96 protein-coding genes and 2 pseudogenes (1 of these 98 only partly in view) are annotated in these 97,077 nt (G+C 50.5%); 43 read left to right on the top strand and 55 right to left on the bottom strand.

Annotated elements, in window-relative coordinates; translation table 11 throughout:
* Nucleotides 1–807 carry the 5' portion of a manganese-dependent inorganic pyrophosphatase gene (locus BZK40_RS02245; protein WP_079934078.1) on the bottom strand. It extends 96 nt beyond the left edge of the window, so 807 of the gene's 903 nt are visible here — the first part of the coding sequence; it begins with the start codon at nucleotides 805–807; its stop codon lies off the left edge, out of view.
* Between the two features lie 232 nt (nucleotides 808–1,039).
* On the opposite strand from BZK40_RS02245, the gene pcaQ reads away from it, so the two are divergent.
* Complete coding sequence (gene pcaQ, locus BZK40_RS02250) at nucleotides 1,040–1,963, top strand: pca operon transcription factor PcaQ (RefSeq protein ID WP_003020288.1); 924 nt, start codon at nucleotides 1,040–1,042, stop codon at nucleotides 1,961–1,963.
* 40 nt (nucleotides 1,964–2,003) lie between these two features.
* Here the strand turns inward: pcaQ and BZK40_RS02255 are convergent, their stop codons facing one another.
* The 3 genes from BZK40_RS02255 to BZK40_RS02270 form a co-directional block, all read right to left on the bottom strand.
* Nucleotides 2,004–3,692, bottom strand: coding sequence for a methyl-accepting chemotaxis protein (locus tag BZK40_RS02255; protein ID WP_079934079.1), 1,689 nt, complete (start codon nucleotides 3,690–3,692; stop codon nucleotides 2,004–2,006).
* Nucleotides 3,693–3,861: 169 nt separating this feature from the next.
* Entirely contained in the window at nucleotides 3,862–4,980 is a 1,119-nt protein-coding gene (locus BZK40_RS02265) for an S-(hydroxymethyl)glutathione dehydrogenase/class III alcohol dehydrogenase (RefSeq protein ID WP_008784862.1), read from the bottom strand.
* Nucleotides 4,981–5,012: 32 nt separating this feature from the next.
* Entirely contained in the window at nucleotides 5,013–5,288 is a 276-nt protein-coding gene (locus BZK40_RS02270; protein ID WP_003833178.1) for a metal/formaldehyde-sensitive transcriptional repressor, read from the bottom strand.
* A 336-nt stretch (nucleotides 5,289–5,624) separates the two neighbouring features.
* Here BZK40_RS02270 and BZK40_RS02275 point away from each other — a divergent pair, with 336 nt between their 5' ends.
* On the top strand, nucleotides 5,625–6,122 hold the full coding sequence (locus tag BZK40_RS02275; protein ID WP_079934080.1) for a DUF3828 domain-containing protein: 498 nt from the start codon (nucleotides 5,625–5,627) through the stop codon (nucleotides 6,120–6,122).
* Between the two features lie 700 nt (nucleotides 6,123–6,822).
* Here the strand turns inward: BZK40_RS02275 and ompA are convergent.
* From ompA to BZK40_RS02295, 3 genes are all read right to left on the bottom strand, one after another.
* On the bottom strand, nucleotides 6,823–7,869 hold the full coding sequence (gene ompA, locus BZK40_RS02285; RefSeq protein WP_079934081.1) for a porin OmpA: 1,047 nt from the start codon (nucleotides 7,867–7,869) through the stop codon (nucleotides 6,823–6,825).
* Nucleotides 7,870–8,019: 150 nt separating this feature from the next.
* Complete coding sequence (locus BZK40_RS02290) at nucleotides 8,020–9,288, bottom strand: Y-family DNA polymerase (protein ID WP_048214134.1); 1,269 nt, start codon at nucleotides 9,286–9,288, stop codon at nucleotides 8,020–8,022.
* A 2-nt stretch (nucleotides 9,289–9,290) separates the two neighbouring features.
* Complete coding sequence (locus BZK40_RS02295; RefSeq protein ID WP_032943548.1) at nucleotides 9,291–9,710, bottom strand: translesion error-prone DNA polymerase V autoproteolytic subunit; 420 nt, start codon at nucleotides 9,708–9,710, stop codon at nucleotides 9,291–9,293.
* Between the two features lie 260 nt (nucleotides 9,711–9,970).
* Between BZK40_RS02295 and BZK40_RS02300 the strand changes: the two genes are divergently transcribed.
* Nucleotides 9,971–10,897 (top strand): DMT family transporter, encoded by a 927-nt coding sequence (locus BZK40_RS02300; RefSeq protein ID WP_079934082.1) that lies wholly within the window; start codon nucleotides 9,971–9,973, stop codon nucleotides 10,895–10,897.
* A 38-nt stretch (nucleotides 10,898–10,935) separates the two neighbouring features.
* Here the strand turns inward: BZK40_RS02300 and cybB are convergent, their stop codons facing one another.
* Nucleotides 10,936–11,466: a cytochrome b561 gene (cybB, locus tag BZK40_RS02305; protein WP_008784870.1), complete on the bottom strand. Its 531-nt coding sequence runs from the start codon at nucleotides 11,464–11,466 to the stop codon at nucleotides 10,936–10,938.
* Nucleotides 11,467–11,655: 189 nt separating this feature from the next.
* Between cybB and gap the strand changes: the two genes are divergently transcribed.
* Both gap and BZK40_RS02315 read left to right on the top strand, forming a co-directional pair.
* The gene (gene gap / locus BZK40_RS02310) at nucleotides 11,656–12,657 is read left to right on the top strand and encodes a type I glyceraldehyde-3-phosphate dehydrogenase (protein WP_008784871.1); all 1,002 of its coding nucleotides are present in this window, start codon (nucleotides 11,656–11,658) and stop codon (nucleotides 12,655–12,657) included.
* Between the two features lie 126 nt (nucleotides 12,658–12,783).
* The gene (locus BZK40_RS02315) at nucleotides 12,784–13,710 is read left to right on the top strand and encodes an alpha/beta hydrolase (protein ID WP_079934083.1); all 927 of its coding nucleotides are present in this window, start codon (nucleotides 12,784–12,786) and stop codon (nucleotides 13,708–13,710) included.
* Between the two features lie 41 nt (nucleotides 13,711–13,751).
* Here the strand turns inward: BZK40_RS02315 and aldA are convergent, their stop codons facing one another.
* From aldA to hrpA, 3 genes are all read right to left on the bottom strand, one after another.
* Complete coding sequence (gene aldA / locus BZK40_RS02320; RefSeq protein ID WP_079934084.1) at nucleotides 13,752–15,191, bottom strand: aldehyde dehydrogenase; 1,440 nt, start codon at nucleotides 15,189–15,191, stop codon at nucleotides 13,752–13,754.
* Nucleotides 15,192–15,390: 199 nt separating this feature from the next.
* On the bottom strand, nucleotides 15,391–16,182 hold the full coding sequence (locus tag BZK40_RS02325) for a YdcF family protein (RefSeq protein ID WP_079934085.1): 792 nt from the start codon (nucleotides 16,180–16,182) through the stop codon (nucleotides 15,391–15,393).
* Between the two features lie 85 nt (nucleotides 16,183–16,267).
* Nucleotides 16,268–20,170 (bottom strand): ATP-dependent RNA helicase HrpA, encoded by a 3,903-nt coding sequence (hrpA, locus tag BZK40_RS02330; protein ID WP_032943558.1) that lies wholly within the window; start codon nucleotides 20,168–20,170, stop codon nucleotides 16,268–16,270.
* A gap of 201 nt (nucleotides 20,171–20,371) precedes the next feature.
* On the opposite strand from hrpA, the gene azoR reads away from it, so the two are divergent.
* Nucleotides 20,372–20,977, top strand: a complete 606-nt coding sequence (gene azoR, locus BZK40_RS02335; RefSeq protein WP_003020341.1) for an FMN-dependent NADH-azoreductase — start codon at nucleotides 20,372–20,374, stop codon at nucleotides 20,975–20,977.
* A 44-nt stretch (nucleotides 20,978–21,021) separates the two neighbouring features.
* Here azoR and BZK40_RS02340 read toward each other — a convergent pair whose 3' ends face one another.
* The 10 genes from BZK40_RS02340 to BZK40_RS02385 form a co-directional block, all read right to left on the bottom strand.
* Entirely contained in the window at nucleotides 21,022–21,213 is a 192-nt protein-coding gene (locus BZK40_RS02340) for a hypothetical protein (protein WP_008784880.1), read from the bottom strand.
* Nucleotides 21,214–21,311: 98 nt separating this feature from the next.
* The gene (locus tag BZK40_RS02345; RefSeq protein WP_079934086.1) at nucleotides 21,312–21,713 is read right to left on the bottom strand and encodes a hypothetical protein; all 402 of its coding nucleotides are present in this window, start codon (nucleotides 21,711–21,713) and stop codon (nucleotides 21,312–21,314) included.
* Complete coding sequence (locus tag BZK40_RS02350; protein WP_253193172.1) at nucleotides 21,689–22,993, bottom strand: phosphatase PAP2/dual specificity phosphatase family protein; 1,305 nt, start codon at nucleotides 22,991–22,993, stop codon at nucleotides 21,689–21,691. Before BZK40_RS02350 ends, BZK40_RS02345 begins: the two co-directional genes overlap by 25 nt.
* Nucleotides 22,983–24,743 carry a bifunctional alpha/beta hydrolase/class I SAM-dependent methyltransferase gene (locus BZK40_RS02355; RefSeq protein WP_079934088.1) on the bottom strand — a complete coding sequence of 587 codons (1,761 nt, stop codon included), beginning with the start codon at nucleotides 24,741–24,743 and terminating at the stop codon, nucleotides 22,983–22,985. The genes BZK40_RS02350 and BZK40_RS02355 overlap by 11 nt, the downstream gene beginning before the upstream one ends.
* Nucleotides 24,736–25,377: a lysophospholipid acyltransferase family protein gene (locus BZK40_RS02360; protein ID WP_079934089.1), complete on the bottom strand. Its 642-nt coding sequence runs from the start codon at nucleotides 25,375–25,377 to the stop codon at nucleotides 24,736–24,738. Before BZK40_RS02360 ends, BZK40_RS02355 begins: the two co-directional genes overlap by 8 nt.
* Nucleotides 25,378–25,380: 3 nt before the next feature.
* Nucleotides 25,381–26,298: a phosphatidate cytidylyltransferase gene (locus BZK40_RS02365; RefSeq protein WP_079934090.1), complete on the bottom strand. Its 918-nt coding sequence runs from the start codon at nucleotides 26,296–26,298 to the stop codon at nucleotides 25,381–25,383.
* Complete coding sequence (locus BZK40_RS02370; RefSeq protein ID WP_079934091.1) at nucleotides 26,295–26,900, bottom strand: CDP-alcohol phosphatidyltransferase family protein; 606 nt, start codon at nucleotides 26,898–26,900, stop codon at nucleotides 26,295–26,297. Before BZK40_RS02370 ends, BZK40_RS02365 begins: the two co-directional genes overlap by 4 nt.
* A gap of 107 nt (nucleotides 26,901–27,007) precedes the next feature.
* Nucleotides 27,008–27,334, bottom strand: coding sequence for a YdbL family probable chaperone protein (locus tag BZK40_RS02375; RefSeq protein ID WP_079934092.1), 327 nt, complete (start codon nucleotides 27,332–27,334; stop codon nucleotides 27,008–27,010).
* Between the two features lie 7 nt (nucleotides 27,335–27,341).
* Entirely contained in the window at nucleotides 27,342–27,533 is a 192-nt protein-coding gene (locus BZK40_RS02380; RefSeq protein ID WP_008784882.1) for a YnbE family lipoprotein, read from the bottom strand.
* Nucleotides 27,530–30,169: a YdbH family protein gene (locus BZK40_RS02385; RefSeq protein WP_079934093.1), complete on the bottom strand. Its 2,640-nt coding sequence runs from the start codon at nucleotides 30,167–30,169 to the stop codon at nucleotides 27,530–27,532. Before BZK40_RS02385 ends, BZK40_RS02380 begins: the two co-directional genes overlap by 4 nt.
* Before the next feature lie 616 nt (nucleotides 30,170–30,785).
* On the opposite strand from BZK40_RS02385, the gene BZK40_RS02395 reads away from it, so the two are divergent.
* A complete protein-coding gene (locus BZK40_RS02395) occupies nucleotides 30,786–31,775 on the top strand; it encodes a 2-hydroxyacid dehydrogenase (RefSeq protein WP_079934094.1) in 990 nt (329 codons plus the stop codon).
* Nucleotides 31,776–31,887: 112 nt separating this feature from the next.
* Nucleotides 31,888–32,307, top strand: a complete 420-nt coding sequence (gene hslJ / locus BZK40_RS02400; RefSeq protein WP_079934095.1) for a heat shock protein HslJ — start codon at nucleotides 31,888–31,890, stop codon at nucleotides 32,305–32,307.
* A gap of 13 nt (nucleotides 32,308–32,320) precedes the next feature.
* Here hslJ and BZK40_RS02405 read toward each other — a convergent pair whose 3' ends face one another.
* Complete coding sequence (locus BZK40_RS02405; protein WP_003833199.1) at nucleotides 32,321–32,587, bottom strand: putative hemolysin; 267 nt, start codon at nucleotides 32,585–32,587, stop codon at nucleotides 32,321–32,323.
* Nucleotides 32,588–32,861: 274 nt separating this feature from the next.
* On the opposite strand from BZK40_RS02405, the gene nifJ reads away from it, so the two are divergent.
* From nifJ to ttcA, 8 genes and pseudogenes are all read left to right on the top strand, one after another.
* On the top strand, nucleotides 32,862–36,386 hold the full coding sequence (gene nifJ, locus BZK40_RS02415; RefSeq protein ID WP_079934096.1) for a pyruvate:ferredoxin (flavodoxin) oxidoreductase: 3,525 nt from the start codon (nucleotides 32,862–32,864) through the stop codon (nucleotides 36,384–36,386).
* 367 nt (nucleotides 36,387–36,753) lie between these two features.
* The gene (ompC, locus tag BZK40_RS02420) at nucleotides 36,754–37,893 is read left to right on the top strand and encodes a porin OmpC (protein WP_079934097.1); all 1,140 of its coding nucleotides are present in this window, start codon (nucleotides 36,754–36,756) and stop codon (nucleotides 37,891–37,893) included.
* A 146-nt stretch (nucleotides 37,894–38,039) separates the two neighbouring features.
* Nucleotides 38,040–38,252: a KTSC domain-containing protein gene (locus BZK40_RS02425; protein ID WP_003833205.1), complete on the top strand. Its 213-nt coding sequence runs from the start codon at nucleotides 38,040–38,042 to the stop codon at nucleotides 38,250–38,252.
* An 81-nt stretch (nucleotides 38,253–38,333) separates the two neighbouring features.
* Nucleotides 38,334–38,768, top strand: coding sequence for a universal stress protein UspF (gene uspF / locus BZK40_RS02430; RefSeq protein ID WP_003833207.1), 435 nt, complete (start codon nucleotides 38,334–38,336; stop codon nucleotides 38,766–38,768).
* 163 nt (nucleotides 38,769–38,931) lie between these two features.
* Nucleotides 38,932–39,189 (top strand): hypothetical protein, encoded by a 258-nt coding sequence (locus BZK40_RS24340; RefSeq protein ID WP_139762107.1) that lies wholly within the window; start codon nucleotides 38,932–38,934, stop codon nucleotides 39,187–39,189.
* A gap of 321 nt (nucleotides 39,190–39,510) precedes the next feature.
* Entirely contained in the window at nucleotides 39,511–39,753 is a 243-nt protein-coding gene (locus BZK40_RS02435) for a DinI family protein (protein ID WP_079934098.1), read from the top strand.
* Between the two features lie 315 nt (nucleotides 39,754–40,068).
* Nucleotides 40,069–40,338: pseudogene (locus BZK40_RS24740) on the top strand (tyrosine-type recombinase/integrase); the annotation flags it as partial.
* Between the two features lie 49 nt (nucleotides 40,339–40,387).
* Nucleotides 40,388–41,323, top strand: coding sequence for a tRNA 2-thiocytidine(32) synthetase TtcA (gene ttcA, locus BZK40_RS02445; RefSeq protein WP_032943567.1), 936 nt, complete (start codon nucleotides 40,388–40,390; stop codon nucleotides 41,321–41,323).
* Between the two features lie 78 nt (nucleotides 41,324–41,401).
* Here ttcA and dbpA read toward each other — a convergent pair whose 3' ends face one another.
* From dbpA to BZK40_RS02460, 4 genes are all read right to left on the bottom strand, one after another.
* The gene (dbpA, locus tag BZK40_RS02450; RefSeq protein WP_057067384.1) at nucleotides 41,402–42,775 is read right to left on the bottom strand and encodes an ATP-dependent RNA helicase DbpA; all 1,374 of its coding nucleotides are present in this window, start codon (nucleotides 42,773–42,775) and stop codon (nucleotides 41,402–41,404) included.
* A gap of 28 nt (nucleotides 42,776–42,803) precedes the next feature.
* Nucleotides 42,804–42,971, bottom strand: a complete 168-nt coding sequence (ynaL, locus tag BZK40_RS24930) for a proline-rich small protein YnaL (protein ID WP_095533097.1) — start codon at nucleotides 42,969–42,971, stop codon at nucleotides 42,804–42,806.
* 275 nt (nucleotides 42,972–43,246) lie between these two features.
* Nucleotides 43,247–44,230: a zinc transporter ZntB gene (zntB, locus tag BZK40_RS02455; protein ID WP_032943570.1), complete on the bottom strand. Its 984-nt coding sequence runs from the start codon at nucleotides 44,228–44,230 to the stop codon at nucleotides 43,247–43,249.
* 154 nt (nucleotides 44,231–44,384) lie between these two features.
* Complete coding sequence (locus BZK40_RS02460) at nucleotides 44,385–45,494, bottom strand: methyl-accepting chemotaxis protein (RefSeq protein WP_079934099.1); 1,110 nt, start codon at nucleotides 45,492–45,494, stop codon at nucleotides 44,385–44,387.
* Between the two features lie 411 nt (nucleotides 45,495–45,905).
* Here BZK40_RS02460 and BZK40_RS02465 point away from each other — a divergent pair, with 411 nt between their 5' ends.
* Both BZK40_RS02465 and BZK40_RS02470 read left to right on the top strand, forming a co-directional pair.
* Entirely contained in the window at nucleotides 45,906–48,020 is a 2,115-nt protein-coding gene (locus BZK40_RS02465; protein WP_079934100.1) for a putative bifunctional diguanylate cyclase/phosphodiesterase, read from the top strand.
* 67 nt (nucleotides 48,021–48,087) lie between these two features.
* Entirely contained in the window at nucleotides 48,088–49,320 is a 1,233-nt protein-coding gene (locus BZK40_RS02470) for a GGDEF domain-containing protein (protein ID WP_008784893.1), read from the top strand.
* A gap of 12 nt (nucleotides 49,321–49,332) precedes the next feature.
* Here the strand turns inward: BZK40_RS02470 and smrA are convergent, their stop codons facing one another.
* The gene (smrA, locus tag BZK40_RS02475; RefSeq protein WP_032943576.1) at nucleotides 49,333–49,896 is read right to left on the bottom strand and encodes a DNA endonuclease SmrA; all 564 of its coding nucleotides are present in this window, start codon (nucleotides 49,894–49,896) and stop codon (nucleotides 49,333–49,335) included.
* Nucleotides 49,897–50,121: 225 nt separating this feature from the next.
* Between smrA and ogt the strand changes: the two genes are divergently transcribed.
* The 3 genes from ogt (at nucleotide 50,122) to uspE (ending at nucleotide 52,686) form a co-directional block, all read left to right on the top strand.
* Entirely contained in the window at nucleotides 50,122–50,637 is a 516-nt protein-coding gene (gene ogt / locus BZK40_RS02480; protein ID WP_057067381.1) for a methylated-DNA--[protein]-cysteine S-methyltransferase, read from the top strand.
* A 194-nt stretch (nucleotides 50,638–50,831) separates the two neighbouring features.
* Nucleotides 50,832–51,584, top strand: coding sequence for a fumarate/nitrate reduction transcriptional regulator Fnr (gene fnr, locus BZK40_RS02485; protein ID WP_003020397.1), 753 nt, complete (start codon nucleotides 50,832–50,834; stop codon nucleotides 51,582–51,584).
* A 151-nt stretch (nucleotides 51,585–51,735) separates the two neighbouring features.
* Entirely contained in the window at nucleotides 51,736–52,686 is a 951-nt protein-coding gene (gene uspE / locus BZK40_RS02490; RefSeq protein WP_008784897.1) for a universal stress protein UspE, read from the top strand.
* A 48-nt stretch (nucleotides 52,687–52,734) separates the two neighbouring features.
* Here uspE and BZK40_RS02495 read toward each other — a convergent pair whose 3' ends face one another.
* Entirely contained in the window at nucleotides 52,735–52,995 is a 261-nt protein-coding gene (locus BZK40_RS02495) for a DUF2534 family protein (protein ID WP_003020403.1), read from the bottom strand.
* 245 nt (nucleotides 52,996–53,240) lie between these two features.
* On the opposite strand from BZK40_RS02495, the gene BZK40_RS02500 reads away from it, so the two are divergent.
* Nucleotides 53,241–54,272, top strand: a complete 1,032-nt coding sequence (locus tag BZK40_RS02500; protein WP_003840804.1) for a mechanosensitive ion channel family protein — start codon at nucleotides 53,241–53,243, stop codon at nucleotides 54,270–54,272.
* 38 nt (nucleotides 54,273–54,310) lie between these two features.
* Here the strand turns inward: BZK40_RS02500 and BZK40_RS02505 are convergent, their stop codons facing one another.
* The 4 genes from BZK40_RS02505 to BZK40_RS02520 all read right to left on the bottom strand — a co-directional run bounded on the left by BZK40_RS02505 (nucleotide 54,311) and on the right by BZK40_RS02520 (nucleotide 57,032).
* Nucleotides 54,311–55,363, bottom strand: coding sequence for an NAD(P)-dependent alcohol dehydrogenase (locus tag BZK40_RS02505; protein ID WP_032943579.1), 1,053 nt, complete (start codon nucleotides 55,361–55,363; stop codon nucleotides 54,311–54,313).
* Nucleotides 55,364–55,406: 43 nt separating this feature from the next.
* Entirely contained in the window at nucleotides 55,407–55,814 is a 408-nt protein-coding gene (locus tag BZK40_RS02510; RefSeq protein ID WP_020996378.1) for a cupin domain-containing protein, read from the bottom strand.
* Nucleotides 55,815–55,846: 32 nt separating this feature from the next.
* On the bottom strand, nucleotides 55,847–56,476 hold the full coding sequence (locus BZK40_RS02515) for a carboxymuconolactone decarboxylase family protein (RefSeq protein WP_079934101.1): 630 nt from the start codon (nucleotides 56,474–56,476) through the stop codon (nucleotides 55,847–55,849).
* A 172-nt stretch (nucleotides 56,477–56,648) separates the two neighbouring features.
* Nucleotides 56,649–57,032 (bottom strand): VOC family protein, encoded by a 384-nt coding sequence (locus tag BZK40_RS02520; RefSeq protein ID WP_079934102.1) that lies wholly within the window; start codon nucleotides 57,030–57,032, stop codon nucleotides 56,649–56,651.
* Between the two features lie 120 nt (nucleotides 57,033–57,152).
* Between BZK40_RS02520 and BZK40_RS02525 the strand changes: the two genes are divergently transcribed.
* Nucleotides 57,153–57,923: a DeoR/GlpR family DNA-binding transcription regulator gene (locus BZK40_RS02525; RefSeq protein WP_008784903.1), complete on the top strand. Its 771-nt coding sequence runs from the start codon at nucleotides 57,153–57,155 to the stop codon at nucleotides 57,921–57,923.
* Here the strand turns inward: BZK40_RS02525 and BZK40_RS02530 are convergent.
* Nucleotides 57,920–58,204: a Rho-binding antiterminator gene (locus tag BZK40_RS02530; protein WP_060682141.1), complete on the bottom strand. Its 285-nt coding sequence runs from the start codon at nucleotides 58,202–58,204 to the stop codon at nucleotides 57,920–57,922. The genes BZK40_RS02525 and BZK40_RS02530 overlap by 4 nt on opposite strands.
* Before the next feature lie 66 nt (nucleotides 58,205–58,270).
* Complete coding sequence (locus tag BZK40_RS02535) at nucleotides 58,271–58,501, bottom strand: glutaredoxin family protein (protein ID WP_008784905.1); 231 nt, start codon at nucleotides 58,499–58,501, stop codon at nucleotides 58,271–58,273.
* 114 nt (nucleotides 58,502–58,615) lie between these two features.
* Between BZK40_RS02535 and BZK40_RS02540 the strand changes: the two genes are divergently transcribed.
* Together BZK40_RS02540 and BZK40_RS24600 are read left to right on the top strand one after the other, a co-directional pair.
* Nucleotides 58,616–59,179, top strand: coding sequence for a MarR family winged helix-turn-helix transcriptional regulator (locus BZK40_RS02540; protein WP_079934103.1), 564 nt, complete (start codon nucleotides 58,616–58,618; stop codon nucleotides 59,177–59,179).
* A gap of 80 nt (nucleotides 59,180–59,259) precedes the next feature.
* Nucleotides 59,260–59,424, top strand: coding sequence for a hypothetical protein (locus tag BZK40_RS24600; RefSeq protein ID WP_158654536.1), 165 nt, complete (start codon nucleotides 59,260–59,262; stop codon nucleotides 59,422–59,424).
* Between the two features lie 537 nt (nucleotides 59,425–59,961).
* On the opposite strand, the gene BZK40_RS02550 is transcribed toward BZK40_RS24600, so the two are convergent.
* Both BZK40_RS02550 and mppA read right to left on the bottom strand, forming a co-directional pair.
* Entirely contained in the window at nucleotides 59,962–60,537 is a 576-nt protein-coding gene (locus BZK40_RS02550; RefSeq protein WP_032943587.1) for a hypothetical protein, read from the bottom strand.
* 194 nt (nucleotides 60,538–60,731) lie between these two features.
* Nucleotides 60,732–62,345, bottom strand: a complete 1,614-nt coding sequence (gene mppA, locus BZK40_RS02555; protein WP_008784907.1) for a murein tripeptide ABC transporter substrate-binding protein MppA — start codon at nucleotides 62,343–62,345, stop codon at nucleotides 60,732–60,734.
* Between the two features lie 184 nt (nucleotides 62,346–62,529).
* Between mppA and mpaA the strand changes: the two genes are divergently transcribed.
* A complete protein-coding gene (mpaA, locus tag BZK40_RS02560) occupies nucleotides 62,530–63,258 on the top strand; it encodes a murein tripeptide amidase MpaA (RefSeq protein ID WP_032943589.1) in 729 nt (242 codons plus the stop codon).
* On the opposite strand, the gene ycjG is transcribed toward mpaA, so the two are convergent.
* The gene (gene ycjG, locus BZK40_RS02565; protein ID WP_008784909.1) at nucleotides 63,233–64,198 is read right to left on the bottom strand and encodes an L-Ala-D/L-Glu epimerase; all 966 of its coding nucleotides are present in this window, start codon (nucleotides 64,196–64,198) and stop codon (nucleotides 63,233–63,235) included. The two genes, mpaA and ycjG, sit on opposite strands and share 26 nt — an antisense overlap.
* Before the next feature lie 115 nt (nucleotides 64,199–64,313).
* On the opposite strand from ycjG, the gene tpx reads away from it, so the two are divergent.
* Nucleotides 64,314–64,820: a thiol peroxidase gene (gene tpx, locus BZK40_RS02570; RefSeq protein ID WP_003020437.1), complete on the top strand. Its 507-nt coding sequence runs from the start codon at nucleotides 64,314–64,316 to the stop codon at nucleotides 64,818–64,820.
* Nucleotides 64,821–64,873: 53 nt separating this feature from the next.
* Here the strand turns inward: tpx and tyrR are convergent, their stop codons facing one another.
* The 4 genes from tyrR to pspE form a co-directional block, all read right to left on the bottom strand.
* Nucleotides 64,874–66,418, bottom strand: coding sequence for a transcriptional regulator TyrR (gene tyrR / locus BZK40_RS02575; RefSeq protein WP_079934105.1), 1,545 nt, complete (start codon nucleotides 66,416–66,418; stop codon nucleotides 64,874–64,876).
* Between the two features lie 147 nt (nucleotides 66,419–66,565).
* A complete protein-coding gene (locus BZK40_RS02580; protein ID WP_032943592.1) occupies nucleotides 66,566–67,627 on the bottom strand; it encodes a YcjF family protein in 1,062 nt (353 codons plus the stop codon).
* The gene (locus tag BZK40_RS02585) at nucleotides 67,624–69,021 is read right to left on the bottom strand and encodes a YcjX family GTP-binding protein (RefSeq protein WP_079934117.1); all 1,398 of its coding nucleotides are present in this window, start codon (nucleotides 69,019–69,021) and stop codon (nucleotides 67,624–67,626) included. The genes BZK40_RS02580 and BZK40_RS02585 overlap by 4 nt, the downstream gene beginning before the upstream one ends.
* Nucleotides 69,022–69,163: 142 nt before the next feature.
* The gene (gene pspE / locus BZK40_RS02590) at nucleotides 69,164–69,481 is read right to left on the bottom strand and encodes a thiosulfate sulfurtransferase PspE (protein WP_008784913.1); all 318 of its coding nucleotides are present in this window, start codon (nucleotides 69,479–69,481) and stop codon (nucleotides 69,164–69,166) included.
* Between the two features lie 155 nt (nucleotides 69,482–69,636).
* Here pspE and BZK40_RS24745 point away from each other — a divergent pair.
* Nucleotides 69,637–69,762 (top strand): annotated as a pseudogene (locus BZK40_RS24745) (LacI family DNA-binding transcriptional regulator); the annotation flags it as partial.
* 165 nt (nucleotides 69,763–69,927) lie between these two features.
* Here the strand turns inward: BZK40_RS24745 and pspD are convergent.
* The 4 genes from pspD to pspA are packed head-to-tail and all read right to left on the bottom strand — an operon-like array spanning nucleotide 69,928 to nucleotide 71,473.
* The gene (pspD, locus tag BZK40_RS02600) at nucleotides 69,928–70,158 is read right to left on the bottom strand and encodes a phage shock protein PspD (protein ID WP_003833267.1); all 231 of its coding nucleotides are present in this window, start codon (nucleotides 70,156–70,158) and stop codon (nucleotides 69,928–69,930) included.
* 8 nt (nucleotides 70,159–70,166) lie between these two features.
* Nucleotides 70,167–70,526: an envelope stress response membrane protein PspC gene (gene pspC / locus BZK40_RS02605; RefSeq protein ID WP_003020497.1), complete on the bottom strand. Its 360-nt coding sequence runs from the start codon at nucleotides 70,524–70,526 to the stop codon at nucleotides 70,167–70,169.
* Nucleotides 70,526–70,750 carry an envelope stress response membrane protein PspB gene (pspB, locus tag BZK40_RS02610; RefSeq protein WP_003020509.1) on the bottom strand — a complete coding sequence of 75 codons (225 nt, stop codon included), beginning with the start codon at nucleotides 70,748–70,750 and terminating at the stop codon, nucleotides 70,526–70,528. Before pspB ends, pspC begins: the two co-directional genes overlap by 1 nt.
* Before the next feature lie 54 nt (nucleotides 70,751–70,804).
* Entirely contained in the window at nucleotides 70,805–71,473 is a 669-nt protein-coding gene (gene pspA, locus BZK40_RS02615; protein WP_003020532.1) for a phage shock protein PspA, read from the bottom strand.
* Between the two features lie 155 nt (nucleotides 71,474–71,628).
* Between pspA and pspF the strand changes: the two genes are divergently transcribed.
* Nucleotides 71,629–72,618, top strand: coding sequence for a phage shock protein operon transcriptional activator (gene pspF / locus BZK40_RS02620; RefSeq protein WP_172111135.1), 990 nt, complete (start codon nucleotides 71,629–71,631; stop codon nucleotides 72,616–72,618).
* A gap of 94 nt (nucleotides 72,619–72,712) precedes the next feature.
* Nucleotides 72,713–73,357 carry a quinolone resistance pentapeptide repeat protein QnrB58 gene (locus BZK40_RS02625; RefSeq protein WP_063866193.1) on the top strand — a complete coding sequence of 215 codons (645 nt, stop codon included), beginning with the start codon at nucleotides 72,713–72,715 and terminating at the stop codon, nucleotides 73,355–73,357.
* Nucleotides 73,358–73,398: 41 nt separating this feature from the next.
* Here BZK40_RS02625 and BZK40_RS02630 read toward each other — a convergent pair whose 3' ends face one another.
* Complete coding sequence (locus BZK40_RS02630) at nucleotides 73,399–73,851, bottom strand: SgcJ/EcaC family oxidoreductase (protein ID WP_079934106.1); 453 nt, start codon at nucleotides 73,849–73,851, stop codon at nucleotides 73,399–73,401.
* Nucleotides 73,852–74,385: 534 nt separating this feature from the next.
* Here BZK40_RS02630 and sapA point away from each other — a divergent pair.
* Genes sapA through sapF form a run of 5 tightly spaced genes read left to right on the top strand, consistent with a single transcriptional unit; the run spans nucleotide 74,386 to nucleotide 79,668 of the window.
* Nucleotides 74,386–76,029, top strand: a complete 1,644-nt coding sequence (sapA, locus tag BZK40_RS02635; RefSeq protein WP_032943594.1) for an ABC transporter substrate-binding protein SapA — start codon at nucleotides 74,386–74,388, stop codon at nucleotides 76,027–76,029.
* Nucleotides 76,026–76,991, top strand: a complete 966-nt coding sequence (gene sapB / locus BZK40_RS02640) for a peptide ABC transporter permease SapB (protein WP_003020545.1) — start codon at nucleotides 76,026–76,028, stop codon at nucleotides 76,989–76,991. The genes sapA and sapB overlap by 4 nt, the downstream gene beginning before the upstream one ends.
* A complete protein-coding gene (gene sapC, locus BZK40_RS02645; RefSeq protein ID WP_003833291.1) occupies nucleotides 76,978–77,868 on the top strand; it encodes a peptide ABC transporter permease SapC in 891 nt (296 codons plus the stop codon). Before sapB ends, sapC begins: the two co-directional genes overlap by 14 nt.
* Nucleotides 77,868–78,860, top strand: a complete 993-nt coding sequence (gene sapD, locus BZK40_RS02650; RefSeq protein ID WP_003020556.1) for a peptide ABC transporter ATP-binding protein SapD — start codon at nucleotides 77,868–77,870, stop codon at nucleotides 78,858–78,860. The genes sapC and sapD overlap by 1 nt, the downstream gene beginning before the upstream one ends.
* A gap of 1 nt (nucleotide 78,861) precedes the next feature.
* On the top strand, nucleotides 78,862–79,668 hold the full coding sequence (gene sapF / locus BZK40_RS02655; protein ID WP_003020558.1) for a peptide ABC transporter ATP-binding protein SapF: 807 nt from the start codon (nucleotides 78,862–78,864) through the stop codon (nucleotides 79,666–79,668).
* A 38-nt stretch (nucleotides 79,669–79,706) separates the two neighbouring features.
* Here the strand turns inward: sapF and BZK40_RS02660 are convergent, their stop codons facing one another.
* A complete protein-coding gene (locus tag BZK40_RS02660) occupies nucleotides 79,707–80,399 on the bottom strand; it encodes an EAL domain-containing protein (RefSeq protein ID WP_079934107.1) in 693 nt (230 codons plus the stop codon).
* Nucleotides 80,400–80,841: 442 nt separating this feature from the next.
* Between BZK40_RS02660 and fabI the strand changes: the two genes are divergently transcribed.
* From fabI to osmB, 7 genes are all read left to right on the top strand, one after another.
* Nucleotides 80,842–81,630 (top strand): enoyl-ACP reductase FabI, encoded by a 789-nt coding sequence (gene fabI, locus BZK40_RS02665; protein WP_079934108.1) that lies wholly within the window; start codon nucleotides 80,842–80,844, stop codon nucleotides 81,628–81,630.
* A 214-nt stretch (nucleotides 81,631–81,844) separates the two neighbouring features.
* A complete protein-coding gene (locus BZK40_RS02670) occupies nucleotides 81,845–82,990 on the top strand; it encodes a CMD domain-containing protein (protein WP_057067368.1) in 1,146 nt (381 codons plus the stop codon).
* Between the two features lie 89 nt (nucleotides 82,991–83,079).
* Nucleotides 83,080–85,014, top strand: a complete 1,935-nt coding sequence (locus tag BZK40_RS02675; RefSeq protein WP_079934109.1) for an exoribonuclease II — start codon at nucleotides 83,080–83,082, stop codon at nucleotides 85,012–85,014.
* 265 nt (nucleotides 85,015–85,279) lie between these two features.
* Entirely contained in the window at nucleotides 85,280–87,271 is a 1,992-nt protein-coding gene (pdeR, locus tag BZK40_RS02680) for a cyclic di-GMP phosphodiesterase (RefSeq protein ID WP_079934110.1), read from the top strand.
* Nucleotides 87,272–87,454: 183 nt separating this feature from the next.
* Entirely contained in the window at nucleotides 87,455–87,637 is a 183-nt protein-coding gene (locus tag BZK40_RS02690) for a YciZ family protein (protein WP_003833313.1), read from the top strand.
* A gap of 95 nt (nucleotides 87,638–87,732) precedes the next feature.
* Entirely contained in the window at nucleotides 87,733–88,485 is a 753-nt protein-coding gene (yciT, locus tag BZK40_RS02695) for a DNA-binding transcriptional regulator YciT (protein WP_003020580.1), read from the top strand.
* Nucleotides 88,486–88,753: 268 nt separating this feature from the next.
* Nucleotides 88,754–88,972 (top strand): osmotically-inducible lipoprotein OsmB, encoded by a 219-nt coding sequence (gene osmB / locus BZK40_RS02700; protein ID WP_003020583.1) that lies wholly within the window; start codon nucleotides 88,754–88,756, stop codon nucleotides 88,970–88,972.
* 91 nt (nucleotides 88,973–89,063) lie between these two features.
* On the opposite strand, the gene yciH is transcribed toward osmB, so the two are convergent.
* From yciH to pgpB, 5 genes are all read right to left on the bottom strand, one after another.
* Nucleotides 89,064–89,390, bottom strand: coding sequence for a stress response translation initiation inhibitor YciH (gene yciH / locus BZK40_RS02705; protein ID WP_003833315.1), 327 nt, complete (start codon nucleotides 89,388–89,390; stop codon nucleotides 89,064–89,066).
* The gene (pyrF, locus tag BZK40_RS02710; protein ID WP_020996371.1) at nucleotides 89,391–90,128 is read right to left on the bottom strand and encodes an orotidine-5'-phosphate decarboxylase; all 738 of its coding nucleotides are present in this window, start codon (nucleotides 90,126–90,128) and stop codon (nucleotides 89,391–89,393) included.
* Nucleotides 90,129–90,319: 191 nt separating this feature from the next.
* A complete protein-coding gene (gene lapB / locus BZK40_RS02715) occupies nucleotides 90,320–91,489 on the bottom strand; it encodes a lipopolysaccharide assembly protein LapB (RefSeq protein WP_008784929.1) in 1,170 nt (389 codons plus the stop codon).
* Between the two features lie 6 nt (nucleotides 91,490–91,495).
* Nucleotides 91,496–91,804, bottom strand: a complete 309-nt coding sequence (locus BZK40_RS02720) for a LapA family protein (protein ID WP_003020595.1) — start codon at nucleotides 91,802–91,804, stop codon at nucleotides 91,496–91,498.
* Between the two features lie 149 nt (nucleotides 91,805–91,953).
* Nucleotides 91,954–92,718, bottom strand: a complete 765-nt coding sequence (pgpB, locus tag BZK40_RS02725) for a phosphatidylglycerophosphatase B (protein WP_003833318.1) — start codon at nucleotides 92,716–92,718, stop codon at nucleotides 91,954–91,956.
* A 201-nt stretch (nucleotides 92,719–92,919) separates the two neighbouring features.
* Between pgpB and ribA the strand changes: the two genes are divergently transcribed.
* Entirely contained in the window at nucleotides 92,920–93,510 is a 591-nt protein-coding gene (gene ribA / locus BZK40_RS02730) for a GTP cyclohydrolase II (RefSeq protein WP_003020601.1), read from the top strand.
* A gap of 49 nt (nucleotides 93,511–93,559) precedes the next feature.
* On the opposite strand, the gene acnA is transcribed toward ribA, so the two are convergent.
* The 3 genes from acnA to BZK40_RS02740 form a co-directional block, all read right to left on the bottom strand.
* A complete protein-coding gene (gene acnA, locus BZK40_RS02735) occupies nucleotides 93,560–96,235 on the bottom strand; it encodes an aconitate hydratase AcnA (protein ID WP_079934111.1) in 2,676 nt (891 codons plus the stop codon).
* Nucleotides 96,236–96,543: 308 nt separating this feature from the next.
* Entirely contained in the window at nucleotides 96,544–96,714 is a 171-nt protein-coding gene (locus tag BZK40_RS24605) for a YciX family protein (protein ID WP_165612489.1), read from the bottom strand.
* A 2-nt stretch (nucleotides 96,715–96,716) separates the two neighbouring features.
* The gene (locus BZK40_RS02740) at nucleotides 96,717–96,857 is read right to left on the bottom strand and encodes a YmiA family putative membrane protein (protein WP_213732144.1); all 141 of its coding nucleotides are present in this window, start codon (nucleotides 96,855–96,857) and stop codon (nucleotides 96,717–96,719) included.
* Nucleotides 96,858–97,077 lie beyond the last annotated feature (220 nt).

Here is a 97,077-nt window from a genome sequence, read left to right on the forward strand (position 1 = left end):
AAGTTCTGCTCCAGCAAACCATAAGCTGGTATCCCCCAGATTGATGTCAGTGAGCATCAGCACGACTAACGCAGCGTTCTTTTCTTCTGCATAGCGCGCCATTTCCTGACGGAGATCGTCCAGCACCGCATCCACCTGTTGCAGCGCATACAGTTCAAGCTGCGCTACACAAACTGAATGCCCATGGATGGTGAAGGTTTTAATGTCTTTCTGCAGAAGCTCGCGGGCGCTCATCCCTTCCACGCTTGTTTTGGCTGACAGCAGGTCGCGACTGAAAGCGTCAAGATCCACTCCGGTTTTTTGGGCCAGCGCATCAACCGCCTGGCGATCGTCAGTGGTCGTCGTTGGTGAACGAAGCGTGACGGTGTCACTCAATACGGCGCCGAGCAGTAAAACAGCCTCAGCGGAAGATAACTGGTTGCGTTCATCCTCCGTCATCAGTTGCCACAGCAGGGTTGCGCTACTGCCGACAGGCTTCACCCACACTTCCGGTGGCAGACGGGTGACTAACCCACCAAGTCGGTGATGATCGATAATTCCAACCACGTTACTTTCTGTTAACGATTCCGGTCCCTGGGCCGGCTCGGTGAAATCGACCAGCCAGACATCACGATCGGTCAGTTCAAACGTCAACCGTTCAGGCATCGTCAGCCCCGCATGCTCAAAGATAAACTGCGTTTCGCGATTAGGCTCGCCCAAACGCCATGCCGTCGCCTGCTGGCCACGTAAACTAAGCCAACGCGCCGTCATTGCGGCGGTGCAGATGGCATCGCTATCGGGATTAAGGTGCCCTATTACATGTATCATTCATCAGTGCCTTGTGAAAGAGAAATCGTTCAAAAGTAAACAATCACCAAAGTATAACGACTGGGCACACTCCCTTCCATGATCCCACCACCCAGCAATGCTGTACAAAACATAAGCAAAATAAATCAGTTGTAAGTAAAACATGATAAATGTTAATAATATTTTGCTATCAGGTTATCAAAAACAAACAACTTTACTTGTCACCGATACGGCTCTGTTTTTAACATCGCTTATGGAAAAAAATGTTCTGTTCAATCAGCGCATTCGCTTGCGCCACCTTCATACTTTTGTCGCCGTTGCACAGCAGGGAACGTTGGGGCGCGCGGCTGAGACCCTTAACCTGAGCCAACCGGCTCTCTCCAAAACGCTAAATGAACTGGAGCAACTGACCGGTACCCGTCTCTTTGAGCGTGGCCGCCTTGGCGCGCAGTTAACGCTGCCCGGAGAACAGTTTCTTACCCACGCGGTAAGAGTGCTGGATGCGCTCAACACCGCCGGACAAGCGTTAAATCAGCGCGAAGAATCGCAGACTGATGTCGTACGGATCGGGGCCTTACCCACCGCGGCACTGGGCATTCTGCCTGCGGTAATTGGTCCTTTCCACAAGCAGCAAATGGAGACCACGCTACAGGTCGCCACCATGAGCAATCCGATGATTCTGGCAGGTTTAAAATCCGGGGAAATCGATCTTGGCATTGGTCGCATGGCCGATCCGGAATTAATGGTCGGTCTGAACTATGAATTGTTGTTTCTGGAATCACTTAAACTGGTCGTGCGCCCTAACCATCCGCTGTTGCAGGAAACCATCACGTTAAGTCGGGTAATGGAGTGGCCGGTGGTGGTTTCGCCAAAAGGAACCGCGCCTCGCCAGCACGCAGAAGCATTGTTGCAAAGTCAGGGTTGTAAAATGCCGCCAGGCTGCATTGAAACGCTGTCAGCATCGCTTTCCCGCCAGCTGACGGTTGATTACGACTATGTGTGGTTTGTCCCTTCAGGCGCGGTTAGAGAGGATTTACGCCAGGCGACGCTGGTGTCGTTGCCGATACCTACCCACGGTGCGGGTGAACCCATCGGTATTCTTACCCGTGTCGATGTGCAACTCTCCCAGGCCGCGCAGATCCTTATCGCCGCAATACGCAAAACCGTACCGTTTTGATGCCAAATATTAAGGGACCATCAGGTCCCTTAATTTATTGTTAAAACGTTTCCCAGTTATCGCCACTGGCCGTTGCCGTCTGCGGACGCGAATGGTCAGGCGTAGTGGTTACGGGAGGGCGTTTAATTGCACTCGTTCCCGTTAAGCGAAATGTACCTACGGCTTCCGTTAAGCGCGCAGCCTGCTCTTCGAGAGAGGCCGCCGCTGCCGATGCTTCTTCAACCAGCGAGGCATTTTGCTGCGTAACTTTATCCATTTCTGATATCGCCTGGCTCACCTGTACGATACCCCGGCTCTGCTCATCAGAAGCCGCCGCGATTTCCAGCATGATATCGGTCACGCGTTTTACCGCATCGACAATATCCGTCATCGTATTGCCCGCCGCGACGACTTCTCCGGAGCCCTGGTCAATCAGTCGGACTGATTCGCTGATCAATCCTTCAATCTCTTTTGCCGCCTGAGCGCTGCGGCTTGCCAGCGTACGGACCTCACTAGCGACCACGGCAAATCCACGCCCCTGCTCTCCTGCCCGCGCCGCCTCAACCGCCGCGTTCAGCGCCAGGATATTGGTCTGGAAAGCAATGCTATTAATCACGGCTGTGATTTCGGAGATTTTCTTCGAACTCGTTGAGATATTGCCCATGGTTTTCACCACGCCAGAAACCATCTGACCGCCCCGACTGGCCTTACCGGACGCATCTTCTGCCAGCTTACTTGCGTGATGCGCGTTGTCGGCGTTTTGCTTCACCGTGGCGGTCAGCTCTTCCATGCTGGCTGCCGTTTGTTCAATCGCTGCGGCCTGTTGTTCAGTACGTGAAGACAAATCGGTATTACCCGCCGAAATCTCACTAGTACCGCGGTATATTTCTTCCGCACCCTGACGTACCGTACCCACCGTTTTCCCCAACGATCGTTGCATTGTCTGCAGATGGCGGCTCAGGCGACCAATTTCGCTGCGCCCGGTCGGTTCATCTTGCATGGTCAGATCGCCCGCGGAAATTTGCTCAATACGCTTGGCCGCGCGTAACAGAGGATGAATGACCGTGCGGCGCAGAACAATGAACGTCATTACGGTCAGCGCCAGCGCAAGAACGAATGCACCCAGCATAAAAGCCATGCCGAGCTGTGTACGCTGGTGCGCCTGTTCGCTTAACTGGTTCGCCCTTGCGGTACGAATGTCGATCGCTTTTAACAACACCTTGTTGTAAGCAGAGTCCAGCGGTCTGGCCTGTTCATTTTCATGGTTGATGATTGCTTCAAACATGCCGTTTTTAGCGTACTTCAACATAGGCTGTAAGCCGTCGATATAGGCTTTGAAGCTGGCGCTCAGTTCAGCATCTAACGCTTCATCGGCAGACGTTTTTACCGCGCGTGACATATAAGCATTGAAACTGTCCTGCGACTGCTTGATCCGTTTTTCGGCCTCGGCAATATTGGCCTTCATGTCATCCATTTCGGCAATACGGCTCGCCGCGCCGGCGTGGATCATGTTGATACGTGCGGTACGTAAATGGTTAGAGCTGTTAGATAACCCCATCCTGACCTGAATCTCATCGGTCACGTCGCGCTGATCGCGATCGGCCTGCATAAGAAAATAGCTTGCCAGTCCGGAACTTAAGGCGAACAGCAGAAGGATGCCACCGAGAATGGAGGAAAACAGCGGAACCAGCCGGGTTTGATGCAGAAAGCCCAGTTTATGCTGGGCTTGCATCGATGTAGTGTTGTCCATGACCGTCGACTCTCTTGTAGGGTTTATGCGTGAAAACACGCCCGTTAGATAGTCATCGGCAATCCGGGAAGTTTACTTACCGTGAAAAGCGCCGGATTCGTCACACTTTCACAACATAATTCTAAAAAATTCAGGAAAGTGCCAGCGGTTAAATCCGCTGGCCAATGAATCAGTTATCGCCAAAGTGGATAACGGTACGGATGGACTTACCCTGATGCATTAAATCGAACGCTTCGTTAATCTGCTCCAGTGGTAAACGGTGGGTAATAAAGGGATCCAACTGAATTTTCCCGCTCATTGCTTCTTCAACCATGCCAGGAAGCTGAGTACGCCCTTTCACACCGCCAAACGCGGAACCGCGCCAGACGCGCCCGGTAACCAGCTGGAACGGACGCGTTTTGATCTCTTGCCCTGCTCCCGCCACGCCAATGATGATGCTTTCGCCCCATCCTTTATGGCAACATTCCAGTGCCGCGCGCATCACGTTAACGTTGCCGATACATTCAAAGCTAAAATCCACGCCGCCGTCGGTCAGCTCAACGATCACATCCTGAATCGGTTTGTCGTAATCCTTCGGGTTGATGAAATCGGTCGCGCCCATTTCACCTGCCAGCTTAAATTTTTCCGGATTGGTATCAACGGCCAGAATACGCCCGGCTTTCGCCTGCACCGCTCCCTGAATTACCGCCAGACCAATACCGCCCAGACCAAATACGGCGACGGTGTCGCCTTCTTTCACTTTTGCGGTGTTATGGACTGCTCCGATACCGGTGGTCACGCCACAACCCAGCAGACACACTTTGTCCAGCGGGGCCTGCGGGTTAACCTTCGCCAGAGAGATCTCCGCGCAAACGGTGTATTCGCTGAAGGTGCTGGTGCCCATATAGTGATAAATCGGCTCACCGTTATACGAGAAGCGCGTTGTGCCATCCGGCATCAGACCTTTGCCCTGGGTCGCACGTACGGCCTGGCACAAGTTGGTTTTACCCGATTTACAGAACTTACACTCGCCGCACTCTGCGGTGTACAGCGGGATCACATGATCGCCCGGCTTCAGACTGGTGACGCCTTCGCCTACTTCAACCACAATGCCGCCACCTTCATGGCCAAGTACCGCCGGGAATACGCCTTCCGGATCGTCGCCAGAGAGCGTAAAGGCGTCGGTGTGGCACACGCCGGTATGGGTAATTTTAACCAGCACTTCACCTTTCTTTGGCGGTGCGACGTCGATTTCGACAATTTTTAACGGTTGGCCGGGGCCGAATGCAACTGCTGCACGTGATTTCATTTGTCTCTTCCCATTATTGCGAGGTGATGATGTTATTTTAGATAAGCACGCAGAAGATGGCCGATTTCAGCCATGCGCACGGCACGCTGGTCTGGCGTAGTTTCCCCACTGACCAGCTCGTCTTTCAGATGGATCTCAACCATTTCGCCCATCAGGCCATTTGATGCACCGCGCACAGCGGCAATTTGCTGCAGGATAGCCAGACACGGTTCGCCAGATTCCAGTGCACGCTCAAGCGCATCAACTTGACCGCGAATACGGCGTACACGGGTGAGAATGCGTTTCTTGTCTTCAGGTGAATGCGGCATACGCCCTCCAGATACTATAGGGGGGTATACTATCAGATTTGTTATTTGGCTGTAAAATATATGATTTATTTAATATCAGTAGCTTAGATTAAGCTGTTATCGGATATATGCGGACACCCGTTTACTATCGCCTGTGCAGGCAAACGGACCCCCGGTTTATATCCATAGCGCTATGTGGGTATGAATGACTGTCGCCAGTTCCCGCTGGCGGCGGTCAACCACCTTCTAATAGTCACTACGCTGCGATGGAGCTGGGTGCTGATTACTGGCAATAAAAAAATGCCCGAGGGCGGCTGATTTTGATGTATAACTGTTTAGCTAATTGGTTGATGATTAGTGTCTAATATCATTTCCCAAATATTGAAATTCGGCACAATTGATATGAAATTATTAATATTTACCAGCCTATTAATCTGCACTTCCGCGTTCGCGACTGTTTCCCCTACTGGCCCAGAGGCAGCAGCATTGAAATTTAATCACTGGTATATTGCACAATTGTTAAAAGAGAAAAATCCTTTAACGGATTACGCTGGACTTAAACCTTACGTCACTACCAGCACGATTGCCGCATTGAAAAAATCTAATGCGGCTGACCCCAATACCGAAGACGTACCGGACTCTGATATGTTTATCAAAGCCCAGGATTATAGTGAAGACTGGCGGCAGATCGAGATTGTGTCGTCAGATTATGATCCCGTGTGTATGCAAGTTTATGTGTCGTTTGGAACGAATAAAGCACATACCGTTATCGACTGTATGGTGCAGGAAGGCGGGGCCTGGAAAGTTCAATCTGTAGCCAGACAGGATATCTTGCCGAACATCAGTCTAAAGTAATCTATGTAAAGCCCGTTAATTCGTATGGGCTTCATTCCCCTTAATTATTTTTTCGTTGCGCTATAAGCTTGCGCAAATCGATACCAAACCGTTTTTTAATACCCCGAAGATAACTTCCTTCAGCCCCTTATAACCGAGCATACGCAACACAAACACGATCTCATTGTGTGTAAATGTGACCTCGCCAACTTGCGGGATAGTGAACGTTACGTTTGGGAGGTGAGCTGTTGCAAACACCATGATCACTGCCCCGATCAGGACGTCACCGCAACATTCACGGAACTTTCCACCCCAATGAAAAAACCGAACGATAACGCCCAGGGCAACCAGGATTACTAATTTATGGTTCACCGCAGCAGATTTATCAATACCTCATCACAGGCCATCGCGAGGGAACGGATATTATTCAGCATTTCAAGCACAACATTTTTGCCTCTTAGGCTCACAAGCTGATATTTTTCTTGTTTTACATCCGAAAAATAAACGCCATAGTAATTATATACTTGATCATCCACATGATTTTTCAGAGTAAACCGTGGCAGAAAATAACGCCATAATCTACCTTTAGCTCTCGAAACTAAGGATTCTATGAACATAATTACGCTCTAACATCTTTAATTTGTCACAGTTAATGATAGTTCACTGTGCGAATAAAAAAGCCCTCCCCATTCGATAATGTGGAGGGCTTTTGTACACCGATTTAGTACTTATCAGTGATCTCAACAACGACATGGCGATCTGGAGCAAGGCAATTAATCAGCTGCTGTCCGGTCTGCCCATCACAACTGGATCCCGTGACAGAATCACTCGAACCATGTCCTTGTGCAGTAATATTTGCAGCTGGCATGCCTAACGCGACTAATTCATCGACAACAGCCTGCGCGCGCTGGGCTGACAGTTGCTGGTTATAATCTGCGGCTCCGGTGCGATCGCTATAGCCAATAACAACGGTCGCTTTGTCTTTGGCCGGTTGCAGACCGGGATTTCGGTATAACTGCGCAATCGCCGCTTTCCCTTCTGGGGTTAATGCTGCTGAATCATAACCAAACATCACATCAGATTTTAAGTTAAAACGCTGAGGTTCAGGCGCAGGAGTTGCGGCAACTGCCGGTGCAGGCGTAACCTCCGCGTCGTCATGCTGGCCAAAACGATATGACAACCCAGCGGTAACGGAACTAATATCACTTGATACGCCAATCTGGTTTTCATTACCCACATTGCTCACCCATTGATATTCCACGCGACCAGCCCAGTTCTTGTTAAAGGCATATTCCGTACCAACAGCCACAACCGGACGCACACCAGTATCAAAGCGGTTATTGCCTTTAATATCTGACTCCGCGCGATATCCCATTGCCCCTGCACGACCGTAGAGATCCCAATCATCAGTCAAACCATAACTTGCTTTCAGCGATAATTGCAGACCCTGGCTTTTCATTTGAGAACCAGAAGAACCATTTTTACCGTTGAATTGCATATTACCTAAATAATCATAGCCGCCTTCAACTGCCAGCCATGGAGTAATCTGGTAGCCTGTAAATACCCCGCCACCGACGTTATCGCTATCAAAACCAACATCACCATATTTATTACCATTGGCCCCCGTTTGCTGGCTTGCGCTGGTATCAAAGTAATGTGACCAACCAAATTTCCCACCAGCATACCAGGTTCCCGCATCCGCTGCGGCAAATGCCGTAGTCGCGGTCAGCGCATTTGCAATAATGAGTGTAATAAGCGTCTTTTTCATAAATTTCCTATTATAGACTTGCCGTTTGTCAGTTAGTTATCTGTTAGTCGGCGCTACAATAAGATTTTTAATGAAGGCTGATAATCGTTTTTTTATTTATTTCTGGACAGTTTTAGAATCGCTCTGGACGCTTATTTACGATAACAATGGCTATCCCACCCGCAGTAAATCGCTATATCTCGTTGTATAACGCGGTGAAAGCATATCTCGCTTCATTGCCCACGGTTGTTGTATACCTTGTCCGGCAAAATAGAGTGTTCCTTTACCCTTTTCAGCATTGAGTGTATCCAGAACGGCCATCAGCTTATCGCTGTTATGCCGTGGGGCGTTGTCATCAAACAGATTCAACTGCGCAACGCCAGAACTAAAAAAATCGCCCAGCATGACCCCTGCTTTTTGATAACGCAGCCCCTCCCGCCATATTGCGTCCAGGCTACGTGTGGCCGCCCTTATAATTTCCCGACTATCCTGGGTTGGTGTCAGCAGTTTTATCGATGCGCTGTTACCGTAATACGGTTCATTCAGGGAAAATGGGCTGGTTTTGATAAACGTAGAGATAAACCGGCAGAACTGGTGCTCTCTGCGTAATTTTTCCGCAGCACGTGCAGCATAGGTACAAATAGCCTCTCTCATCGCATTGTAATCCGTGAGTTTTTCACCAAACGATCTTGAACAAATGATCTCCTGCTTAACTGGCGCAAACTCTTCCAACGCCAGGCACGGTTCACCGCGCAATTCCCGCACAGTGCGCTCAAGCACAACGTTGAAATGTTTGCGGATAAAGCGAATATCGGTATCCGCTAGATCGCAGACCGTTTTAATGCCCATAGCGTCCAGTTTTTTACTGATACGGCGTCCGACCCCCCAGACTTCATCAACCGGGAGCGCAGCCATCAGCTTACGCTGACGCTCAATATTCGAGAGATCCACCACCCCGTCAGTCTGTTCCTGCCACTTTTTGGCAGCATGGTTCGCCAGCTTGGCCAGGGTTTTGGTCTGGGCGATACCGACCCCAACCGTGAGGCGCGTTTTCTGTAAAATGGTTTCTCTGATTTCACGACCAAAATCTGTAAGATCCCTGCAGTTTCGCACGCCGGTTAAATCACAAAAGGCTTCATCGATACTGTACATTTCCACGCGCGGAGACAGCTCCTCCAGAATCGACATTACCCTGCTGCTCATATCCGCATACAGCTCGTAGTTCGAACTAAAGCAGAACACGCCGCAGCGCCTGAACAGATCTTTCTGTTTGAAGTATGGTGCTCCCATATTGACGCCAAGCGCCTTCGCTTCCGCGCTGCTGGCAATGACGCAGCCATCATTATTTGAAAGAACAACAACGGGTTTACCTTTCAGGTCCGGTCGGAATGCCGATTCACAACTGGCATAAAACGAATTAACATCCACCAGCGCAAACATAATCAGCCCGCGGATTTAATGATAAATGTCACCACACCAAATATATCCAGTGTGTCCTCGCTGCCGATCATGATCGGCGCGTAGGCGCTGTTCTCTGGCTTCAACATCACCACCGGATGCAATTGCAGGCGCTTAACGGTGAATTCGCCTTCAATAGCAGCAATCACAATGTCTCCGTGGGCCGCTTTTCTGGCACTGTCGACTACCAGCAAGTCGCCAGCACCGATCCCTGCCCCCATCATGGAGTCGCCAGACGATTTAACAAAATAGGTTGCGCTGGGATGCTGCACCAACAGGTCGTTAAGATCGATACGTTTCTCAACGTAATCCTGCGCCGGAGAAGGAAAACCGCAGGGCACGAGATCGCTAAATAGCGGGAATTGTTTGATTTCGCGATGTTCTACTGGCTGGAAAAACAACATAATAATCTGCCTCTCATGTAACTGTATTTATATACAGTAGTTTTAATGAGGACAGTGATCAAGTGACAGACGTGGCGAACTGAGCGTTGTTTAATCATCTTGCCGGTAAGCGTTTATGCTATCTGGAAAAATAATTTTCGGTTTTATTCCACAGAAGAAAGTACAAATTTTCGCGACATGTACTCAGCCGGAATGATAACGACTACGGCGCCCTGAAAGCGCGTATAGTGGCGTACTAAAATCATTAAAACGGACACATTATGACCACCGCAGGGAAAAGTCATCCGCTGGCCATTGGCGGCCTCATCACCTTAACGCTCATCTGGAGCTACAGCTGGATCGCGATGAAACAGGTCACGCACTACATCGGCGCGTTCGACTTCACTGCACTACGCTGTTCTTTTGGAGCATTATTGTTATTCATCGTTCTGTTACTGCGTGGCCGAGGAATGCGCCCGACACCTTTCGGCTATACGTTAGCGATCGCCTTACTACAAACATGCGGCATGGTTGGATTATCACAATGGGCGCTAGTCAGCGGCGGTGCAGGTAAAGTAGCCATACTGAGTTATACCATGCCATTCTGGGTGGTGATTATGGCCGCCATTTTCCTCGGTGAACGCATGCGGCGTTTACAGTATTTCGCCATTGCCGTGGCAGCTGCGGGATTATTGCTGGTTTTACAGCCATGGCAACTGAACTTTGCCTCAATGCAGAGCGCGCTACTGGCGATCCTTTCTGGGATCAGTTGGGGGGCCAGCGCGATTGTCGCCAAGCGAATGTATACCCGCCATCCGAATATCGATCTGTTAGCGCTGACCGCATGGCAGATGCTGTATGCCGCGCTGGTGATGAGCCTGGTGGCCTGGCTGGTTCCACAGCGAGATCCAGACTGGCAACCTGTCGTTTTCTGGGCATTAGCTTATAGCGCCGTGCTGGCGACGGCGCTGGCATGGAGTTTATGGCTGTTTGTGTTGCGTAACTTACCAGCCAGTATTGCCAGCTTAAGTACGCTGGCGGTACCTGTCTGTGGCGTTCTGTTTTCCTGGTGGTTGCTGGGTGAAGAGCCTGGCGTTGTTGAAGGTTGCGGTATTGTGCTGATTGTTGTTGCGCTGGCTATCGTCAGCCTGAAAAAACGCGTCTCCCAGGTTCAAAGCGTACGAAAAGCACCATCCTGCGAAAATTAATCGGCTAAAAAAATGCCCCGCATTTGCGGGGCGTTACCTCAGGAGCGTTTACGCGGCATCATGCGCAATAGCGTATTATCCTTCCAGAAATAGTGATGCATCAGGGCGGCAACGGCATGCAGACCAATAACAAAATAACCCAGGTTTGCCAGCGTCACGTGCCAGGACTTCAGCATATCCACTAAATCAAAGTTAGCCTCTGCCGCATGCGGCATAACGATGCCGAATGCAATCCACGGATTACCCCGGTTGTACATCATCACCAGCCCAATAATAGGCAGCACAATAAACAACAGATAGATAACCAGATGCCCCAGATGCGCCATGCCGGTCATCATTGGCTTTGGTTTTGGCACAATCGGCGGTGCCGGATATTTCAGCCTGACCAGCAGACGCGCCACCATCAGCGTTAATATCGTGATACCACAGGATACGTGCACCATGTTGAATAAGGGACGATAGCTGCGCGGGAAAAATCCGCGAAACTCCATGGCGCTATAGGCCACAATAACTAACAAAAAGACCAGCCAGTGAATACCGATTTGCAGGCCAGAATACTTATTCCCCATAACACTTCCTGAATAAAAACAATAATGCGTCAACATAACGGGCTTTTGTTAAAAATTCATTAACTTTTGTTCACCCATTTTCAGTCGCTTACGCTTAACAGCAAGAACCGCTATTGCCGAGGATGCCTGTCTGGACTAAGCCTGGTAAGGAAAATATGTCGTACCGCCTCATCCTGACAGGAGAAAACCATGAGTAAAATTGGCATTAACGGTTTTGGTCGTATCGGTCGTCTGGTATTGCGTCGGCTACTGGAAGTCAAAAGCAACGTGGAGGTTGTGGCCATTAATGACCTCACCTCGCCCAAAATTCTCGCCTATCTGTTAAAGCACGATTCAAACTACGGCCCGTTTCCCTGGAGCATCGACTTTACCGAAGACGCGCTGATTGTCGACGGTAAAAAAATCGCAGTCTACGCAGAAAAAGAGGCCAAAAATATCCCGTGGAAAACCACTGGCGCTGAGATAATCATCGAATGCACCGGTTTTTATACCTCGACAGAAAAAGCCAACGCACACCTGGATGCAGGGGCCAAAAAAGTGCTGATATCCGCCCCGGCTGGCGACATGAAGACCATTGTCTTTAACGTCAACGACGACACAATGGATGCGAACGATCGGATTATCTCGGTCGCATCGTGCACCACCAACTGCCTGGCACCGATGGCGAAAGCGCTGCACGATAGCTTCGGTATTCAGCTTGGCACTATGACCACCATCCACGCCTACACGGGAACGCAGTCGCTGGTTGATGGTCCACGCGGGAAAGATCTGCGCGCCTCACGGGCAGCAGCAGAGAACATCATTCCCCATACCACTGGTGCCGCCAAGGCCATTGGTCTGGTTATTCCGGCGTTGAGCGGAAAATTAAAAGGCCATGCCCAGCGTGTTCCGGTGAAAACAGGATCTGTCACGGAACTGGTATCGATATTGGGGAAAAAAGTCACTGCTGAAGAGGTCAACAACGCGCTGAAAAAAGCCACGCAAAATAATGAGTCGTTTGGTTATACCGACGAGGAAATCGTCTCGTCAGATGTCATTGGCTCGCATTTCGGTTCGGTATTTGATGCAACACAAACCGAGATTACCGAAGTGGGCGATCTGCAACTGGTAAAAACCGTCGCCTGGTACGATAACGAATACGGTTTTGTCACCCAGCTTATTCGTACGCTGGATAAATTTATCAAGCTCTAATGTTCTGGCGGAGGCCTGCCTCCGCCCTCTTTCATTTCCCGCGAATTCAATACGTTGTGAGTCTCTACCCGTTTTCGATTCACTGACTGTGCTATAGCTAACCTTTGCCACTGAGGGAGCATAGTAATGGAAGCACTGAGTCGTGAAACGTTAGAAAACATGATGGAGCAAGCCGTTGCCCACGCAACCACCGTCTCATTCTGGCCGCAGAGTGAAGCCCCCGGAGCAAAAAACAGCGATGCGGTGTTTACGCCTGAACCCCGACATACAGGAACATCTCAGTATGATCGTGCGGTCACCGGTATTCGTGCCCCGGAAATTACCGTTTATGCCCCCAAAAAACCTAACGGCGTAGGGATCCTTGTTACACCGGGAGGTTCTTACCGTCGCGTGGTGATGGATAAAGAAGGCAGCGTACTGGCACCATTCTTTAACGCCCGCGGTTATACCCTGTTTGTGATGACCTACCGCATGCCGGGTGATGGCCATGAGGAAGGTGCAAACGCGCCGCTGGCCGATGCCCAGCGCGCCATGCGCTACATTCGCGCCAACGCCCATGAATGGAAAATTAACCCTGATCGTATCGGTGTGTTGGGCTTTTCTTCCGGTGGTCACGTGGCCGCCAGCCTGGGAACCCGGTTTGCCGAACCGGTTTATACACCGATTGATAGCATAGACGAGCAACCTGCGCGTCCTGCGTTCATGGCGTTGGTCTACCCGGTGATTACTCTGCGCGAAGACATCGGTCACCCGGGCTCTCGTCTTGAGCTGGTTGGCGCTACGCCAGAAAAGGAAGATCTGCGCCACTATTCTCTGGAAGAGCGAGTGGATAACACGACACCGTCGACATTCCTGCTACACGCCATCGACGATCCGGCGGTGAAAGTAGAAAACAGCCTGGTTTTCTTTAATGCGCTACGTGGGCTGGGCGTTCCGGTCGAAATGCATCTGTTTGAACGCGGTAAGCACGGATTTGGTATTCGCGATGCGCAAGGGTTACCGCTGGCCATCTGGCCGGAAATGATGATGAACTGGATCGCCACCAAAGTGTGAGAATTGCGCCGGGTGGCGTACAGGCTCACCCGGCGAAAAACTTAAGACTGCAAATACACTACCTGTGTTTGCAGGTATTCATTCAGACCGTATTTACCATCTGCCCCGCCAATCCCGGACTTGCGCCAGCCAGCGTGGAAGCCCTGCATCGCCTCGAAGTTTTCGCGATTAATATAGGTTTCGCCAAACTTCAGCCCCTTAATCGCCTTCATTGCCGTATTCAGATTCTGCGTATAGATCGATGAGGTCAGTCCGTAGTCGCTGTCATTGGCCATCGTCAGCGCCTGTTCCAGCGTATCAAATGCCACCACCGGCAGCACCGGACCAAACGTCTCCTCGTGCATAATCGCCATATCCTGGCGCACGTCTAACAGTAACGTCGGCGGATAGTAATAACCTTTACCGGCAACGGCTTTACCACCCAGCACCACACGGGCGCCTTCCTGAACCGCTCGCTCGACTTTTTGCTCTACACGCGCCAGCGCAGCGGCATTAATCAGCGGCCCCATCGCAATGTCATTGCGTTCGGCCGGATTGCCAAACTGCACGGCTTTCATCGCCTCACCCAGACGATTAACGAACTGGTCATAGATACCTTTCTGAACGTATACGCGCTCGGCACAGTTGCATACCTGTCCGGTATTGATCACCCGCGAGTCAACAATAGCCTTCACCGCCAGCTCAAGGTCAGCATCGTCCATCACGATAGCCGGGGCCTTGCCACCCAACTCCAGACAAACTTTGGTGATGTTTTTGGCCGCTGCGGCCATAATTTTCTCACCTGCACCGACGCTACCGGTCATGCTCACCATGGCGACCTTCGGGTTTCCGGCCAGCTCCTGACCGACCGTTTCACCGCGTCCCAGCACCAGGTTAAAGACCCCGCGCGGTAAACCAATGTCATCAACAATTTTGGCAAAGGCGATGGCGTTATTCGGTGTGAATTCACTCGGCTTAACGACAATGGTATTTCCCGTCAGCAAGGCGGGAGCCAGTTTGCGGGCAATCAGGAAAAACGGGAAGTTCCACGGCAGAATGCCCGTCGTCACGCCCAGTGCACGCTTAAACAGCAGGATATTCTCACCCGGACGATCGCTTTGCAGGATCTCGCCTTCATAGCGACGCGCCCACTCCGCCATGTAATCGATATAGTCGGCGGTAAACGCGACTTCAACGTCAGCCAGTTGTTGAATTTTTCCACCTTCCGCCACAATCAACGCGCTGATTTCATCGGCTCGCTGGCGGATACCTGCAGAAATTTTGCGTAACCAGTTTGCCCGTTCAATGGCAGGAAACGCTTCCCATTGCGGCTGAGCGCGATCCGCGGCATCGATCGCTTTACGCGCGTCTTCGGCACGCCCATCGGGAATACGCGAGATAATCTCTTCCGTGGCCGGATTGACGACATCAATCCAGGCGTCATCGTGCCAGGTCACAAACTGCCCATCGATATACATAGGATGTTGTACGGGTACTGACATGCGGCTCTCCTGTGATTGATTTGTTTTTAACAAGTAAAACTATTGTTAATTAATATCAATCATGCATGACGCATTATCGCTGGAGTGGCGGTTCTGTGAACTGCTTCATAAAAGCGTCTGGAAAAGTAAGAATGAAGAGAAAAACCAGGTGGGATTTCTGCCCGTTTGCCGTAAAACGCCGACAAACGGGCAGCAAGAATTACAGAGAACGGCTCTCCAGTAAGTCGGTCAGCGCGGTATCATTTTTTAGCTGCTGCCAGGCTTGCTCGACGTCCTGGGGGATATCGACATGTACGATAAAATCGTGTCCACAGGGCCCGTAGCCGGTTGCATCATCACGCAGGCGCGGAAGTTCACCAGTAATGAGAGAAAGATAGCGTTCTACCAACCACAGACCTTCTGCGGCGGGCACAAAATCCACGCCGTTGTGCTGTTGGGCCAGTTCAGGAATGAAACCAGGGAAACTCAACCAGCGCGGCGCATGCGGTTCATCGCGGGTGACACGCTGAAACGTAGCCATTGTGCGGCGTTGCATCGTGGGATCCTGCACCACTATGACGGTATGAATACTTTCTGCCGCCTGATTCAGTAATGCACAGCTAAACCGGGCATTCTCACCGCAGTTTGTCGACTGATCTTCCACCCAAATTTTCTCACCCGGAATTTGCCAGAACTGGTGAGCAATATCGGCAAGGATCGCCGCTTCCGCGCGTCCGGTAGTACGAATGATGTTATAACGCGGATGCTGGGCAATCGCATCATACAGAAAGCGCGTGGAATGACCGATGCCACCGCTAATCAGCAAGGGAACCTGTTGATCTTTCGCGATCCGACAGGCGGCGTCGATGGTCGGAATAACCGCGTTCCCTGCCAGAATCACGCAATCTGACTGAACGGTGATATTCCCCGTAAAATCATTCTGCGCTAGCCATCGCCCTACGGTATTGATAGCCGCAAGGGTGGTTGCGGAAAGTGTCAGAAACTGACTCATATTGATGACTCCTGGTGTTTATCTTTACCGGGTACAGATGCCGGATGGCGGCTACACCTCATCCGGCCTACGGTCCTGCACCGATTTATCCCGAAATCTGCTCCATCGCCTGCAGAATACGTTTATCGGAGATCGGATACGGCGTACCAAGCTGCTGGGCAAAATAGCTGACGCGCAGCTCTTCTATCATCCAGCGGATCTCTTTGACATCGGCATCTTGACGGCGCGCGGGAGGCAGTTTATTGAACCACTGCTGCCAGGCCTGCTGCACACTGTCCACTTTCAGCATCTGTGCACGGTCACGGTGCGGATCGATAGCCAGTTTTTCCAGACGTTTTTCAATAGCCTGTAAATAACGCAACGTATCGCCCAAGCGTTTGAAACCATTGCCGGTAACAAACCCGCGATACACCAGTCCGCCCATTTGCGATTTGATATCCGCGAGACCCAGCGCCATGGTCATATCCACGCGCCCTTTCAGACGTTTATTGATATTAAACACTGCGGTCAGGATCTGTTCGACCTGCTTCGCAATCTCCACCACCGTATCGTTCAGTTCAGCCCGCACTTTCTCATGCAGCGCGGTAAAGCCTTCTTCAGTCCACACCGGGCCACCGTTGGCGTCAATTAACTGATCCACACCGCAGGAGATACAGTCGTCAATCAAATCCAGAACTTTACCGTATGGGTTAAAGTACAGCCCCAGCTTGGCTTTATTGGGCAGCTTCTCATGCAAATATTTGATTGGCGAAGGAATATTCAGCAGCAACAGGCGGCGTAAACCGCACCACATCGCCTGCTGTTGCTCCAGTGGATTATCAAACAGTTTGATGGCAACGCTGTCACGCTCATCGACCAGCGCCGGCCACGCTTTCACCTTATAGTTACCGCGTTTTTGTTCGTAACTTTCCGGAAGCTGACCGAAGCTCCAGATGTGCAACCCACTCTGTTCGATGCCGTCATCGGCCACCGCAGACAATGTTTCCTGAACTTTACCCTTCAGCGCATCCTTCAAATCTTGCAGCGAACGTCCTTCCTGTAGCTTCTTATTTTTATCATCCACCACCCGGAAGGTGATTTTTAGGTGATCGGGCACCTGATCCCAGTGCCAGTCTTCACGGTCAACGGTAACGCCGGTCATGCGGCGCAGTTCACGCTCCAGCGAGTCCAGCAGCGGCAGTTCCAGCGGTGTGACGCGGCCTAAAAACGCTTCCGCATAGTTCGGCGCGGGCACAAAGTTGCGTCGTACCGGTTTTGGTAACGACTTAATCAGGGCAATCACCAGTTCGCGGCGCAGCCCCGGGATTTGCCATTCAAAACCGCTCTCTTCGATCTGATTAAGCAGCGGGAGTGGAATATGTACGGTCACACCGTCCGCATCGGCTCCAGGTTCGAACTGGTAGCTCAGGCGCAGCTTAAGGTTACCCTGATGCCAGAAGTTCGGATAATCCAGCTTACTGATTTTCTCCGCACCCTCTTTGATAAGCATGCTCTTTTCAAAGTTGAGCAGATCCGGCGTTTCACGGCTGACCTTTTTCCACCAGCTATCAAAGTGACGAGCAGAAACCACGTCATGGCTGATGCGTTGGTCGTAAAACTCAAACAGCGTCTCATCATCGACCAGAATGTCGCGACGGCGTGATTTGTGCTCTAACTCTTCCACTTCAGCCCGTAACTTCAGATTGTCACGGAAAAACGCATGGCGCGTTTGCCAGTCGCCTTCCACCAGCGCATGACGAATGAACAGTTCACGCGACAACGCGGGATCGATCTGGCTGTAATTTACCTTACGGGCCGCAACAATCGGTAAGCCGTAGACAGTGACTTTTTCTGTCGCCATCACAGCACCCTGCGCGCGTTCCCAGTGCGGTTCACTGTATGAACGTTTGATCAGATGCTGGGCTACCGGCTCCACCCATTCGGGATCGATACGCGCGGCAATGCGTCCCCACAGGCGGCTGGTTTCCACCAGCTCCGCGACCATCGTCCACTTCGGCGGTTTTTTGAATAAACCTGAACCCGGGAAGATCGAGAAGCGAGCGTTACGCGCCCCGGTAAACTCCTGCTTATCGGTATCTTTCATCCCGATGTGCGACAGTAAACCTGTCAGCAACGCGACGTGGATCTCCCGATATTCAGCAGGTTCGCTGTTGACCGGAATACCCAGCTCTTTCACCACCTGGCGCAGTTGCGTGTAGATATCCTGCCACTCGCGCACGCGCAGGTAGTTCAGAAAATCAAGTTTGCACTGGCGACGGAACTGGTTTGACGACAGTGCTTTTTGCTGCTCGCCGAGATAGTTCCACAGGTTAACAAATGCAAGAAAATCAGACTCTTTGTCGTGGAAACGGCGATGCTTCTCATCGGATGCCTGCTGCTTGTCCATTGGACGCTCGCGCGGATCCTGAATGGACAGTGCCGAGGTGATGATCATCGCTTCGCGCACACAACCATGTTTTTGTGCTTCCAGCACCATTCGCGCCAGCCGTGGGTCCACCGGAAGTTGCGACAGCTGACGGCCCAACGGCGTTAACTTGTATGCGGTTGCCTGTTCGTCGGTGGTTATCGCCCCCAACTCTTCGAGCAGGCGCACACCGTCCTGAATATTGCGCTTATCCGGCGCTTCAACAAACGGGAACGCCGCTATATCGCCCAGCCCCAACGCGGTCATCTGCAAAATAACGGATGCCAGGTTGGTACGCAGGATCTCCGGGTCGGTAAACTCCGGGCGCGACAGGAAATCGTCTTCGGAATACAGACGAATACAGATCCCTTCCGAAACACGACCGCAGCGACCTTTACGCTGGTTAGCAGAGGCCTGCGACACCGGTTCAATCGGCAAGCGCTGAACTTTGGTGCGGTAACTGTAACGGCTGATACGCGCGGTGCCCGGGTCAATTACGTATTTGATTCCCGGAACGGTCAGCGACGTTTCCGCCACGTTGGTCGCCAGCACGATACGGCGACCGCTGTGCGACTGAAACACGCGGTTCTGTTCGCTGTTTGAAAGACGCGCATACAGCGGTAGCACTTCGGTATGGCGCAAATCCAGCTTATTCAGCGCATCGGCGGTATCGCGAATTTCACGTTCGCCGCTCATGAAGATCAGAATGTCGCCAGGCCCTTCACGCCCCAGTTCATCTACGGCATCAAAAATTGCCTGCAGCTGGTCACGCTCAGTGTCATCTGCATCTTCAACAATTGGACGATAGCGCACTTCCACCGGATACGTTCGGCCGGAGACTTCGATAATCGGCGCGTTATTGAAATGCTTTGAAAAACGTTCAGGATCGATGGTCGCCGAAGTGATGATAATTTTTAGATCCGGGCGACGCGGTAGAAGTTCTTTCAGATAGCCGAGCAGAAAATCGATATTCAGACTGCGTTCATGCGCTTCATCGATGATGATGGTGTCGTACTGCATTAGCAGCCGATCCTGTTGGATTTCTGCCAGCAGGATACCGTCCGTCATCAGCTTGACCATGGTGTTATCACTGACATGATCGCTGAAACGAACCTTATAACCGATACAGCCGCCCGGCTCGGTCTGCAGCTCTTCCGCAATACGGTTCGCCACGGTGCGCGCCGCCAGACGACGCGGCTGGGTATGGCCGATCAGCCCTTTTACCCCGCGCCCCAGTTCCATACATATTTTGGGTAACTGGGTGGTTTTCCCCGAACCGGTCTCACCGGCGACAATCACCACCTGATGGTCGCGGATTGCCTCCAGAATATCCTGTTTTTTCTGGCTGACGGGCAGGTTTTCCGGGTAGCGGATTTCCGGACGCGCAGCTTCACGCAGCACAACTTTACCGGCTGCCAGCTCAATCTCTTTCGCCATCTCCTGGTAAATGGCCTGTTGTGCATCAGGATTTTTAACCTTCTTCACACCGTGCAGGCGGCGGGCAAAACGCTGTCTGTCACGCAGCATCAGTGAGTCCAGCTGTTGCTGCAACATGTTGAAGGTTAATTTTTGTTGTTCTGTCATAGCGTTAAAAGGCAGTGCTCTGCCGGGTTAAATCTCTTTTAGATGATGGGTATAGAGTACCACATCGGCGCTTTTCATGTGTTGTTCAATAATTTCGAACATAGGATTCGATATATTGCGCTATCACTGCGACAGGATTGTGAATAAAGTGTCAACAAGCAACGGGGCACCACCCCTTCAAACACATAAAAGGAAACACCCATGAGCAAGGTATTAGTTCTTAAATCCAGTATTCTGGCAGGGTACTCTCAGTCAGGTCAGTTGTCTGATTATTTTGTTGAACAGTGGCGTGAAAAGCACTCTGCTGATGAAATCACTGTCCGTGACCTGGCTGCAAATCCTGTACCGGTACTGGATGGCGAACTGGTGGGTGCGATGCGCCCGAGCGATACACCGCTGACGCCGCGTCAGCAAGAAGCGCTGGCGCTGTCCGATGAGCTGATTGCTGAGCTGAAAGCGCATGATGTGATTGTTATCGCCGCGCCGATGTACAACTTCAACATCCCAACGCAGCTGAAAAACTACTTTGACCTGATTGCCCGTGCAGGTGTGACTTTCCGTTATACCGAGAAAGGCCCGGAAGGTCTGGTGACAGGTAAACGCGCGGTGGTGCTGACCAGCCGTGGTGGTATTCATAAAGACACACCAACCGACCTGATCACGCCGTACCTGAACGTATTCCTGGGCTTTATCGGCATCACCGACGTGAATGTTGTCTTTGCTGAAGGTATTGCTTACGGTCCGGAAGTGGCGTCTAAAGCACAGTCCGACGCGAAAGCCGCTATCGACAGCGTGGTAGCTGCCTGATAATTCCCCCCTCTCACCATCCGGTGGGAGGGTTTCTCCGACACTTACTTCTTTCCCTGCATCTGTATCTGTTTGCCGTGAATGCGATTAATATCACGCCAGATGGTTGCATAATCCCTGCATTTCGCCAGATTCTCTTCCCAACAATGAAGCAAAAACTGTTCCGGTTCCGCGACATCCCGGCTTAACAGCTTGAATACCCAACGATTCCAGACATACCACTTGAGAAGCCACATGATTTCACCCTACGACGCGACCGGTGTTGGACTATACCAGCATCCATTTTATGCCGTGTGGCAACTATTGCGATGTCGATGAATAATCCAGATGAATGCTACACAAGCAGTACCAGCCAGACAGCCCACAGAATAGCTGCCAGGCAGAGCGTATGCCGACACTGTTGCAATGCGCCGGACTGGCGCTCGGCCAACGTTAGCGTTTTCAGTCGCTCACGACGCCAGATAAAGCACAGCGCATCGCCTGCCTGCACATTGTTATGTGCAGTGATTAGCGAAAAATAGCGCTCATCGAGCCATAATCGCCAGCAGCCAAACCAGACAATGGCGCACAGCAGCGCGATAATGGCACGCAGGACGCCTGGCGGTGCGACAAAGAGCACCCACACCATCGGCGGGAGGGAAAAAAGCAGGATGAAGCGCCAGCTTGCCAGCGTGTTTCGCAACAAGTCATGCCGAAGCGCCTCACCATCTGTTACGTTGTCACTTTCCGTTGCCATTGTTGCAGCATCTCCAGATGTTTATCAGTCAGCACCACCTGTGGGCGGCACGCACGGATCTGTGCCACGGCCTGCTCTACCGTGGTTGCATGGCCATGGCGCAACAGCCACGCCGCAATCACCATCGCACTACGCGATAGTCCTAAAGCACAGTGCACCAACACCGTGCCCTGTGTCTCACGCAGGGTCTCCAGACTGCTCACCGCCTGCTGAAGTTCAGTTTCATTCGGGATCACTAAATCCAGCATTGGTACGCAGTGATACGTTCGCAAGGCCGTCGCCCGTCCACGAGGAAACTCAAAGGTCACGTCAAGTACCGCATGTTGTGCTGGCTCCTGGCGCGGAAAACTACCGAGATACACGCCAGGTGCCACCGAACTTACCGCAGGCAAACGGCGGGTAAACCAACGCATCGACAGCCACATTCCTGCTCGCCACGGCAATGACAGCCAGTAAACAGCGGGAGGGAGTCGGCCATGCGAATCTTTCGCCGTCGTTGCTGCACCGAATCCAGCATAGCCGCACCCGGCGATCAACAACGCCAGCGCAGGCCATAACAACCATGGCGTCAGCAACACTGCAGAAATGAAGCATACTGCCGCCCCTGTCAGGTATCGCTGCATCAACCTCATGCGCGCTGCATCCGGTTTACACCAGCGCCAGCGGCGTTGTTCCGGAACCATCCAGTCAATCAGCATTCCTGCTGCCAGTCCGGTAATAATATCGATAAAATGGTGTTGCCAGGTGGTAAGAACAGAGATAGCAATCAGCAAAAACCAGCTATCAAAGAGCCTGCGCCAACCGCCTGACAGATAGCGACTGAAATGCCGCCACAGCAGCCAGCAGAGAATAATATGCAGTGATGGCGACTGGTTATAAGGCAGATCGAACTGCTCCAGTTGCGCAAACAGCCAACCCGCCGCCCCCGTCACCTCGGGACGCGTAAAACTAAACTGCAACGGAAACAGTAAAAAACCACCGCAGGCAATCACCGATGCCAGTACCAGCCGGAGCACCAGTCGACGCTGTTCGAAACGCGTGGTGCAAACAAACAGAGATAATCCGTAAAACAGATCCAGGCTCCAATAAGGAAGAATGGTCCACGGAATAAAAGGAATGGCCGACTCCCAGTCAAAAACGATACTTCCTACGTTCTGATATTGCGCATCTTGCCAGGCGGTAAACTGATTTACCTTGCCATACGTAAGGAAAAAAAACGGTGCCAGCAGCAGTAACCAACCTGCTGCCTGCGCCATGACTTTACGCTGCTCAGGAGGCACGACGCACCGCCATAGAAACGGTGAAGATACCCCATTCATCAATCAGCTGTGTACACTTCTCAAAGCCCGCGTCACGAACCAGCGCATCCATTTCTCCCTGCGTACGCACGCGCATCACCCACGCTTTACCATCTTTATGGCTGGTCAGCGACCAGGCGATCGTTTTTAGCTGTGGATGCCAGGGTTGCCCGGTATAGATCAACACGCCCCCCGGCGCTATCGCCTCTGCCAACCCGGACAAAGAGTTTTTGACCAGCGTGTTGTCAGGAAAGAGTTCGTACAAACCGGAGACAATCCCTAATGTGGGACAAGGTTCCAGCGCTGCCAATTGTTCGCGGTTGAAGGCATCCCCTTGTTCAAAGTGCGCAATGTCAGTCATGCCTCTGCTGGCGATCATTTCGCGACCTTTATTCACGTTCAGCTCACTGTAATCGCGCAATAAAATTGAACTTACCGCCGGTTCGCCTTCCAGCGCATCGAGTACATAGCGTCCATGTCCGGCAGCAATATCCACCACATGCACCGGCGTGCCCTGCTCCGCCAACTGAGCGACTGCCTGGCTAATCAGCATCTGCAAATGAACCTTACGCTGGCGGATCCCCTGCCAGCCGACATTGTTCAGGTAGTTCTTGTCAATCAAACGCCCCAGCGCACTGCTACCCTGAGGCTTGTTGCGATAGACATAATCCAGCGTACTGCCGGAATCAAAACCGGTGTCAAACCCCAGACGTACGCCCGTAGATTGCGTCCCCAGAAGCTTCATGCCATAGCGCAAACCGCGGTACGCAAGATCTTCAAGAGAATACGGCGCAGGTCCGCCATTGAGCATCCGCCAGGTATCCGCTCCAGGGCTCCAGCGGTCTTCGTTACCGTAATCAAAGCGCTGCACCGGCGAAGCATAGAGCGTCGTAATAAAATCGCGCATTTTATCGAATGCCATGTGCCGATCCTTTTCGCCCAGCGTGTCGTGGTAAAAACCCGGCAGCACATGCAATTCTTTCAGGGGATTCCTCAGGCGCTGATAAAAATCAATCTGCGGCTGGCGATGCACAACAAAATCCTCCCCGGACACCAGCAACTGCACAGGTAACGTAATAGCAGCGGCATCGCTGACAATTCGCTCTGCCGTTTTGTAGAGATCCAACAGGATGTTCACCGCAATGGCCCGGGTGATCTGAGTATCAAGGTTAAAGCTGGCCACGCGATCAACATCGTGCGTCAGGTATTTGCCTTTAACATAAGAATTAACGAAAAACAGGCCACGCAGCCGGTGCAGTAACGTTAGCCCCTGGCGGGCAAACGGCACATACAATTTCACTTTGAAAGCCGGTGACGCCAGCACCAGTCCACGAATATCAGGCGCATAGTCATGTGCCCAGGTTGCAGCCAGTACCGCACCTACACTTTGGGCTACGACGACCACATCTTCCATTGCGGCCTGGCTGTCTGCTGCGGCGAAACGTACGAATTCTTCAACATCCTGCACCGAGCGCGCCAGCGAGGGGCTATAACCACGCTGACCCGGCGAGTACCCGTGGCCACGTGCATCCCAGGCATAAAATACGGTGTCCGGCATCGCCAGTTCGTCCACAATATGCTGCAGCCGCCCGGAATGTTCGTGTCCACGATGGAACAGAACAATCACTTTGGGTGTCATGCCTGGCGCAGGCGCAGGCCAGTGACGATAAAACAGCACGGTGTTATCGCTGGTCAAAAAATGTCGCTCGTCTGGCACGCGTATATTATTCATGTGGCTGCATTCCTGTGGTTTGTTGCTGTAGCAGCAACAGCTGCTGCCTGAGTTCGTCCATGAAGCGGTGTTTATCATCATGAAAACGCAATGCTCTGCCAATATTGACGTCAATAAACAACGGCAGCGGTATACGATTCCCTTTAGCCATTACGTGTTCCGTCCCACGTAGCCAGACGGGAATAATCGGCACATCCGGCACTCGCTGGCTCAGATGCCATAACCCGGATTTCAGCGGTGACAGTTTTCCCGGCTCACCGCGCGTCCCTTCCGGGAAGAGGATCAGGATCTTGCCGTCGCGTAATGCCTGTTCACACTGCCCCAGCGGATTGGTTTCTCCGCCCTTACGCGAAATGGGAATAATGTTGAGAATATTCAGCGCAAACCAGGCCATCGCCTTATTACGCAGGAAATAATCAGCAGCAGCCACCGGATGAATGGACGCCTGGCGGCGCAGCGGAAAGAGCGAAAGGAGTGCAAACACGTCCATATGGCTGTTGTGATTGGCGACAATAATCGCCGGGCCGCGAATGGGCAGACGATCCCGATGCCTGATACGCAGCCCAAGCCACAGCCATATCACTGGCCAGACAATGCAAAGCGTAAACAGCGTTCGCAAAATTGAGCTCATCATAAGTTAGTAGCAAAAGTAGCGGATGAAGTGGAAAAAAACGGGGGCGGTGAAGATCAGAGAATCCAGTCGATCAAGAATACCGCCGTGGCCTGGCAACAGTGTTCCGCTGTCCTTCACGCCGATATCACGTTTTATTGCCGACATCACCACATCGCCACAAAAACCGCTGAGACCGATAATAAAACCCGCCAGCAGCGACAACGGTAAGTTTAATGGCGTCATCACAGGCCCAAGCAGTGCCGCCATCAGCGTAGTCGTTGCCACGCCGCCGATCAATCCCGCCAGCGTCTTGTTAGGGCTGACCTTAGGCATAACCTTCATACGCCCAATCGATTTTCCCCACAGGTACTGCGCAATATCGTTGAACTCCGTTAAACCTACCAGGAAGAGCACCAGCAATGCGCCGGTTTGTTTGCCATCATCAGGCAGTACCAGCAAAAACGCGACATGGCTGAACGCAAATACGGTGGTCATCAGGCTCCAGTGATGCTGCGAGGCAAAACGTAAGAAGCCCTGCGTATCACCCGCAATCACCATACGAACAGGTAAGAATAAGAATGCATAGACCGGGATAAAAACGACAAACATGCCGTACCAGTTGATGCCAATCAACCAGTAGTTAATCGGAATAGCAACGAACATCCACAGCAGCGGCATGCGGTCGGTTTGACGCGACGGAGCCAGCGTCAAAAACTCCTTTAGCGCCATGAAACTCACCAGCGCAAAAAAGGTTAACGCCAGCCAGCGCGGACTTAAAATAGCCAGAGAAAACAATAAGATGATTACCCACCAGGTGCGAATGCGTAATGTCAGTTCCCGCCAGTCTTTGCCCGGTCGTCGCCACACCAGTAATCCATTCACCACCGTTGCAACCAACAGCAGCGCAAAAATGACCGCGAGTGACCTCTCTAACAGCATCATTTCACGGCCTCTTCACGCAATGCACTTTTACAGCGATTAATCACCGTCCATAACAGTAAGAGCGTAGCAATACCCCAGAGCACATTGTTCCACTGCGCAACCTGCGGCCACAGCGCCAGCGCCAGACCCCACGCGCCAAATACCAACGCTCTGTCGCTTTTACCCAGCGGTCCGGCATAGCTGCGGACGCCATTAATCGTTTGTGCCAGGACGCCGCAAAACTCCGTCATCACCGCACAGAACAGCATCACCAAAACCAGTAATACGTTACTGTCGGGGAGCAGCATAAACGGCAAGTAAAGCGCAATGTCGGAAAGAATGTCTCCGCTTTCATTAAGAATGGCCCCAAGTCGCGATTGTTGGTTGCATTCCCGCGCCAACATGCCGTCCAGTGCATTGAGCGCCATCCGTATAAACAACACGATGGGCAGGAGAAGAAAAAATTCAGGTTGGGGGAAAATAACCAGCACTGCACCGGTCACAAAAGAAAGCGCCATCGCGGCAAGAGTAACGTGATTCGCTGTGACGCCTTTTTTATGTAGCCAGAACATGAGAGGCCGCAAAAGCGCCTGAAAGGCGGGCTTTATCTGATAAAGCGTCATCATCACTCCTTGATAATTTGTTGATTTAAATATAGTGGATTAATTAATCGTTGCCGCCTATTACTTTTTATGGGAGTAACTAAATAAATCGAGCATATAAAAATACTCTATTGTTTTCTCAACCACTTACCATTTATACCCTGCACATACTCTCCCGGTTTAGCGCGAGCAACCAGCTTTTGCCCGGCCATTTTTGCCACTTCATCTGGCGGAATATTATTGCTCTCTGCCAGTTGCTGATAGCTGGCGTTGCGCGCTTTATTAATCTCACTCACCAGCGCCTGCGTTTCGGCATCGGTTTGCAATGCGACCAGATAGCCATTGAGCGTTTCCCCTACTCGCCCCTGAGTTCTGGCTTCATTCAGGGTCAATGCCCACGTATTGCTGCTGAGTAAACTTAGGACGACCAGCGCCACTGCAAACTGTTTTCTCATCATGACCTCAGAACAAATCGCTGCGCGATTTCAATAAACTTTCGACGTCTTTATCAACTTTGATATGGATCTCATGCTCGATTTTGACGTTCATATTAATGGTGATGGGCTCTTTTGGCGCAGCCACTTCGATTCTGGGAGTACACCCTACCAGCAGAGATGAAGTCAGCAGACCCAGCATGGCAGCTATCGTTTTCATTGTTGTTCCTCACATTCCTTGCCTTTCGGGCAATGGGTTTCCGGCAGCGCTGCATTTTGTTCAAGCCATGCCTGTAAATTGTCGCCAAAACGCAAACTGCGCCATAGCGTAAAGACGTTTTCCTCGTGGGTATAATTCAAATTAACCGTACCTACTTTGCCATCTACCCGACTATTGCCAGTCACGGTTGACTGCATGGTTAAGACACCGAGGTTATCCAGATTTATTTTCGTCCACGAATGGCTTATTTCCATATAACGCAGCCAGTTAATGGCCGCCCCCGCCGCCATGTTATCTTTGACGACCGCATCCGCTGTGTCCTTATCAATACGCAACGTCATCGGCCCTGGATTAGTCAACCAGCCGTCTTTAATGATCCATTTTTCGTTATCCAGCCATAATGGCAACGCACCACTGACCGGGCCAGACATGGCGAACTGTTTGGGGTTAACCGCACTGATAAGCTCGCTGGAAGAGATATTCTGCACCCGCAATAAGGCCGGGTCGTGCTGCGGCATCCGCAGTTGCTGCATGATGATTTTGCCACCCAGCAGGTCGGCACTGACATCGCTCAACAGTAACGGGTTGTTTTCACTCCAGGGGTACGCCCCCTGCAGATCGGCGGTGATATTCTTCACCGTCACCTGATTCACCACTTCCGCAATACGCAGTGAAATAGGTCCACGCGTACCCAGTTGCCATGCGCCTTCACTAAACCGGAAAGGCAATACAAAATCGACACCGTTGATTTGGTTATCGGCCATCCAGGCGCTACCGCCTTTTAACACCCCATGACCGCCTGCTTCAAAGCCCTGCTCCGGGGCTGCCGAAAATGCGACCTGCGCATACAGATCACCTTCACGTAGCTTCATTTTCCAGTCAGGTGGAACCAGAGGTTGGAATACGGTGAGCGATTGTTTTGGCCACCATGCCTGTCCGCGCAGACGGATACCGTCCCAACGACCATTCAGCTGTACGGGCCCAATCGCCCCCGCGTGAAGCTGGCCTTTGAACTGGAAAATTGTCGGATCGCTACCTTCCACGCTGAACTTCAGCGTCGATGGTGGTAACACGCTTCCCCCGGTGAAGGTGGTGTTCCCTGCGTCCAGCGACAGCGCGCCGCTAAATGTCGGTTTGGTTGCATCCCGCACCCAAACTATCGGTTCGTCAATCACCAGACGCGGATTTTCCACCTTCATCGTGCCGTATTGCAGATGATCAAATCCGGTAGAAAGATCAAATAGCTTCAGGGTGTTGTCATGCCATTCTCCCTTACCCGCTACGTCCCAACGGGCATGCATCGGCGTAAAGCTGCCTTCCCCCCAATATCGCCACTGCCAACGACCGGCATCAGGAAGAAAATCATTTGCCAGGCCATCCAGATGCAGTTCAAAGCCCCCCATCTGGTTTTCATGCGCACGTAAAATAGCCTGCAGACGCCCATCCACACCACGTTGCGTGACTTTTACGCCTGCCAGCGGCCAGCGAATCTCGTCAATATCCAGCGAATCAATCAACCGTCCACGTGAGCGCAGCAGCGCCCCTGGCTCGAAAGCCAATTGCGGATCGTTCAGACTTCCAGTGAGTCTGGCGGGTAATTTCGCGTAGAAGATCAGATCGCCCTGTTTCGCTTCACCGGTCAACTGTAGCGGCATATCGCTACTATCCATGCCAAGCTTACCTGGCCCCAGCGTTAATACGGCGTTTCCTTTACCGGCATCGCCATGCGTCAGAACGTTCAGACGCCCGCTCACCACCGCGTTTTCCAGTCCGGCCTGCCAGTTTTCAACTTTCATGCCCAGCCGGCCACTTAACGGGAATCCCTGATAAGGCCAGTTCCAGCGTCCGTCGCTGATGGTCAGTTGCTGGCGTGTTATTTCCCACGGAAGGTCAAGCAGCGGATCGGCATTATCACGCGCCATGACAATCAGTTGTCCGCTGTTTTCTTGCCACTCCAGTTCGGCGTCCACAAGCGTAGGCTCTTGCGGCAGACTTAACGTCGCAACCGCATGACCGCTTACCGGTAGCCCATCGGGAACCAGTGGCATAGTAAATTCACCGACCAGTTTTACCGGCGGCTGGCCTTCAAATGCCGCAACATCCAGCTCAGTTACCGTGAGGTTTTGCCCGTGCAAACGCCCCTGGAATTTAACTTTTTCACCCTGGTAACGCAGCTGTTGAGTGGTGGGAGTGAGCGAGAGTGACAGTTTTCCCTGCCATTCCTGCCATGGAGAAAGAATAAGTTTGTCGATGTTAATCCAGGTATTGGGCAGCATTGACTGCCATTCAGCCAGCGTTTTAGGCGCTGCCGGCGATGGCTCTGCCTGCGGCAATTTGGCCAGGCAAGCTGAATCCAACTCAATGGTCCCGACATTCAGCGACCAGCGGCTGGGGTGAGACAGATCCGCCTGAGTGATGCGTGCTAGCGGGCAATCTTCAACCAGATAGCGGAGTTCAGGTATATGCAACCCATGCCGTGTCAGCCGCGGGCTCTCATCCAGCGCGATGCGTGTTCCAACGGGTAACCAGATACCCACCAACGTAGGCACCCACAGGCCAAGCGTCATCACTAGCGTCAGCGGCACGAGAATCAATAATAAGAGGAGTGCCAGAACGGCTTTATATTTACCCTTCATGGGTAGTTAATATCCTGATTTAGCAAAAATTTAAGCCGGTTTAGGCCTGTATTGTGGCATGTTTAACTGGATATGCCCACATTAAGGATAGATAACCGATTTCTAGGCACGCTGTTACACGTGCCGTCTGGGATATTAAGATTCAGACTCAATGAGGCCTAAGTTGTCCATCGCTATGTTTAGGTCCGATACGACCTGCTTCTATCAGAATTTCCTCAATGAGTTCTTCGAGGCACTCCCTACCATGATGATCGCAGACCAGATGTACCTGCCGGGAAATCTCATCAGGTTTCATACCATCGCATAATGCCGCCTTGAGCATTAGGGTGGCCCATCGTTTTGCTTCAGAGTGAGTCAGCATAACCCCTCCCGATAATTGCTACCTGTATAAGCGTAGCTGTCCGGATGTGATTCGGCTGGCTTTTTACCTGCCGCGATATTCAGGTGTTGAGTTGGATAGAAAAATATCCAGTTGTTGAAATTGTGTAACCTGCCCACACTAACAACAGATGCGCTGACATTATTCATTACGCCTATGACTATCAATAACTTTTTAGATTTTGTAAAATAATTTGAATTGGATTAATGTGACGTCAAAATCACTGGAGAAAGTCTTATGAAACTCGCCATCTATAGTACAAAACAGTACGACAAGAAGTATCTGCAGCAGGTTAACGAGGCTTTTGGTTTTGAACTTGAATTCTTTGACTTTCTGTTGACGGAAAAAACAGCGAAAACCGCCCATGGCTGTGAAGCTGTGTGCATTTTCGTCAACGACGATGGCAGCCGCCCCGTTCTGGAAGAACTGAAAAAGCATGGCGTGAAATACATTGCGCTGCGTTGTGCCGGGTTCAATAACGTCGATCTCGACGCAGCAAAAGAGCTGGGTCTGCAGGTGGTGCGTGTTCCAGCTTATTCACCAGAGGCCGTCGCTGAGCATGCGATTGGCATGATGATGACGCTGAATCGCCGAATTCACCGCGCCTACCAGCGTACCCGTGATGCCAATTTCTCTCTTGAGGGGCTGACCGGTTTTACTATGTATGGCAAAACCGCTGGGGTGATCGGTACCGGTAAAATCGGTATTGCTGCGCTGCGGATCCTGAAAGGTTTTGGTATGCGTCTGCTGGCGTTCGATCCTTACCCGAGCGCTGCTGCGCTGGAGCTAGGCGTTGAATATGTCGATCTTAAAACGCTGTTTGCCGAGTCAGATGTCATCTCTCTGCACTGCCCGTTAACACCGGAGAATTATCATCTGCTCAATCACGAAGCCTTTGAACAGATGAAAAACGGCGTGATGGTCATTAACACCAGTCGTGGTGCATTGATCGACTCACAAGCCGCTATCGATGCTCTGAAAAACCAGAAAATTGGTTCTCTGGGTATGGACGTGTACGAGAACGAACGCGATCTGTTCTTTGAAGATAAATCCAATGACGTCATTCAGGATGATGTATTCCGTCGTCTCTCAGCCTGCCATAACGTGCTGTTTACCGGTCATCAGGCATTCCTGACCGCCGAAGCGTTAATCAGCATTTCTGAGACCACGCTGCAGAATCTGGCCCAAATCTCCAAAGGCGAGACCTGTCCAAACGCCCTCTTCTAATTCCTGTGCTCCCCTGGCGTCAGGGGAGCATTTTCAGACAATCACCGATGATAAATCATTCAGTATCATTATTATATTGAATGTATTCCCGTCACAAACGTAGAGAAATTTAATGAAGAAAGTTGTCACGTTGATTGCGCTCAGCATGCTGATTGCTGGCTGTGTGAGCAATGGAAAAGTTTCCGTCAATCGCGAACAGTTGCAGCATCATCGCTTCGTTTTGCAAAGCGTGAATGGTAAAGCCGTCACCGCCACCAACAACCCACCTGAGTTAAGTTTTGGCGAAAACATGACGGTATCAGGAAAGATGTGTAATCAATTCCACGGCCAGGGCAAGCTGTCCGACGGTGAGTTGAAGGTAAAAGATATGGCGATGACGCGTATGATGTGCGCCGATCCACAGCTTAACGCGCTCGACGGGATCGTCAGCGAAATGTTTAAGCAAGGCGCACAGGTCGATCTGACTGCTGACCAGTTAACGCTGGCGACAGCAGAACAAACGCTGACGTATAAACTCGCGGATTTAATGTAGGAAACGTGGTGGCTTAATAGCTCCCACAACTTCCGGCGGCAAGCGATTGCTCACTACAGCGTTTGCCGTTGGGTAGCGCACACATCCCGATAGCAGAACCATCCAGTTGACGAGCAACAGAGAGCGAACCGCCAATCATGGCGCAATTAGCTTCTCCTGAACTGGACATTGCTGCCTTCATGCCCGGTGCGACATGCGCGGCGGTTGCCTGCTGAACAGGTTCGCTGCTACAAGCCGATAATAATAACGCGGCACATCCTACCCAAAACGCTGCGCGCATCTTACTCCCCTCTGAATATTAACCAAACGACACAGCCATAAATAATAGGCAGCGGAAACACCGCCGTCGAGAGGCAAAATACGCATTTATGCGTACTGTTTACATTTTCTGGCAATTTTTTGCCTGCTCCTTTGATCAAACCATTCATTCTGTTTATTCCAGGGACACAAAAGCGAAAATCTGTCTTTAGCGCTTTTGCTAAAATAGAAAGATAACTACAGGACTCGCCGCTGTTACGCGTGTCCCTCTTTTTGCGCAATGTAAGGGTGTCAGTATGATCACAATTGACGGTAATGGTGCGGTTGCTTCAGTCGCATTTCGTACCAGCGAGGTTATCGCCATCTACCCGATTACGCCCAGTTCGACGATGGCTGAACAGGCAGATGCCTGGGCCGGGAACGGGCTTAAGAACGTGTGGGGGGATACCCCTCGCGTCGTAGAAATGCAGTCAGAAGGTGGCGCGATCGCAACCGTTCATGGCGCGTTGCAGACCGGTGCGCTCTCTACGTCGTTTACCTCATCGCAGGGCCTGTTGCTGATGATCCCAACGCTGTACAAACTGGCCGGTCAGTTGACCCCGTTTGTACTGCACGTTGCGGCTCGTACAATTGCAACTCACGCATTATCGATCTTTGGCGATCATTCCGACGTGATGGCGGTGCGCCAGACAGGATGTGCGATGCTGTGTGCCAGCAGCGTTCAGGAGGCACAGGACTTTGCGCTGATTTCGCAAATTGCCACCCTGAAAAGCCGGGTTCCGTTTATTCATTTCTTTGATGGTTTCCGTACATCCCATGAAATCAATAAAATTGTGCCACTGGCCGACGACACGATCCTCGGACTGATGCCGCAGACGGAAATCGATGCTCATCGCGCTCGGGCGCTTAATCCTGAGCATCCGGTTATTCGCGGTACGTCTGCGAACCCGGACACCTATTTCCAGTCACGCGAGGCAACAAACCCGTGGTACAACGCGGTTTACGATCATGTAGAACAGGCGATGAACGATTTCGCCGCAGCGACAGGTCGCCAGTACCAGCCATTTGAATATTACGGCCATCCTCAGGCTGAGCGCGTCATTATCTTAATGGGCTCGGCGATTGGAACCTGCGAAGAAGTTGTTGAAGATCTGCTGGCACGTGGCGAGAAAGTTGGCGTTCTGAAAGTACGTCTGTTCCGTCCATTCTCTGCCAGACATTTACTGCGTGCGCTGCCGGAAACCGTACGCAGCATCGCCGTTCTTGATCGCACCAAAGAACCCGGCGCACAGGCAGAACCGTTGTATCTGGACGTAATGACCGCGTTAGCAGAAGCCTTTAACTGTGGCGAGCGAGAAACGCTACCGCGCGTGATTGGCGGACGTTATGGCCTTTCTTCCAAAGAGTTCGGTCCAGACTGCGTGATGGCGGTCTTTAATGAGCTGAGCAGCGCGAAGCCGAAACCTCGCTTTACGGTCGGTATCTATGATGATGTCACCAACTTGTCGCTACCGTTACCGGAAAACACCCTGCCCGGTACGGCTAAGCTCGAAGCGCTGTTTTACGGGCTGGGCAGCGACGGTAGCGTGTCAGCCACCAAAAACAATATCAAAATTATTGGTAACTCGACGCCATGGTATGCGCAAGGTTATTTCGTCTACGACTCGAAAAAAGCAGGCGGTCTGACAGTTTCCCACCTGCGCGTTAGCGAGCAGCCTATTCGATCAGCGTATCTGGTTTCACAAGCCGATTTTGTTGGCTGTCACCAGCTGCAATTTATCGATAAGTATCAGATGGCCGAGCGCCTGAAACCAGGCGGTATCTTCCTGCTTAATACGCCATACAGTGTGGATGAAGTCTGGGGTCGTCTGCCACAGGAAGTTCAGGCGGTACTGAATCAGAAGAAAGCCCGTTTCTACGTGATTAATGCGGCCAAAATCGCCCGCGAATGCGGTCTGGCAGCGCGTATTAACACCGTTATGCAAATGGCCTTCTTCCATTTGACGCAAATCTTACCCGGCGACAGCGCGTTGGCTGAATTGCAGGGGGCGATTGCGAAAAGTTACAGCAGTAAAGGACAGGACCTGGTTGAACGTAACTGGCAGGCTCTGGCCCTGGCGCGCGAATCCGTCGCCGAAGTAGCACTCCAGCCGGTTGATCCGCACAGCGCAAACCGCCCACCGGTGGTTTCTGATGCCGCACCTGATTTCGTGAAAACCGTCACCGCGGCAATGCTCGCCGGTCTGGGTGATGCCCTCCCCGTATCCGCGCTGCCGCCAGACGGTACCTGGCCAATGGGCACCACGCGTTGGGAAAAACGCAATATCGCCGAAGAGATCCCCATCTGGAAGGAAGAACTGTGTACCCAGTGTAACCACTGCGTTGCCGCTTGCCCGCACTCGGCAATCCGCGCCAAAGTGGTTTCACCTGAAGCGATGGAAAACGCCCCTGCTAGTCTGCATTCTTTGGATGTGAAATCACGCGATATGCGCGGTCAGAAGTATGTCCTGCAGGTTGCACCAGAGGATTGCACTGGCTGTAATCTGTGTGTCGAAGTTTGCCCGGCAAAAGATCGCCAAAACCCGGAAATCAAGGCCATCAATATGATGTCGCGCCTTGAGCATGTTGAAGAAGAAAAAGTTAACTATGACTTCTTCCTCAATCTGCCGGAGATCGACCGCAGCAAGCTTGAACGCATTGATATCCGTACCTCGCAGTTAATCACTCCGCTGTTTGAATATTCCGGCGCCTGTTCTGGTTGTGGTGAAACGCCGTATATCAAACTGCTTACGCAGCTGTATGGCGACCGCATGCTGATCGCTAACGCGACCGGCTGTTCATCGATTTATGGCGGTAACCTCCCCTCAACGCCGTATACGACCGATGCCAATGGTCGTGGACCTGCGTGGGCAAACTCTCTGTTCGAAGATAACGCTGAGTTTGGTCTGGGCTTCCGCCTGACGGTGGATCAACACCGTGTGCGCGTCATGCGTTTGCTGGAGCAGTTTGCGGATAATATTCCGGCTGAACTGAATGACGCCCTGCATGCTGAAGCGACGCCAGAAGTACGCCGTGAGCAAGTTGCTGCGCTGCGCCAGCATCTGAAAGATGTCGAAGGTGCACAGCAACTGTTAACCGATGCCGACGCGCTGGTCGAGAAGTCCATCTGGCTGATTGGCGGCGACGGCTGGGCTTACGATATTGGTTTTGGCGGGTTGGATCACGTCCTGAGTCTCACCGAGAACGTCAATATTCTGGTACTGGATACCCAGTGTTACTCCAACACGGGTGGACAAGCGTCGAAAGCCACGCCGCTTGGGGCGGTTACCAAGTTTGGTGAGCATGGCAAGCGCAAGGCTCGCAAAGATCTTGGCGTCAGCATGATGATGTACGGACATGTTTATGTCGCACAGATTTCTCTGGGCGCCCAGTTGAATCAGACGGTCAAAGCTATCCAGGAAGCTGAATCCTACCCCGGCCCGTCGCTGATTATCGCGTATAGCCCATGTGAGGAGCATGGCTATGACCTCGCGCTAAGCCACGATCAGATGCGTCAACTCACTGCTAACGGATTCTGGCCGCTGTACCGCTTTGACCCACGCCGAGCAGACGAAGGTAAGCTGCCGCTGGCGCTCGACTCGCGCCCACCGTCAGATGCGCTGGCCGAAACATTGCTTAACGAGCAGCGTTTCCGCCGCCTGAACGCCCAGCAGCCAGAAGTTGCAGAACAGCTGTGGAAGGATGCGACGGCTGATTTGCAAAAACGCTACGACTTCCTGGCCCAACTGGCAGGCAAAGCGGAAAAGAGCGGTACCGAATAATACGTTTTTCTCAGTATTAGCCCGGAACCAAAAAAAAAGCCCGAACAGTTGTTCGGGCTTGTCAATTTATTCGCTGGCTAATTAATAAGTGACATCAATATACCAACAAAAAATAAAACGTGACAATAAAGGCATATAACACGCGCAGAATAGCCCAACAAAATTCAATTGTATAATTTTTATTTTATATATATTTTCATTAACTCATTCATGTCAACTATCACTATTTCCGTAGAATTATTTGTTTAAGGTTTTACTTAAGACGTAACAATTCATATTTATCTCTTTACGGAACTTCTCCTTTAGCATGCTTTTACTCCCTACATGGGTAGTCACAGGTTAATAAAAAAACTAAAGGATTATTTCAATGAACAGAAAAGTACTGGCTCTCGTAATTCCTGCCCTGCTGGCTGCAGGCGCTGCTCACGCTGCTGAAGTTTATAATAAAGACGGCAACAAATTAGATCTCTATGGCAAAGTAGACGGCCTGCATTATTTCTCTGACGACGCTAACAGCGATGGCGATCAGACTTATATGCGTATGGGTTTCAAAGGCGAAACACAGGTTAATGATATGATCACCGGTTATGGCCAGTGGGAATATCAGGTTCAGGCCAACGGCACCGAAGGTGATAAAGGCGACTCCTGGACTCGTCTGGCATTCGCAGGTATTAAAGTCGGCGACTACGGTTCATTCGACTACGGCCGTAACTACGGCGTCATGTACGACGTTGAAGGCTGGACCGATATGCTGCCAGAATTCGGTGGCGACTCTTACACCAAAGCAGACAACTTCATGACCGGTCGTGCAAACGGTGTTGCAACCTACCGTAACACCGACTTCTTTGGTCTGGTTGACGGTCTGAACGTTGCACTGCAGTACCAGGGTGCGAACGAAAATCAGGTTACCAACGAGCAGGAAGGCACCAATAACGGTGGCGACCGTAATGTGAAAAACTCCAACGGTGACGGTTTCGGTATCTCCTCTACCTACGATCTGGGTATGGGCGTAAGCTTCGGTGCAGCATATACCTCTTCTGACCGTACCAATCAACAAGTGAACCATTCTACCGCAGGTGGTGATAAAGCTGACGCATGGACTGCTGGTCTGAAATACGACGCCAACAATATCTACCTGGCAACCATGTACTCCGAAACCCGCAATATGACCCCGTATGGCGGCTCAGATGGTCACGACAATACTATTGCCAACAAAACCCAGAACTTTGAAGTAACTGCACAATACCAGTTCGACTTCGGTCTGCGTCCAGAAGTTTCTTTCCTGATGTCTAAAGGTAAAGATCTGGGTGTAAACGGTTCAGACGGCGACAAGGATCTGGTTAAATATGCCTCCGTAGGTGCCACTTATTACTTCAACAAAAACTTCTCCACCTACGTTGATTACAAAATCAACCTGCTGGATGAAGATGATAGTTTCTACAATAAAGATCACAATGACATCTCTACCGATGACACTGTAGCACTGGGTATGGTTTACCAGTTCTAAGTTCGTCAGCCCGCTGGCAACGGCGGGCTCTCTTTACGCTCTAATAACTCTGTTTTATCCAGATCAAAACATTATATCTGTTGCGTTAAAACACATCTCTGATAGATGATATCTTGCATTAAGGTCTGTAGTAGAGGATACCTGCAATGAATCATCATCCTGTAAAATCATCCCGTATTGCATCCGTCGGCTATGACGAATCCTCTTGCACGCTAGAAATTCGCTTTCACCAGTTGGCTACCCTGCAATATCAGCAGGTCCCTGCCCGTATTTTTCGTGATTTCCTGATCGTGGTCTCTAAAGGCCGATTTTACGATGGGGTAATAAAAGGCAAATTCCCTGAAATCAAAATAAAGTGATGCCAAAATGTGATCGTTGTCATTGTACATAAAGTGCCATTACGCGGTAAGCTTTAGGTGGATACTTAAACAGGAGGTTTTATGAACAGAACGATTCTTGTACCCATCGATATTTCAGACTCAGAATTAACTCAACGCGTTATTGCCCATGTTGAAGCAGAAGCAAAGATCGACGATGCACAGGTTCATTTTTTGACCGTCATTCCGTCATTGCCCTATTACGCTTCCCTGGGACTGGCCTACTCGGCAGAGTTACCGGCCATGGACGATCTGAAAGCCGAAGCGAAATCTCAACTGGAAGAGATTATCAAGAAGTTCAATATCCCAACGGACAGAGTGCACGTTCATGTCGCAGAAGGTGCGCCGAAAGACAAGATTCTGGAGATCGCTAAAAAATTACCGGCTGATATGGTCATTATTGCCTCACACAGACCTGACATCACCACCTACCTGCTGGGCTCTAACGCCGCGGCTGTAGTGCGTCACGCGGAGTGTTCGGTACTGGTAGTCCGCTAAGCTGTCTGGCCCGCACATCGTTGCGGGCTTTTTGTTTCTACGCCTTATCCCCCACGATTCCTGTCTTAAATGTGCGGACATTTTTCCCGCCAGAACATTCAGCACGTTGCCGCAAAAGGCAAACTTACTTGTTCCTTTATTAAGCGCCTGTAGTTTCAGTTTTATGAAATTTGATAATGATCCACTTGTGCAAGCAACCTACGCCCCTAATGCGACAAAATCTACAGTTTTTGCCGCAGGTGGAAAACCAGATAGTGAGAAAAATATTCTGGAAATCAATGGGACTTGCATCAACTACACCTTAAGAAAAGATGCAGAGACAATGCCTTTTTATGTGGCATTCGATAAGAATGGGAATAAAAAACATTTTGGCTATATCTCCTGCCAACAGGCGAGAGATAGGGGAATATTTAGCCAATAAGGAAGAATCCTGGCAAGGAGCCATTTAAACAACCCGTTAAGCAATGAGAGTATCATTACTATTTTTTAAATGAGGATATTCAAAAAGAATAAATCGGCCCGCAAAAAGATATATTACATAATGGACCCTATGTTTCTACGCATCTTTCCTACATGACTATCCTAAATGACAGATCGATGCACAGATAATATCGATGGTAAGGTTCCCGCTTTCCTGCGTTGATGTATCGCTACATCGCGACAACATTACGTCCCCTCTTGAAACCCAGGTAAAAACAGAGTATAAATACTGTATATAAATCCAGTAAAAGAGCAATAAGCAATGTTCGTGGAACTCGTTTATGACAAAAGGAATTTTGATGGTCTGCCCGGCGCAAAAGATATTATTCTCGGCGAATTGACCAAGAGGGTTCATCGGATCTTCCCCGATGCTGAAGTTCGGGTTAAACCGATGATGACACTTCCGGCGCTCAACACTGACGCCAGCAAGCATGAAAAAGAACAGATAAGCCGAACGGTTCAAGAAATGTTTGAAGAGGCTGATATGTGGCTGGTTTCAGATTAAGCACCTTGAATCGTCATATTGCTTAAGTACCATCCGCTGTGACTGGCAATCATTCAATACTCGCACTATCGGACGTTTGCCGGTCGGCCGCAGCCATGCTCTTGCATACGGCATGGTTGCGGCAGTTCGCCACACCCTGCGTTTTTCGCTCCCTGACATTGCTCGTTGATAGTTCAGAACTGAATTATCTGGCGGTGAACTGCTCCACAATTTTCTTCAGCGCTTCAATATCTGCTTTCAGCTGATTAATTGCTTCCTGTCCGGGACCATGTACCTTTATTCAATCGTTCGGTTCACAGTTTATTCTGGTCTGGTCACGGAGAGCAAAAATCTTACTACTCTATGAGTAGCATCGGTGCCAGATAGAACGCAGCTGTAAAACGTGCTGGTATTCGTCGCCGTAATCCGTACCATACGCGGCATACTTTTGCCTGCTGGCTGTAATCGGCTGGAGCGAACCCATCATTTATAGCTAATCAGATGGGGCATGAAAACGCGCAAATAGTGTACGACGTCTACAGTACATGGATTGAAGAAATGAATGACGATCGGGTTGCAATGTTGAATAACCAACTAGCCCTGTGATTGAAGTTTGCCCATTACATGCCCCTTTTGGTTTTTGAGAACGGTAAGAATGCAAGATAATCAACAAGTTACAAAGAAAGAACAATACAACCTGAACAAACTGCAAAAACGTCTGCGTCGTAACGTGGGCGAAGCCATTGCCGATTTCAATATGATCGAAGACGGCGATCGCATTATGGTGTGCCTTTCCGGCGGGAAAGACAGCTATACCATGCTGGAGATCCTGCGTAATTTGCAACAAAGCGCCCCGATCAGTTTTTCCTTAGTTGCGGTTAACCTCGATCAAAAACAACCCGGTTTCCCGGAGCACATTCTGCCAGAGTATCTGGAACAGCTGGGCGTTGAGTACAAGATTGTCGAAGAAAACACTTACGGGATCGTCAAAGACAAAATCCCTGAAGGCAAAACGACCTGCTCGCTCTGCTCTCGCCTGCGTCGCGGCATTCTGTACCGTACGGCAACCGAATTAGGAGCCACCAAGATTGCGCTCGGCCACCATCGCGACGACATCCTGCAAACGCTGTTTTTAAACATGTTCTACGGTGGGAAAATGAAAGGCATGCCGCCGAAGCTGATGAGTGATGACGGTAAGCACATCGTGATCCGCCCGCTGGCTTACTGCCGTGAGAAAGATATCGAGCGTTTCTCCGAAGCGAAAGGTTTCCCGATTATTCCGTGCAATCTGTGCGGCTCACAGCCTAACCTACAGCGTCAGGTCATTGCTGATATGTTGCGTGACTGGGACAAACGCTATCCAGGCCGCATTGAAACCATGTTCAGTGCGATGCAAAACGTTGTACCTTCACATCTGAGCGATATCAATCTGTTCGATTTTAAAGGCATTAAGCACGGTTCAGAGGTTGTGGACGGCGGGGATTTAGCGTTCGATCGTGAAGAGATCCCGCTGCAGCCTGCGGGCTGGCAGCCAGAAGAAGATGATGCTCAACTGGATGAGTTACGCCTGAACGTGGTGGAAGTGAAGTAAGCGTCTGTCAGGCCTACAACGTGCATAAGCGCCTGTAGGCCTGATAAGCGGAGCGCCATCAGGCGCCCCAACGGGTAGTTATTTCAATAACCGGACCCGGCAAGTCTTGCCTTTAATCTTACCGTTTTGTAATTGCTTCCACGCCTTATGCGCTATGTTCTGGCGAACGGCGACATAGACGTGTGCCGGATGAACGGCAATTTTGCCGATATCAGCACCATCCAGACCAATATCACCGGTCAGAGCCCCCAGAACATCACCAGGGCGCATTTTCGCTTTTTTACCACCATCAATGCATAATGTCGCCATCTCTGCTTCCAGCGGCAGGATTGAGCCGTTAGCTGGCGCAGTTAGCCAGGTCAGCTTCAGTTGCAGCATTTCAGAAAGAATGTTGGCACGCTGCGCTTCTTCCGGCGCACAGAAGCTAATCGCCAGACCGCTGTTGCCGGCACGCGCGGTACGTCCGATACGATGGACGTGTACTTCCGGATCCCACGCCAGTTCGAAGTTAACTACCAGCTCAAGTGATTTGATATCCAGGCCACGTGCGGCCACATCGGTTGCGACCAGGACGCGCGCGCTACCGTTGGCAAAACGAACCAGCGTCTGATCGCGATCGCGCTGTTCCAGGTCGCCATGTAATGACAGTGCGCTTTGCCCTGCCGCATTCAGTGCATCACAAACTGCCTGACAATCTTTTTTGGTGTTACAAAAAACCACGCACGATGCGGGTTGATGCTGGCTGAGTAGCTTTTGCAGCAGCGGAATTTTTCCGTGGCTGGAGGTTTCGAAAAACTGCTGTTCAATCGCCGGTAACGCATCGACCGTATCAATTTCAATCGTTAATGGATTTTGCTGTACCCGGCCACTGATAGCAGCAATGGCTTCCGGCCAGGTTGCGGAAAACAGCAAAGTCTGACGTGACGCAGGCGCAAAGCGAATGACATCATCAATCGCATCGCTAAAGCCCATATCCAGCATGCGGTCGGCTTCATCCATAACCAGCGTATTCAGGGCATCCAGAGAAACGGTGCCTTTTTGCAGGTGGTCAAGTAAACGACCCGGTGTGGCAACAATAATATGTGGTGCATGTTGCAGGGAGTCACGCTGTGCGCCAAAAGGTTGCCCACCGCACAGCGTTAAGATCTTGGTGTTTGGCAGGAAGCGCGCTAAACGACGCAGTTCACCCGCCACCTGGTCGGCAAGCTCGCGCGTTGGGCACAGTACCAGAGACTGCGTCTGAAACAGCGCGGCATCAATATGCTGTAATAGCCCAAGACCAAAAGCAGCCGTTTTGCCACTGCCGGTTTTAGCCTGCACGCGAACATCTTTACCCGCCAGGATTGCCGGTAACGCAGCAGCCTGAACAGGCGTCATTTCAAGATAGCCCAGCTCGTTAAGATTCTCGAGTTGAGCAGCAGGTAAAACATTCAGGGTTGAAAAAGCGGTCACAATTTAATCTCGCGGTAAAAACTCACATTCAGCAGGCGCGTATCCTCGCAGATCTGTGCCCGTGATGCGACAATTTAATCGGTTCTTCATCCGGCGGCGGATCCGGCATGGGCTGCGGACGAGGTATGGGGTCGGGAATGGGAACCGGATCGGTCGGTAGCGAATCAGTGTTCGACGTTGCAATCAGACAGGTCATATACCCCTCCAGTCATTCAGGTTGACTCTTTTAGGGTAGACGCTGATTTCCTGCAGGCAAAAAAAAGCCGACTAATCTAAGTCGGCGTCGTACGAATCAATTGTGCTATGCAGTAATTCAAAAAAGGAAGTAAGACAATATGGAGCGCAACGCCCATCGCTTGACGTTGCATTCACCTGCGAGAGAGATATTGCCCCGAATAGGTAGATGGTTTATTGACTTCGCTCAAAAATCAGGACGTTTTCATGCGCAAAAGCCACTAAAAAACGTTGTTGTTACAACCATTTACTACGGTGCAACCATAAAGTAACACCACCAATCAGGACCACTAACAGAATACAAAAAAGTGAGAAACCAAACTGCCAACCACCGCCGGGGATACCGCCGAGGTTAACGCCGAAAAGCCCAGTTAAAAATGTGCTGGGAAGAAAAACCATTGCCATCAATGACATTGTATACGTTCGGCGAGCCAGAGACTCCTGCATCACCTGCGCAATTTCATCCGCCATAATACCGGTCCGGGCAATACAGGCGTCTATTTCATCCAGCCCTCTCCCCAGCCTGTCAGCGATATCCTGCATCCGTCTCCGATGGTCGTCGGTCATCCAGGGTAAACGTTCACTCGCCAGACGCGCATAAACATCTCTCTGAGGAGCCATATAACGGCGCATCACAATTAGCTGCTTACGCAGTAAAGCCAAAAAACCACGCGGTGGGATCTGCTGATCGAGCAGGTTATCTTCCAGATCAATAATCTTGTCGTGCAGCTGTTCGATAAATTCGCTGGCATGGTCGGTTAGCGCATCACAAACATCCACCAGCCAACTGCCACAATCAGCCGGTCCCGTCCCTTCCTGGAGATCGCTGACCACATCATCCAGCGCCAGCACTTTGCGCTGGCGGGTTGAGACAATCAGACGTTCATCCATATATAAACGCATCGCTACAAGTTGGTCAGGACGCTCGTCGGTGCTGCCGTTAATACAGCGCAGTGTAATCAGCGTACCTTCCCCGACTCTACTGACGCGCGGGCGTGTACTTTCGCCTGCCAGCGCATCACGCACATTGTTGGGAAGAAGAGGTGTTGTCGCCAACCATTGGGCGCTTTCAGGATGGGTATAATTAAGATGTAGCCAGCAGGGATGCTGACTATCGATAACATCGTTATCTTCCAAGGGTTTCACCCCACCCCGGCCATCCAACAGCCAGGCAAACACGGCATCCGGCACATTAACATCCGTTCCCTTAATGGCTTCCACAGCGCCTCCACAAACATTCAGCTTTTTTCGTTAGTCTAGCTGTCAGAATATGTTAAGCAATATCTCATTGTCCCATTGTGCTGAAATGATTCATAAAAATATCTGATAATACAAAAAGCGCCGACGATTGCGACGCTTGCATCGAGATGCCCAGTTAAGCCCGCTGCCATCTCGCTGACTCAAGAGCGTTACTTAAGCGAAATTTATGTGTTCGCGACTGGAGATCAATCACCTGGTTTTTCAGGATACCCGAGGAATCAGAAAGCTCATCAACCATAATGGCATTACTTTGGGTTACATTCTCCAGTTCGGCCAGTGCATGAGTAATTCTGATAATTCCTTTCTCCTGCTCCTGTGTAGTGGTTAATATCTCGCCCATCAGTTGGTTTAATTGACCGGCACCACCGACAATATCATGCATATTTTTTTCTGCTTCACGCACAATAGCTGCACCTTGCTGAACATTTTGATGGGTTTGCGCAATCAGCTGCTTAATATTCTTAGCAGCATCCGCACTTCGGTGTGCAAGCATTCTGACCTCACCGGCCACCACGGAAAAACCTTTGCCATGTTCACCGGCCCTCGCCGCTTCCACGGCAGCATTCAATGCCAGAATATTTGTCTGGAATGCGATACCATCAATTAGCGTAATTATTTCCGTCATCTGCTGTGCACATTCGGTGATTGAACGCATATTTGTCGCAACCTGCACCATTAATTCGCCACCCTGAATGGCGCATTGCGTGGCAACTGTTGCCTGGACGCTGGCGATTTGCGTGTTGTCAGCATTATTTCGCGTATTAACGGCTATCTCATCCATATTAGCAGCCGTCTGCATCAATGCTCCTGATTGTTGTTCCGTTTTCACTGAAAGCTCGGCGCTGCGTTCCGCAAGCTGTTCAGAGAGCGCCATCGCCGTTTGTGAGGATGTTCGGATCTCATTAACGAGTGTTGAAATATTACTCGATAAACTATTGATGCCCGGTATTAGTCTACCTGCACAATTATTACCAAACTCTGGAATACTGATCGCCAGATTCCCAGACGTCACTTCCTCAATGCTCCTTTTTACCGTATTGATCGGCATGACCAGGTATTTCGTCATATACCACCATAAGCATAATATAGAAATAACGCTTACCACATTTGTACCAATTATAATTTCCGACGTGGCCGAGAAAATCATCTCAACAATATTGAGAGCAACTGCCGAAATGAGCAGAAATAAAATAATAAAGGTTCTGACGCTAATATCATTTAACATTTTAGTCCTGTGCACTAAGAAATTATGTAGATATTATTTTTTATAGCACCTGCAATGCAGAATGCCATTGCTCTGCGACGAAAGCTGAACTTTCAATGAGAACCTGCAATCCTTTTACTTAAGGCAAGAAATTACACCCTTTATTCCTGTTAGCTCAGTGTTTTATTCCATCAAATGGCTGTGATGGCGCCAGTCATCAGGTTATTGTGATGACAAGCACATGGAGAGCATAAAACACACAGAACTATAAATTTGGTGAATGTTTATATAAGTAATGGCTCGTTATTTTCACTATCTTCCTGTTCCCTCTAATACCAGTGTAAAAACATAAGAACATTCCCGGTTTTATCATGTTAACTGGACAAAACCTGCTAGATTTATTACCACGGCTTTTTTTCGATAGGTAGTATGATGTTGAACGTGTCGTGGGACCCTGTATTGATTGGGATTTCCTTTGTTGTCGCGTTTATTGCCTCTTTTATTGCTCTCGATAGTGCGGGCAAGGTGGCAATCTCCAATCGACGTGAATCAACCTTCTGGCGCCTGTCTGGCGGGGCTACGCTAGGGATGGGTATTTGGTCAATGCATTTTATCGGTATGCTGGCCATGAAAATGAGTATGCCGATCAATTACCATTTTTCGCTCACGGCATTTTCTTTCTTTATTGCGCTCATTTCTGCAACTCTCGCTATTAATATCGCCATTTCCGGTAATACGCTTTCAACAAAACGATTAGTCGTAGCCACTGGAATATTAAGCGCCGGTGTCGTCACCATGCACTACGTTGGCATGTATGCCATCATTGAGCATGTTGCCATCCTATGGAGTCATTCGCTGATACTGCTCTCAGTGATGATTGCCATCGTTGCATCTGGTGTAGGTTTGTGGCTGGCGTTTCATTTGCGCCAAAATACCCGTCGAGCCCTGATCAATCGGCTTGTCGCCGCCCTTATTATGGCGCTGGCGATTGCCTCTATGCATTACACCGGGATGGGAGCGGCAACATTCACCCATTTTGGACACACAGTACACAATGGGCTCAGCACACTGGAACTCTCTGTCTGGGTCTGCGCCGTCACGCTGGTTATTTTGGGTATCATGCTGGTGGTGTCGATGGTGGATTCGCAACTGCGTACCTCCCGACTGGCTGACAACTTACATCAACTTAACTGCCAGCTTGAGCATCAGGTCCACTTCGACGCACTTACCGGACTTGCCAATCGCACACAGATAGATGCCTGCTTACAGGCCTGTTTGCAGCATTCCAAACTGCATCAGCATCAATTTGCTCTGGTATTCATCGACCTCGATCGCTTCAAAGTCGTTAACGATACCTGGGGACATCACATCGGCGATCAGTTGCTCATCGCCAGTACGCAGCGAATATACAGCTGCCTTGATGACACCATGACGCTGGCGAGGCTGGGGGGAGATGAGTTTATTCTTCTGGTTCCTGACTGCAATAAAAAGGATATCACCGCTCTGCTGACCCGGATTGCCGCTGCGATTGGCGATCCTTTCACGCTGTTTGGGTACACCATTCGGGTTTCGTTAAGTGCGGGAAGCAGTATTTATCCTGAGCATGGTTCCACGTTGCATGAGTTAAAAGTAAAGGCTGATATGGCGATGTATCATGTCAAACAGGCTGGCAGAAACGGTTGGGCTATTTATAGCCCGGAAATGGAAGCTATCGCCGATAAACCGCCGACATTTTTACAGGAACTGTCACAAGCACTGGAACACGATCAATTTGAGCTTTGGTATCAACCCAAATACACCGCCGGAGATCATTCCCTGACCGGTTTTGAAGCGTTATTACGCTGGCATCACCCGGAACGCGGCATGCTGTTACCCGCAGAGTTTCTGCCTGCGCTGGAAGAAACAGGCCTTATCATTCCGGTCGGGAAATGGGTTATCCAGCAGGCATGCCAGCAGTTACATCAATGGAAGTTACAGGGCCATGCGGAATGGACCCTCGCCGTTAATCTTTCCCCTTCCCAGTTTGAACAACATGACATCGTTGATGTGGTTTGCAGCGCCCTTGCACAATATCAACTATCACCTGCATATCTCACGCTGGAATTGACTGAAAGTACAGCACTTAAAAATTTAAAACGTAGCGCTGAAGTCTTAAATGCAATTTCAGCTTTAGGGATCACCGTTTCAATTGATGATTTCGGTACCGGTTATTCAAATATATTGATGTTGAAGTCTCTTCCGGCACAGGAATTAAAAATTGACAGAGTATTTGTTAAAGATATCAGCGAGAACAGCAAAAATACAAAGATTGTGTCTACTATTATTGACATAGCCCACTCCATGAATATGCAAGTAGTGGCTGAAGGAATAGAGACCCAGGAGCAGGAAATGCTCCTGACCCAGATGGGATGTGGCGTGCTGCAAGGTTTCTTGTTTGCAAAACCGTTGCCTGCGCATCAGATCCATGAATTGATTCCAACGGAAAGTAACATTAAGCAGCAGCGAATCGTACAGTCTTTGTCTCCTCAACAATCAATAACATTATGAGACTGTAATATAAAAAACAGATGCCATTAAACGGGCTACACAGCAGATAAAGATAACGGGATTATCGATGAGCACAACCGAGCTGCATTCACTGGATTTATTAACCCTGCCGGTGTGGATTGTTTCGCCGCATACCGAAGAACTGGTGTTCGCTAATACCGTTGCACGGGAACTGATGCAGGCCCCCTGCTTTTCTCTACTCCGCAAGGGCATATTTTCAACTCATGCCCAAAATGATTTAACCATGTATCTCAGCGATTTGAGAAATCATCACGACATTGTAGAAATCCTTACGGTTTGCCGCGAAGGTGAAGACGTCGCGATGGCCAGCCGCCTGTCCATCCGCTCTCTGCCGGAATCAGGTGACGTTATTCTTTTCGAAGGCATTGAAACACCGACTTCACAAGGTCTGAAAGCGAGCCGTTCAGCGAATTATCAGCGAAAAAAACAGGGATTTTACGCGCGTTTTTTCCAGACTAACTCGGCCCCAATGTTGCTTATCGATCCGTCCCGTGATGGGCTTATCGTTGATGCAAATCTCAGTGCACTAAATTTTTATGGCTATAGCCATGATACGATGTGTCAGAAACATACATGGGAAATCAATACGCTGGGCCGTCATATACTCCCGGTGATGCATGAAATCGCCCATCTTCCCGGTGGCCATAAACCTTTGCATTTTGTGCATAAACTGGCAGACGGCACATCCCGTCACGTACAAACCTACGCCGGGCCAATTGAAATCTACGGTAATAAGCTCATGCTGTGCATTATTCATGATATTACCGAGCAAAAACGGCTGGAACAGGAGCTTGAGCGTGCGGCCCTGCGTGACGCCTTAACGGGATTGCTTAACCGCCGACATTTTTATCAGGTAACCGAGCCGGAACAGACCCACGCGATGTCATTGACACAGGATTACAGCCTGCTGTTGATCGACACCGATCGCTTTAAAAGCATTAACGATCTTTTTGGTCATTTAAAAGGTGATGAGGTACTTTGCGCTCTGGCACGCACACTGGAATCCTGTGCAAGAAAGGATGATCTGATTTTTCGCTGGGGAGGTGAAGAATTTGTGCTGCTGCTGCCGCGAACCTCGTTAGATATTGCCCTCAATCTCGCAGAAGTGATACGGGCGACGGTGGCCAAAGTGACTCTCCCGGGCCTTCCCCGCTTTACCGTCAGCATTGGCGTAGCTCGGCACGAAACAAATGAAAGCATCGATGAGCTATTCAAACGCGTTGACGACGCGTTGTACAAAGCCAAGAACGAAGGCAGGAACAGAGTGCTGGCCGCCTGATGTTTACGTCGTTCAGCGACTGCGTTTAGCGTGACGCTCCCAGTTGTCCTGTTTTGCCTGTGCGGTTTTACGCAATGCCACATAACATGCCCCGCTGCCGCCATGATGCGGCAGTGCGGCGCAGTATGCTTGCACGTCGTCAAATTCCGTCAACCAGCGCGCCACGTAGCTGCGAACAATATTGGCATGGGAGTTATCGTCACGTCCCTTGCCGTGTATCACCAGCACGTTACGCAACCCTTCCTGCTGCGCCTGCAGAATAAAGCTAAAGAGCATCTGGCGACATGTTTCAACAGGTTGGCGAATAAGATTAAGGCTCGCCTGCTGCGGGTATTTTCCGTTTCGCAGCTTGTCGGTCACGCCGTTCTGTAAACCTTCGCGACGAAACTCGAGCGGCACATTCAACGGGACAATATCGAGAAATCCCGTCGAGAGAAAATTATCCAGTTGTAGCGTATCGATACGCGCCGGAGTGCGAAGATTACGCATGGGCTGCCAGTGCACATCGGCATGGTTTTTCAGCGGTTGAACATCCCCCATTGCGTCAAGAAACAGCGATGCATCATCAAGGTTCATGTTTCATCCTCCAGCGTATTGCGACGGGCATTATCATAACCGCGCACTATTATACCGACAACTGTACTGGTAACGGTTTACGATTATTTCCAATAATTAACCGGATCCTCCGCGCTGAACCGATCTACCCACGACAAGTTGATATCCGTTTTTAGGGGTATAGCTGCGACGGTCACTGGCGTGATAATGTGTAGCCTCGCCTGAATGCTGTAATGAGAGAAACGGATGCTTAACTTACTGGAAGACACCATCGACACGCCGCTGGGCCCGCTGTGGGTTATTTGTGATGAGCAATTTCGCCTGCGCGCAGTGGAATGGGATCAGCACAGCGATCGCATGGAACAATTGCTTGATATTCATTACCGTACAGAAGGTTATCAGCGCATTGCCGCCAAAAATCCTGGTGGATTAAGCGACAAACTCTCTGAGTATTTTGCCGGAAACCTCAGCATCATTGACACGCTGGAAACGGCAACCGCTGGGACGCCTTTCCAGCGTGAAGTCTGGCAAGCATTACGCACTATCCCCTGCGGGCAGGTCATGCATTATGGTCAGTTGGCCGAACAGTTGGGGCGCCCCGGCGCTGCAAGAGCCGTCGGCGCTGCTAATGGCTCCAATCCAGTAAGCATTGTGGTTCCCTGTCATCGCGTCATTGGACGTAACGGCACCATGACCGGATATGCCGGCGGTGTACAACGAAAAGAGTGGTTATTGCGCCACGAAGGTTATTTGCTACTCTAGATTCCAGGCAATTAATGCCTTATTCATCACACTTCCGCATAATCCGACCCCAAATTAAGTGTGGTTAATCAAGCAGATACAAACATTCGCTCCAGTTATGCCTGAATTATTCTCTATTGGGAGTAGCTCAGGCTTACGTGCTCACCAAAAAGATGTTAAAATTGACAAATATCAATTACGGCTTGAGCAGACCTATGATCCCGGAAAAGCGAATTATACGGCGCATTCAGTCTGGCGGTTGTGCTATCCATTGCCAGGATTGCAGCATCAGCCAGCTTTGCATCCCGTTCACACTTAACGAGCATGAGCTTGACCAGCTCGATAACATCATCGAGCGCAAAAAGCCTATCCAAAAAGGGCAGACGCTCTTTAAAGCAGGTGATGAGCTTAAATCACTCTACGCTATCCGCTCCGGAACGATAAAAAGCTATACCATTACCGAACAAGGCGATGAGCAAATTACCGGTTTCCATCTGGCGGGTGACCTGGTAGGTTTTGACGCCATTGGCAGCGGCCATCACCCGAGCTTTGCTCAGGCGTTGGAAACCTCAATGGTATGCGAAATTCCTTTCGAAACCCTTGATGACCTGTCCGGTAAGATGCCGAACCTGCGTCAGCAGATGATGCGTCTGATGAGTGGCGAAATCAAAGGCGACCAGGATATGATCCTGTTGCTGTCGAAGAAAAACGCTGAAGAGCGCCTGGCGGCCTTTATCTACAATCTGTCTCGTCGCTTCGCCCAGCGTGGGTTCTCGCCTCGTGAATTCCGCCTGACCATGACCCGTGGCGACATTGGTAACTACCTCGGTCTGACGGTTGAAACCATCAGCCGCCTGCTGGGTCGTTTCCAGAAAAGCGGCATGCTGGCGGTGAAAGGCAAATATATCACTATTGAGAACAGCGACGCGCTGGCAGTTCTTGCCGGCCACACGCGTAACGTTGCGTAATCTTTCCGCAAGCCTCTCTGTTATCCTTCTGTCAAATCGCTAAATTTTCCCGATTTATTGATCTGGCAGGAGGTTATTCCCTGTTTCAAACCACATTATTGGGTTACTCTTTTAGTTACAAACTGCGATGACAGTTGTAAGGAGACCCTGTATGGCTATGTATAAAAATATGCTGGTCGTCATCGACCCTAACCAGGACGATCAACCAGCATTACGGCGAGCTGTTTATTTGCATCAACGGATTGGTGGCAAAATTAAAGCCTTTTTGCCGATCTATGACTTTTCCTATGAGATGACTACCCTGCTGTCGCCTGATGAGCGTACGGCAATGCGTCAGGGGGTCATCAGCCAGCGAACTGCATGGATACGTGAACAAGCGAAATACTATATCGAAGCAGGGATCCCTCTGGATATTAAAGTGGTCTGGCATAACCGACCCTTTGAAGCCATCATCCAGGAAGTCATCAGTGCCAGGCATGATCTGGTCCTCAAGATGGCGCACCAACACGACCGCCTCGAAGCCGTAATATTTACGCCAACCGACTGGCATTTATTGCGTAAATGTCCAAGTCCGGTATGGATGGTGAAAGACCAGCCATGGCCTGAAGGGGGTAAAGCACTGGTTGCCGTAAACCTCGCCAGTGAAGAGGCTTATCACAACGCGCTCAATGAAAAACTGGTCAAAGAGACGCTACAGCTTGCAGAACAGGTTAACCATACCGAAGTGCATCTGGTAGGCGCCTACCCTGTCACACCAATCAACATCGCGATTGAACTGCCTGAATTTGATCCCAGCGTTTATAACGACGCAATCCGTGGACAGCATCTGCTGGCCATGAAGGCGCTACGCCAAAAATTCAGTATTGATGAGAAAGTGACGCACGTTGAAAAAGGCTTACCTGAAGAGGTCATTCCTGATTTAGCCGAGCACTTGCAGGCGGGTATTGTGGTATTGGGGACCGTCGGACGTACCGGTATTTCTGCTGCGTTTCTTGGTAATACCGCGGAACAGGTTATCGATCATCTACGCTGTGACCTGCTGGTCATCAAGCCGGATGAATATCAGACGCCAGTTGAACTGGACGACGAAGAAGACGATTAACCACACAATGAAATGCCGGATGGCGATATCATCCGGCATTTTAAACGCCTAGTGTTGCTCCTCACCGCCGAGGAAATAGATACCAAGCGGGATAGCCAACAGAATCGTAAACACCATGCTGTAGACACAAATCATTGCAGATTGAATGGCGTACATTGAAGCGGTCCAGTCGGATAGCGGAATGTCATACTGTTCAATAACGCCACCGATCGTCGCTCGCGTCACGACCGACGCTGCGATAATAAACACTCCAAGCAGGCACAACAGAAACTTCCGTCCCTTCGCTGTTTTCAGCTTAGCCATGATCATAGTACTGTCCTTTTGCAAATGAAAAACCTTGTTACTTTGCGCTAACAATACCATGACATCAACTGACTGTCTGCTACATAAACCGCATACAGGGTTGACGTCAGCGTTATTTCGCTGAAAATAGCGCTGATTGCATTATTTATCTCTCCTTTTGATTAATGATCTGACTGCCTTAACTGAGTAAAATATCTGGGGATTAGGATGTCAGATGATATTTAGCTAACACGGAGTTGCCAGGAAGAATCATGATCGCTGAACTGTTTATGAATAATGCGTTTAATTTGACGGTAATTCTTAGCTGCTGTGCCGCGCTGGTCCTGATGAGCGTCTGGTATCATCGTGGAGAGCGTCGCTGCAAAGGATTCATATTTCATGCCGCACAATTTTTTGTCTATGCCATTATCATTGGGACGTTTGGCAGCATTGCTAATAACGTTATCGAAAGTTACAGCCTGAAATTTATCTCCCCCAGCGTGGTCGACTTTATCTGCACCTCGTTGATTGCGTTGATCCTGACCATCAAACTTTTTCTGGTGATTAATCAGTTTGAAAAGACGCAGATTAATAAAGGCAGAGATATCACCAGCGCGAGGATCCTGTCGCGTATCATCAAGATTACCATCGTGGTTGCCATCATTTTACTGTATGGCGAACACTTCGGTATGAGCTTATCCGGCCTGTTAACCTTTGGCGGTATTGGCGGTATCGCAGTGGGTATGGCGGGGAAAGATATTCTGAGCAACTTTTTCTCAGGCATTATGCTCTATTTCGACAGACCGTTTAGCATAGGCGATTGGATCCGCTCCCCGGACCGCAATATTGAAGGCACGGTAGCAGAAATTGGCTGGCGAATGACTAAAATAAACACCTTCGACCATCGTCCGTTGTATGTGCCAAACTCGATTTTCTCCTCCATCAGCGTAGAAAACCCAGGGCGCATGACCAACCGGCGAATTAAAACGGTGATCGGGTTACGATATGAGGATGCCGATAAAGTCGGTGCCGTTGTCGAGTCGGTCAGAGAAATGCTGCAAAACCATCCTGGAATAGACCAGAAACAAACTCTGTTGGTCTATTTTAATGAATTTGCCGATTCATCGTTGAATATCATGGTGTATTGCTTCACGAAAACCACCGTCTGGAAGGAATGGCTCGCGGTACAGCAAGACGTTTATTTAAAGATTATCACGATAGTCCAGGCAAACGGCGCCGACTTTGCATTCCCCAGCCAGACGCTGTATATGGATAATCCTGAAGCATCGCCATTGACACACTAACAAAAGAAAAGACGCGGAAATCCGCGTCTTTTTTGTACTTATTTCAATGAGGAAATATCAATTACAAAGCGGTATTTCACATCGCTTTTCAACATCCGCTGCCAGGCACGATTAATATCCTGAATATCGATCACTTCGACATCGGCGGTAATACCATGCTGACCGCAAAAATCCATCATCTCCTGCGTTTCAGCAATGCCGCCGATAACTGAACCCGCCACAGACCTACGCCCAAGGATCAGGGGAACCGTATTCAGAAACGGATCCAACGCACCAAGATAACCGACCAGCACCAGCGTACCGCTTAGCGCCAGGGTTGGGATATAAGGGTTCAGGTCATGAACGTAGGGCACAGTATCGATAATCAGATCAAACTGATTCGCTGTCGCTTTCATCTGTTCACTGTCAGTGGAAAGCACAACGTGACTGGCACCCAAACGTCTGGCATCAGCTTCTTTGCCCGGTGAACGCGTAAACAGCGTAACTTCCGCGCCCAGCGCATTTGCAAGTTTGATTGCCATATGCCCGAGTCCACCCAGACCGACAACCGCGACTTTACTGCCCTCGCCTACCTGCCAGTGGCGCAGAGGCGACCATGTTGTGATCCCGGCGCAAAGCAGCGGCGCCGCACCGCGTAAATCGATCCCTTCAGGGACCTTCACCACAAACTTTTCGGTAACGACAATTTTGTCAGAATAGCCGCCGAAAGTAGGCAGACCGTCATGACGGTCGATATCGTTATACGTTAGCGTGTTACCTTCTTCGCAATACTGCTCTAGCCCCTGCTCGCAGGCGCTACAGTGTTGACACGAATCAACCATGCAGCCGACCCCTGCGAGATCGCCCACTTTGAATTTTGTTACCGACTTACCAACATGCACCACGCGGCCAATGATCTCATGCCCTGGTACCATCGGATATTTAGCACCGCCCCAATCGTTGTAGGCGTTGTGAATATCCGAGTGGCATACACCGCTGTATAAAATATCGATAACCACATCATCTTCACGCGGATCGCGACGAACAAAATTATGGGGGACTAAATCTTCTTTCACCGCCAGAGCAGCATAACCCTTCACATTCATGACCATTGAGATCTCCTCAGGGATTAGGTGTTACCAGAACCAGCATAGTTCAGGGCAGCAGGTTGTACTCAGCGTCGCTAACCGGTTCCAGCCATTCGTTCGACGCGCCAGGGGCCGGGATTTCCACGGCGATATGGGCAAACCAACTATCACGCGCGGCGCCGTGCCAGTGTTTCATTCCCGCCGGAATGTGCACGACATCGCCGGTTTTCAGCTCACGTGCAGGTTTATTCCACTCCTGATACCAGCCTCTGCCACCGGTCACCAGCAATATTTGTCCACCCTCATGATGAACATGCCAGAAGTTACGACAACCCGGTTCAAATGCGACATTGCCAATTACCACGCCTTCCATGGAGAGCATGGTCAGATAGCTGTCGCCAGTGAAATACTTCGCATACGCTTCATTTTTCTCTCCACGTGGAAAGACGCTGTTACCATCAAATTGTTCGTTCATAGTGACTCCAGTATGGATAATGTCCGCGGTGTTCATACCAGACATTCATCAAGAACCGTACGGGCATTTTCCCCAATCCCGGCTCCACAGTGCTGTTCGAGTATCGTAATAAACTCACTGAGTTGCTCAGGGAGGATCCCGATGTTAAGGCATATCGCAAAATGGCTTTTCAACTGGCTGTTAACGCCGCCCAGAACGGCCAGCGCCGAAACGGTCACCCATTCACGGTCCTGCCAGTCAAGTACATCTCGCTGAAAAATATCGCCAAACAGATGTGCTTTAAGCCAGACATCAATAGCGGGTGCAAAGTCAAACAGCGGACCGCTTACAGGCTGTCCAACCAGTTGCGTCTGAGTTAGGCTCCCAGCCTGAACACTGTTCCAGTCTGCAGGTGGCGGCGTGGCCGTTCTACCTTCGTCGTCTGAAAGCCCTTTCTCGCTTCGACTTTTCACCACCGACATAAAGCAGGACAGACCGTTCAGGCTGCGAGGGAAACCGCAGTATGCGTAGAGCTGTAGCAGGATCTCTTTTACTTCACTGAGCGTGAGTCCCGCATCCAGTCCGGCGTTGAGCGCGACGTCCAGCTTTTCCATCTGTCCTGTGGCAGTGAATGCCGCAATGGGGATGATTGCCTGTTGTCTGGCATCCAGTTGGTATTGCATATTCGACTCTCCAAAACGGTGGCAACATTGCACCACCGGGGGCTGAAAACAGTAAAATTATAGAGACTCGACGTGTCGGTGATTAGAGAGGAAAAGAAGGACAAACTTATGAACTGTGCTCATCAATAATCAGCAGCAGGTACTCTTTATTTGCAGGTAACTGATTGAAGACTTACGCCACAATCTCAATTAAATTGCCGTCAGGATCTTTTATCACCGCTTCGTAATAACCATCGCCAGTAGTGCGCGGACCTGAGACTAATATCCCCTGTTCCTGCGCTTGCAATGCAATGGCATCGACATTTTCATTGCCGCCAACAGAAATGGCGAGGTGTACCCATCCGCAACGATTATTGTCAGGTTGCTGCCCGATAAGACCCGGTTTGGTCATTAACTCAATCGCAATTTCCTCGCCAATTTTGACAAAATAAGATTCAAACCCAGGATTGGTTTTACTGCGGTATTTCTCGTTGATCTTACCGTCAAAAAACGAGACCCAGAAGCGAGCTTGCTGCTCGAGATCCTGTGTCCATAACGCCATATGCGCAATCTTCATAGCGAACCTCTTCCCGTTGTATCCAGAATAGTAAGGCCCCTGTAGGGGATGTTGACATCGTTAATCATAATGCACGATCATGCACTCTATTGCTCGATGTTTATTTCACCTGGAGTATCTATGCTCGATTACGCCGCATTCCCGGAACAGCGCCAGGCGCTTATCTTTCAGATCCTGCAAGAAAACGGCAGGGTCATTTGTTCTGAACTCGCTAACCGATTAGGTGTTTCTGAACACACAATTCGTCGTGATTTGCATGAATTGAGCAAAGATGGCGTGTGTAAAAAAGTCTATGGTGGCGCGGTCATTACACTCCCTGAATCCGAAGACATCGACGTACGCAAGAGTATTAATGTAGCCAAAAAGAGCAACATCGCGCAGAGATGTGCCCGACTGGTCAAATCTGGAAGCTGTATTTTTATCGACACGGGTAGCACCAATCTGGCAATGGCAGAAGCTCTGCCCGCCGAACTGGCGTTAACCGTGGTGACAAATTCACCGGAGATTGCCGCCGTTTTGCTAAAAAAACCGCTGTTTGAAGTCATTATGCTGGGTGGCGTGGTGCAGAGATCTTCAGGTGGGTGCGTGGGAGCTTCCGCCATCGCACAAGTGCAGGACATTTTATTCGATCAGGGATTTATTGGCGGCTGCGCGATGTCGCCTGAATCCGGCTTAACGGGATTTGATTATGCGGATTGTGAATTCAAAAAAGCGGTGATTAAACAATGTAATGAAACTATCGTCGCGCTAACGGCTGAAAAAATCCCAGCCGTCGCCCGATATGTCGTTACCGAAAGCAGCAATATCGATGTGATTGTTGTAGAGGACAACATCAGCAAAGAGTACGCCACAGCGTTCCAGGCGCACGACATTCGAATTTATACCGTCTAACCGCGGTAGGCTCGCTGAAAATTAACTGTGCTAAACGTCGCTCCTGGTGTCAGCGCGGTGATCGCTGACAGATAATCCAGACGAATTTTTTGCTGGTTTTCAGATTGATCCACTACCAGAAATTCTTCTTTTTCCACGGTGGTACACGTCGTCAGCGCTTTAGCATCAAAACATGTGCCATCCGTTAGTTCAATGCGCAACCAATAGTGGTACATGCAGGCGATTTCCAGATAATCATGAAGATCGCAATCTATCGGGTGATACTCTTCGGTCGTTTTCATCATGCTACCTTCCCCAACGTCTTGTATATTCGGGAAATCGCCAACGCAACTTCCCGAACTTTCCAGCTATTTCAACGCTTCAATGGGAGCGCCAAAATTAATATGCAGCACATTGCCGTCAATCACCAGCGCCGGAACAGATTTCACTCCAGCCACTTCAGCCTCAGCAACCCGATCAGGTTGCTCTCCCAGATGAACCACATCGATTTCAACATCCGCAGACAAATGCTGCAGAAGTGTCTGTTCTGCGGAAACACAAACCGGGCAACCTGCATGATAGAAACGAGCTTTAGTCATGATACATCTCCTTTAAATTATAGTATCGGCTCGATACTATAATTCATGCTACGCTGCTTTTACCCTTTGTCAATATAGTTTTTAATCGATACTATATGCCGAGGAGGATTTGTTATGCCCGACATGTCACTTTTCGACGTACTTGACCGGCTTTCCAGCCTGACAAGGATGTGGTTTCGCCAGCATCCTTTACTGGCGGATCTACAGCCAGTACAACTCAGCGCGTTAATGTATCTGGCCCGTTGCAACCGTTATTCCAATACGCCGCTTGGCGTAACGGACTACCTTGGCCTCACCAAAGGCACCGTATCGCAATCGCTGAAGCTGCTAGAAAGCAAAGGACTGATTGTTCGTAAGCAGGATGCCCGCGATAAACGCAGCGTCCATCTACACTTAAGTGAGTCGGCCAATACCTTACTGGAAGCCCTGCTGCCCCCCACGTTTTTAGTGGAGGGTGAATTGGCAATGGGTGAACGGGCGATCGTGCTCAGAGAGCTGCTGTTAGAACTGTTACGCGGGATCCAGAGGACCAACAATGTGCCTGGCTTTGGTCTTTGCCATAGCTGTCGGTTCCACCAAAAAATTGATGGTCAGGGATTTTGTAATCTGACGAAAGAGAGATTGAGTGAAGACGATTCATTGCTGATTTGCCGAGAGCATCAGCCGCCGGAAACATAAAATGGTTGGTGCAAAATCACACCAGCCATTATCTCTGTTAGTGTTTGATTATAAATGAACATGGTATTTCATTGTTCTAAATGGATAAAATTACGAATACAGACAACCAATATCGTCAATTAATGTTGTTGTTTGCCGCGACGACTGTCCTTGCTGGCTATGGCTCTCACTACGATGAAGAGAAAGCGCTGGCCCGCAGTGCTCAAACTCAAGCGGCTAAAGAACAACATAACATCATCGCATAAGGCTTCAATTCTGTACTGAATGCCTGGAATTGTACTAACGCCAACGGGAGTGGTGAATCAATACTGGCTGTGCGAGGTATGATGAACGTGGTCAGGATATGCCTCTGATGATCACCCGTGCTGGCGTTAAAAACGCTATACAAGTACGACGCAGGAATGGTGGATGGTGGATGGTGTCCTATATTTAACCGACCCTAATGGTGAGTCTAAACATTTAGCCCGTTTTAAATGGGGGGCTTACGCTGATAGCTACGACATACTGGTCCTGCGAGATACAGACTTCGAGTCTGAGTTACATTGCAATCAGATTAAGGATCAATCCCTTAAATCCAAGAACATAGTGGCGAAAGTGATCCCTACCGTAGCGGAGGTCACCCCACTGGCAATTATGATTGGCTCAGACATAGTTATTCTGTGTGTAGTGGATCAGGCTTCACCGGCTGGATTTATCAACAAAGCACGTAGTGGTTGATTCCCGTGAGTCTGAAGTAGAAAAGGCCGACATATGGCGACCGCTAAACTTTGAATAGGATTTTCTCAATGAACTGCTTCGTGATAAATAATCTGTCCGCCCATACCTGAAATCAGCTTATCTACGCGAATATAATCCGTATAGAAAAAAGATGGAGCATCATCCCAGTGACAGAGTGCGATTTCACGCTTCAGATATGTGTCATAGTAGATAACATGAGCCTTACATGACCTGGTTTTTCCTCCAGATTGTGTTGGGTATCTCATCTTGAATCGGTAATTGTCACTCACATGCTTATTAGCTGATGAGATCATTATTAACTCTGGAACATTCCAAAAGATAAAAGTCAGGTACATCATAACGGTGAGGCAAACGCCAAAAAGCCTCTTAACCATACCTGCAGCGAACTTATTCTTTAGGTACACACGCCAAGCAATGAACATTCCTATTAGGAAGGAAGTCCCAACAATTACTGACTTATAAAGCCCCTCATCAAAAAGGTACGTATCGTGAGTGATTTTGTCTGCCCATGCACACCAAATAACCCAAATGACTGCACAGCAGAATGAAATCAGCTCTATCTTTGTTGGCAACCTTATTATCATTAATATTTTTCTCATCTTCCTTGCGAATACGCCCATAGAGTAATCTTCACCTGATTATCCCAGTCCAGCTGCGGTGCTGCTAGTAGTGGCATCCAATGACCCTCTTCCCGTCGCTCTGTTTCAAAGAAGCCATCATCCACTACGATTATACGAGAGGTGCTGGCGCTGAAATCTGCGCCAGCTCTGGTTTTAGATGAGGTTAACGAAGGTTATCAGGAGAGTGTATTCAACTAGTGCTTAACGATATACATTGTGCGGCTATAGGCCACATCTTCAGGGTTAGTAATCGGATACCCTTTCAGCCACGGTTTAATTAAACGCCCGTTGGTATACTGATAAATCGGTGCAATAGGTGCCTGTTCCATCAGAATTTTCTCCGCGGCGTTATAATCGGCATTGCGCGCTTTCTCTGTATTCTCCAGAGTTGCCTGGGTCAACACTTTGTCGTACGCCGGATCATTAAAGCGGGAGATATTGCCCGTATGGGTCGATGTTAATAGCGACAAGAACGTAGAAGGCTCATTGTAGTCACCCACCCATGAGGCGCGGATCACATCAAAATTACCGGTATTACGGCTGTCGATATACGTTTTCCATTCCTGGTTCTGCAGTTTCACGTCAACACCGAGGTTCTTCTTCCACATAGAAGCCACTGCGATAGCAATTTTCTGATGATTTTCTGAGGTGTTGTACAGCAGCGTCAGTTTAAGCGGTTTCTGTGGGCCATAGCCCGCCGCACGCAGCAGCGTTTTTGCCTGCGCGTTCAGCTCTTCCTGACTCATTTGCTCAAACGGTGAAGGTTCCGGCACAAATCCTGCCGTTACATCCGGCGTAAAATGCCATGCCGGTTTCTCACCGGTACCCAAAACTTTCTCCGCCATCAGACGACGATCGATAGTCATACTGAGCGCCAGACGCACGCGTGAATCGGCGGTCGGTCCCTTCTGGGTATTGAAAGCATAATAATAAGTACCAAGCTGCGGCGGGGTGTAAACCTGACCCGGGATATCCTTCAACAGTTTCTGATACATATTTTTCGGGAAGGATTCCGTGATATCAATATCACCAGCAAGATAGCGCTTGGTGGCAGCTGATTCCTGGTTGATCGGCAGGAAGGTGACTTTTTGCAACACTGTTTTGGCGTTGTCCCAATAATGCGTGTTCGGCACCACTTCCAGTTTTTCGTTCACGACGCGATCTTTGAGCACATAGGCGCCGTTACCAATAAGATTGCCTGGTTTGGTCCACTCTTTGCCGCTCTCAACGTTAGCTTTTTGTACCGGATAGAATGCAAAACTCGCTGTCAGATTGGCAAACCAGGGCAGCGGTTTATCCAGTTGAACTTTCAATGTCCGTGCATCGACAGCACTAACGCCAAGTTTATCAGGCGTGGCTTTGCCATCGATAATAGCCTGAGCATTATTAATTCCCGCCAGCGCCGCAAACCAGGCAAACGGCGACAGCGTTTTTGGATCAACCAGACGCTGCCAGCTATAGACAAAATCCTGCGCCGTTACCGGCGTACCATCCGCCCATTGCGCATTGTCACGCAGCGTAAACGTCCAGATGCGGTTATCGTTACTCTTCCACTGGGTAGCGACGCCAGGCACGATCTCACCCTTCTCATTCTGGTTGACCAGCCCTTCAAATAGATCACGAATTACCTGTATTTCAGGCAACCCTACGGCTTTTGCCGGATCAAGCGACGCCGGTTCGTCTTTTATATGACGCACCAGTTCTTGTTTCTCTGCCAGTACCGTTCCGCTGGGAACATCAGCAGCCCAGGATAAAGAAATGCTGCTAACCAACAACGCACAACAGGTTACTGAAACAGAATGCTGCATAAGATACCCTCAATTCCGGCTACTAAGTGAATGTGTAATTATTTGTATCGCCAGCAGGAAATGCAATTAACTTCCGACAAGAAAGTGATATTACACCTGAAAAGATAAGTGTGTGAAAACGATTTGATTATCCATACATTTTGCACAACACTGCGAGTAACAATCCAAGCATTCAGAGATGACTATGACCGTTACCCGTCCCCGTGCCGAGCGCGGCGCATTCCCACCTGGAACCGAACATTACGGACGTTCATTGTTAGGCGCACCGCTAATCTGGTTTCCTGCACTGGCAGCCGATCGTGAAAGCGGCCTGATACTGGCGGGAACGCACGGCGACGAAAACTCCTCGATCGTTACCCTTTCTTGCGCATTGCGTACGCTTAACCCTTCCCTGCGTCGCCACCATGTGGTGCTGGCCGTAAACCCTGACGGTTGCCAGCTTGGGCTGCGCGCAAATGCGAACGGCGTCGATCTGAACCGTAATTTTCCCGCCGCAAACTGGAGAGCGGGCGAAACGGTGTATCGCTGGAACAGTAGCGCAGAAGAGCGTGATGTGGTGTTGTTGACCGGAGAAAGTCCGGGTTCGGAACCAGAAACCCAGGCGTTGTGTCAGCTTATTCACCGAATTCATCCCGCCTGGGTAGTCTCTTTTCACGATCCACTGGCCTGTATTGAAGATCCCAGAAGCAGCGAGCTGGGTGCGTGGCTGGCACAGTCGTTTGAATTGCCTCTGGTCACCAGCGTAGGTTATGAAACGCCCGGCTCTTTTGGTAGCTGGTGCGCAGACCTGAATTTACACTGCATAACCGCCGAATTTCCGCCCATTTCATCGGATGAAGCGAGCGAAAAATACCTGCTGGCCATGTCCAATCTGCTGCGCTGGCACCCTAGAGATGGAGCTGCCCGGTCGTAAAATGCAGGGCTGGCTCCGCATCGCTGGCAAGCCAGGTAGGGCCATCAAGATCGGCAAAGTTAACCTGCGGCGTAAGCGGTAACGCCGCACCGATAGCCCGGGAGGTACACAGCATGCAGCCCAGCATCAGCGCAAATCCCTGCTCGCGGGCTTCCGTTGCCAGCGCCAGTGCTTCCGTCAGACCGCCTGTTTTGTCCAGTTTGATATTGACCATTTCATAGCGTCCGTGCAGCGCTTTCAGGCTGCTGCGAGTGTGGCAACTTTCATCTGCGCAGATGGGCAGCGGATGCACAAAATTCTCCAGAGCGGCATCATCCTGAGCCGGCAGCGGCTGCTCCAGCATTGCCACCCCTAAATCAGCCAACAGCTGACAGCGTGCCGCAAGGCCTTCTGCCCGCCAGGATTCATTGGCGTCGACAATAATCGTAGCGTCAGGAACAGCCGCACGAATGGCAACCATCCGCTCACTAATCAAGCGAGCATCCAGTTTAACTTTCAGCAGTTTTGCGCCATTTCCCCACAGCGCAGCCGCGCTCGCAGCCATTTGTTCCGGCGAGCCAATCACTACGGTTTGCGCCGTCGTCACCACTTCCGCCAGTTCACTTCCCACCAATTCCGCCAGCGACTTCTGCTGTTGACGCGCACTTAGATCCCACAACGCGCAGTCTACGGCATTTCGCGCAGCCCCTGCTGGCAGCAGCTTTTGCAGCTCTTCACGCGTCAGTCCGTTTTCCAGTTGTGGTGCAATGCTCATAATTTGCGCCAGGACAGAGGCATCGCTTTCACCGTAGCGTGGGTACGGTGTGCACTCGCCAATACCTGTGACGCCATTTTCTGTCAATTCGACGACAACCACATGCGCTTCGGTCCTGCTCCCACGGGCGATGACAAAGGGAGTGTGCAGCGGCCAGGCTTCCTCATATACCTTAACTGTTCTCATTTGTTTTCCTTAATGCAGTCCCTGAAGCGGATATCCGCAAATAGCGTTTGCCGTGTTAACTGTTGATGGCATAAACTAGCCTCGACGTTAACTATATGTAAACAGGAAGATAACCATGTCACAAACCGTTCATTTCCAGGGCAACCCGGTTGCAGTTGCCGGCTCCATTCCTCAGGCTGGAAGCAAAGCTCAGGCTTTTACCCTTGTGGCTAAAGACCTGTCTGACGTTACGCTGGGCCAGTTTGCAGGCAAGCGCAAAGTGCTGAATATTTTCCCAAGCATCGATACTGGCGTTTGCGCGGCATCGGTACGTAAGTTTAACCAACTGGCGACAGAAATCGACAATACCGTCGTACTGTGTATTTCGGCCGACCTGCCATTCGCCCACTCTCGTTTTTGCGGCGCGGAAGGTCTGAGCAACGTTATCACGCTGTCCACCCTGCGCAACGCAGAATTCCTGAAAAACTACGGTGTTGAAATCGCTGAAGGCCCGTTGAAAGGTCTGGCCGCACGTGCCGTAGTTGTTATCGATGAAAATGACAACGTCGTCTTCAGCCAACTGGTCAATGAAATCACCAACGAACCAGACTACACAGCGGCGCTGGACGTACTGAAAGCGTAAGCTGCGTTTGCATACAAAAATGCCTCCGGATGGAGGCATTTTCATTTACGGCATTACTCTTCGCTTTTTTTCTGTTGGCTCAGGCCGTACTCGCGCAATTTATTGGCAATCGCGGTATGCGAAACGCCGAGGCGCTTGGCCAGCTTGCGCGTGCTGGGATAATTCATATACAGCTGCGTCAGCACGGAGCGTTCAAAGCGGCTGGTAATTTCATCCAGCGACCCTTCCATCACCTCTTCTCCGACCGCAACCGTTGCCGCATCATAATCCGGCAGTAAAATATCCTGCGGCCGCAGCTCATAGCCTTCAAGCTGGGTCAACGCCCGGTAGATAGCGTTTTTAAGCTGACGCACGTTGCCCGGCCAACCGTAACGGGTTAACACCGTGCTGAGATCGGCGGACAGCTTCGGACGCGGCACGCCCTGCTCATCGGCAAAACGCGCCACGAACAGTTCGGTGAGCGGCATAATATCTTGTGGGCAATCGCGCAGCGGCGGCAGGTTTAACGTCAGTACATTCAGACGATAATAGAGGTCTTCACGGAAAAGTCCTTTCTGCACCAGCTCCACAAGGTTCTTTTGCGTTGCGCAAATCACGCGAACATCGACATGAACTTCGTGATCTTCTCCCACACGACGGAACGTGCCGTCATTGAGAAAACGCAGCAATTTGGTCTGCATACGCGGCGACATTTCGCCAATTTCATCTAACAGAACCGAACCGCCATTCGCCTGCTCAAAGAACCCTTTTTTGCCTTCCGGCGCATGGCCAAACAGCTCGCTTTCAACCGCATCTTCAGGGATTGACGCACAGTTCAGCGCCAGATACGGTTTCGACGCACGCGGGCTTGCCAGATGACAGGCATGAGCAAAAAGATCTTTGCCGGTGCCGGTATTACCAGTAATCAGCAGCGGTGCGCTCAGCGTCGCCAGCTTGCGCGCTTGTTCTACGACGTGTTTCATTTTGGCGCTGACGGCAATAATCTGGCTAAACGCACTGAGATCCTGCGTTGTCATATTTTGCAGCTGACGTCCCATTCGGATGGTGGAGCGCAACATCACCACCGCGCCGGTCAGCATCTGCTCCTGATTTTCGCCCTGCAAATGGACAGGCGTAATTTCCATCAGGAAATTCTGCCCGTTAATCACGACATGTTCGCTATGGGAATCCTGCGGATTGCTTTCCAGCCAGCGCTGAAAGTTAAACCCATTGATTAACTGGGCTGCGGTATGGTTGCGCATCCGCTCCTGGGTGTGCGCAAAAAGTTGACAGCTCGCAGGGTTCGCCATCTCAACTTTGCTTTTCATATCAAGAGAAAGGACCGGTTCTGGCAACGCTTCAAGCAGAGCACTCAGCGCCAGATGTTCACGTTCGGAAGGCATCCAGGGTACGGTACGCACATCCGTAACCCCTGCAATACGGCGGATTTCAGCCATCAGACTGCTGAAGTTGGTGAACTCCAGCTCCGCAAAATTAAGGTAAATTCGCCCGATGGGGTCAATCTCGATACCGCGTAAATCAATGCCTCTCAGCACCAGTAAATCGAGCAGTTCGCGGGTCAGACCAAGACGGTCTTCACAAAAGACTTCCAAACGCATAGGAACCTTCACCTGGACAAGGGATTATGTGTTAAATGATAAGACAGTATTTGGTTTGCAGGAAGAACTCTGTCAACAAATATTGACAGCGCGCTGGAAAATTGGGCGCCTGGGCGTAAAGTTATACGATCGGCGCCTGTTTTATAGCTAACTTTCGCGTGGAGATTTGTTCTTTTGTAAGGTCTCTTTCACCTGACCAATCAGTTGGCGGCGGAAATCGCCCAGTCGTGGCTTATCATCATCGATCCACGGCAGCGGTCGGCAAAGTTCCATAGCTTTAATGCCCAGACGCGCCGTTAATAACCCCGCGCCAATGCCCTGTGCTGCACGCGTTGATAAGCGGGCGGCTAAATCCTGCGACATCCAGTCCATCCCTACTTCCCGCACCAGCTCACTGGCCCCGGCAAAAGCGATATTCAACAGCACCAGACGGAACAGGCGCAGGCGGCTGTAATAACCCAGCTCGATACCATACAGCGATGCAATGCGATTAATCAGCCGCAGATTTCGCCAGGCGATAAACGCCATATCCACCAGCGCCAACGGACTGACTGCAATCATCAGCGTGGACTCTGCCGCTGAACGACTGATCTCACGCCGGGCTTGCGCATCCAGTACCGGCTGCACCAGATGGGCATACAGGCTGACCACTTCGCGATCGTTCTGCGTTTCATGAATTGAGGCATACCAACGCTGTAGCGCCGGATGCGACTGATCGATACCCGCCTGCTGCGCCAGTTTTTCACAAAATGCACGACCTTTTCCGGTTCCATGGCTGTGGAGCAAGTCTCGCGCTTCATCACGTTCGTGCGCGCGCTGACGCAATCGCCACAATCTGCGCCACTCGGTCGCCACCGATCCGACACCTGCGCCGATAATCAATGCGCCTGCGGCACATCCTCCCAGCGCGACCCAGTCCTGAGTCTGCCAGGCATTCATGGTCCACTGCACACCCTGAGCAACAACGCTTACGCCAAACAGCGCCAGCCCGCCCATCACCATCTTGCGCCACAGACTGCGTTTGGGGCGTAAGGCCGCATCAATGACGGCCTCCGCCTGACCTTCGTCTTCCAGGGGTTCATCCACTTTCGCCGGAGAAAAAGTCTGCGCCTCCGTTTCGTTGAACATTTGCTGCGCTTTAAACGCCGTGTTTTGTTCCACGTCCAGCGGACCTGAGAAATCGATACGCGGTTTTAACGGCTCGCTCATCGCAATTTATCTCCTATTAAAAACTCCAGCGCGGCATCAAGGCGGATATGCGGTAAGGGTTTATCGACATCCATAACCTGCGGGCGAAACGCCTCAAACTGAAAGCCCTGGCGGTCCCAAAATGCCTGTCCGGGCAGTCGCGCGGGAACCTCGCCCGGATAAACTGTCAGCGGTTCGCCATCGCTCAGACGATTACCTCGCAGCGCCGGGATCTTTTCACCTTTCACATCGATCAAGCCGCTGGTGGTTGCCTGCACCGATGCCAGCCCCAGACAATCCATGCTGATACCTTCGAACGCCGCGTTTTGCCATGCGTCCTGGATCAGCTGCTGCAATAACGACACCATATTGGCGTGCTGATCGACTGTGACGTGGTCGGCTTTGGTGGCGGCAAACAGCAGCTTGTCGATCACCGGAGAAAATAGCCGACGAAACAGCGTACGCTGCCCGTAATGGAAGCTTTGCATCAACTGGGTAAGCGCCAGGCGCATGTCGTTGAACGCCTGTGGCCCGCTGTTGAGCGGCTGCAGGCAATCGACCAGCACAATCTGGCGGTCAAAGCGCAGGAAGTGATTCTTATAAAACCCTTTGACGACCTTTTCGCAGTAATAATTGAATCTTTCGCGCAACATGCCCGCGTTGGTGTGTTTGTCTGTCTGCGCCAGCTTTGATTCCCCCCAGGCATCGACATCCGGCCACGGGAAGAATTGCAGCGCAGGCGCGCCCGCCATATCTCCGGGCAGGACAAAACGGCCCGGTTGAATAAAATGCAGGCCCTGCTGTTTACACTGATGCAGATACTCCGTCCAGGCGGCAGCAATTTCCGCCAGACGGTTTTCATCAGCAGGCGCCAACGGATCCAGCCCCTGGCATAACTGCCGCCATTTTGCCGACCATTCGCCCCGCTGCCCCTGCAATAATCCGGTCATTTGCCGCGACCAGCTCAGATAATCCTGGGCAAGCATCGGTAAATCGAGCAGCCACTCCCCCGGATAATCGACGATCTCCAGGTACAGCGTGGAGGTGTCTTTAAAGTGGCGCAGTAAAGAGTCATTGGATTTATAGCGCAGCGCCAGACGTATTTCACTCACGCCGCGCGTAGGGGTCGGCCAGGTTGGCGGAGAGCCGTACAGTTGCGCCAGTCCCTCATCATAGGTAAAGCGCGGAATGCCAAAATCGCGTTGAGGAACCCGTTTCACGCCGAGCAAACGCTCTTCGCGCACGCAGCTGAGCAACGGCAGACGCGCACCGGCATGAACATTGAGTAACTGATTTACCATCGCGGTGATAAACGCCGTCTTACCGCTGCGGCTAAGTCCGGTGACAGCCAGGCGTAAATGCCGGTCTACGCCGCGATTAACCAGCGAATTGAGTTCATTTTTAAGTCGCTTCATCGCCATCCCGTTTTGCTGAAGGAATCGAAGAAATTATAACAAACAGGAAGTAAAGATAGGGGTCAATTCTTACTTATCAACTACCTGGGCGGTACCTGGCGGCATTATTCTTACCGCCAGGAGCAGAAGAACTGCGTACGGCTTATTTATTCTCTACTTTAGGAAGCGAGATCTGGTTGATGCCACCTTCATTCGTCACCTGCGTATAGCCCATTTCAGTCAACATATCCTTCGCTTGTCCCGATTGACGCCCGGAGTTGCAGTACAGCTTCACAGTGTCGTTCTTATCAGGAACTTCAGCTGCAATACGTGCCTTCATTTCTTTTAACGGAATATTAACGGCCCCCTGAATATGCTGCTGTTGGTACTGTTCAGGAACGCGAACATCGATCCAATGTTCGGCTGCGTAAACCGGCATGCCGATGACCAGAGCCAACGCTAATACACCTTTTTTCAACATAATATCTTCCTGACTGATAGTTGGATTTACCTCTACACTATACGCCAGTTCTTAAGAAAATATTGCGACCGCATTATCACCGTCTGCAGGCGCGGACGATTGTTCCTCAGGTTACCCATGCTGCAGTTAGCCTGTTGATTTTTCTACCCACATTTGATGTTCCTACCCAACAATTAGGTGAGCAAAGCTGTAATTTATTATTTAATCTGATTGCAGGTGAGAAAGGATTACAGAATATCACGATAGGAACACAAATATTGCTGACCGACTTCCTGATATAAAACTTGGGTATTAATGCTCTGCGAAATAGATTTTTTAGTTCACCCTCAATACCCGTGGTAACGATCCAAAAGAATTCTGACAGCCCCAAAATTATATTTGTGAGCTGCCGCAAATTAACTGAGGGAATGTTGATTAATTGTTGCTTGCTTTTGCTGATTCAAATATCAGGGTTGATTACCTGAATAGCGTTTCGACAATTTTGCCGCAGCCCGACTCAACACCGGTTCCAGAACCAACGCCAGCAGCATTTTTAGCGGGCGTCGGGCGACGGACTTCACCGCCCACCCTGCTACACCCGCCGGGCCGTAGCGCAGCGCGGTCAGAAGCACCAGCTTACCTGCTATTTTAAAGCCCGGCTTAACCCTTTGCCCGGCACGTTGCCAGCGATTGTTCATTTCTGTCCTCACAATTGACGGAATCGACTACGTAAGGAAAAAGTATCGGACGTCACATAACGCTCCATTTCACGTAAACGCTTTTCACTTGCCGCCAGCTCGCGATCGACGGCATCCAACAGCTCACCGCTTGATGGCTGCTGCTCGCCGGAAACCACATTGTCCGGCATCGGGTCTAACACAAACGTTAGCACGATGTAGGCGACGAAGGTGAAAAAGGCCAGGCCAAAAAAGACTGACAACACCACCAGGATCCGTACCAGCTTCACAGGCACATCGAGATAATGCGCAATACCTGCGCAAACTCCCTTCACCATGCCCTGCTGCGGAATACGCCACAGTTTTTTGTTCAGGTTAACGCCTCCCATTAGCGGTCCCTCCAGTTTGGATGTTCAGCATCGAGGATGTCTTCCAGCGCCTGAATGCGCTCGCGCATCCGCTGTGCGTCATCGTTGAGTTCAACCAGGCGTTGCTGTTCACTTTGCGACAGTTCGCCACGGCTGGAACGGTTGCTGTAATGCAGCCAGAGCCAAATCGGTAAAACGAACAACACAAAGATGGTTAACGGGATGGCCAGAAATAGCGCGCTCATGAGTACTCCTTACAGGTGATGAGCGGCGGCGCGTTCGGACGCCGCCAGATGTTATTATTGCTTGTCTTGCTGCATTTTGGCTTTAAGTTGCGCCAGCTGCTCGCTGATTTCATCATCTGCTTTCAGGTCAGCAAATTGCTGATCCAGAGACTTCTGTTTACCGAAGTTATGGCTTTCAGCCTCGGCTTCCATCTGATCGATACGACGCTCGAAAGATTCAAAGCGCGCCATCGCTTCATCGAGTTTACCGCTGTCCAGTTGACGACGAACATCACGCGAAGAACTCGCTGCCTGATGACGCAGCATCAACGCCTGCTGACGAGCACGGGTTTCACTGAGTTTATTTTCCAGCTCACCGATCTCTTTTTTCATACGCGCCAGCGTATCGTCAACCAGCGTCACCTCATGCTCCAGAGAGGCAATTAAATCGGTCAGTTTCTGCTTTTCAATTAACGCAGAACGCGCCAAATCTTCTTTCTCTTTACGCAGCGCAAGTTCTGCTTTTTCCTGCCACTCTGCCTGTTGGGCACTGGCCTGTTCGATACGGCGAGATAATTGTTTCTTTTCAGCCAGCGCACGCGCTGAGTTAGAACGTACCTCAACCAGCGTGTCTTCCATTTCCTGGATCATCAACCGCACCAGTTTCTGCGGATCTTCAGCCTTTTCCAGCAACGCATTAATGTTGGCGTTCACGATGTCGGCAAAACGAGAAAAAATACCCATAATATAATCCTCACTTACTGTTCTGATATCAGGCTATGCCCTGCTGTCTTCGTTATGCACTTGGCGTGCCAACTTTTTATATAATTGATTTTATTGTAATTATATAATTTTACCTGCCAGGCTAATTAGCGTAAATTGGTGAATAACACTAACAAATGGTGAATTTCATCATGGCTGGATACAAAGATAATCTTCTGGGTGAAGCGAACAGCTTTATTGAAGTGCTGGAGCAGGTTTCTCATCTCGCGCCGCTGGATAAACCTGTACTGGTTATAGGTGAGCGCGGGACCGGGAAAGAACTTATTGCCAACCGCCTGCACTACCTCTCCACCCGCTGGCAAGGCCCGTTTATTTCGCTTAACTGCGCGGCGCTAAACGAAAATTTGCTTGATTCCGAACTGTTTGGTCACGAAGCGGGTGCCTTTACCGGCGCGCAAAAACGCCATCCGGGACGTTTCGAACGCGCCGACGGCGGTACGCTGTTTCTCGATGAACTGGCAACCGCCCCGATGTTGGTACAGGAAAAATTGCTGCGCGTTATTGAATATGGCGAGCTGGAGCGCGTTGGTGGCAGCCAGCCATTACAGGTTAACGTACGACTTGTTTGCGCGACCAATGCCGACTTACCTCGCATGGTTAGCGAAGGCACTTTCCGCGCGGACCTGCTGGATCGCCTGGCCTTTGACGTGGTGCAACTCCCACCGTTACGCGAGCGTCAAAGTGACATTATGTTAATGGCCGAACATTTTGCCATTCAGATGTGCCGCGAGATCGGATTACCTCTGTTTCCGGGTTTTAGTGCCGAGGCCAGAGAAACGCTCCTCCACTACCGTTGGCCGGGCAATATTCGTGAACTGAAAAACGTCGTGGAGCGATCCGTTTACCGGCATGGAACCAGTGATTACCCGCTGAATGAGATAATCATTGACCCCTTCCGCCGCCACACTACACAGCCGCAGGCGCCGGAAACTAAACCGATGTCTGTAGGGTTACCGCTGGATCTGCGTGAATTCCAGCAGCAGCAAGAGAAAGACTTTCTACAAACCAGCTTACAGCAGGCAAAATTTAACCAGAAAAAAGCCGCTGAATTACTGGGTCTGACTTACCATCAGCTTCGCGCTTTGCTGAAAAAACACCAGATTTAACGCACATTTGCAGATGTCATATTGGCGGATTTGACGCATAACCTCATCAGGGTTTACCATGACGCCATTACTGTATAAAAAAACAGGTACAAATATGGCTCTGGCACTCGTTGGCGAAAAAATTGACAGAAACCGTTTCACCGGTGAGAAAATTGATAATAGTACATTTTTTAACTGTGATTTTTCAGGTGCCGACCTGAGCGGCACTGAATTTATCGGCTGTCAGTTCTATGATCGTGAAAGCCAGAAAGGGTGCAATTTTAGTCGTGCGATGCTGAAAGATGCCATTTTTAAAAGCTGTGATTTATCCATGGCGGATTTTCGCAATGCCAGTGCGCTGGGCATTGAAATTCGCCACTGCCGCGCACAAGGCGCAGATTTCCGCGGCGCAAGTTTTATGAATATGATCACTACTCGCACCTGGTTTTGTAGTGCATATATCACTAACACAAATCTAAGCTACGCCAATTTTTCGAAAGTCGTGCTGGAAAAGTGTGAGCTGTGGGAAAACCGTTGGATGGGTGCCCAGGTACTGGGCGCGACGTTCAGTGGTTCAGATCTCTCCGGCGGCGAGTTTTCGACTTTCGACTGGCGAGCAGCAAACTTCACACATTGCGATCTGACCAATTCGGAGTTGGGGGACTTAGATATTCGGGGCGTTGATTTACAAGGCGTTAAGTTGGACAACTACCAGGCATCGTTGCTCATGGAACGTCTTGGCATCGCGATTATTGGCTAGTCTTCAGGGAGCGGTGAATATTCCGCCCCCTGCACAGCTTTTTACCCCTCAGGCATCGCTGAAGAGTGGTGTGTGGAAATTTTCCACTCTTTACCGTCCCATGCATAAGTGAATGTGTAGCGGGCTGAAACCGTTGATTTGTCCGCGAAGGTAAATGTGTAGGTACCGGTGTCTATCGCCTTATTACACCCCAGGCGAATGGTACGCATGTCAATTTTCCCGTTCGGCTTTTTCGCAAGAAAATGCTCGAAATAATCAACACGTTCAGCGTCCGTTAAACGCGCTTTATTGGATACAGTAGGCAGCAATACCGCATCGCTAAGATAATTTTCAGATACCGTCTGCGCGTTACCTGTTTTCAATGACTCGTTCCACTTATCAAATAGCGCTTCGATTTGCGCTTTATTCACCTTCACACAGTCTGGAGTCGACGCTGCAAAAACGGCTCCAGGCAATAGGGCAAGTGAAACAACAAGGCTCAGTAATTTATTCATACAATTCATTCCATTAGAAGTTAAATGGCAACAGAAAACCGTTCATAACCAGGATCAAAGCCAAAATGCATTTAATAACCAATGGAAATCATCACCATAAATGGGTGAGAAGATTAAGATGCCATGAAGAAAAAATGGAATTAACATATTGAAATAATTATAGATACTTTAGCTATTACAACTCACATAACGTGTACTGCTTCCTGAATGATTATAGTTCAGCATTGATAGTGACACTCTAAATGCTCGCTCCACACTTCGTTATCGATGCCATACTCCATCTTCCGAGCACACACTGATATCAATCAGTAAACAACGACAGGTACGCCCCCACGTTTATAGCAAGTCAGATGGGCCATGAAAATGCTAAGATAGTTAACAGAGTAGATTCAAAGTGGATAGCAGGTATGAATTTTGACCATGTCGCGGTGTTGAACTCGCGCTTATCGAGCCTGTTACTCCCAAAAACAAACGGTAATGGCAAATGTCATTAAGTATTAGTAAGATAGCCTCTTTATATAATCCATTAAAATTATGCGCCTGGTTTTATCATCTCTGATCGTGATGGCTGGATTTCTGAGTGGTCAGGCTGCTGCTGCGCCTGAGCAAGCTCCGCACGCTGATATTCGTGACAGTGGGTTTGTCTATTGCGTCAGCGGGCAGGTCAATACGTTCAACCCACAAAAAACGAGCAGCGGTCTCATCGTCGACACGTTAGCGGCCCAATTGTATGACCGACTGCTTGATGTAGATCCCTACACCTATCGGCTGGTGCCTGAGCTGGCTGAAAGCTGGGAGGTGCTTGATAACGGCGCAACCTACCGCTTCCATCTGCGTCGTGACGTTCAGTTTCAGAAGACTGCCTGGTTCACCCCCACCCGCAAACTAAATGCAGACGATGTGGTGTTTACCTTCCAGCGCATCTTTGATCGCCACCATCCGTGGCACAATGTGAACGGCAGCAGTTTCCCCTACTTCGACAGCCTGCAGTTTGCCGATAACGTCCAAAGTGTGCGCAAACTTGACAACAACACCGTTGAATTCCGCTTAACGCAACCGGATGCCTCCTTTATGTGGCACCTTGCCACACACTATGCCTCCGTAATGTCGGCCGAATATGCCGCTAACCTGGCAAAACAGGATCGCCAGGAGTTGCTCGACAGACAACCCGTTGGCACAGGCCCGTACCAGCTTTCGGAGAATCGTGCCGGCCAATATATTCGGTTGCAGCGACATGAAAAATTCTGGCGTGGTACCCCCCTGATGCCGCAGGTCGTAGTGGATCTCGGCTCTGGTGGAACCGGACGATTATCTAAATTACTCACTGGCGAGTGCGACGTCCTGGCCTGGCCTGCCGCCAGCCAGCTCAGCATATTGCGTGATGACCCTCGCCTGCGTCTGACGCTGCGCCCGGGGATGAACATTGCCTATCTGGCGTTCAACACCAATAAACCGCCGTTGAATAATCCTGCCGTGCGGCATGCGCTGGCGCTAGCGATCAACAACCAGCGCTTAATGCAGTCTATCTACTACGGGACGGCAGAAACCGCGGCATCTATTTTGCCTCGCGCCTCGTGGGCTTATGATAACGAAGCTAAAATTACAGAATACAACCCGGCAAAATCGCGCGAGCAGCTAAAAGCGCTGGGTTTGGAGAATCTGACGTTACAACTTTGGGTCCCTACCAGCTCTCAGGCCTGGAACCCCAGTCCGCTGAAAACTGCCGAGCTGATTCAGGCAGATATGGCTCAGGTGGGTGTGAAAGTGAAGATCATCCCGGTAGAAGGTCGTTTTCAGGAGGCGAGATTAATGGATATGAACCATGATCTGACGTTATCCGGCTGGGCGACGGACAGTAACGATCCTGACAGTTTTTTCCGGCCGTTGCTCAGCTGTGCCGCCATCAATTCGCAGACCAACTTTGCCCACTGGTGTAATCCGCAGTTTGACAGCATTCTTCGCAAGGCCCTCTCTTCACAGCAGCTTTCATCGCGAATTGATGCCTATGACGAAGCGCAAAATATTCTTGCACAAGAGTTACCGATTCTGCCGTTGGCCTCTTCACTACGTCTGCAGGCTTATCGTTACGACATCAAAGGGTTGGTGCTCAGTCCATTCGGTAATGCCTCTTTTGCCGGCGTTTCCAGGGAAAAGAAAGATGAGGTGAAAAAACCATGATTATCTTCACCTTGCGTCGATTTTTATTGCTATTGGTAACCCTGTTCTTCCTGACCTTTATTGGCTTCAGCCTGAGCTACTTCACGCCTCATGCGCCGTTACAGGGTGCATCGCTGTGGAACGCCTGGGTATTCTGGTTCAATGGTCTCATTCACTGGGATTTCGGCGTATCCAGTATCAACGGTCAGTTAATCTCAGAGCAGTTGAAAGAGGTGTTCCCGGCCACAATGGAACTGTGCATTCTTGCCTTTGGTTTTGCACTAATGGTTGGGATCCCCGTTGGTATGCTGGCCGGTATCACGCGGAACAAATGGCAGGACCGCTGCATCAGCGCATTGGCTCTGATGGGATTTTCTATCCCCGTTTTTTGGCTGGCGCTGCTGCTGACATTGCTCTTCTCGCTGACCCTCGGCTGGTTACCCGTTTCCGGGCGTTTTGATCTTCTCTACGAGGTGAAACCCGTTACCGGTTTTGCCATTATTGATGCGTGGATCTCCGACTCGCCCTGGCGCGATGAAATGCTGGTCAGCGCTATCCGTCATATGGTGCTCCCGGTGCTGACGCTCTCCGTTGCGCCCACCACCGAAGTCATCCGCCTGATGCGTATCAGCACCATTGAGGTCTTTGATCAGAACTACGTCAAAGCGGCGGCCACGCGCGGTTTGTCACGATTAACGATTCTGCGTCGTCACGTCCTGCACAATGCCCTTCCGCCGGTGATCCCGCGTCTGGGCTTACAGTTTTCCACCATGCTGACATTGGCGATGATCACCGAGATGGTCTTTAGCTGGCCAGGTCTTGGTCGTTGGCTGATTAACGCGATTCGCCAGCAGGATTACGCGGCGATTTCAGCGGGCGTGATGGTGATTGGTTCACTGGTTATCATCGTTAACGTCATCTCTGATATTCTGGGTGCTATGGCTAACCCTCTGAAACATAAGGAATGGTATGCCTTACGATAGCGTCTATAGCGAAAAACGCCCGCCAGGTACGTTGCGCACCGCATGGCGCAATTTCTATGGCGATGCGACTGCGATGATTGGCCTGTACGGCTGTGCGGGACTGGCTATTCTGTGTATTTTTGGTGGTTGGTTTGCCCCTTACGGCATCGATCAGCAATTTCTCGGCTATCAGCTTTTACCGCCGTCATGGTCGCGCTATGGCGAAGTCTCATTCTTCCTCGGGACTGACGATCTGGGACGTGACGTTTTAAGTCGTCTGCTCAGCGGCGCGGCCCCGACCGTTGGCGGCGCGTTTGTCGTTACTCTTGCCGCCACGCTGTGTGGCCTGGTATTGGGCGTAGTTGCCGGTGCGACGCACGGCTTGCGCTCTGCGGTGCTGAACCACATTCTGGACACCCTGCTGTCGATCCCTTCTCTGCTGCTGGCGATTATTGTGGTGGCCTTTGCCGGGCCGCATCTGACACACGCCATGTTTGCCGTCTGGCTGGCGCTGCTGCCGCGCATGGTGCGCTCCGTTTACAGCATGGTGCATGACGAGCTGGAGAAAGAGTACGTCATTGCCGCTCGCCTGGACGGTGCAACCACACTGAATATTCTGTGGTTCGCCGTTCTGCCCAATATTACCGCTGGCCTTATTACTGAAATCACCCGCGCACTGTCGATGGCGATTCTGGATATCGCCGCGCTGGGTTTTCTCGATCTTGGCGCACAGCTGCCGTCCCCGGAATGGGGAGCCATGCTCGGCGACGCGCTGGAGCTGATTTATGTCGCACCGTGGACGGTGATGCTGCCAGGCGCGGCAATTATGATAAGCGTGTTGCTGGTTAACCTATTGGGTGACGGCGTGCGCCGCGCAATTATTGCGGGGGTGGAGTAATGCCATTACTGGATATCCGCAACCTGACCATTGAATTCAGGACCGGTGACGACTGGGTAAAGGCTGTTGATCGTGTCAGCATGACCTTGAATGAGGGTGAAATCCGCGGGCTGGTCGGCGAATCTGGCTCCGGCAAAAGTCTGATCGCTAAGGCCATTTGTGGCGTCGCTAAAGATAACTGGCGCGTAACCGCAGACCGTATGCGTTTTGATGATATCGATCTGCTACGCCTTTCGGCGCGTGAACGACGCAAACTGGTCGGTCATAACGTCTCCATGATCTTTCAGGAGCCGCAGTCATGTCTCGATCCGTCCGAGCGTATCGGACGTCAACTGATGCAAAATATTCCGGCATGGACCTACAAAGGTCGCTGGTGGCAGCGCATCGGTTGGCGCAAGCGCCGTGCGATTGAACTCTTGCACCGCGTCGGGATAAAAGACCATAAAGATGCCATGCGCAGCTTCCCATATGAACTAACCGACGGTGAATGTCAGAAGGTCATGATCGCTATCGCATTAGCGAATCAGCCGCGTTTGCTGATTGCCGATGAACCGACGAACGCGATGGAGCCAACCACCCAGGCGCAAATTTTCCGTCTGCTAACCCGTCTGAATCAAAACAGCAATACTACCATTTTGTTGATAAGCCATGACCTGCAAATGCTCAGCCAGTGGGCTGACAAAATCAACGTGATGTACTGCGGACAAACGGTCGAAACCGCGCCAAGTAAAGATTTGGTGACAATTCCGCATCATCCTTATACTCAAGCGTTGATTCGCGCTATTCCGGATTTTGGTAGCGCGATGCCGCACAAAAGCCGCCTGAATACCATGCCAGGAGCTATTCCATTGCTGGAACAATTACCCATCGGCTGCCGTCTGGGGCCACGCTGTCCTTATGCACAACGCGAATGTATTGAAACCCCAAGACTGACCGGAGCAAAAAATCATCTCTACGCCTGTCATTTCCCGCTGAACATGGAGAGAGAGTGAGATGGTAGAAACCCTGCTCGAAGTTCGTAATCTGAGCAAAACCTTTCGCTACCGGACAGGTTTATTTCGCCGCCAGACCGTTGAGGCCGTTAAGCCCCTGAGTTTCACCCTGCGTGAACGTCAGACGCTCGCCGTCATTGGTGAAAACGGTTCGGGGAAATCTACGCTGGCAAAAATGTTGGCGGGTATGATTGAACCCACCAGCGGTGAGCTGCTGATTGACGATCATCCGTTAAAATATGGCGATTATTCATTTCGTAGTCAGCGGATCCGTATGATTTTTCAGGATCCGTCAACATCGCTTAATCCGCGGCAACGTATCTCGCAAATCCTCGATTTTCCGCTTCGTCTGAATACCGACCTCGAGCCTGAGCAGCGTCGTAAACAGATCGTGGAGACCATGCGCATGGTCGGGCTGCTGCCCGATCACGTAAGCTATTACCCACATATGTTGGCCCCAGGGCAAAAACAGCGTCTGGGCCTTGCCCGTGCGCTCATTTTACGCCCCAAAGTCATTATCGCCGACGAAGCCCTGGCTTCTCTGGACATGTCGATGCGTTCGCAGCTCATCAATCTGATGCTGGAATTGCAGGAAAAACAGGGGATTTCGTATATCTATGTGACCCAACATATTGGCATGATGAAGCACATCAGCGATCAGGTATTAGTCATGCATCAGGGCGAAGTGGTAGAACGCGGCAGTACAGCGGATGTTCTGGCGTCCCCGCTTCATGAGCTTACCCGCCGCCTGATTGCAGGTCATTTCGGCGAAGCGCTTACCGCTGATGCCTGGCGAAAAGATCGTTAGCAAACGGCTGCCCTCCTCAACCGGGGGGCAATCTGCCATCAGTGACACAACGTAGGTAAGAGCAGCGTATCAACTTCGGTAAACGCGACTGACGGGTAAAGGGCACCACCTTGCATTGCCCAGACACCTGCGGTACTGGCCTCGTCGATAAGTCGTACTGTTTCTACTCCCTTCACCACAACACGGTCGCAATATTCCCTGATATTTTTGATAAGCACCGGGAACATCGGTTTTTCTACCTGTTCCAGGAAGAAACCGCGATCCAGTTTCACAACGTCAAAATGACCGCAAACCAGCGGACTGGCCCCTACGCTGCCGGAGCCAAGATCGCCCAACCACAATGCGTTTGGGCCGTCGCGAAGTGAATTAATCAGCAAATTATTCAGGCACACGGTATTTGACAGAAAACGTTCTGAAAGTTCCAGTGCAATAAATGGTAGAGCATGTAAGGCCGACTTGATGGCTGGATCACCAATCGCCAGCAGTGCCATTTCGTCAATGAGGTTCAGGGTGCAAATAAGGCTGTTGCGCTCAAACCAGTCACGCTTTTCGGCAATTAGTCGAATTTGCTCGAGCAGGAAATTACGCTTTTGTTCGCTTTCCCACGCTGAAATGATGAAATCTGGATGCAACGGGTGAACCGTATCCGAAGTAAACCGGGCGTTAATCTCTACACCCAGTAATTTATCTGTTGTGTCTCTCATCGGTTCCGCGATGAAATGATAGTGCATAAGACCACTCCAATTGATCATAACATCCTGATAATGCACTTCTAATCACAATCAATCAATAATATCGATCAATGAATCGATATTGATCGATAAAAACAATATATCATAACAAGCTGAATATTGTCATGTTTTATGTTTTAAGAAAGTTCCTACCTTGCTATGTTTATTAACATCAGCTAGCAATGAAATAATACCATTTCAATGCCTTTGAAACCTCGTATTTTCTCTGATTCACCGACGTTAGATGCCTGAACGAAGCATAAGCGGAGGGGGATGATATACTCCTCACATGTAATAACGTGACAGGTCACGTGAGGCGGATAACCATTCTCCAGGGAAAAAGCGTGGGATATAATTTCAGGCCAATTTCGAGTGTGTTTGATGCGTCAATCATAACTAATTGATTGATAAAAGATAAGTGTTAACCAAAAGGATTAAAGCCATGGGTTTTTTATCAGGTAAGCGCATTCTGGTGACAGGCCTTGCCAGTAAATTGTCTATCGCATGGGGAATCGCTCAGGCGATGCATCGCGAAGGTGCCGAACTGGCGTTCACCTACCAGAACGACAATCTGAAAGGTCGTGTGGAAGAATTTGCAGCGCAATTAGGCTCCAACATTGTTTTGCAGTGTGATGTGGCTGAAGATGCCAGCATTGACGCCATGTTTGCTGAACTGAGCAAAGCCTGGCCGAAATTCGACGGTTTCGTACACTCCATCGGCTTCGCACCTGCTGACCAACTGGATGGTGATTATGTGAATGCAGTTACCCGCGAAGGATTTAAAATTGCGCATGACATTAGCGCTTATAGCTTTGTTGCGATGGCAAAAGCATGTCGTTCTATGCTAAACCCTGGCTCTGCGCTATTGACGTTGTCCTATCTGGGCGCAGAGCGTGCAATCCCTAACTATAACGTGATGGGCCTGGCGAAAGCCTCATTGGAAGCAAACGTCCGTTATATGGCTAACGCAATGGGGCCTGAAGGCGTACGCGTAAACGCAATTTCCGCAGGTCCAATCCGCACCCTCGCCGCTTCCGGTATCAAAGATTTCCGTAAAATGCTGGCCCATTGCGAAGCTGTTACGCCGATTCGCCGCACGGTTACCATTGAAGATGTGGGCAACTCTGCGGCATTCCTGTGTTCCGATCTTTCTGCCGGTATCTCAGGTGAAGTTGTACACGTTGACGGTGGTTTCAGCATCGCTGCAATGAATGAACTAGAACTGAAATAATCATCCACTCTTCTCTGGGCGGCCCACCGTCGCCCGTGATGCTCGTTTTTAATTCCCCTCTACCCTGTCCCATATATGCTTTTCTGATATTTATTATCACGTAACAATCTTTCATCCCCTCTTCTGCTTACGTCAGGATATTGCAGCGCAAACGATCCGGCGTAGTGGTATGACGACGTGTCCGGGTCGCCACTTTTTAGACCAAGGACCGCCCATGGAACAACGCCGAATTGAAGGCAAAAGCCACTGGTATCATGAGACGCAATCCAGCATGTATCCACAAGATGTTCTGCCGCTGGTGCCGGAAGCCGCTCATGTCGACGACTGCTTTTTACTGGATCTGGCGATATCTGATGACGCCCTTTTACCTTTTCAATCCTGGTTAATCCCTGCCCGTAAACTTGCACAGATCCTCTTCCCGACCCACGTAAACCTGAGTCAGATGCACACATTCAGCGCCTATGAACGGATGAGTACGGCGTTAACCGTCGCTCAGGTATATGGCGTCCAGCGATTATGTAATCACTATGCCGCGCGTCTAACACCGCTTCCTGGGCCGGACTCCTCGCGGGAAAGTAACCATCGACTGGCGCAAATCACCCAATATGCTCGTCAACTTGCCAGCTCTCCTGCCGTGATAGGCGCGCGCGATCGCCAGCATCTGGATGCAGTCGGGCTGACCACCAGCGATAGCATTCTGATGAATCAAATTATCGGATTCGTCGGTTTTCAGGCCCGTATCGTGGCCCTGTTTCAGGCCTGGTGTGGACATCCGGTGCGCCGAATTCCGGGTCTCGATATACAACAATTCGCTCACGCTTCACCATTTAGTGCAGCAAACGCTACCTGGCACGCTTCGCCATTTCCGATTGAAAAACATCTTAATCATGATGAGTCGATAGACAGACGTTATCCCGAGGAACTGCAAGCGTTACTGCCATTACTGATACATTCCCCCGTCATTTTGGATTTACTCGGGTCGCTCATTTCCAGCACGCAACGTAGCGGGATACCGGTACAGGCATTTTCATTGGCGGCGCTGATGACTTCGCGGATTAATGGCAGCGTGGCCTGTTTTAATGAACATGCGTATTCAGCTCATGAATTAACCGAGGCCATTACCGTTCTTCGTCAGGATGAACGTGAATTACAACGGTGGGAACAACGACATCCGGTTGAGCGCGTCACCCTACAGGCGGTACAATGGCTGACCCGGGCGCCCGACCGCTTTAGCACCGCACTGTTAACGCCTTTGTTCGATCAGGGAATCTCTTCAGAGCAGGCCATTAACCTGCTAGCCTGGAGTGGATTGTGCGGATGGTTGAATCGCTTGAAAATCGCGCTGGGCGACACTGATTAACCGATCCACTTACTGAAAGAGCGCTTGCTGCAACTGGCAGAATCGCGTAAAACTGTCAGCCGCTCTTTTAGCCACGAAAATAGACAATTATGCTTCAGGACAACCCGCTGCTAGCGCAGCTTAAACAGCAACTACATTCCCAGACGCCACGTGCTGAAGGGGTGGTAAAAGCCACGGAAAAAGGCTTTGGCTTCCTGGAAGTCGATGCACAAAAAAGCTATTTCATTCCACCGCCGCAGATGAAAAAAGTGATGCATGGCGACCGTATTGTTGCGGTTATCCATACAGAAAAAGATCGTGAGTCTGCTGAGCCGGAAGAACTGATCGAACCCTTCCTGACGCGCTTCGTGGGTAAAGTTCAGGGCAAAAATGACCGTCTGTCCATTGTGCCGGATCATCCGTTACTGAAAGATGCTATTCCTTGTCGTGCAGCCCGCGGCGTTGAACATGAATTTAAAGAAGGCGACTGGGCTGTTGCAGAAATGCGCCGCCATCCGCTGAAAGGCGATCGCACCTTCTACGCCGAGTTAACCCAATTTATCACTTTTGCTGATGACCACTTTGTCCCGTGGTGGGTCACACTGGCACGCCATAATCTGGAAAAAGAAGCACCAGACGGTGTAGCAACCGAAATGCTGGACGAAGGCCTGGTTCGTGAAGATTTAACCGCCCTCAATTTCGTCACCATCGACAGCGCCAGCACCGAAGATATGGACGATGCGCTGTATGCTGAAGAACAAGCTGACGGCACGCTACAATTAACCGTCGCCATTGCCGACCCAACAGCCTGGATTGCAGAAGACAGCAAGCTGGATAAAACGGCAAAAATTCGCGCGTTCACCAATTATTTACCGGGGTTCAATATCCCGATGTTACCACGCGAATTGTCTGACGATCTCTGCTCTCTGCGCGCGAACGAAGTGCGCCCGGTTTTAGCTTGTCGTATGAGCATTACCGCCGATGGCACGATTGAAGACAACATCACCTTCTTCGCCGCAACCATCGAGTCTAAAGCGAAGCTGGCCTATGACAATGTTTCCGACTGGCTGGAAGGTACTGGCGAGTGGCAACCAGAAAACGACGCGATTGCGGAACAAATCCGTCTGCTACACCGTATTTGCCTGAGCCGAGGAGAGTGGCGTCATAACCACGCGCTGGTCTTTAAAGATCGCCCGGATTACCGTTTCGTTCTCGGTGAAAAAGGTGAAGTACTGGACATCGTCGCTGAGCCACGCCGCATCGCAAACCGTATCGTGGAAGAATCCATGATTGCGGCAAATATTTGCGCCGCCCGTGTGCTTCGCGACAAGCTGGGCTTCGGTATTTATAACGTCCATATGGGATTCGACCCGGCCAACGCCGACGCTCTGGCCGCGCTGCTGAAAACCCACGGTATGCACGTCGATGCCGAAGAAGTACTGACACTGGAAGGTTTCTGCAAACTGCGCCGCGAACTGGATGCACAGCCATCCGGCTTCCTCGACAGCCGAATTCGCCGCTTCCAGTCTTACGCTGAAATTAGTATTGAGCCAGGTCCACACTTTGGGTTGGGTCTGGAGGCATATGCCACCTGGACTTCCCCAATCCGTAAGTACGGCGATATGATCAACCACCGTCTGCTTAAGGCCGTCATTAAAGGCGAAACCGTCGCCCGACCTCAGGATGATACCACCGCGCAGATGGCAGAACGTCGTCGCCTGAACCGGATGGCTGAGCGTGATGTGGGTGACTGGCTATACGCCCGTTTCCTGAGTGATAAAGCCGGAACTGACACCCGCTTTGCGGCCGAGATCATCGACGTCAGCCGCGGCGGCATGCGCGTACGTTTGGTTGATAATGGCGCTGTTGCCTTTATTCCTGCACCCTTCCTGCACGCCGTGCGTGATGAACTGGTCTGCAGCCAGGAAAGTGGTACCGTACAAATCAAAGGTGAAGTGGTTTACAAAGTCACTGATGTGATTGACGTAACTATCGCCGAAGTTCGCATGGAAACCCGTAGCGTTATCGCGCGTCCAGCAGCGTAAACTGACAAATCCAACGACCTTTCTCTTTTTTGAAAGGTCGTTTTCTTTTTTTAGCGGCCAAATTTCAACCACACACTACACTTCTCTTATCCAGTCAAAATTTTTTTTTACTATTTTTCAGTTCCGCTGGCTTTGCTTTTTATGGATTCTGGATTACATATAAATATATAAATAAAACAATACGTTCAGCCATAATCACCCTGAATGAATCATGGCTACCCTTACTTTTGAGGCTTTATGCGCTTTAAACGGGATAGTACACATCATGAAAGACGTCCGGGAGCTGGTTACGTTGTATAGCTATGTGGGCACTCATAACCCCTACTGGCGTTTGTCAGAGGATTGCAACATCCTGCATTTCTCTATTGACGAAACAGCAGACGCTGAGCAGACCATCGAATTATCACCCGAGCAGGCCGACCGCATTCGCGAGATGACGGTAATTACGTCAAGCCTGTTGATGACGTTACCCATTGAAGATGACGATATTCCGGTACATTTGGTCGGGCGGAAAATCAATAAGCGCGAATGGGCCGGCAGCGCATCAGCCTGGGATGACACCCCTTCCGTCGCACGCGACCTGGCTCAAGGTCTCTCTTTTGCCGAACAGGTGGTTTCAGAAGCCAATTCCGTTATTGTCATTCTTGACCGCATGGGCAACATTCAGCGTTTTAACCGTCTGTGCGAAGAGTACACCGGACTCAGAGAACGTGAAGTCATTGGCCAAAGCGTATTCACACTGTTTATGAGTCGACGTGAAGCCGCAGCCTCCAGACGCAACATCGAGGTCTTTTTTCGCGAAGGCAACTCATATGAAGTCGAACGTTGGGTGAAGACCTGCAAAGGTCAGCGCCTGTTTCTTTTTCGCAATAAGTTTGTACATAACGGTAGCGGCAAGAACGAAATATTTCTGATCTGTTCCGGCACCGATATCACTGAAGAACGCCGCGCGCAGGAACGCCTGCGTATGTTGGCTAATACCGACTCCATCACCGGATTACCGAACCGTAACGCCATTCATGAGCTGATAAGCGACGCGATTGAGAACGCAGGTGATACTCAGGTTGGGATTGTATATCTCGATCTGGATAACTTCAAAAAGGTGAACGATGCCTACGGGCATATGTTTGGCGATCAGCTATTACAGAGTGTGTCGCTTGCAATCCTCAGTTGTCTTGACGACAACCAGCTATTGGCTCGGTTTGGCGGTGATGAATTTATCGTCCTTGCCACCGAAACGTCCCAGAGCACTCTGGAAGCTACCGCATCGCGCATTCTGACACGCCTGCGTCAGCCCTTTCGCATTGGCCTGATTGAAGTCTATACAGGCTGCTCTATTGGTATTTCCCTTGCTCCACAGCATGGTCAGGACTGCGAGAGCGTCATTCGTAACGCCGATACGGCCATGTACACCGCGAAAGAAGGCGGCCGCGGACAGTTTTGTGTTTTCTCTCCGGAAATGAATCAGCGGGTATTTGAATACCTGTGGCTGGATACTAACCTGCGCAAGGCGCTGGAAAACGATCAACTGGTTATCCATTATCAGCCAAAGATAACCTGGCGAGGCGAAGTGCGCAGCCTGGAGGCACTGGTACGCTGGCAGTCTCCGGAACGCGGCCTCATTCCACCACTGGAATTTATCTCCTACGCCGAAGAGTCAGGGCTTATCGTTCCGCTGGGTCGCTGGGTTATTCTGGACGTTGTGCGTCAGGTCGCAAAATGGCGCACCAAGGGAATCAATCTGCGCGTGGCGGTAAACGTTTCTGCCCGCCAGCTCGCCGATCAGACGCTATTTACCGATCTCAAACAGGTGCTTCATGAACTCGACTTTGAATATTGCCCCATCGATGTCGAGTTAACGGAAAGCAGTTTGATTGAAAATGAGCAGTTGGCACTGTCCGTCATTCAGCAGTTTAGCCAGTTGGGGGCGCAAATCCATTTGGATGATTTTGGTACTGGATATTCGTCACTGTCTCAACTGGCCCGCTTCCCGCTTGATGCAATTAAACTGGATCAGACCTTTGTCAGGGATGTACACAAACAACCTATTTCGCAGTCGCTGGTACGTGCCATTGTTGCGGTCGCACAGGCACTCAATCTGCAGGTCATCGCCGAAGGTGTTGAAAGCGCGAAAGAGGATGCGTTTTTAACCAAAAATGGTGTCAACGAGCGTCAGGGTTTTTTGTTTGCCAAACCAATGCCAGCGGCTGCATTTGAACGTTGGTATCGACGACATCTGAATAAAAAAACGCGCTAATGCTGTGGGATCAAACGTCATTAATAGCCATAAATGGACATTACGTAACGATCCTATCTGCATGTAATCACAGAATATATAATATTCTTCTATCATTGATAGTTAATACTATTTTTCCCTTCTCTTTTGCCATGAAATTCTGCATCATGAAATTCAAACTCTATTGCTATTAGGATGATAACCATGTCTGATATCGACGCTCAGCGTCTGGCCGAACGCATTGATACTGTGCTGGATATCCTCGTTGCAGGTGATTACCACTCAGCCATCCACAATCTCGAAATTCTGAAGGCTGAGCTGCTAGACACGGCCAAAGAAGATGCCGAGTCTTTGCCCAAAAAGCACAAGGCTCCCTGGGAGATCTGATGACATTAACCCTTTAATGTCGCTGCTATAAGCAAACTGCGTATGAAGCAGTTTCCGTTTAATTTCCGATACGATATCGCAATAAAATTAATATTATGAATTCCCGACAACAATCTATTTTGCAGATGGTGACTGATAAAGGTCAGATGAGCGTTGCCGAACTGGCAAAAATCACCGGTGTCTCGGAAGTGACGATTCGACAGGATCTGAACACACTGGAAAAACAGAGTTATTTACGCCGTGCGCACGGTTTTGCCGTTTCATTGAACAGTGATGATGTGGAAACGCGCATGATGACTAATTTTACGCTGAAGCGTGAGCTGGCCGAATTTGCCGCATCTTTGGTAAGCCCTGGCGAGTCCGTATTCATTGAAAACGGCAGCAGCAATGCGCTCTTGGCCAGAACGCTGGCGGAGCAAAAAGATGTCACCATCATTACCGTCAGCAGTTATATAGCCCATCTGCTGAAAGAAACCCCCTGCGAAGTGATTCTCCTTGGCGGCATCTATCAGAAAAAAAGCGAAAGCATGGTGGGGCCCTTAACTCGCCAGTTTATCCAGCAGGTACACTTCAGCAAGGCCTTTATCGGCATTGATGGCTGGCAGGCTGACACCGGCTTCACCGGACGCGACATGATGCGTTCTGATGTGGTTAACGCGGTGCTGGAAAAAGGTGCAGAAGTTATTGTACTTACTGACAGCTCAAAATTCGAAGCCATTCACCCTTACACGCTGGGTCCATTAGAGCGATTCAGCCGCGTAGTCACGGATTCCAGACTCAGCGCCAGCGTACAAATGCAGCTCGAGCATTCAGGATTAACCGTCAATATCATTGATGCGCACGCATAAAATCTTCAGCAGATGATTTGTCAGTCGGCAAATCATCCCCTCTCTGAGAGTTATCTGACAGTCCAATTAAGACTTTTTACCTGTCGTTAACAGGATTAAGTCGTAAAATTAATGTTAGCGATATAACAGGAACGAACCTCCAATCTCAGGATAGTGTTTGTCATGCCTTCGCTAAACGGTTTCACGGAAATATCTTCGTTAGCCTAAATTTAGCGCTACTCTTAAAGAACACTGGATTCCGTGAATCAATAATTCAGGAGAAAGTATTATGTTAGTAACGAGCAAAAAAATGACCGCTGCCATTTTGGCGATTACTCTGGCAATGTCGCTGAGTGCCTGCTCTAACTGGTCCAAACGTGACCGTAACACCGCAATTGGTGCTGGTGCTGGTGCAATCGGTGGTGCAGTCCTGACTGACGGCAGCACGCTGGGCACGCTGGGTGGTGCTGCAGTAGGTGGTATTATTGGCCACCAGGTGGGTAAATAATTTACGGTTAAACGGCTCGATATAATAATACGTTTACTTTTTCAGGTCTGTATTATTAAAAAGCCACGGAAAAATTCCGTGGCTTTTTTTATTAACCGCCAGCCAATTTAACTTTCATTCCTTTGGCTTCCAGCAGCGATTTAATCAGATCGCGTTTATCACCCTGTATCTCAATCACGCCATCCTTCACTGCCCCGCCGCAACCACATTTTTTCTTCAGTTCCGCAGCTAATTTGGTCAGTTCAGCATCGTCCTGATCTATTCCAGTAATCAGGCACACGCCCTTACCTTTGCGGCCACTGGTCTGTCGCTGGATACGGACAATGCCGTCGCCTTTGGGACGCTCTGGGACGGCTTTCGGTTCATCAATACGCCCGGTGTCAGTTGAGTAGACCAGACGAGAATTTGAGTCGTTCATTTACGCACCTCGTTTCAGGGAGGCATTGATCATCTTCAGCGTCTGAGCCGGATCTGCCGACTGTGTGACCGGACGACCAATAACCATATAATCCACGCCAGCTGACTGTGCCTGTTCAGGCGTCATAATGCGACGCTGGTCGCCTGCCTCGCTACCTTCAGGGCGAATACCCGGCGTAACCAGTTTAAATGCCTGGCCAAATGCCTGCTTGAATCGCACTGCTTCCTGCGCGGAGCATACGACGCCATCCAAACCACAATGTTGGGTTAAGCGCGCCAGCCTTTCCGCATGCTCCGCAGGTGACAACGTCACGCCTAGGTCGGCAAGATCGCTGGCTTCCATACTGGTCAGAACTGTTACTGCAATCAGCAGCGGCGCATCCTTGCCAAAAGGCGCCAGGGCTTCACGTGCGGCGGTCATCATACGCGCCCCACCTGAAGCATGAACGTTAACCATCCACACGCCAAGCTCGGCAGCTGCCGCAACGGCATGTGCGGTAGTGTTGGGAATATCATGAAATTTCAAATCAAGAAAAACGTCAAAGCCACGCTGTTGTAAATCGCGAACCAACTGAGGTCCAAAAAGCGTGAACATCTCTTTGCCCACTTTTAAACGGCAATCACGAGGATCAATTCTGTCGACAAAAGCTAATGCTTTATCACGATTGGAATAATCGAGAGCGACAACGACAGGAGAATCAGTAACAGCACGAGAAGAAGATGAAGCAGTAAACGTCATGACCAGACCTTCCTGAGGATGGGCGCCATCGGCGGCGCAAAATGGGTAAACGGCGTGCATTCTACCTGCGGCAATAGAAAATTAACAGGCGCGATTACATTTCTACCAGGCGAATTTGGCAACGGAGGTTGAGGATGGATTGGTTACACATCATTAGTATGTTGTAACTAAAGTAAAGTTTTTTTTAAAAATTACAGCCCATCAAGTCCGCGAATAGGCTTAATGGTTGACCATGAGCGACAGGATGGGCAGTGCCAGTACAGTGTATATGCGGTAAATCCGCACTTCTGGCAACGATAGCGCGGCTTGCTGCGCACCTGCTCCCCAACCATATCGCGCAGAACCATCAGGCTCTCTTTCGCGCGCCCTTCTTCTGCTTCGTTAAGATGGTAATCCATCAACTTGTGGAACACGCGCATCGTAGGATGGCGTTGTAGCTGGCGGGTAATATAAACCTGAGCGGTATCAGTCCCCTCACGCGCTTCAAGAATATCGGCCAGCATCAGCTCTGCGGCGGCGCCAGTATTCTCCTCAACGGCCCGACGTAAAAACTCGGCCCACTCATCGTTTTTCCCCAGATGCTGGTAGCAGCTTTGCAGCATTTCCAGCGTTTCGCTGACCAGTTCTTTATCCTGAGAAATCACGCGTTGCAGACTTTCAACGGCCTTCGCGTAATCACCTTTTACCATGTACACACGGCCCATCATGATGGAAACACGTGCACTGTTTTTGTCTGCCGCAGCCCCTTTTTTCAACAGCGTCATGGCGCGATCCATATCGTCGCTGCCCATCTGCTGTAAGGCCAGTTCGCAGTAAAAGTGAGCTATCTCGATACGTTGTTTATCTTTACCGAGCTTCACCAGGCGTTCTGCAACATCAATCGCTTTCTGCCATTCGCTGGTCGCCTGATAAATTTGCAGCAGTTGCTGTAATGCACCGACGCGAAAATCTGTTTCATCGGTAAGCTGATTAAACATGTCTTCCGCGCGGTCGTACAGACCTGCGGCCATGTAGTCGCGCCCCAGCTGTTGTACGGCCAACAAACGCTGCTCGTAGGTTAGCGAAGCACTTTCCATTAACGTTTGATGGATGCGGATTGCACGGTCGACTTCACCGCGCGAGCGAAACAGGTTTCCGAGGGTGAGATGAGCCTCAACGGTGCCCGTATCCTCTTTTAGCATATCGAGGAACAGATCCACCGCTTTGTCTTGTTGGTTGCTCAGGAGGAAGTTAACCCCGGCGACATAGTCACGGGAAAGACGGTTAGCTTCATCCTGCTTGGTTTGTTGCGCACTTCTGCGACCCATATACCACCCATAGGCAGCGGCTACAGGCAAAAGCAGAAACAACAACTCCAACATAAATAATTATTCCTTCACAACCGACGAATCGGCAGAAACCGCAACGTCGGTCGCAGGCGTAAGCTGGTTTTCCAGTCGTTTGATTTTACGTTCGGCACGCGCAAGAGACACACGAACCTTCAGCCAGAAAAGGCCGCAAATTAACCAACCAATCGCGAAACCTGCGGCAAACAATACAGCAAGCAGCGTAGAGATACGATACTCGCCCTGAGCCAGCAGGTAATTAAACGTAACCTGTTGATCGTTTTGCGCACCTAATGTCACCGAAATAACAAAAATCGCCAACACCAGTAAGAAAATGAGTAAATATTTCACATTACTTCCCGTTATGTGGTTTGAGCGAATAAATCGTGTACAACTTACCGCGTTGAGCCCTTTAAATTACCATTTTCACAACGAGTGCGAAACGGAAAAGCGCTTTCCCCTTTCTGATTTAAGGGCAAAATTCGAAAAATCAATCATGGCTAACTTTCTTGTTCACGCTGAGCGATTTCTTTTTCCTCCTGCACAGGCGGCGTTAATGGTCCGCATACCCGCTGCGCAAGCCATGTCGCCAGTGTTACCAGCAACCATGAAATCAGTGTTGCAACGACCAAATCACGGGGCCAGTGCATGCCTAATAGCAAGCGGCTGCCCATAACGCCCGTAGCCCAGATAAGTAAAAACACAATCGTCAGCGTACGTCGGCGTGGCCATAACAGCCCTACAGCCAGTAAAGCCCAACTGGCGGCAAACATCGTATGCCCTGACGGAAAGGCAAACCCTGTTTCTTTTTGCCAGTGCTTACGTAGAAACGTCGGAATATCCTGTTGTTCGGCCAATTGCTCTTTAACTAAGTGACCACGATCTTTACGTTTTAAAGTGTAGAACTCATCAACAGGGATATGGTGCGTTTTTTCCAGCCACACGACAAAGGGCCGAGGTTCCTGCACCCTGTCTTTAACCCAGGACTTCACGCCCTGACCGACTAAAATTGCCGCAGCCAGGATCGCAAACAGCATTACCGCAGCTTTCAGACGAAAACGCAGACACCACAGAAACCATGCACAGAGAACAACGTGAGTGATAATACCCCACGGCTGCGTCACCGTTTCCGTTATCCAGTACAGAGATTTTAGCCACCAAACGTTATGTCCCGGCTGCCAGCTCCAGCCCGATACCCATACGGCAACCGGCATAATAAGTAGCAGCCCGGCCCCGACCGCAGTGCGCTTTGCAATTGACAGCATTGCCTCTCCTTTCGTCGATAAGTCTCACAATCATAACTGAAAAAAGCGCATGCCGGGGAAATTGACAATTTTGTGCCATTCCAAAAGCGAATCCGTTGTCGCGATTAGGTGAACATCGTTGCCTTATGGCAAAATAGTGCAATATAGAACAGAAGCCAACAGGCGACGGCACGACAGTGCCAGCATAATCTGGAGAATTACATGCAGCTTAAACGTGTGGCAGAAGCCAAACTGCCAACCCCCTGGGGTGATTTCCTGATGGTGGGATTTGAAGAACTGGCAACCGGACACGATCACGTCGCACTGGTTTTTGGCGATATCACAGGCCAAACGCCTGTCCTGGCGCGTGTCCACTCCGAATGTCTGACTGGCGATGCATTGTTTAGCCTGCGTTGCGATTGCGGTTTCCAGCTCGAAGCGGCTCTCACCCATATTGCTGAAGAAGGGCGCGGTATCCTGCTTTATCATCGTCAGGAAGGACGCAATATCGGCCTGCTCAATAAAATCCGCGCCTACGCGTTGCAGGACCAGGGTTATGATACCGTTGAAGCTAACCATCAGTTGGGCTTTGCGGCAGATGAGCGTGATTTCACGCTGTGTGCGGATATGTTCAAGCTGCTTGGTGTGGACGAAGTTCGTTTGCTGACCAATAACCCGAAAAAAGTGGAAATTCTGACCGAAGCTGGAATCAACATTGTTGAACGCGTGCCGCTGATTGTGGGTCGTAACCCGAACAATGAACATTACCTGGACACCAAAGCCGCCAAGATGGGACATTTGCTGGGCAAGTAATAATTGTTACCGCCGATAAAAAAGCCTGCTCTTGCAGGCTTTTTACATTCTAGCTCAACATATTACGAATCACGTAGTGCAGTATGCCATCGTTTTGGTAGTACGTTAGCTCCGTCGCGGTATCGATACGGCAGCGGCATAAAACCACCTCTTTACGTCCATCCGAGCGAACCATACTCACCGGCACTGTTGCACCCGGTTTGATGTTTTGCAGATCCGTAATATCGATCGCTTCCTCACCGGTTAGTCCCAGCGTTTTACGCGTGACGCCCTGTGGGAATTCCAGCGGTAAAATCCCCATACCAATCAGGTTAGAACGGTGAATACGCTCAAAGGACTCTGCGATAACCACGCGAACCCCCAGCAAGTGCGGGCCTTTCGCCGCCCAGTCGCGGCTGGAGCCGGAGCCATACTCTTTCCCGGCAATAACCGCCAGAGGGATATTCTCCTGTTGATATTGCATAGCCGCATCATAGATAGCCACTACCTCAGTTCCCGGCAAATGACGCGTCATCCCACCTTCCACGCCGGGTACCATCTCATTGCGAATACGAATATTGGCAAAGGTGCCACGCATCATCACTTCATGATTCCCGCGTCGTGAACCGTAGGAGTTAAAATCTTTACGCTCCACGCCGTGGCTTTGCAGATAACGACCTGCCGGGCTATCCGGCTTGATACTGCCGGCAGGAGAAATATGGTCGGTGGTGACGGAATCTCCAAGCATTGCAAGGATACGCGCACCATGAATGTCCTGGACCGGATCCGGCGTCGCCTGCATACCATCGAAGAACGGCGACAAGCGGATATAGGTTGAGTCAGACTGCCAGCCATAGGTATCAGCCCGATCAACCTGGATTGCTTTCCATTCCGGCGTGCCTTCAAACACTTCAGAATACTCTTTATGGAACATGGCGGTAGAGACCTGCTCCACGGCACGGGCAATTTCCTGAGCCGTCGGCCAGATATCTTTCAGATATACAGGATCGCCCTTTCTGTCATGCCCTAACGGATCTTTCGTCAGATTGATATTCATATTCCCCGCCAGCGCATAGGCCACCACCAGCGGCGGAGACGCTAACCAGTTGGTCTTCACGAGCGGATGGATACGCCCCTCAAAGTTTCGGTTGCCGGAAAGCACAGCACCAACGGTGAGGTCGCCTTTTTTGATAGCAGTCTCGATAGGATCGGGTAACGGACCCGAGTTACCGATACAGGTGGTACAGCCATAACCTACAAGGTTAAATCCCAGCTCATCAAGGTACGGCGTGAACCCTGCCTGCGCCAGATAATCAGACACCACCTTCGATCCTGGCGCCAGCGAGGCTTTCACCCATGGCTGACGTTTCAGACCCAGCGTCACTGCTTTTTTCGCCAGCAGCCCCGCCGCCATCAATACGCTTGGGTTAGAGGTGTTGGTACAGGAAGTAATCGCTGCAATAACCACAGCACCATCCGGCAGCTGGTACTGGTGACCGTTCATTGTATAGTCCACTGGCTGGCGATCTTTCAGCGAGCTATTCACTTCGAGTTCATTACTCGCCGAAAACGCTTTCGGGACATCAGCCAGTGCCACCCGATCCTGCGGACGCTTCGGTCCGGCAAGGCTAGCTTCTACACTGCCCATATCCAGCTCCAGTGAACTGGTAAATACGGGTTCATCCCCAGGATTACGCCACATGCCCTGCGCTTTGGCATAGGCGCTGACCAGCTCAACCTGCTCCTCACTGCGCCCACTCAGACGCATATATTCAAGAGTGATGCTATCGATCGGGAAGAAACCGCAGGTTGCGCCGTATTCCGGTGACATATTCGCAATGGTTGCCCGGTCGGCCAGCGGTAAGGTGTCCAGGCCATCACCGTAGAATTCAACAAATTTACCGACCACGCCGTGCTTACGCAGCATCTGGGTGACGGTCAGAACCAAGTCAGTCGCGGTGATACCTTCCCGCAGCTTGCCCACCAGTTTAAAGCCCACAACATCCGGGATAAGCATAGAGACGGGTTGACCCAGCATTGCTGCTTCGGCCTCAATGCCTCCAACGCCCCATCCCAGCACACCGAGACCATTAATCATTGTCGTATGGGAATCGGTTCCGACCAACGTGTCAGGGTAAGCCACCCACTCACCGTCCTGTAACTCGCTCCAGACGGCTTTGCCGAGGTATTCAAGGTTAACCTGGTGGCAAATCCCCGTTCCCGGCGGCACAACGCTGAAGCGACTAAATGCCTGCTGTCCCCATTTCAGGAACACATAACGCTCATGGTTACGTTCCATTTCCAGGCGTACGTTTTCTTCGAAAGCATCATCATCACCAAAACGGTCCACCGTTACCGAGTGGTCAATGACAAGGTCCACTGGCGAAAGCGGATTCACTTTTGCTGTATCTCCGCCCAAACGTTTCACCGCTTCGCGCATGGCGGCCAGATCGACCACCGCCGGCACGCCGGTAAAATCCTGCATCAGAACACGAGCGGGTCGATAGGCAATTTCACGATCGGCATGGGCAGTCTTCAGCCAATGCGCGAGCGCATGAATATCATCTTCGGTTACGGAATTACCATCCTGCCAACGAAGCAGGTTTTCCAGTAACACTTTCAGCGATTTTGGTAGTCGGGTGATATCACCCAGTGATTTAGCGGCCAGAGGTAAACTGTAGTAGCGGTAGGTTTTATCTTTAACCTGCAATGTGTCCTTACTGGCTTCTCGTAGGGTCGACGACATAGCTCCTCCTTAAATGACAGGGTTGGATCCCCTGATTTCCTCAGGGTTAGTATTAAAGATAACACAAACAAAATGTAACGCTTTGATAACAACTCAAATTGATAAAAGTAGCGCGCGATACAAAAGCGCGAAGTGAGGTCAATGGTAGGGAGTAAGGTCTAGCCGTGTAGATGAATAGGATGAATATTCAGCAGGCAATAGCGCAATCGATAATACGTTGATTAGGTGGCTGATGGTGAATACATGGGATAAACGATTCGATATTTAAGGCCACTAGGTAATCGTTATTATTATAAAATACGTACGAATTATTGTTTCTGTTTATCATCATCGGTTAACAGATCAATAAACGCCCGTTGTTCAGGAGAAAGATTCCAGGATTCGGGTATCTTTGGATCTTTCTCGGCTACGGTTTTGCTCTCTTGCTCATGGTCATGAGACGCTGGCGTCACGGTAGAGTGCTGCTCCGGTGCGGACATACTTACCCCCACACGTTCCAGGCCACGAGTGCGACAATAATCCAGAATATCGCAGAGCCAAGAAACACGGCGAACCAGGCTTTACGTTTCATCGCGGGATCCCGGCGTGCAGGCTGGTTTCCTGAAGGCATCGCTAACCTCATACTATCGAAATCACTTATCATTTAGGCACCAAACAATTGGTACAATTAATCATCAGATAGGAGAAATCCTAATAAAAAAGGCGAAAAAAAGCCAGTTAATTTTCGGATTCGATCTGATAAATAAATCAATTGTTTGATCAATTATGAATATTTGAGAGTGATTTTTGGCAAGCTGACTAATTTGAAACTACTTTAGAGAACTTTTTCCATAAATAATATA

The organism is Citrobacter portucalensis, assembly GCF_002042885.1.
GTDB classification, from domain to species: domain Bacteria; phylum Pseudomonadota; class Gammaproteobacteria; order Enterobacterales; family Enterobacteriaceae; genus Citrobacter; species Citrobacter portucalensis.

What these genes read in the sequence shown, in the direction of transcription:
- pyrF (WP_020996371.1), bottom strand. Translation starts at nt 90,128, where the DNA reads ATGACGTTTACTGCTTCATCTTCTTCTCGTGCTGTTACTGATTCTCCT.
- BZK40_RS02360 (WP_079934089.1), bottom strand. Translation starts at nt 25,377, where the DNA reads ATGATGAGCTCAATTTTGCGAACGCTGTTTACGCTTTGCATTGTCTGG.
- pspF (WP_172111135.1), top strand. Translation starts at nt 71,629, where the DNA reads ATGGTGAATTTCATCATGGCTGGATACAAAGATAATCTTCTGGGTGAA.
- uspE (WP_008784897.1), top strand. Translation starts at nt 51,736, where the DNA reads ATGGCTATGTATAAAAATATGCTGGTCGTCATCGACCCTAACCAGGAC.
- pgpB (WP_003833318.1), bottom strand. Translation starts at nt 92,718, where the DNA reads ATGCTGTCAATTGCAAAGCGCACTGCGGTCGGGGCCGGGCTGCTACTT.
- BZK40_RS02465 (WP_079934100.1), top strand. Translation starts at nt 45,906, where the DNA reads ATGTTGAACGTGTCGTGGGACCCTGTATTGATTGGGATTTCCTTTGTT.
- BZK40_RS02385 (WP_079934093.1), bottom strand. Translation starts at nt 30,169, where the DNA reads ATGAAGGGTAAATATAAAGCCGTTCTGGCACTCCTCTTATTATTGATT.
- pspC (WP_003020497.1), bottom strand. Translation starts at nt 70,526, where the DNA reads ATGGGAGGCGTTAACCTGAACAAAAAACTGTGGCGTATTCCGCAGCAG.
- sapC (WP_003833291.1), top strand. Translation starts at nt 76,978, where the DNA reads ATGCCTTACGATAGCGTCTATAGCGAAAAACGCCCGCCAGGTACGTTG.
- BZK40_RS02340 (WP_008784880.1), bottom strand. Translation starts at nt 21,213, where the DNA reads ATGTGGCTTCTCAAGTGGTATGTCTGGAATCGTTGGGTATTCAAGCTG.
- BZK40_RS02495 (WP_003020403.1), bottom strand. Translation starts at nt 52,995, where the DNA reads ATGATCATGGCTAAGCTGAAAACAGCGAAGGGACGGAAGTTTCTGTTG.
- hslJ (WP_079934095.1), top strand. Translation starts at nt 31,888, where the DNA reads ATGAAGAAAGTTGTCACGTTGATTGCGCTCAGCATGCTGATTGCTGGC.
- BZK40_RS02395 (WP_079934094.1), top strand. Translation starts at nt 30,786, where the DNA reads ATGAAACTCGCCATCTATAGTACAAAACAGTACGACAAGAAGTATCTG.
- sapA (WP_032943594.1), top strand. Translation starts at nt 74,386, where the DNA reads ATGCGCCTGGTTTTATCATCTCTGATCGTGATGGCTGGATTTCTGAGT.
- tpx (WP_003020437.1), top strand. Translation starts at nt 64,314, where the DNA reads ATGTCACAAACCGTTCATTTCCAGGGCAACCCGGTTGCAGTTGCCGGC.
- BZK40_RS02470 (WP_008784893.1), top strand. Translation starts at nt 48,088, where the DNA reads ATGAGCACAACCGAGCTGCATTCACTGGATTTATTAACCCTGCCGGTG.
- ogt (WP_057067381.1), top strand. Translation starts at nt 50,122, where the DNA reads ATGCTTAACTTACTGGAAGACACCATCGACACGCCGCTGGGCCCGCTG.
- BZK40_RS02540 (WP_079934103.1), top strand. Translation starts at nt 58,616, where the DNA reads ATGCCCGACATGTCACTTTTCGACGTACTTGACCGGCTTTCCAGCCTG.
- BZK40_RS02355 (WP_079934088.1), bottom strand. Translation starts at nt 24,743, where the DNA reads ATGAATAATATACGCGTGCCAGACGAGCGACATTTTTTGACCAGCGAT.
- BZK40_RS02535 (WP_008784905.1), bottom strand. Translation starts at nt 58,501, where the DNA reads ATGACTAAAGCTCGTTTCTATCATGCAGGTTGCCCGGTTTGTGTTTCC.
- BZK40_RS02265 (WP_008784862.1), bottom strand. Translation starts at nt 4,980, where the DNA reads ATGAAATCACGTGCAGCAGTTGCATTCGGCCCCGGCCAACCGTTAAAA.
- ribA (WP_003020601.1), top strand. Translation starts at nt 92,920, where the DNA reads ATGCAGCTTAAACGTGTGGCAGAAGCCAAACTGCCAACCCCCTGGGGT.
- uspF (WP_003833207.1), top strand. Translation starts at nt 38,334, where the DNA reads ATGAACAGAACGATTCTTGTACCCATCGATATTTCAGACTCAGAATTA.
- nifJ (WP_079934096.1), top strand. Translation starts at nt 32,862, where the DNA reads ATGATCACAATTGACGGTAATGGTGCGGTTGCTTCAGTCGCATTTCGT.
- ynaL (WP_095533097.1), bottom strand. Translation starts at nt 42,971, where the DNA reads ATGACCTGTCTGATTGCAACGTCGAACACTGATTCGCTACCGACCGAT.
- BZK40_RS02505 (WP_032943579.1), bottom strand. Translation starts at nt 55,363, where the DNA reads ATGGTCATGAATGTGAAGGGTTATGCTGCTCTGGCGGTGAAAGAAGAT.
- BZK40_RS02580 (WP_032943592.1), bottom strand. Translation starts at nt 67,627, where the DNA reads ATGAGCGAGCCGTTAAAACCGCGTATCGATTTCTCAGGTCCGCTGGAC.
- yciT (WP_003020580.1), top strand. Translation starts at nt 87,733, where the DNA reads ATGAATTCCCGACAACAATCTATTTTGCAGATGGTGACTGATAAAGGT.
- azoR (WP_003020341.1), top strand. Translation starts at nt 20,372, where the DNA reads ATGAGCAAGGTATTAGTTCTTAAATCCAGTATTCTGGCAGGGTACTCT.
- BZK40_RS02255 (WP_079934079.1), bottom strand. Translation starts at nt 3,692, where the DNA reads ATGGACAACACTACATCGATGCAAGCCCAGCATAAACTGGGCTTTCTG.
- BZK40_RS02405 (WP_003833199.1), bottom strand. Translation starts at nt 32,587, where the DNA reads ATGCGCGCAGCGTTTTGGGTAGGATGTGCCGCGTTATTATTATCGGCT.
- BZK40_RS02510 (WP_020996378.1), bottom strand. Translation starts at nt 55,814, where the DNA reads ATGAACGAACAATTTGATGGTAACAGCGTCTTTCCACGTGGAGAGAAA.
- BZK40_RS24340 (WP_139762107.1), top strand. Translation starts at nt 38,932, where the DNA reads ATGAAATTTGATAATGATCCACTTGTGCAAGCAACCTACGCCCCTAAT.
- mppA (WP_008784907.1), bottom strand. Translation starts at nt 62,345, where the DNA reads ATGCAGCATTCTGTTTCAGTAACCTGTTGTGCGTTGTTGGTTAGCAGC.
- BZK40_RS02520 (WP_079934102.1), bottom strand. Translation starts at nt 57,032, where the DNA reads ATGAAGATTGCGCATATGGCGTTATGGACACAGGATCTCGAGCAGCAA.
- sapD (WP_003020556.1), top strand. Translation starts at nt 77,868, where the DNA reads ATGCCATTACTGGATATCCGCAACCTGACCATTGAATTCAGGACCGGT.
- BZK40_RS02435 (WP_079934098.1), top strand. Translation starts at nt 39,511, where the DNA reads ATGTTCGTGGAACTCGTTTATGACAAAAGGAATTTTGATGGTCTGCCC.
- BZK40_RS02740 (WP_213732144.1), bottom strand. Translation starts at nt 96,857, where the DNA reads ATGAGGTTAGCGATGCCTTCAGGAAACCAGCCTGCACGCCGGGATCCC.
- ycjG (WP_008784909.1), bottom strand. Translation starts at nt 64,198, where the DNA reads ATGAGAACAGTTAAGGTATATGAGGAAGCCTGGCCGCTGCACACTCCC.
- mpaA (WP_032943589.1), top strand. Translation starts at nt 62,530, where the DNA reads ATGACCGTTACCCGTCCCCGTGCCGAGCGCGGCGCATTCCCACCTGGA.
- BZK40_RS02325 (WP_079934085.1), bottom strand. Translation starts at nt 16,182, where the DNA reads ATGAGTCAGTTTCTGACACTTTCCGCAACCACCCTTGCGGCTATCAAT.
- pspE (WP_008784913.1), bottom strand. Translation starts at nt 69,481, where the DNA reads ATGTTGAAAAAAGGTGTATTAGCGTTGGCTCTGGTCATCGGCATGCCG.
- osmB (WP_003020583.1), top strand. Translation starts at nt 88,754, where the DNA reads ATGTTAGTAACGAGCAAAAAAATGACCGCTGCCATTTTGGCGATTACT.
- fabI (WP_079934108.1), top strand. Translation starts at nt 80,842, where the DNA reads ATGGGTTTTTTATCAGGTAAGCGCATTCTGGTGACAGGCCTTGCCAGT.
- tyrR (WP_079934105.1), bottom strand. Translation starts at nt 66,418, where the DNA reads ATGCGTTTGGAAGTCTTTTGTGAAGACCGTCTTGGTCTGACCCGCGAA.
- cybB (WP_008784870.1), bottom strand. Translation starts at nt 11,466, where the DNA reads ATGGGGAATAAGTATTCTGGCCTGCAAATCGGTATTCACTGGCTGGTC.
- BZK40_RS02500 (WP_003840804.1), top strand. Translation starts at nt 53,241, where the DNA reads ATGATCGCTGAACTGTTTATGAATAATGCGTTTAATTTGACGGTAATT.
- BZK40_RS02375 (WP_079934092.1), bottom strand. Translation starts at nt 27,334, where the DNA reads ATGAGAAAACAGTTTGCAGTGGCGCTGGTCGTCCTAAGTTTACTCAGC.
- ttcA (WP_032943567.1), top strand. Translation starts at nt 40,388, where the DNA reads ATGCAAGATAATCAACAAGTTACAAAGAAAGAACAATACAACCTGAAC.
- BZK40_RS02515 (WP_079934101.1), bottom strand. Translation starts at nt 56,476, where the DNA reads ATGCAATACCAACTGGATGCCAGACAACAGGCAATCATCCCCATTGCG.
- pspD (WP_003833267.1), bottom strand. Translation starts at nt 70,158, where the DNA reads ATGAACAATCGCTGGCAACGTGCCGGGCAAAGGGTTAAGCCGGGCTTT.
- BZK40_RS02315 (WP_079934083.1), top strand. Translation starts at nt 12,784, where the DNA reads ATGGAAGCACTGAGTCGTGAAACGTTAGAAAACATGATGGAGCAAGCC.
- BZK40_RS02690 (WP_003833313.1), top strand. Translation starts at nt 87,455, where the DNA reads ATGTCTGATATCGACGCTCAGCGTCTGGCCGAACGCATTGATACTGTG.
- fnr (WP_003020397.1), top strand. Translation starts at nt 50,832, where the DNA reads ATGATCCCGGAAAAGCGAATTATACGGCGCATTCAGTCTGGCGGTTGT.
- ompC (WP_079934097.1), top strand. Translation starts at nt 36,754, where the DNA reads ATGAACAGAAAAGTACTGGCTCTCGTAATTCCTGCCCTGCTGGCTGCA.
- BZK40_RS02270 (WP_003833178.1), bottom strand. Translation starts at nt 5,288, where the DNA reads ATGCCGCATTCACCTGAAGACAAGAAACGCATTCTCACCCGTGTACGC.
- BZK40_RS02670 (WP_057067368.1), top strand. Translation starts at nt 81,845, where the DNA reads ATGGAACAACGCCGAATTGAAGGCAAAAGCCACTGGTATCATGAGACG.
- gap (WP_008784871.1), top strand. Translation starts at nt 11,656, where the DNA reads ATGAGTAAAATTGGCATTAACGGTTTTGGTCGTATCGGTCGTCTGGTA.
- BZK40_RS02290 (WP_048214134.1), bottom strand. Translation starts at nt 9,288, where the DNA reads ATGTTTGCGCTGGTGGATGTTAATTCGTTTTATGCCAGTTGTGAATCG.
- BZK40_RS02365 (WP_079934090.1), bottom strand. Translation starts at nt 26,298, where the DNA reads ATGATGCTGTTAGAGAGGTCACTCGCGGTCATTTTTGCGCTGCTGTTG.
- pspB (WP_003020509.1), bottom strand. Translation starts at nt 70,750, where the DNA reads ATGAGCGCGCTATTTCTGGCCATCCCGTTAACCATCTTTGTGTTGTTC.
- BZK40_RS02525 (WP_008784903.1), top strand. Translation starts at nt 57,153, where the DNA reads ATGCTCGATTACGCCGCATTCCCGGAACAGCGCCAGGCGCTTATCTTT.
- lapB (WP_008784929.1), bottom strand. Translation starts at nt 91,489, where the DNA reads ATGTTGGAGTTGTTGTTTCTGCTTTTGCCTGTAGCCGCTGCCTATGGG.
- BZK40_RS02660 (WP_079934107.1), bottom strand. Translation starts at nt 80,399, where the DNA reads ATGCACTATCATTTCATCGCGGAACCGATGAGAGACACAACAGATAAA.
- BZK40_RS02550 (WP_032943587.1), bottom strand. Translation starts at nt 60,537, where the DNA reads ATGGGCGTATTCGCAAGGAAGATGAGAAAAATATTAATGATAATAAGG.
- pcaQ (WP_003020288.1), top strand. Translation starts at nt 1,040, where the DNA reads ATGGAAAAAAATGTTCTGTTCAATCAGCGCATTCGCTTGCGCCACCTT.
- hrpA (WP_032943558.1), bottom strand. Translation starts at nt 20,170, where the DNA reads ATGACAGAACAACAAAAATTAACCTTCAACATGTTGCAGCAACAGCTG.
- BZK40_RS02295 (WP_032943548.1), bottom strand. Translation starts at nt 9,710, where the DNA reads ATGTTGTTTTTCCAGCCAGTAGAACATCGCGAAATCAAACAATTCCCG.
- BZK40_RS24600 (WP_158654536.1), top strand. Translation starts at nt 59,260, where the DNA reads ATGGATAAAATTACGAATACAGACAACCAATATCGTCAATTAATGTTG.
- pspA (WP_003020532.1), bottom strand. Translation starts at nt 71,473, where the DNA reads ATGGGTATTTTTTCTCGTTTTGCCGACATCGTGAACGCCAACATTAAT.
- BZK40_RS02370 (WP_079934091.1), bottom strand. Translation starts at nt 26,900, where the DNA reads ATGACGCTTTATCAGATAAAGCCCGCCTTTCAGGCGCTTTTGCGGCCT.
- ompA (WP_079934081.1), bottom strand. Translation starts at nt 7,869, where the DNA reads ATGAAAAAGACGCTTATTACACTCATTATTGCAAATGCGCTGACCGCG.
- BZK40_RS02460 (WP_079934099.1), bottom strand. Translation starts at nt 45,494, where the DNA reads ATGTTAAATGATATTAGCGTCAGAACCTTTATTATTTTATTTCTGCTC.
- sapB (WP_003020545.1), top strand. Translation starts at nt 76,026, where the DNA reads ATGATTATCTTCACCTTGCGTCGATTTTTATTGCTATTGGTAACCCTG.
- BZK40_RS02300 (WP_079934082.1), top strand. Translation starts at nt 9,971, where the DNA reads ATGACCACCGCAGGGAAAAGTCATCCGCTGGCCATTGGCGGCCTCATC.
- BZK40_RS02585 (WP_079934117.1), bottom strand. Translation starts at nt 69,021, where the DNA reads ATGAAGCGACTTAAAAATGAACTCAATTCGCTGGTTAATCGCGGCGTA.
- BZK40_RS02625 (WP_063866193.1), top strand. Translation starts at nt 72,713, where the DNA reads ATGGCTCTGGCACTCGTTGGCGAAAAAATTGACAGAAACCGTTTCACC.
- BZK40_RS02630 (WP_079934106.1), bottom strand. Translation starts at nt 73,851, where the DNA reads ATGAATAAATTACTGAGCCTTGTTGTTTCACTTGCCCTATTGCCTGGA.
- BZK40_RS24605 (WP_165612489.1), bottom strand. Translation starts at nt 96,714, where the DNA reads ATGTCCGCACCGGAGCAGCACTCTACCGTGACGCCAGCGTCTCATGAC.
- aldA (WP_079934084.1), bottom strand. Translation starts at nt 15,191, where the DNA reads ATGTCAGTACCCGTACAACATCCTATGTATATCGATGGGCAGTTTGTG.
- acnA (WP_079934111.1), bottom strand. Translation starts at nt 96,235, where the DNA reads ATGTCGTCGACCCTACGAGAAGCCAGTAAGGACACATTGCAGGTTAAA.
- BZK40_RS02675 (WP_079934109.1), top strand. Translation starts at nt 83,080, where the DNA reads ATGCTTCAGGACAACCCGCTGCTAGCGCAGCTTAAACAGCAACTACAT.
- BZK40_RS02380 (WP_008784882.1), bottom strand. Translation starts at nt 27,533, where the DNA reads ATGAAAACGATAGCTGCCATGCTGGGTCTGCTGACTTCATCTCTGCTG.
- BZK40_RS02345 (WP_079934086.1), bottom strand. Translation starts at nt 21,713, where the DNA reads ATGGCAACGGAAAGTGACAACGTAACAGATGGTGAGGCGCTTCGGCAT.
- BZK40_RS02425 (WP_003833205.1), top strand. Translation starts at nt 38,040, where the DNA reads ATGAATCATCATCCTGTAAAATCATCCCGTATTGCATCCGTCGGCTAT.
- sapF (WP_003020558.1), top strand. Translation starts at nt 78,862, where the DNA reads ATGGTAGAAACCCTGCTCGAAGTTCGTAATCTGAGCAAAACCTTTCGC.
- smrA (WP_032943576.1), bottom strand. Translation starts at nt 49,896, where the DNA reads ATGAACCTTGATGATGCATCGCTGTTTCTTGACGCAATGGGGGATGTT.
- pdeR (WP_079934110.1), top strand. Translation starts at nt 85,280, where the DNA reads ATGAAAGACGTCCGGGAGCTGGTTACGTTGTATAGCTATGTGGGCACT.
- BZK40_RS02530 (WP_060682141.1), bottom strand. Translation starts at nt 58,204, where the DNA reads ATGAAAACGACCGAAGAGTATCACCCGATAGATTGCGATCTTCATGAT.
- yciH (WP_003833315.1), bottom strand. Translation starts at nt 89,390, where the DNA reads ATGAACGACTCAAATTCTCGTCTGGTCTACTCAACTGACACCGGGCGT.